87 protein-coding genes, 6 tRNA genes and 1 pseudogene are annotated in these 106,249 nt (G+C 60.0%); 79 read left to right on the top strand and 15 right to left on the bottom strand.

The features are described 5' to 3' along the window. Window positions 1-273: 273 nt before the first annotated feature. Window positions 274-1,734, bottom strand: coding sequence for a pyruvate kinase (pyk, locus tag RX395_RS02620; protein WP_138374409.1), 1,461 nt, complete (start codon window positions 1,732-1,734; stop codon window positions 274-276). A 441-nt stretch (window positions 1,735-2,175) separates the two neighbouring features. Here pyk and RX395_RS02615 point away from each other — a divergent pair, with 441 nt between their 5' ends. The 26 genes from RX395_RS02615 to proC all read left to right on the top strand — a co-directional run bounded on the left by RX395_RS02615 (window position 2,176) and on the right by proC (window position 25,556). Beyond that, complete coding sequence (locus RX395_RS02615; RefSeq protein WP_316365232.1) at window positions 2,176-4,857, top strand: cation-translocating P-type ATPase; 2,682 nt, start codon at window positions 2,176-2,178, stop codon at window positions 4,855-4,857. A 472-nt stretch (window positions 4,858-5,329) separates the two neighbouring features. After that, a complete protein-coding gene (gene rsgA, locus RX395_RS02610; protein ID WP_175406139.1) occupies window positions 5,330-6,283 on the top strand; it encodes a ribosome small subunit-dependent GTPase A in 954 nt (317 codons plus the stop codon). Between the two features lie 252 nt (window positions 6,284-6,535). Continuing rightward, window positions 6,536-7,195: a Flp pilus assembly protein CpaB gene (cpaB, locus tag RX395_RS02605; protein ID WP_316365230.1), complete on the top strand. Its 660-nt coding sequence runs from the start codon at window positions 6,536-6,538 to the stop codon at window positions 7,193-7,195. Beyond that, window positions 7,195-8,844, top strand: coding sequence for a nucleotide-binding protein (locus RX395_RS02600; protein WP_316365228.1), 1,650 nt, complete (start codon window positions 7,195-7,197; stop codon window positions 8,842-8,844). The genes cpaB and RX395_RS02600 overlap by 1 nt, the downstream gene beginning before the upstream one ends. Next, window positions 8,841-10,169, top strand: a complete 1,329-nt coding sequence (locus RX395_RS02595) for a CpaF family protein (protein ID WP_260699098.1) — start codon at window positions 8,841-8,843, stop codon at window positions 10,167-10,169. The genes RX395_RS02600 and RX395_RS02595 overlap by 4 nt, the downstream gene beginning before the upstream one ends. A gap of 50 nt (window positions 10,170-10,219) precedes the next feature. After that, on the top strand, window positions 10,220-11,068 hold the full coding sequence (locus RX395_RS02590) for a type II secretion system F family protein (RefSeq protein WP_316365225.1): 849 nt from the start codon (window positions 10,220-10,222) through the stop codon (window positions 11,066-11,068). Then, window positions 11,065-11,706: a type II secretion system F family protein gene (locus tag RX395_RS02585; protein WP_006235093.1), complete on the top strand. Its 642-nt coding sequence runs from the start codon at window positions 11,065-11,067 to the stop codon at window positions 11,704-11,706. Before RX395_RS02590 ends, RX395_RS02585 begins: the two co-directional genes overlap by 4 nt. A 10-nt stretch (window positions 11,707-11,716) precedes the next feature. Further along, window positions 11,717-11,950, top strand: coding sequence for a hypothetical protein (locus RX395_RS02580; RefSeq protein ID WP_006235091.1), 234 nt, complete (start codon window positions 11,717-11,719; stop codon window positions 11,948-11,950). Then, window positions 11,914-12,477, top strand: coding sequence for a hypothetical protein (locus RX395_RS02575; RefSeq protein ID WP_161115718.1), 564 nt, complete (start codon window positions 11,914-11,916; stop codon window positions 12,475-12,477). Before RX395_RS02580 ends, RX395_RS02575 begins: the two co-directional genes overlap by 37 nt. 1 nt (window position 12,478) lies before the next feature. Further along, window positions 12,479-12,697 carry a hypothetical protein gene (locus RX395_RS02570; RefSeq protein WP_316365221.1) on the top strand — a complete coding sequence of 73 codons (219 nt, stop codon included), beginning with the start codon at window positions 12,479-12,481 and terminating at the stop codon, window positions 12,695-12,697. Continuing rightward, window positions 12,633-13,169 (top strand): TadE/TadG family type IV pilus assembly protein, encoded by a 537-nt coding sequence (locus tag RX395_RS02565; RefSeq protein ID WP_316365220.1) that lies wholly within the window; start codon window positions 12,633-12,635, stop codon window positions 13,167-13,169. Before RX395_RS02570 ends, RX395_RS02565 begins: the two co-directional genes overlap by 65 nt. After that, on the top strand, window positions 13,141-15,294 hold the full coding sequence (locus RX395_RS02560; protein ID WP_316365218.1) for a hypothetical protein: 2,154 nt from the start codon (window positions 13,141-13,143) through the stop codon (window positions 15,292-15,294). The genes RX395_RS02565 and RX395_RS02560 overlap by 29 nt, the downstream gene beginning before the upstream one ends. Further along, on the top strand, window positions 15,294-15,770 hold the full coding sequence (locus RX395_RS02555; RefSeq protein WP_161160132.1) for a TadE/TadG family type IV pilus assembly protein: 477 nt from the start codon (window positions 15,294-15,296) through the stop codon (window positions 15,768-15,770). Before RX395_RS02560 ends, RX395_RS02555 begins: the two co-directional genes overlap by 1 nt. After that, entirely contained in the window at window positions 15,767-16,126 is a 360-nt protein-coding gene (locus RX395_RS02550; protein WP_271730089.1) for a DUF192 domain-containing protein, read from the top strand. The genes RX395_RS02555 and RX395_RS02550 overlap by 4 nt, the downstream gene beginning before the upstream one ends. Before the next feature lie 58 nt (window positions 16,127-16,184). Beyond that, on the top strand, window positions 16,185-16,448 hold the full coding sequence (locus RX395_RS02545) for a hypothetical protein (protein ID WP_316365215.1): 264 nt from the start codon (window positions 16,185-16,187) through the stop codon (window positions 16,446-16,448). 2 nt (window positions 16,449-16,450) lie between these two features. Continuing rightward, on the top strand, window positions 16,451-16,735 hold the full coding sequence (locus RX395_RS02540; protein WP_099432624.1) for a ribbon-helix-helix domain-containing protein: 285 nt from the start codon (window positions 16,451-16,453) through the stop codon (window positions 16,733-16,735). A gap of 123 nt (window positions 16,736-16,858) precedes the next feature. Next, window positions 16,859-16,931, top strand: a tRNA-Phe gene (locus RX395_RS02535). 465 nt (window positions 16,932-17,396) lie between these two features. Beyond that, the gene (locus tag RX395_RS02530; RefSeq protein WP_161115712.1) at window positions 17,397-18,458 is read left to right on the top strand and encodes a glycoside hydrolase family 5 protein; all 1,062 of its coding nucleotides are present in this window, start codon (window positions 17,397-17,399) and stop codon (window positions 18,456-18,458) included. A gap of 6 nt (window positions 18,459-18,464) precedes the next feature. Continuing rightward, entirely contained in the window at window positions 18,465-19,343 is an 879-nt protein-coding gene (gene rsmI / locus RX395_RS02525; protein ID WP_316365212.1) for a 16S rRNA (cytidine(1402)-2'-O)-methyltransferase, read from the top strand. Between the two features lie 69 nt (window positions 19,344-19,412). Beyond that, on the top strand, window positions 19,413-21,014 hold the full coding sequence (gene metG, locus RX395_RS02520) for a methionine--tRNA ligase (protein WP_055285920.1): 1,602 nt from the start codon (window positions 19,413-19,415) through the stop codon (window positions 21,012-21,014). A 107-nt stretch (window positions 21,015-21,121) separates the two neighbouring features. Then, complete coding sequence (rsmA, locus tag RX395_RS02515; RefSeq protein WP_316365210.1) at window positions 21,122-21,982, top strand: 16S rRNA (adenine(1518)-N(6)/adenine(1519)-N(6))-dimethyltransferase RsmA; 861 nt, start codon at window positions 21,122-21,124, stop codon at window positions 21,980-21,982. After that, a complete protein-coding gene (locus RX395_RS02510; RefSeq protein ID WP_316365208.1) occupies window positions 21,972-22,889 on the top strand; it encodes a TatD family hydrolase in 918 nt (305 codons plus the stop codon). Before rsmA ends, RX395_RS02510 begins: the two co-directional genes overlap by 11 nt. A 43-nt stretch (window positions 22,890-22,932) precedes the next feature. After that, window positions 22,933-23,019: transfer RNA gene (locus tag RX395_RS02505), tRNA-Leu, on the top strand. A 276-nt stretch (window positions 23,020-23,295) separates the two neighbouring features. Then, window positions 23,296-24,234: an SPFH domain-containing protein gene (locus tag RX395_RS02500; protein WP_195362148.1), complete on the top strand. Its 939-nt coding sequence runs from the start codon at window positions 23,296-23,298 to the stop codon at window positions 24,232-24,234. A 6-nt stretch (window positions 24,235-24,240) separates the two neighbouring features. Next, the gene (gene rlmH, locus RX395_RS02495; protein ID WP_117563694.1) at window positions 24,241-24,711 is read left to right on the top strand and encodes a 23S rRNA (pseudouridine(1915)-N(3))-methyltransferase RlmH; all 471 of its coding nucleotides are present in this window, start codon (window positions 24,241-24,243) and stop codon (window positions 24,709-24,711) included. A gap of 74 nt (window positions 24,712-24,785) precedes the next feature. After that, window positions 24,786-25,556 carry a pyrroline-5-carboxylate reductase gene (gene proC / locus RX395_RS02490; RefSeq protein WP_316365204.1) on the top strand — a complete coding sequence of 257 codons (771 nt, stop codon included), beginning with the start codon at window positions 24,786-24,788 and terminating at the stop codon, window positions 25,554-25,556. 156 nt (window positions 25,557-25,712) lie between these two features. Here the strand turns inward: proC and RX395_RS02485 are convergent, their stop codons facing one another. Continuing rightward, window positions 25,713-25,886, bottom strand: coding sequence for a DUF6724 family protein (locus tag RX395_RS02485; RefSeq protein ID WP_006235069.1), 174 nt, complete (start codon window positions 25,884-25,886; stop codon window positions 25,713-25,715). Between the two features lie 111 nt (window positions 25,887-25,997). Between RX395_RS02485 and serS the strand changes: the two genes are divergently transcribed. The 7 genes from serS (at window position 25,998) to RX395_RS02450 (ending at window position 31,871) form a co-directional block, all read left to right on the top strand. After that, complete coding sequence (gene serS, locus RX395_RS02480) at window positions 25,998-27,281, top strand: serine--tRNA ligase (protein ID WP_271747377.1); 1,284 nt, start codon at window positions 25,998-26,000, stop codon at window positions 27,279-27,281. Between the two features lie 173 nt (window positions 27,282-27,454). Beyond that, window positions 27,455-27,832: a hypothetical protein gene (locus RX395_RS02475; protein ID WP_316365200.1), complete on the top strand. Its 378-nt coding sequence runs from the start codon at window positions 27,455-27,457 to the stop codon at window positions 27,830-27,832. Between the two features lie 76 nt (window positions 27,833-27,908). Then, window positions 27,909-27,985 (top strand) — tRNA-Arg (locus tag RX395_RS02470). Window positions 27,986-28,339: 354 nt separating this feature from the next. After that, window positions 28,340-28,416: transfer RNA gene (locus RX395_RS02465), tRNA-Arg, on the top strand. A gap of 377 nt (window positions 28,417-28,793) precedes the next feature. After that, window positions 28,794-28,870, top strand: a tRNA-Arg gene (locus RX395_RS02460). A 376-nt stretch (window positions 28,871-29,246) separates the two neighbouring features. Continuing rightward, complete coding sequence (locus RX395_RS02455; protein WP_316365198.1) at window positions 29,247-31,688, top strand: tetratricopeptide repeat protein; 2,442 nt, start codon at window positions 29,247-29,249, stop codon at window positions 31,686-31,688. Between the two features lie 92 nt (window positions 31,689-31,780). Further along, window positions 31,781-31,871, top strand: a tRNA-Ser gene (locus RX395_RS02450). A 323-nt stretch (window positions 31,872-32,194) separates the two neighbouring features. Here the strand turns inward: RX395_RS02450 and RX395_RS02445 are convergent. Further along, on the bottom strand, window positions 32,195-33,535 hold the full coding sequence (locus tag RX395_RS02445; protein ID WP_316365197.1) for a D-alanyl-D-alanine carboxypeptidase family protein: 1,341 nt from the start codon (window positions 33,533-33,535) through the stop codon (window positions 32,195-32,197). A gap of 197 nt (window positions 33,536-33,732) precedes the next feature. Between RX395_RS02445 and RX395_RS02440 the strand changes: the two genes are divergently transcribed. From RX395_RS02440 to larD, 19 genes are all read left to right on the top strand, one after another. Further along, window positions 33,733-34,428, top strand: coding sequence for a response regulator transcription factor (locus tag RX395_RS02440; RefSeq protein WP_250786886.1), 696 nt, complete (start codon window positions 33,733-33,735; stop codon window positions 34,426-34,428). Window positions 34,429-34,454: 26 nt separating this feature from the next. Next, window positions 34,455-35,693, top strand: coding sequence for a sensor histidine kinase (locus RX395_RS02435; protein WP_316365194.1), 1,239 nt, complete (start codon window positions 34,455-34,457; stop codon window positions 35,691-35,693). A gap of 103 nt (window positions 35,694-35,796) precedes the next feature. After that, entirely contained in the window at window positions 35,797-36,672 is an 876-nt protein-coding gene (pstB, locus tag RX395_RS02430) for a phosphate ABC transporter ATP-binding protein PstB (RefSeq protein ID WP_192934402.1), read from the top strand. A 64-nt stretch (window positions 36,673-36,736) separates the two neighbouring features. Continuing rightward, on the top strand, window positions 36,737-37,465 hold the full coding sequence (locus RX395_RS02425; protein WP_050766101.1) for a response regulator transcription factor: 729 nt from the start codon (window positions 36,737-36,739) through the stop codon (window positions 37,463-37,465). Window positions 37,466-37,468: 3 nt separating this feature from the next. After that, window positions 37,469-38,893 carry a sensor histidine kinase gene (locus RX395_RS02420; protein WP_055285945.1) on the top strand — a complete coding sequence of 475 codons (1,425 nt, stop codon included), beginning with the start codon at window positions 37,469-37,471 and terminating at the stop codon, window positions 38,891-38,893. Window positions 38,894-39,088: 195 nt separating this feature from the next. Beyond that, window positions 39,089-39,745, top strand: coding sequence for a YveK family protein (locus tag RX395_RS02415; protein ID WP_316365189.1), 657 nt, complete (start codon window positions 39,089-39,091; stop codon window positions 39,743-39,745). Between the two features lie 2 nt (window positions 39,746-39,747). Next, window positions 39,748-40,485, top strand: coding sequence for a CpsD/CapB family tyrosine-protein kinase (locus tag RX395_RS02410; protein ID WP_035136836.1), 738 nt, complete (start codon window positions 39,748-39,750; stop codon window positions 40,483-40,485). Window positions 40,486-40,502: 17 nt separating this feature from the next. Then, window positions 40,503-41,153: a tyrosine-protein phosphatase gene (locus tag RX395_RS02405; protein ID WP_022094060.1), complete on the top strand. Its 651-nt coding sequence runs from the start codon at window positions 40,503-40,505 to the stop codon at window positions 41,151-41,153. 39 nt (window positions 41,154-41,192) lie between these two features. Continuing rightward, window positions 41,193-41,693, top strand: a complete 501-nt coding sequence (locus RX395_RS02400; protein ID WP_316365185.1) for a GNAT family N-acetyltransferase — start codon at window positions 41,193-41,195, stop codon at window positions 41,691-41,693. 201 nt (window positions 41,694-41,894) lie between these two features. Then, window positions 41,895-43,919: a molecular chaperone HtpG gene (htpG, locus tag RX395_RS02395; protein ID WP_316365183.1), complete on the top strand. Its 2,025-nt coding sequence runs from the start codon at window positions 41,895-41,897 to the stop codon at window positions 43,917-43,919. A 492-nt stretch (window positions 43,920-44,411) separates the two neighbouring features. Further along, a complete protein-coding gene (locus RX395_RS02390; protein WP_316365182.1) occupies window positions 44,412-47,177 on the top strand; it encodes a YhgE/Pip domain-containing protein in 2,766 nt (921 codons plus the stop codon). Next, window positions 47,178-49,367 (top strand): YhgE/Pip domain-containing protein, encoded by a 2,190-nt coding sequence (locus tag RX395_RS02385; protein ID WP_316365180.1) that lies wholly within the window; start codon window positions 47,178-47,180, stop codon window positions 49,365-49,367. A 201-nt stretch (window positions 49,368-49,568) separates the two neighbouring features. Further along, a complete protein-coding gene (locus tag RX395_RS02380; RefSeq protein ID WP_271759243.1) occupies window positions 49,569-50,552 on the top strand; it encodes a DMT family transporter in 984 nt (327 codons plus the stop codon). A gap of 115 nt (window positions 50,553-50,667) precedes the next feature. Then, a complete protein-coding gene (locus RX395_RS02375; RefSeq protein WP_316365176.1) occupies window positions 50,668-51,966 on the top strand; it encodes a M20 family metallopeptidase in 1,299 nt (432 codons plus the stop codon). 38 nt (window positions 51,967-52,004) lie between these two features. Next, window positions 52,005-52,454 carry a hypothetical protein gene (locus RX395_RS02370; protein ID WP_316365174.1) on the top strand — a complete coding sequence of 150 codons (450 nt, stop codon included), beginning with the start codon at window positions 52,005-52,007 and terminating at the stop codon, window positions 52,452-52,454. Between the two features lie 304 nt (window positions 52,455-52,758). Beyond that, window positions 52,759-54,072, top strand: a complete 1,314-nt coding sequence (hisS, locus tag RX395_RS02365; protein ID WP_117821387.1) for a histidine--tRNA ligase — start codon at window positions 52,759-52,761, stop codon at window positions 54,070-54,072. A 257-nt stretch (window positions 54,073-54,329) separates the two neighbouring features. Continuing rightward, window positions 54,330-57,143 carry a phosphoenolpyruvate carboxylase gene (locus RX395_RS02360; protein WP_370510491.1) on the top strand — a complete coding sequence of 938 codons (2,814 nt, stop codon included), beginning with the start codon at window positions 54,330-54,332 and terminating at the stop codon, window positions 57,141-57,143. 547 nt (window positions 57,144-57,690) lie between these two features. Continuing rightward, the gene (larA, locus tag RX395_RS02355; RefSeq protein ID WP_316365172.1) at window positions 57,691-58,968 is read left to right on the top strand and encodes a nickel-dependent lactate racemase; all 1,278 of its coding nucleotides are present in this window, start codon (window positions 57,691-57,693) and stop codon (window positions 58,966-58,968) included. 49 nt (window positions 58,969-59,017) lie between these two features. After that, window positions 59,018-59,749: a D/L-lactic acid transporter LarD gene (larD, locus tag RX395_RS02350; RefSeq protein ID WP_196026415.1), complete on the top strand. Its 732-nt coding sequence runs from the start codon at window positions 59,018-59,020 to the stop codon at window positions 59,747-59,749. Between the two features lie 308 nt (window positions 59,750-60,057). On the opposite strand, the gene RX395_RS02345 is transcribed toward larD, so the two are convergent. The 4 genes from RX395_RS02345 to serB form a co-directional block, all read right to left on the bottom strand. Beyond that, window positions 60,058-60,597, bottom strand: a complete 540-nt coding sequence (locus RX395_RS02345) for a TetR/AcrR family transcriptional regulator (protein WP_316365170.1) — start codon at window positions 60,595-60,597, stop codon at window positions 60,058-60,060. A 2-nt stretch (window positions 60,598-60,599) separates the two neighbouring features. Continuing rightward, complete coding sequence (larC, locus tag RX395_RS02340; RefSeq protein WP_316365168.1) at window positions 60,600-61,496, bottom strand: nickel pincer cofactor biosynthesis protein LarC; 897 nt, start codon at window positions 61,494-61,496, stop codon at window positions 60,600-60,602. Window positions 61,497-61,506: 10 nt separating this feature from the next. Beyond that, entirely contained in the window at window positions 61,507-62,289 is a 783-nt protein-coding gene (larB, locus tag RX395_RS02335) for a nickel pincer cofactor biosynthesis protein LarB (protein WP_316365167.1), read from the bottom strand. A gap of 114 nt (window positions 62,290-62,403) precedes the next feature. Next, on the bottom strand, window positions 62,404-63,039 hold the full coding sequence (gene serB, locus RX395_RS02330) for a phosphoserine phosphatase SerB (RefSeq protein ID WP_316365165.1): 636 nt from the start codon (window positions 63,037-63,039) through the stop codon (window positions 62,404-62,406). A 256-nt stretch (window positions 63,040-63,295) separates the two neighbouring features. Between serB and aspS the strand changes: the two genes are divergently transcribed. The 18 genes from aspS (at window position 63,296) to RX395_RS02240 (ending at window position 87,857) form a co-directional block, all read left to right on the top strand. Next, on the top strand, window positions 63,296-65,083 hold the full coding sequence (gene aspS / locus RX395_RS02325) for an aspartate--tRNA ligase (RefSeq protein WP_316365164.1): 1,788 nt from the start codon (window positions 63,296-63,298) through the stop codon (window positions 65,081-65,083). A gap of 305 nt (window positions 65,084-65,388) precedes the next feature. Beyond that, complete coding sequence (locus RX395_RS02320) at window positions 65,389-65,637, top strand: HPr family phosphocarrier protein (protein ID WP_022094361.1); 249 nt, start codon at window positions 65,389-65,391, stop codon at window positions 65,635-65,637. A gap of 188 nt (window positions 65,638-65,825) precedes the next feature. Then, on the top strand, window positions 65,826-66,068 hold the full coding sequence (locus RX395_RS02315; protein WP_040358815.1) for a FeoA family protein: 243 nt from the start codon (window positions 65,826-65,828) through the stop codon (window positions 66,066-66,068). 40 nt (window positions 66,069-66,108) lie between these two features. After that, the gene (locus RX395_RS02310; RefSeq protein ID WP_006234774.1) at window positions 66,109-66,330 is read left to right on the top strand and encodes a FeoA family protein; all 222 of its coding nucleotides are present in this window, start codon (window positions 66,109-66,111) and stop codon (window positions 66,328-66,330) included. Window positions 66,331-66,453: 123 nt separating this feature from the next. Continuing rightward, entirely contained in the window at window positions 66,454-68,781 is a 2,328-nt protein-coding gene (gene feoB, locus RX395_RS02305; RefSeq protein ID WP_316365158.1) for a ferrous iron transporter B, read from the top strand. Window positions 68,782-68,983: 202 nt separating this feature from the next. Continuing rightward, the gene (locus tag RX395_RS02300; RefSeq protein WP_006234772.1) at window positions 68,984-69,184 is read left to right on the top strand and encodes a hypothetical protein; all 201 of its coding nucleotides are present in this window, start codon (window positions 68,984-68,986) and stop codon (window positions 69,182-69,184) included. A 144-nt stretch (window positions 69,185-69,328) separates the two neighbouring features. After that, a complete protein-coding gene (locus RX395_RS02295; RefSeq protein ID WP_227790034.1) occupies window positions 69,329-70,408 on the top strand; it encodes a substrate-binding domain-containing protein in 1,080 nt (359 codons plus the stop codon). Window positions 70,409-70,868: 460 nt separating this feature from the next. Continuing rightward, the gene (gene uxaC / locus RX395_RS02290; RefSeq protein ID WP_316365156.1) at window positions 70,869-72,296 is read left to right on the top strand and encodes a glucuronate isomerase; all 1,428 of its coding nucleotides are present in this window, start codon (window positions 70,869-70,871) and stop codon (window positions 72,294-72,296) included. 94 nt (window positions 72,297-72,390) lie between these two features. Beyond that, window positions 72,391-73,905 carry a tagaturonate reductase gene (locus tag RX395_RS02285; protein ID WP_316365154.1) on the top strand — a complete coding sequence of 505 codons (1,515 nt, stop codon included), beginning with the start codon at window positions 72,391-72,393 and terminating at the stop codon, window positions 73,903-73,905. Between the two features lie 81 nt (window positions 73,906-73,986). Continuing rightward, window positions 73,987-75,471, top strand: coding sequence for a UxaA family hydrolase (locus RX395_RS02280; protein ID WP_316365153.1), 1,485 nt, complete (start codon window positions 73,987-73,989; stop codon window positions 75,469-75,471). A gap of 355 nt (window positions 75,472-75,826) precedes the next feature. After that, on the top strand, window positions 75,827-77,386 hold the full coding sequence (locus tag RX395_RS02275; RefSeq protein ID WP_316365151.1) for an MFS transporter: 1,560 nt from the start codon (window positions 75,827-75,829) through the stop codon (window positions 77,384-77,386). Window positions 77,387-77,501: 115 nt separating this feature from the next. Further along, a complete protein-coding gene (locus tag RX395_RS02270; RefSeq protein WP_316365149.1) occupies window positions 77,502-79,097 on the top strand; it encodes a glycoside hydrolase family 28 protein in 1,596 nt (531 codons plus the stop codon). 134 nt (window positions 79,098-79,231) lie between these two features. After that, the gene (locus RX395_RS02265; RefSeq protein ID WP_316365146.1) at window positions 79,232-81,397 is read left to right on the top strand and encodes a pectinesterase family protein; all 2,166 of its coding nucleotides are present in this window, start codon (window positions 79,232-79,234) and stop codon (window positions 81,395-81,397) included. A 69-nt stretch (window positions 81,398-81,466) separates the two neighbouring features. Then, the gene (locus tag RX395_RS02260; RefSeq protein ID WP_316365144.1) at window positions 81,467-82,135 is read left to right on the top strand and encodes an SGNH/GDSL hydrolase family protein; all 669 of its coding nucleotides are present in this window, start codon (window positions 81,467-81,469) and stop codon (window positions 82,133-82,135) included. A 107-nt stretch (window positions 82,136-82,242) separates the two neighbouring features. After that, on the top strand, window positions 82,243-83,481 hold the full coding sequence (locus RX395_RS02255; RefSeq protein ID WP_271737941.1) for a glycoside hydrolase family 88/105 protein: 1,239 nt from the start codon (window positions 82,243-82,245) through the stop codon (window positions 83,479-83,481). A 1-nt stretch (window position 83,482) separates the two neighbouring features. Beyond that, entirely contained in the window at window positions 83,483-84,388 is a 906-nt protein-coding gene (locus RX395_RS02250) for a sugar phosphate isomerase/epimerase family protein (RefSeq protein ID WP_316365142.1), read from the top strand. Window positions 84,389-84,491: 103 nt separating this feature from the next. Then, a complete protein-coding gene (locus tag RX395_RS02245; protein WP_316365140.1) occupies window positions 84,492-85,709 on the top strand; it encodes an FAD-dependent oxidoreductase in 1,218 nt (405 codons plus the stop codon). Between the two features lie 198 nt (window positions 85,710-85,907). Beyond that, window positions 85,908-87,857: an NAD(P)/FAD-dependent oxidoreductase gene (locus RX395_RS02240; protein WP_316365139.1), complete on the top strand. Its 1,950-nt coding sequence runs from the start codon at window positions 85,908-85,910 to the stop codon at window positions 87,855-87,857. A gap of 120 nt (window positions 87,858-87,977) precedes the next feature. Here RX395_RS02240 and RX395_RS02235 read toward each other — a convergent pair whose 3' ends face one another. The 3 genes from RX395_RS02235 to RX395_RS02225 all read right to left on the bottom strand — a co-directional run bounded on the left by RX395_RS02235 (window position 87,978) and on the right by RX395_RS02225 (window position 90,422). Beyond that, window positions 87,978-88,619, bottom strand: coding sequence for an RpiB/LacA/LacB family sugar-phosphate isomerase (locus RX395_RS02235; protein ID WP_055309683.1), 642 nt, complete (start codon window positions 88,617-88,619; stop codon window positions 87,978-87,980). 140 nt (window positions 88,620-88,759) lie between these two features. After that, window positions 88,760-89,569 (bottom strand): gluconate 5-dehydrogenase, encoded by an 810-nt coding sequence (locus RX395_RS02230; protein WP_316365136.1) that lies wholly within the window; start codon window positions 89,567-89,569, stop codon window positions 88,760-88,762. Window positions 89,570-89,729: 160 nt separating this feature from the next. Continuing rightward, on the bottom strand, window positions 89,730-90,422 hold the full coding sequence (locus RX395_RS02225; RefSeq protein WP_271737945.1) for a FadR/GntR family transcriptional regulator: 693 nt from the start codon (window positions 90,420-90,422) through the stop codon (window positions 89,730-89,732). A 232-nt stretch (window positions 90,423-90,654) separates the two neighbouring features. Here RX395_RS02225 and RX395_RS02220 point away from each other — a divergent pair. Both RX395_RS02220 and ilvD read left to right on the top strand, forming a co-directional pair. Then, window positions 90,655-92,015 (top strand): annotated as a pseudogene (locus RX395_RS02220) (GntP family permease). Between the two features lie 108 nt (window positions 92,016-92,123). Then, window positions 92,124-93,902 (top strand): dihydroxy-acid dehydratase, encoded by a 1,779-nt coding sequence (gene ilvD, locus RX395_RS02210; protein ID WP_316365129.1) that lies wholly within the window; start codon window positions 92,124-92,126, stop codon window positions 93,900-93,902. Between the two features lie 250 nt (window positions 93,903-94,152). On the opposite strand, the gene RX395_RS02205 is transcribed toward ilvD, so the two are convergent. Together RX395_RS02205 and RX395_RS02200 are read right to left on the bottom strand one after the other, a co-directional pair. Beyond that, window positions 94,153-95,244: an ATP-binding protein gene (locus RX395_RS02205; protein WP_316365128.1), complete on the bottom strand. Its 1,092-nt coding sequence runs from the start codon at window positions 95,242-95,244 to the stop codon at window positions 94,153-94,155. 113 nt (window positions 95,245-95,357) lie between these two features. Further along, window positions 95,358-96,038, bottom strand: a complete 681-nt coding sequence (locus tag RX395_RS02200) for a YczE/YyaS/YitT family protein (protein ID WP_316365126.1) — start codon at window positions 96,036-96,038, stop codon at window positions 95,358-95,360. 373 nt (window positions 96,039-96,411) lie between these two features. Between RX395_RS02200 and RX395_RS02195 the strand changes: the two genes are divergently transcribed. Continuing rightward, the gene (locus RX395_RS02195; RefSeq protein ID WP_316365124.1) at window positions 96,412-97,218 is read left to right on the top strand and encodes a GntR family transcriptional regulator; all 807 of its coding nucleotides are present in this window, start codon (window positions 96,412-96,414) and stop codon (window positions 97,216-97,218) included. Between the two features lie 391 nt (window positions 97,219-97,609). Here RX395_RS02195 and eda read toward each other — a convergent pair whose 3' ends face one another. Together eda and RX395_RS02185 are read right to left on the bottom strand one after the other, a co-directional pair. After that, the gene (gene eda / locus RX395_RS02190; RefSeq protein WP_316365122.1) at window positions 97,610-98,251 is read right to left on the bottom strand and encodes a bifunctional 4-hydroxy-2-oxoglutarate aldolase/2-dehydro-3-deoxy-phosphogluconate aldolase; all 642 of its coding nucleotides are present in this window, start codon (window positions 98,249-98,251) and stop codon (window positions 97,610-97,612) included. A gap of 253 nt (window positions 98,252-98,504) precedes the next feature. After that, window positions 98,505-99,539 carry a sugar kinase gene (locus tag RX395_RS02185; RefSeq protein WP_316365121.1) on the bottom strand — a complete coding sequence of 345 codons (1,035 nt, stop codon included), beginning with the start codon at window positions 99,537-99,539 and terminating at the stop codon, window positions 98,505-98,507. A gap of 232 nt (window positions 99,540-99,771) precedes the next feature. Between RX395_RS02185 and RX395_RS02180 the strand changes: the two genes are divergently transcribed. The 6 genes from RX395_RS02180 (at window position 99,772) to RX395_RS02155 (ending at window position 105,543) form a co-directional block, all read left to right on the top strand. Further along, entirely contained in the window at window positions 99,772-100,794 is a 1,023-nt protein-coding gene (locus RX395_RS02180) for a LacI family DNA-binding transcriptional regulator (protein WP_316365119.1), read from the top strand. Window positions 100,795-100,836: 42 nt separating this feature from the next. Further along, window positions 100,837-101,331 (top strand): type II toxin-antitoxin system RelB/DinJ family antitoxin, encoded by a 495-nt coding sequence (locus RX395_RS02175; RefSeq protein ID WP_316365116.1) that lies wholly within the window; start codon window positions 100,837-100,839, stop codon window positions 101,329-101,331. After that, window positions 101,318-101,689: a HepT-like ribonuclease domain-containing protein gene (locus RX395_RS02170; RefSeq protein ID WP_117821032.1), complete on the top strand. Its 372-nt coding sequence runs from the start codon at window positions 101,318-101,320 to the stop codon at window positions 101,687-101,689. The genes RX395_RS02175 and RX395_RS02170 overlap by 14 nt, the downstream gene beginning before the upstream one ends. Before the next feature lie 134 nt (window positions 101,690-101,823). Continuing rightward, a complete protein-coding gene (locus RX395_RS02165; protein ID WP_316365113.1) occupies window positions 101,824-103,161 on the top strand; it encodes a glutamine synthetase family protein in 1,338 nt (445 codons plus the stop codon). A gap of 50 nt (window positions 103,162-103,211) precedes the next feature. Continuing rightward, window positions 103,212-103,874: a response regulator transcription factor gene (locus RX395_RS02160; RefSeq protein WP_316365111.1), complete on the top strand. Its 663-nt coding sequence runs from the start codon at window positions 103,212-103,214 to the stop codon at window positions 103,872-103,874. 208 nt (window positions 103,875-104,082) lie between these two features. Further along, on the top strand, window positions 104,083-105,543 hold the full coding sequence (locus tag RX395_RS02155) for a S1C family serine protease (RefSeq protein WP_316365109.1): 1,461 nt from the start codon (window positions 104,083-104,085) through the stop codon (window positions 105,541-105,543). Between the two features lie 132 nt (window positions 105,544-105,675). On the opposite strand, the gene RX395_RS02150 is transcribed toward RX395_RS02155, so the two are convergent. Continuing rightward, a complete protein-coding gene (locus tag RX395_RS02150) occupies window positions 105,676-106,110 on the bottom strand; it encodes a hypothetical protein (protein WP_316365108.1) in 435 nt (144 codons plus the stop codon). Window positions 106,111-106,249: the final 139 nt, after the last annotated feature.

The raw sequence follows: 106,249 nt of genomic DNA, 5'->3' as shown, positions 1-106,249 counted from the left end.
TGCCCTTCTTGAAGTTGAGGACCAGGTCTTCGGCGTTCATGCTGCCCCCATCATCGCGGTCTATGGGGTCAACGATATGGCACCGTGGGGACACATGTATGTCAATCCTGGTCTAACAGAGCCTTATTTTTTGGGCCTCGAAGGGTGGATTTCGCGCTTTTGGTAAAGAAATGAGTGTGTGTTTTGCCGTGCGCCGGCATTGGCACAGAAAAAGGGCCCGGAAGGCTTCGCCTTCCGGGCCCTTTGCGATGCAAGTGTGCTTGCAAGTACGACTTAGCGCACCTGAGCGACGTAAGCGACGTTGGTCGAGGAGACCTTGTCCTCGAGCTGGACGCTCATGCGGGGATCGCCAGCGGTGGCGACGGTCAGGTCGCCGGCCTCGACGTAGCCGAGCTCCTTAGCGGTCTCGATCGCCTTGACGATCGTGCCGTTGACGGTGCCCTGGGTAATCTCGGCCTGGTGCGGGATAACGCCCCAGTACATGATCATCTGCTGGACGGCCCACTCGTGGCGGGAGAACGCGCAGATCGGCATGTTGGGACGGAAGTGCGAGATCAGGCGAGCAGTACGGCCGGTGGTCGTCGGCACGGTGATGCACTTGGCGCCAACGGTGGTGGCCATGTTCACAGCGGACATACCCACAACGTTGTTGACAACGCGGGTGCCGTGAGCGTCAGCCGGAACCTCGAGCGGAGCGTGAGCCGGGAGGTACTTCTCGGTCTCGAGAGCAATGCTGGCCTGCATCTTGACGGCCTCGACCGGGTACTTACCGGCAGCGGACTCGCCGGACAGCATAACGGCGTCGGTGCCGTCGTAAATGGCGTTAGCAACGTCGGCAACCTCGGCGCGCGTCGGGCGCGGGTTCTGCTGCATGGAGTCGAGCATCTGCGTAGCGGTGATAACGGGCTTGTAGGCCGCGTTGCACTTGGCGATGATCTCCTTCTGGATGTGCGGAACGAGCTCGGGCTTGATCTCGATGCCCAGGTCGCCACGGGCGACCATGATGCCGTCGGAAGCCTCGAGGATCTCGTCGAAGTTCTCGACGCCCAGGGCGCACTCGATCTTCGGGAAGATCGTCACGTGCTCGCCGCCGTTCTCGCGGCAAAGCTCGCGGATGCCGCGGACGGACTCGCCGTCGCGGATGAAGGAAGCGGCGATGTAGTCGATGTTCTCGGTCAGGCCAAAGAGGATGTCCTGACGATCGCGCTCGGTGATGGCGGGCAGCGAGATGTTGACGTTGGGCATGTTGACGCCCTTGCGCTCGCCGATCAGGCCGTCGTTCTTAACGACGCAGGTCATGTCCTGGCCGTCGACGGACTCGACCTCGAGGGCAACCAGGCCGTCATCGATCAGGATGAGGGAGCCCTTCTCGACCTCGGAGGGCAGAGCCAGGTAGTCGAGGGAGATGTGCTCAGAGGTGCCGTGGAAATCCTCGGTCGTGGGCTGAGCGGTGACGACGATCTTGTCGCCGGTCTTGACGGCAACCTTCTTGCCGTCGACCAGAAGGCCGGTGCGGACCTCGGGGCCCTTGGTGTCGAGCAGGATGCCGACGGGCATACCGAGCTCCTTGGAAATACGACGGACGCGCTCGATGCGACCGTGGTGCTCGTCGTAGGAGCCGTGCGAGAAGTTAAAACGGGCGACGTTCATGCCCGCCTTGATCATCTCGCGGATGGTCTCGTCGCTATCGCAGGCGGGACCCATGGTGCATACAATCTTGGTGCGCTTGTACATTCAGACCTCCATCTGACATCGTCTTGCGCTGATAGATAAACCATAAGAAATAAAACCGAGTTGATTATAACGAAATGGCGTCCGAATACCCCAAAAAATCGACCGTATGCCGAATTAGAAGTTCATTTTTTGCGGAAAAACGGTATATGCAAAAACTTTACCAACCGTTCTAACCGCTGCTATCTGGGTGATATTTCAATTTGATGATGCGCCGAAGAAAAAACGTTTTATCAGTATTGAGCATCACACGGTCTGCACCGTTGCTTATGGACCATATTTCCAAATGGATTGTTTTGGCTAGACGCGTTGCTTTGGGGTACCATAGCTCCACTATCAACTGCCGCTCAGCACGGCAGCCTTGATGAGCCCTTGCCCTTCTCCTGGGAATTATGATCGGGCATCAATCTGCTGAGTGGCCCGAATCCCAGGAGGGGACTCTATATGCAAAAGGAATACCTGTCCGCCGCGGCGGAGGTGCTCAGCGACCAGGGTGTCGATGAGAACCTTGGCCTGAGCAACGACGAGGCGTCGTCGCGCCTCGCCAAGACAGGCCCTAACAAGCTTGAGGAAGCCGAGAAGACTCCGCTGTGGAAGCGCTTCTTTGAGCAGATGGCAGACCCCATGGTCATCATGCTGATTGTTGCCGCCGTTATCAGCGCACTTACGGGCATGGTCAAGGGCGAGCCCGATTTTGCCGACGTCGCCATCATCATGTTCGTCGTTATCGTCAACTCGGTGCTGGGCGTGGTCCAGGAAGCCAAGAGCGAGGAGGCCCTCGAGGCCCTGCAGGAAATGAGCGCGGCGCAGTCCAAGGTGCTGCGCGACGGCAAGCTCGTGCACCTGCCGAGCGCCGAGCTCGTGCCCGGCGACGTGATCATGCTCGAGGCGGGCGACTCCGTCCCGGCCGACTGCCGCGTGCTCGAGAGCGCCACGATGAAGATCGAAGAGGCCGCACTGACCGGCGAGTCCGTGCCGGTCGAGAAGCACACCAACGTGATTGAGCTTGCCGCGGGCACTGACGACGTGCCGCTCGGCGACCGCAAGAACATGTGCTACATGGGCTCTACCGTGGTGTACGGTCGCGGTCGCGCCGTCGTGGTCGGCACCGGCATGAACACCGAGATGGGCAAGATCGCCGGCGCTCTGGCCGAGGCCAAGGAAGAGCTCACGCCGCTGCAGGTGAAGCTTGCCGAGCTCAGCCGCATCCTTACCATTATGGTTATCGTCATCTGCGTCGTTATCTTTGGTGTCGACATCATCCGCCACGGCGTGGGCAACGTTCTTACCGACCCGACCGCCCTGCTCGACACCTTTATGGTCGCTGTCTCGCTTGCCGTCGCCGCCATCCCCGAGGGCCTGGTTGCCGTCGTGACCATCGTGCTGTCGCTTGGCGTGACCAAGATGGCCAAGCGTCAGGCAATCATCCGCAAGCTCTCTGCCGTCGAGACCCTTGGCTGCACGCAGACCATCTGCTCCGACAAGACCGGTACCCTCACCCAGAACAAGATGACCGTCGTCAAGCACGAGCTCGCCGCACCTAAGGAGAAGTTCCTGGCCGGCATGGCTCTGTGCTCCGATGCCCAGTGGGACGAGGAGCTGGGCGAGGCCGTGGGCGAGCCGACTGAGTGCGCGCTCGTCAACGACGCCGGCAAGGCGGGCCTCACTGGCCTGACTGCCGAGCACCCGCGCGTGGGCGAGGCCCCGTTTGACTCGGGTCGCAAGATGATGTCCGTGGTCGTCGAGACCCTGGACGGCGAGTACGAGCAGTACACCAAGGGCGCGCCCGACGTGGTGATTGGCCTGTGCACCCACATCTACGAGGGCGATAAGGTCGTTCCGCTGACCGAGGAGCGTCGTGCCGAGCTCGTGGCCGCCAACAAGGCCATGGCCGACGAGGCCCTGCGCGTGCTGGCGCTGGCAAGCCGCACCTACACCGAGGTCCCGAGCGACTGCAGCCCCGCTGCGCTCGAGCACGACCTGGTCTTCTGCGGCCTGTCCGGCATGATTGACCCTGTCCGCCCCGAGGTCGCCGACGCCATCCGCGAGGCCCACGATGCCGGTATTCGCACCGTCATGATCACGGGCGACCACATCGACACCGCCGTGGCCATCGCCAAGCAGCTGGGCATCGTCACCGATCGCAACCATGCCATCACCGGTGCCGACCTCGATCGCATGAGCGACGAGGAACTCGACGCGCACATCGAGGACTACGGCGTGTACGCCCGCGTCCAACCCGAGCACAAGACACGCATCGTCGAGGCTTGGAAGTCGCGCGACCAGATCGTGGCCATGACGGGCGACGGCGTCAACGACGCCCCGTCCATCAAGCGCGCCGACATCGGCGTGGGCATGGGCATTACTGGTACCGACGTCACCAAGAACGTCGCCGACATGGTGCTCGCCGACGACAATTTCGCTACCATCATCGGTGCCTGCGAAGAGGGCCGTCGCATCTACGACAACATCCGCAAGGTCATCCAGTTCCTGCTTTCGGCTAACCTTGCCGAGGTCTTCTCGGTGTTCATCGCCACGCTCATCGGCTTTACCATCTTCCAGCCGGTGCAGCTGCTGTGGGTGAACCTGGTCACCGACTGTTTCCCCGCGCTCGCGCTGGGCATGGAGGACGCCGAGGGCGACATCATGAAGCGCAAGCCGCGCAACGCCAAGGACGGCGTCTTTGCCGGACATATGGGTCTGGACTGCGTGGTCCAGGGCCTAATCATCACCGTGCTGGTGCTGGCGAGCTTCTTTGTGGGCGTGTACTTTGACATGGGCTACATCCACATCGCCGATATGATCGCCGGCAATGCCGACGAGGAAGGCGTGATGATGGCGTTCATCACGCTCAACATGGTCGAGATTTTCCACTGCTTCAATATGCGCAGCCGTCGTGCGTCGCTGTTCACCATGAAGAAGCAGAACAAGTGGCTGTGGGCTTCCGCCGCGCTGGCACTGGTGCTGACGGTGATCGTGACCGTGCAGCCGACGCTTGCCGAGATGTTCTTTGGCCCTGTGACGCTTGAGCTCAAGGGCGTTCTTGCCGCGCTGGGTCTGGCCTTCCTGATCATCCCGCTGATGGAGATCTACAAGGCGATCATGCGCGCGGTCGAGAAGGAGTAGGTCGAAAGGCCATCCTTCCCACCGGCCCGACCGCCTGCGGGGTTTCTTCTTCGCTGGTCCTCGCGCTTCGCGCTGCGGGATCGCTCAGAAGAAATCCCTCCCGGCGGTCGGGCCTTCGGATAACCTCTCGGGACCATAAGCTGAGGGAAAGTGTGTGAGTCGGTCGAGCAATTGCTCGACCGACTCTTTTTTGTGGGTAAAATACCTGCTCAGTTGTGTGGTTTTGTGCTGGGAGGCATCTGTGGGCAAGGCTAAGGCTAAGGCGAAGAAAAAGACGACGGGGGCGCGGGCTAAGCGCGATCGTCGTCGGAAGCTTGCGACCGAGGCCCCCGCATCAGCCGAGGAGCTGCTGGCAAACGTGCCGGGACTCGACGCGCTGCAGGATGTTCCGGCGTTCGATGACCTGCCGGTCGATGAAGCTCAGCAGGCGGCATTTGACGACTTTTGCGCACATGCCGAGGAGCCCGAGCAGATGCAGCTTGGCGCCGTGGTGCGCTTGGATCGCGGGTTTCCGCTGGTGGCGACTGCCGATGATGCCTTCCGCGCCGAGCATGCCGTGGGGTTTGCCAAGTCGCGCGGCGAGGACGAGGTCCTGCTGCCTGCCGTGGGCGACCGTGTGGCGGTGCGCCGCGCTCCCGGGCACGATATGGGCGTGATTGAGTGCGTTCTGCCGCGCCGTACGAGCTTTGAGCGTTGGCGCGGCCGTGCCCGTGGAGAGCGCCAGGTGCTCTGCTCCAACGTGGATAGCGTGCTAATCGTGCAGGCGCTCGGTGCCGGTGAGGTGCTGCTCGACCGCGTGGCGCGCTCGCTGGTGTTGGCGCTCGACTGCGATGCCGAGCCGGTGGTGGTGCTCACCAAAGCTGACCGCTGCGATGCCGAGGAGCTCGAGCGCGATCTGGACCGCGTGCGCCGCCTAGTGGGCCCGGACGTGCGCGTGATCGTGACGTCTTCTGCCGAGGGCCGCGGCCTGGACGAGGTCCGTGCCTGCGTGCCTGCCGGGAGCTGCGCCATGATTCTGGGCGAGTCGGGTGCCGGCAAGTCGACGCTGCTCAATGCACTGCTGGGCCACGATACGTTGGCGACCGGCGGTGTGCGCGAACGCGACGACCAGGGCCGTCACACTACCGTCGCGCGCGTGATGGTGGCGCTGCCGGGCGACGCCGGCGTGATCGCCGATGCCCCGGGCCTGCGCAGCCTACCGCTCGTGGGTCACGAGCGGGGTCTGGCGTGCGCCTTCCCCGAGATTGTCGAGGCATCGCACGCGTGCCGGTTTGGCGATTGCACGCATACCCATGAGCCGGGCTGCGCCGTTCGCGAGGCCGAGGACGCCGGGCAGATCGACAGCCTGCGTCTGGAAACGTTCCAAAACCTGGCGTCATCCATGCGCGTGAGCGCTCAAATGCTCGATCCCGATGTTCATCTGTAATTGATTTTTCCTATGACAGCCGTCTCCCAACTGTTCGGGAGACGGCTTTTTTGCTGCGGAAAAGCCTCGAAACATGCAGTTTGCTGACGTGCTGACCAAAACCTTGCCACGAGCTTGACGGGCTGGTCAGCTTTTGGTCAGCGATTGGTTTGACATCGAAAACCAAGATCGCGATTGCGCCGCTTTGCGCTCTGACCGCCCAGACAATGGTGGTACGGGCATTCGCCCGGCACTGCCATGAGAGGAGCGGCCGTGAACAAGAGCAAGCGCATCGCCATCAGTCTGGTCGCGGGCGTGCTCGCTGCTCTGCTCTGCATGGTTTACGGCTCGTCGATCCGCTCGCAAGCCGAACAGGTCCAGGCTGAGACCTTGGCCAAGTACGGTGGCGATCGCGTCGAGGTATGCGTCGCGGCGCGCGATATCGATGTGGGCGAGACCCTCGATGAGACCAATGTCATAACCCAGGAATGGCTGACGAGTCTGCTGCCGCGTGACGCGGCGACCGAGCTGCGCCAGGTGCGCGGCGACGTGACGACTTCGCGTATTCCCAAAAACGCCGTGATCTGCAATGTCTACACCAAGGCCGAGAGCCACAAGCTCGAGGTGCCTAAGGGCAAGGTCGCCGTTTCGGTGGCGGTCGATGCCGAGCACTCGGTCGGCGGTGCCACGGGCGTGGGCAGCTATGTGGACGTGTACGTGCAAAAAGATGGCGTAACCGATCGACTGTGCGGCGCGCGCGTGATCGATACCAGTGAGAATTCCGGTGCCACGCGCGAGGGCAAGATCGAATGGGTGACGCTGGCGGCTGACCCCGAAGACGTCAAGGAACTGCTGGGGGCATCGGGCAAGGGAACGGTCAGCTTGACGATTCCCGCCACGGCGCGCGGCAAAAAGAGCGGAGGCGACGAGTGATGAAGGCGATCTGGCTTGCGTGCTGCGCGTGCGGCGATTACGGGCTGTTGCAGCAGGAAGTCGAGGGCCGTGATGCGGGTGCACAGGTGCTTCGCGTGGGTGACCTGGACGGGCTGGTTTCCATGGCTCGGGCGTTTCCGTCGCGCCGCGGGGCTGCCATCATCGCGGCGTCTCTGTTTGATATCGAAGATGTGCGCAAGACTGTTGCGCGCCTGACGGCCGAAGGCCGCGTGAGTCGCGTGGTCGTGTTGATAGAAGTGCTCGATCCGTCGGATATCGAGGGACTGTTTCGCGCGGGGGCGACCGAGGTCATCGCTGCGCGCAGTATATGCGGCAACGGGCGCGCGGGCGAGGGAGCGGTTGATTCCGATCGGCGCATGACGATTGAGCCCGATGCTTTTGTTGATAGGGAACCCGGGGCGCCTCGCGCTACAAGAGGCCCGCGTGTTGATGATTATGGAAAAGCGGAAGCCGAGCATGGTCGGCGCCCCCGGAACCCCCTTGTATACGATGACGCTGGAGGGCCGGCACAGCATGCTGGCGACTCCCCGGCTGTAGATATGGGATACGTGCACGGCGTGAATCTGGCGGATGAACTCGACGAAGTTGAGGGCTTTGCCGGGTGCGGCGAGTTGTCGCTGATGCAGCATGAGCAGATTGCACAGAACGAGCCTGCCTTGCAGACCGAACAAGCCGCCATGCCGGCTTGGACGCAGCGTGTGGTTGCGGCGGGGGAGACGGGGACGCTGTCGCCGACGCCCGCCCCGCCGCCTCCGATGCCGCCGGCAGACGCTGCCGCTCCGCAGCATCGAGCTCCGGTCATCTGCGCCATTTCGGGTTCGGGCGGTTGCGGCAAGTCGACGATCGTTGCCACCATGGCACACACATCGTCGCTGTTGGGCTTGCGTGCCGCCGTGCTCGACCTGGACCTGATGTTTGGAAACCTTTACGACTTGTTAGGCGTCGATGCTCCGCGCGATATGGCGGCACTTATCGAGCCGTCGGCGGCGGGCGCGCTCACCGAGCCGGATATCGTAGCCACATCGATGCGCGTGGCGCCGGGCGTTACGCTCTGGGGTCCCGTCGCGGCGCCCGAGCAAGCCGAGCTCATGGCACGTCCGGTGGAGCTATTGCTTGATGTCCTGCGTCGCGAATCCGACGTGGTCTTTATCGATACCTCGGTCTTTTGGGGCGATGCCGTGGCGGCTGCGGTGGCGGCGAGCGACCGTTGCCTGGTCGTTGGCGATGCGGCGGTGTCGTCCGCGACATCGGCGTCGCGCGTCATTGAACTGGCAAGTCGAGTAGGTGTGCCGCGCACGCGCATGAGCGCCGTGTTCAACCGGTTCGGTGCGCGCGGGGCAGACGAGGACGTCGCCATGCGCTTTGAGATTGCCTGTGCGTTGAGCTCCAAGATTCGTATCGCCGATGGCGGGCAGGATCTCGCCGCGCTCATGGCGTTTGGGCGCGCTGACGAGGCAGTGGGGCAGACCAGCGCTTTTGCGACCAGCGTGCGCGAGGCCACGCGCGAGATGCTCGTGGAACTGGGGTGCGCCGTCGGCCCTTGGAGCGATATGGTCGCCGACCGTGCAATGCGCACCGAACGCCCGCGTATTCGCCTTCCCTGGTCGCGCGAGGGTGATCAGCGATGAGCCTGCAAACGAGGATTAAGGCTGCCGGCGCTGCAGCGGCGGCAGCGCCTGTAGATGCGGGGCGTCGCCGCGCGGTGAAACGACGCACCAAGCGCGCCGTGATGGACCGCATGGGTTACGACGAAGTGGCGCGTATCAGCGCCTATATCGACCCGGCACTTGCCCGCTCGGAATTGCGTCCTGCGGTGGAGGCGGCGCTCAATGTTGAGGAGCCGACCGATCTCGCGACGCCCGAGCGCGAGACTATCATCGACGAGATTTTGGATGACGTGGTGGGCTTGGGGCCGTTGCAGCCGCTCATCGAGGACGACACCGTTACCGAGATCATGATCAACGGCTGCCGCTCGGCTTTCTTTGAACGCGGCGGCGTCTTGTACCCCATCGAGCATGCGTTTGAGGATGATGAGCAGATCCGGGTGCTTATCGACCGCATCATCTCGCCACTTGGCCGCCGTATCGACGAGCGCAGCCCCATCGTCAACGCCCGCCTCAAAACGGGCTATCGCGTCAACGCGGTGATTCCGCCTGTGGCGATTGACGGACCGATTCTCACCATCCGAAAGTTCTCGGACCGTATCTGCTCGCTGGACGAGCTTGTGGGGCTGGGGTCGCTGCCGCTTTGGTATGCGCAGCTGCTGTCGTGCGCGGTGTCGCTGCGACAGGACCTGGCGGTTGCGGGAGGCACGGGATCTGGTAAGACCACCCTGCTCAACGCGTTGTCATGCGAGATCTCCACCGGCGAGCGCATCGTGACGATCGAGGACTCTGCTGAGCTCAAGTTTGCGCATCATCCGCACGTGGTGCGCCTAGAGGCGCGCGAGGCTTCAATTGAGGGCGAGGGCGCGGTGACGATCCGCGACCTGGTGACCAATGCCCTGCGCATGCGCCCCGACCGCATCGTGGTGGGCGAGGTGCGCGGTGCTGAGTGCTGCGACATGTTGCAGGCCATGAACACGGGCCACGACGGGTCGCTCACCACACTTCATGCGGGCTCAGAACAGGAGACCGTGGTGCGTCTGACGTTGCTTGCACGTTATGGCATCGATCTGCCGAGCGAGCTCATCGAGGAGCAGATTGCCATGGCGCTCGACGGCATCGTGATGTCCGAGCGCCACGCCGATGGCAGGCGTTTCGTCTCCTCGTATTCGGGGGTGCGTCGCGCCGCGTCGGGCGGCGTAGAGCTCGAGCGCTATGTGACTTTCGATGCCGCCGAGCGCACCTGGAAGCTTGACCGCGAGCCGCCGTTTATCGCAGAGGGCCTGCGGTCGGGGACGCTCACACAAGAGGAGGTGGACGAATGGAGGTCGCTGTGCCCCTCGTCGTAGGGGGTTTGGCAGGGTTTTCTGTTGCGACGGCGTGCGGGGCGGAACCTCGTGTGCCGCAGGTACCGCCGGCGGAGCTGGCGCGTCAGGCGCTCGAGACGGTGGCAGAGAAGCTGCCGCGTGAGCTGGTGGAAAACGATCCGCTGAAAAAGATCGCCCGTTCGTGGGCATCGCTGGCTCCGGCGCGTCGCCTTGGCCTCGCGATCGAGGATGCTTCGGGGCGTTTGGCGTTTCTGCTGATATCGAGCGGTGTCTGCTGCGTTTTGCTAACGATGGTGTCGTTATCGCCCCTCGGATTTGCCTTGGGACTTGTTGCTCCGTTTGCCGTTGGCGCCGCTCGGGATGGCTTTGAGAGCCGGCGCGAGCAACACGATGCAGAAGAGGCCATGCCCGAGGCGTTTACCGCACTTTCCATGTCGCTTGCCTCGGGACATTCGCTGGCCCAGGGCATGCGCTTTGTGGGCGCTCATGCGCAAGAACCGGTGCATACCGAGTTTTTGCGGGTGGCGGCGGCGATCGATTGCGGCATCTCGGCGACCGACGCGCTCGATGACTTGCTCGTGCGCATCGACGCCCCCGGTCTTTCGCTTGTGACCTTGGCGCTTAAGGTGTCACAGCGCACCGGCGCTCCGCTTGCCGACTTACTGTCCGAGGCGTCGAGCATGGTGGGGGAGCGCATTGAGCTCAAGCGCCGCCTAGATGTTAAGACGTCGCAGGCCCGCATGTCTGCGCATATGGTCGCGGCGATGCCGACGGGCATGTGCGCGGTGTTGGCGCTGCTTTCGGCAGATTTTCGTCGCGGTCTTGCGACGCCTGCCGGCGCGGGCGCTGTGGTGCTGGGTCTTGCCCTCAACGCCGTTGCCCTGGTGGTTATCAGGCGCATTATGCGGGTGGAGCTATGAGCGCCCCGGTTGCAGTTGCGGCTTGCCTGTGCGCTCTGAGTGTATTTGTCGCGACGGGTTTGGATCGGGCGGATGCACGCAAGATCGCAGAGGCCTGCAAGCGCGAGGCGGTGCTGGTCGCTGCCGCGGGTCGCTCGGTGGTCGATGCTCTGACCGCGCGAATGAAGGGCGCGGTTGGAGCGGGCGGCCCGGCGCGAGTGTCGCTCGGCGAAGTGTCCGAGATGATCGATGTTGTGCGCTTGGGTCTTTCGGCCGGTCTTTCGTTTGATGCGGCGCTTGAGATTTTCTGCGCCAACCGCCGGTCAGTGCTGGCTCTTCGACTTGAGCGGGCCTGCATGGCGTGGCAGGTGGGCGTGGGCACGCGTGAGGACGAGTTGTTGGCCGCCGCGCGCGACCTGGACGTGCGAGCGCTCGAGACCTTTGCCATCACGGTGGGACAGGCGCTCGCCCTGGGTGCCCCACTTGCCGAGACACTGGCCGCTCAAAGTCGCGAGATCCGTGCGGCTCATCGCGCCGCGGTCGAGCGCGAGATCGAGCGTGCGCCCATCAAGCTGCTGATTCCCACCGGCACACTCATCTTGCCGGCGTTGCTTCTGTCCATATTGGGCCCGCTGTTGGGAGCAGGCGGGATGATGTAGGGAGGAATACATGAACACGATGACTGACGTTGCTGGCAAGGTCTGGAGCTGGGCTGTTTGCCAGTCAATTCGCGCTCGCCAGCATGCCGGGGAGCTACTGCAGGAGGAGAGTGCGCAGGGCACCACCGAATACGCCATCTTGGTCGGCGTGCTCGTGGTGATCGCCATCATTGCCATTGTCGCATTTAAGGGCAAGGTCCAAGATCTATGGAACGCTATCAGCGAGGGCATCAACAGCCTGTAGAGGGCGAGCGCCCCATCGGGGTGCTGCTGGTGTTTGCTTGCCTGACCGTGGCGATAGCGGCGGTGCTTTGGGGGCTTAACGCCGCGCGGCAGCAGCGTCCTGGGGCCGCCTTCGATTCGGGCTCAGATTCGGCGGTGGCGTCTCAAAAAGATGAGATGCGAGATGCGGACGATTCGGATGTCGCTGTCACGGCGCAAACCTTTCTGCGGACGCTCGACAAGCGGTCTGGCACTGCGACGGATTCACCTGAGGACAACGCGATTGCGGTCCGGCTTGCATGGTCCGAGGACCGACCGATGACCGAGGCAGCGGCGGATATGTTACGCGCCTACCGCGAGGTGCCAACGGCCCAGCTCGCCCTGAGCGGCTATCTCGATATTAAGGGCAACGTATGGGGCGCCATCGTGCGCGATGGGCGCGGCTGGGTCGATATGGTGACGGTTGCCGCGGATGCTGGCGATGCTTCGTGTCGTCTGCGCGCCGTGCGTCTGGTCCCGCAAACAATAAGCTCAAAGGAGGGATCGTGAAATGCATGGCATTCTGCGTGAGGAATCTGCCCAGGCGACGGTCGAATACGCCATCGTCACGGTGGCGCTGTTATCGATCGTGCTGGCGATTGTGGGACTTTGGCGTGCTGGCACCGATGGACGCTTGGCGGCGCTGGTTGAGCGGGCGGCATCCCATGGCGTTGCCTCGACGTCGGTTATCGACGCCGCTGCGGGCGCTAAGGACATCGCGTTGTATTGATATCGCGCGCGAGGACCGGGCGCAGTCTACGGTCGAGGCCGCTTTTTTGCTGCCGACGTTTCTGACGCTCATCCTTCTCGCACTGCAACCGGTGTGCCTGCTTTATGCGCGCGCGGTCATGGAGTCTGCCGCCGCCGAGGCCGCGCGGCTCATGACCACGACGACGGCGGAGGACGACGATCTTAAGGAGTTCACCCTCCGCCGGCTTGCCGCAGTGCCCAACGTTTCGATCTTTCATGCCGGCGGGCCGCTGTCGTGGGATGTCGAGCTTAGCCGGGCCGATGCGGGCGGCGTCTCGTCCGTGTCCGTTTCCGGCGAGGTCAAGCCGTTGCCTGTGATCGGTGCGTTTGCGCAGGTTATGGGTGGTACCGCCGAGGGCGGCTACGTTGAGCTCAAGGTCGATGTCTCGTATCAATCACGTCCCGAATGGCTGGAGGGAGATTATGATTCGTGGATTGCTGCATGGGATTAAGCGTTTCTGGTCTAGACGCGTTTTGACGCGCCGTCCGAGCTGCCATCGCAAGCGAGGCGGCTTTATGGGTCGAGCCGGTATCGACCTGTTTATCGAAGACGGTGCCTACACCACGCTTTCCTCTGCGGTGGTCATCTTGGTGGTGCTCACGCTGCTGTTTTCGTCGACGGCGGCGATATGGAGCATGTCGCGCGCGGGGGACACCCAGGTGGCTGCCGATAGCGGCGCGCTGGCAGGCGCCAATGTGGTGTCGTCCTATCACACGGCTGCCACGGTGGTGGATGCGAGCATTTTGAGTTTGGGCCTAGCGGGGTTTGCCACGATCGGGACGGGCCTGGTCGCCATCCTCATCCCGGGTGCCGAACCAGTTGCCGGCAATATGGTCGACACCGGGATTGAGATCATTAAAACGCGCAACAAGTTTGCCAAAAGCGCATCGGAAGGCTTACAGAAAATCGAGACGGCTCTGCCGTATCTGATCGCCGCGCGTGCCACGCAGGCGGTGTCGGCGCAGGATACCGATAGTGTGACCTATACCGGTACGGCGCTTGCCGTGCCCAAGACATCCGAGTCGGACTTCGCTGCGTTCGAGGGGTCCGAGATCTCGACCGATGCCATTAAAGGCACATCAGATGATTTAGAGCGTGCGGCCGAGGAACTGCGGAAGGCCTCGGAGGAGACGGCGAAGGCTAAAGAGCGCGCTTGGCTGGCGGATTGTGGCGGGTCGGACGAGAGTTCGATTGGCAAGTACTCGTGTATGTGGGAGCGTGCGAAAAAACTAGCAGAACTATCTGACAGCCAGAACCGTCATGAAAAGTCGAGCATCACATGGGAGCCGCAAATAGCGCTCAATCGCGCGAAAACCTATTACCGACAGCGCTTGGCGAATGAAAAACCTCAGGGATCGAGCGTCGAGATGAAAGCGCAGTCAGCCGCTCGAAAAGCGTTCTATGCCTATGCGATTGAAGAGGTCGATCGAGCATACATAAAAGATGATGGCGAACGGTTTTCTGCCTATATCCCACTATTGCCGCGTGTCCCAAACGAGGTGCGGCCGACCGAACTTTACACCGATGCCGCATGGCCTGTAAGCAACAACGACGGCAGAACATACCTGCATTATGGAGTCGAATGCCCCGTCTATCAGAAAGGGACTCCGAGTGGGCTGGCATCTGTTGCTGATTATGATGGTCGTGATACATGCGAAGCGTGCGGCTTCGGCGTGGTTACGCTTGGAAGCGCCCTAATGCCGCCATCGTTCATCGAAAACGGCTTCGAGTACCACTTTGACAAGTTCAAAGAGGCTCTGGAAGACTACGTCGAATGCCGCAACAAAGAGCTCGAGCTCGAGCGTCAGACCGAAGACGAGGCCGATCGTGCGGGCAATACGTTTGACCAGGCCATCAAGGAGCTTTCGGGCGAGCGCCCGCGTATCGCTCCGCCCGGTCGCAACGGCGTGGTCGCCTTTGCGGTTTCGGGTGCCATCTCGAGCCCCGATGAGCTCAACTCTTCGTTTAACACGGCAGTCAGGCTTGGCGATCGCGGTGCTATCTCTGCCGCGGTGTTGGCGCCCGATGAGGCGACGGCGCAAAACAACGTGCTTTCGCGATTTTTCTCGACATTGAAGGAACGCTCGGGCGGCGTTGCCGGCGTGCTCGACGGCGTCATGGATGTTTGGGGACGGCTGCTCGTAGGATACGGTGATATCCAAGGTTCGGCCGACGAACTTATGGACGAGATGATTAAAGGCCTAGGAGGGGGCAGCGGCGCGTTGGGCTCCATCGCATCGTGGCTCGGCGATACCGTTTCGGCGTCCGTGGCGGCGTTGGGTCTGGAGCCGTGCGACTTGCGCCTGCGAAAGCCAGTGCTGACCGATTCCGCCAACGTCATTAAGAGTCCGGGGTCTGACATTGCTGGTCTTTCTCAAGCGCAAGACAAGCTGCGAAGTATTCCGTTGGGCGTGACCGATCCCAAGGCGCTTTGCGAGGCGTTGGAATATCAAGTCGAACGCACCATTAGCAGTACGGTGTTCACGCTTGCGGAGATTCCTCTGCCCGGCGGCGGCTCCATCCCACTCACCGTCGATGTCGCCACGCTGGTTGGCGCTCTGGGCGGTGGGTCGTAATGAGTATCCGCATGCGTCTGCGCGAGGAGCGCGCCCAAGCGACGGTGGAGATGGCAGTGGTTACGCCCGTTTTGCTGGTGCTGGCACTCATCGTGTACAACGTCATGATCTTTGCCAGCGCTGTCGCGCGCTTCGACCGCGTGGTGCCCGACATCGTGTTGGCGCACGCTGTGGCGCCGGGCGGGGAGGGTGACGAGAACTCTGCCGATGCCTCGGTGACGGTCCAGACTCAAATTCTGAATGCCATGGAAGGCTATGACTTGCAGATCGAAGTGTCGAGCGAGCAAGGCGCGAAGGCATCAGACGGTGGCCTGCTCTCCCTATCCGGTACGTTTAGGACCTACACCTGCACCATGCACTATGAGCCGTGGCCGACTTCTCTCAGCATCGCTGGCGTTCCGCTGGGGGCGCCGACAACGTTGTCGCACGAGCGCGCGGTGACGGTCGATCCATGGCGTCCGGGGGTGGTCATGTGACCGCGGTCTCGTCCTACATCGCTTACGCGCGGGCACTCAACAGGCTGGGTTGGACGCCGGCCGAGTTTGTGGTGGCGGAGTCGTTTGTCGTGCGCCTGCGCGGCATGCTGGGACGGCGTCCGGTTGCCGCCAACGGCCTGTCGCTCGTCATGGCGTTTCCACGCTGCTCTTCGGTCCATACGTGTTTTATGGCCTATCCCATCGACATCGCCTTCATCGATCGCGACGGCAATATCCTCGCGCGCTACGAAAACGTTCGTCCTTGGCGCATGTGCTCCTGCCTCGGCGCCTGGGCCGTACTAGAGCGTCCTTCAATCATTGTTTCGACTCCTGCTCTCCAACGCGTGCCGGCTTAAGAATTGGCGACAGTGGACTTTCGTCATACGAAATTGGGTAAGATGGAGGAGAAGATGCATGGATGTTGAGATCCATCCCAACGCTAAAAAGCACCTGACGGAAAAGCAGGTGCTTAGCGCTTGGCTTGCGGTTACTGAGTGCATTCGTCGCGAGCCGAAGGACGAGCCGCCGAGATGGCTTGCAATTGGATGGCTCTCAGACGGACGAAGCGTGGAACTTGTTGCGGTCGAACTAATTCGTGGATGGCTCATTATTCATGCCCTGTCTCCGGTTCAGAAGAAATTCTGGCAAGAGATCGAGCGAGCTCGGCAGAGGGGTTGATGATGGGCAAGACGTATACGGCCGCTAATGGTCAGGTTGTAACGGATGAAATGATTGACGCGTGGTGCGAGTCGTACGAGCGCGGAGAGTTTCCGGATGGCGAACACACCGTTGGTGGGATCGTGCGTGGACGGCCCCCGCTCTCAGGTGAGGGGACGGCAACGCTGTCGGTCAAGATTCCTCTGGGAATGAAGGAGGCCATTCGTCGACGGGCGGCTGCCGAGGGGATGACGCCAAGTGAGTTTGCCCGTGCGGCTCTGAGTGAAAAACTTCTTGCTGCCGGCTGATGCCTCTGACGTGCCGATTTATAGAACCGAGGCTGTGCTCAAAAACTTTTTTAAAATTCTCGGTTGACCGGAACGCGTCCTTGGTTATACTAATCAAGCCTTGAAACAAGGCACACCTCAAATGGCTGGGTAGCTCAGTTGGTAGAGCAGAGGACTGAAAATCCTCGTGTCAGGGGTTCGATTCCCTTCCCCGCCACCTTGAATTGACTAGGACCTCTGCAAAGGGGTCCTTTTCTTTTATGCAGCCCCCACATGGAATCGAACCCCGTGAGGGCGCGGAGCTGAGTAAACGCGTAAGCGTTTGCCAGCGCAGCTCGCAAGGCGCGTAAGCGCCGCAGCGGTCCGTCCGCGCGGCGCGCGGACGCGATTCCCTTCCCCGCCACCTTGAATTGATTAGGACCTCTGCAAAGGGGTCCTTTTCTTTTATGTGGACCCGCGGAAAATGCATCCCAGTCTTTTGTGAAAAACGGGACGCGCTTTCCGGCGCTTACTTCCGACGTGCGTGCACATCTCGGGCCCGCCCGCTCAGACATTCCTCCCGCTTTTGCGCCACTTTACAGACCGTTCGGTCGTCTGTCCGCACGCGCGGGTATACTCAAAACGATACTTTTCCTGTGCAATACGATGCAGGCTCAGCCTGCACGATCCGAAGGGGGCAGTGATGGAGAGGATACTCGGCGTTAATCTCTCTGGCTGGTTTATTCCCGAGCCTTGGGTGACCCCGTCGCTATACGCGGCGACCGGTGCATCCAACGCGGCCGAGCTGCAGGAGGCCATGGGCACCGCCGCCTATAACGAGCGCATGCGCCGTCATTACGAGACGTTTGTGAGCGAGGACGATTTCCGCCGCATGGCGCAGATTGGCCTCAATGCCGTGCGTCTGCCGGTACCCTGGTATGCCTTTGGCTCGCAGGAGTCCGATGCGTCCTACATCTCGGTTGTCGACTACATCGACCGTGCAATTGAGTGGGCTGCCAAGTACGACATCCGCGTGCTGCTTGATCTAGCAACTGTGCCCGGTGGCCAGGGCGATTCCAACGATTCGCCCGCCACGCCGGAGGCTGTTGCCGAGTGGCATTCGTCCACCAACGGTCGTCATGTCGCACTCGACGTGCTCGAGCGCCTGGCCGATCGCTACGGCGAGGCCGAGAGCCTGCTGGGCATTGAGCTGCTGGATACGCCGCAGATGAGTGTCCGCAAGAGCCTCTTCACCATGACGGATGGCATTCCTGCGCACTACCTGCGCAACTTCTATCGCGATGCCTATGAGCTCGTCCGTTCGTATATGCCCGAGGATAAGATCGTCGTCTTCTCGTCGTCGGGGCATCCCAGCGAGTGGAAGCATTTTATGCGCGGCGCTAAGTACAAGAACGTCTACATGGACCTTCACCTGTACCATTACCGCGACGAGTATGCGCTCGATATCACGAGCCCCCGCGGGCTGACGACGGCGATTTCGCGTAACAAGCGCGAGCTTAAAGAAGCGATTTCGACTGGGTTCCCCGTGCTGGTGGGCGAATGGTCGGGCGCGGCGATCTTTGCCAACTCGTCGGTTACGCCCGAGGGCCGCAATGCCTACGAGCGCGTGTTTATCGCCAACCAGCTGGCTTCGTTTGCGCCGGCTGCCGGTTGGTTCTTCCAAACGTGGAAGACCGAGAAGCGCATTGCAGCATGGGACGCCCGCGCGGCGCTCGGTACGCTCGAGCGTGGCATGATTGAATAGGTTGATATGACGCAAAACAGCGCCCATACGGGCAAACTCTATGTGGTCGGCACGCCCATCGGCAACTTGGGCGACCTGTCCCCGCGCGTTGGCGAGGCCTTTGCCGCTGCCGATGTCATCTGCTGCGAAGACACGCGTGTGACGTCAAAGCTGCTGATGCACCTGGGCATTTCCAAGCCGCTTGTCCGTTGCGACGAGAATGTGATCGCCAGCCGCGCCGCCGGCCTGGTCGACCGTCTGCTGGCGGGGGAGACCCTCGCCTTTGCCTCGGACGCCGGCATGCCGAGTGTGTCCGATCCCGGCCAGGCGCTGGTCGAGGCGGCGCGTGAGGCCGATGTGCCCGTCGAAGTTATTCCCGGGCCCTCTGCTTGCGTCACGGCGCTCGTTTCGTCCGGTATTCCCTGCGAGCATTTTTTCTTCGAGGGCTTTTTGGGCCGAAAGCACGGCGACCGCGTGCGCCGTTTGCAGCGCCTTGCCGTGGTACCCGGCGCACTCATCTTCTACGAGTCTCCACATCGCATCGTGGCGACGCTTGAGGCCGTGACGGAGGTCTTTCCCCAGCGTGAGGTCGCTGTCTGCCGCGAACTCACCAAGCTGCACGAGGAGGTCTTGCGCGGGCCCGCTGCCCAGCTTGCCGAGGAGCTGCGTGCTCGCGGCGAGGTAAAGGGCGAGATTGCGCTGGTCATCGCGCCGCCGAGCGAGGATGAGGAGGCCGGTGCCGTGCCGGTTGGCGCCGCGGCAGCGGATCCCGACGAGGCCCTGCGCGAGGATATCCGCGTCGCGCTTGAGGAGGGGGAGCCCGCCTCTGCGGTGGCCAAGCGCCTGTCTCAGAAGTATTCGCGCCGCAAGCGCGATGTCTATGCCATGGTGCTCGATATGCAATAGATGGAGGATATCCAGCCCTTGCGCTAGAATCATCCCCTGTATGCAACGTTTTTCTGGAGGACAAACCCCATGGATCAAAGCAAGCCTTCGTTCTTTATCACGACGCCCATCTACTACGTCAACGCCGATCCGCACCTGGGCACGGCTTATTCCACCATCATCGCCGACGTTCAGGCTCGCTATCGTCGCTCCGCCGGCTATAACGTCAAGTTCCTGACCGGCATGGACGAGCACGGCGAGAAGGTCGCCGAGGCCGCAGCCAAGCACAACATGACGCCGCAGGAGTGGACCGACAGCCAGGCTCCGCACTTCAAGGAGCTTTGGAGCAAGCTCGAGATCTCCAACGACGACTTCATCCGCACCACCGAGCCGCGCCAGCATCATGCCGTGCAGTACCTGTGGGAGCGCATGAAGGAGTCCGGCTACCTGTATAAGGGCAGCTACGACGGTTGGTATTGCGTGCCTGACGAGACCTACTTCACTGATACGCAGGTCCAGAAGGGCGACGAGGAGTACGGCAGCGTCGGCCAGCACCTGTGCCCCGACTGCCACCGTCCGCTTGAGCGCGTGCAGGAGGAGTCCTACTTCTTTAAGCTTTCCGCTTTCCAGGACAAGCTGCTCAAGCTTTACGACGAGCACCCCGACTTTGTCGAGCCTGCGTTCCGCATGAACGAGGTTCGCAGCTTTGTCGAGGGCGGCCTCAACGACCTTTCCGTGAGCCGCACGAGCTTTGACTGGGGCATCCAGGTTCCGTTTGACGAGGGCCATGTGACCTATGTATGGTTCGACGCGCTGCTCAACTATATGACGGCCGTCGGCTACGGTGTCGACACCGACGAGGCGCGTGCCGAGCTGGCCTATCGCTGGCCCGCGCAGTTCCACATCGTGGGCAAGGACATCATCCGCTTCCACTGCGTCATTTGGCCCGCCATGCTCATGGCCATCGGCGAGGCCCTGCCCGAGCACGTCTTTGCCCACGGCTTCCTGACCGTGCGCAATGCCGAGACCGGCAAGGCCGAGAAGATGTCCAAGAGCCGCGGCAACGCCATCGCTCCGCAGGACGTTATCGACATGTTGGGCGTCGAGGGCTATCGCTACTACTTTATGACCGACGTCGTCCCCGGCACCGACGGTGCCATCAGCTTCGATCGCATGGAGCAGGTCTACAACGCCGACCTGGCCAACAGCTGGGGCAACCTTATCTCGCGTTCGCTCAACATGAGCGGCAAGTACTTTGATGGTTGCGCGCCCGCCAAGCCCGCATCGTTCGATGCGTTCGACAACCCGCTGGCAAAGATCGCCGATGGTCTGGTCGAGCGCTACATGGCCAAGATGGACGTGCTCGATTACGGCGGAGCCAAGGACGAGGTCATGGAGCTCATCCATGCCGCCAACCACTACATCGAGGACTCCGAGCCTTGGGCACTTGCCAAGGACGAGGCCAAGGCTGACGAGCTGGCGTTTGTGATCTACAACCTGCTCGAGGCCATCCGCATTGCCGCCCACCTGCTGATGCCGCTCATGCCTCAGACCTCTGCCGAGGCCCTGCGCCGCCTGTCCTGCGAGGACGAGGCCGCGACCGACGACCTCAAGGGCATTTGCGCTTGGGGCCTGCTTGCCGGCGGTCAGCCTGTCGAGAAGGGCGAGCCGCTGTTCCCGCGTCTGGGCTAAGACGCAGCGCGCCATATCGGCAATTTGCTGTTTAGCTGTAAGGGCATGGCCGCCACGGTCCATGCCCTTTTGTTTCAAGACGCCGCCATCATGCTAAGGAGGCAACTATGACAACTTCGCCTTTGGCAAACCCCACGGCAACAAGGGAGCTGCTGGAGGAGTTTGGCCTTGCGACCAAGCATCGCCTGGGCCAAAACTTCCTGATCGACAACCATGTGATCGAGCGCATCTGCGAGCTTTCCGAGCTCACGGGCGATGAGCGCGTGCTCGAGGTTGGCCCGGGCGTTGGTACGCTCACGCTTGCGCTGCTGCAGGAGGCGGCGTGCGTCACGTCGATCGAGGCCGACCCCGAGCTCGAGCCGGTGCTCGACGCCCATGCCGCCGACTACGCCAACTTCCGCTTTATCATGGGCGACGCGCTCAAAGTGACGCCGGAGCAGATTGAGCAGGCCGCCGGTGGTGAACCCACGGTGTTTGTCGCGAATCTGCCCTATAACGTGGCGGCGACAATCATCCTGCAGTTCTTCCAGACGATGCCCGCGCTCAAGCGCGCCGTCGTCATGGTGCAAAAGGAGGTTGCCGATCGTATTGCCGCAACGCCGGGCAACAAGACCTATGGCGGCTACACGACAAAGCTCGGCCTGTATGCGCAGGTTACGGGTCGCTTTGAGGTGCCGCCGCGTTGCTTTATGCCGGCGCCGCACGTGGACTCGGCCGTCGTGCGTATCGACCGTGTTGACGGCGTGGTGCCCGAAGGACTCGACCGCGAGTTTGTGGCCCGCGTGATTGATGCTGCATTTGCTCAGCGTCGCAAGACCATTCGCAACTCCATGAGCGCCAACGGCTTTGCCAAGGACGTGCTCGATGCCGCCTTTGAGGCTTGCGGTATCGCATCCACCACGCGCGCCGAAACGCTTGATGTTGCCGACTTTGTCCGCCTGGCCCAGGAGCTAATCCATGACGCTTAATGCCGAACGCGTGACGTTTACCAAGAAAAAGAAGACGGTTGCTTGTCCCGTGCCCTTGGCGCCGCTTGCCGACACGCATGCGCATCTGCTTTCGTTTTGGGGCAAAGAAGTGCCCGAGACGCTCGTGCGCGCCAAAGCCGCGGGCGTCGACCTGTTGGTGACGATGTTCGACCCCATCGCTGACAAACGCAGCGTGACGGACTATAGCGACTGGCTCGTGCGCGAAATTCTGCCGATGCAGGATATCCCTCAAATCAAGTATCTTGCCGGCGTGCATCCGTATGGCGCGCCGGACTATACCGACGACGTTCACGCACAGGTCGTTGCCGCACTCGATGACCCCTTATGCGCCGGTATTGGCGAAATCGGCCTGGACTACCACATGGACTATGACGACGATATCGCGCCGGCACCCCATAACGTGCAGATTGACTGCATGGCGCGCCAACTCGAGCTTGCCGTGTGCCGTAACGTGCCGGTGGAGCTGCATCTGCGCCACGAGGACACGGACTATGAGCGTACCTCGCACGTGGACGCCTACAACGTGCTTCGTGAGGTGGGCGTGCCCCAGGCCGGTTGTGTGCTGCACTGCTTTGGCGAGGACCGCGCCACGATGGAGCGCTTTGTGGAGCTGGGCTGCTATATCGCCTATGGTGGCGCGGCCACCTTTAAGCGCAACGACGACGTGCGCGAGGCATTTGCGGCAACCCCACTCGATCGAATTTTGTTCGAGACGGATTGCCCGTATATGGCTCCGGAGCCCATCCGCGGTCTTGAATGCGAGTCCGCAATGATCTCCATTACGGCAAACGCGCTGGTTAACGACCGTGTCGATCGCACAGGTGAGGACGCCGAAACAATCGCGCAAGCCGCTTGGGAAAATGCCTGCAAACTTTTTCAAAAATAGTTCTTGCGTTCGCGGTGGCGCTCCGTTATTCTAATTCCTGCACGCGGGCGTGGCGGAATTGGCAGACGCGTACGGTTCAGGTCCGTATGGGGGCAACCCCATGAAGGTTCAAGTCCTTTCGCCCGCACCATTAAATGAAAGAGCTCCCAGCAATGGGAGCTTTTTTTGTTATGGGCCCATCACAGGGACTTGAACCTGCGAAGGAGCGAGCGTAAAGAAAACGCGGAGCGTTTTTATCGAGCTGGCGAGGACGCCGGCAGGCGGCCGAAGCCGGTGCGGATACGCGGACGTCCTTTCGCCCGCACCATTAAATGAAAGAGCTCCCAGCAATGGGGGCTTTTTTGATATGCACGATCTCCTTGGACGGGTATCCTAATGCCAACGTGTGCCTATCAGAGGAGAGACCATGCTGTTTTCCGGTATCATCGCCGCCCTTACCAGCCTTTTGATTCCCATCATCATCCTGTTGCTGCTGCTTCCCAGCGCCTGCTATGTCGTTGAACAGCAGCATGCCGTGATCATCGAGCGTCTGGGCAAGTTTAACCGCATCGTCAACGCGGGCTTCCACATGAAGGTGCCCGTGATCGACCGCAAGGCCGCCACGGTGAGTCTGCGCACCATGAAAAACGGTTTTGGCATCGACGTTAAGACCCAGGACAACGTGACCATCGGCCTTGAGGTCTCTGCTCAGTACCACGTGAGCTATGACATGGGCGCCGGCCCGGCAGATTCGGGTATCTACAAGAGCTACTACATGCTGCAGGAGCCCGTCGACCAGATGCGTGACTTCATCACCGACGCCCTGCGCTCTTCGATTCCCGTCTACACACTCGATGAGGTCTTTGCCAAGAAGGATGACATCGCCAAGGATGTCAACGCTACCGTTTCCGAGCAGATGGCCGCCTACGGCTTCACCCTCGTGTCGACGCTCATCACCAAAATCGCACTGCCGACCGAGGTCGAGAACTCCATGAACGACATCAACGCCGCCCAGCGCAAGCGCGCTGCGGCACAGGAGCTCGCTGAGGCAGACCGCATCAAGCGCGTCACCGAGGCGACCGCCGAGGCCGAGGCTATGGAAAAGGCGGGCGAGGGCATCGCCAACCAGCGCAAGGCCATCGCGCTGGGTATCAAAGATTCGCTCGAGATCATCCAGGAGACGGGTGTCGGCAATGACGAGGCCAACCAACTGTTCATGTTTACGCAGTGGTCCGAGATGATGACGGAGTTCGCTCGCACGGGTAAAACCTCGACGGTCGTTCTGCCGAGCGACTTCTCGCAGTCGGCCTCTATGTTCGAGCAGATGCTGACCGCCGGCAAAGTTCAAAACGATTCGAAGGAGTAAACGCGCGTGAAATACACCGTCGTTTGCGTCGGTAAGCTCAAGGAGCGCTTTTGGAAGGACGCGTGCGCTGAGTACACCAAGCGCCTAGGTGCCTATGCCAAGGTTGATATCCGCGAGGTGGCCGATATCGACCCGGCTAAGGCGGGCGGCGTGGATGCCGCGCGCGACAAGGAGGGGGCGGCAATTCTTGCTGCCCTGCCGTCTCGAGCGCATGTGATCCTGCTGGCCATTGAGGGCAAAGAGCGCTCGAGCGAGGAGTTTTCGGCGAGGCTCGACGATCTTATGCTGCGAGGCAGCAGCGACATCGCCTTTGTGATTGGCGGATCGGACGGCGTGAGCGATGACGTGCGCGCACGAGCCGACGAGATGCTCAGCTTTGGACGCATTACCTTGCCGCATAACCTGGCGCGTGTGGTGCTGCTAGAGCAGATTTACCGTGCCTGCAAGATCAGTCGTGGCGAGCCGTATCACAAATAGGTCGGCAATACGAAACAATGGCGTGGGACAATAGCATTCGTTTTTGAAGAGCGTGTCTGAGAGGACTATGAGATATGAAGATTGGGTTTGTCGGTTTTGGCAATATGGCGAGCGCTATGGCCGATGGCTGGATCGCTGCCGGTGTAGCTGCGAGCGACATGTGCGCCTGCGCGGGTCGCTACGACGCACTGGTTGAGCGCTGCGAGGCGCGCGGCATGGTCGCCTGCCACGATGCCGCCGAGGTTGTCGCCGCATCCGATATCGTGGTCGCTGCGGTCAAACCGTACATGATCGAGAAGGTATTCGACCCGCTCAAGGATGCTCTTGCCAAAAAGGTCGTTCTGTCGGTTGCCTGGACCTGGGACAGTGCCAAGTGGGAGCAAGTCCTGCCGGGCGTCGCGCATATCTCGACGGTGCCCAACACGCCGGTTTCGGTGAGCGAGGGCGTCATCGCTTGCGAGAAGGCTTCCACGCTTAGTGATGAGCAGAGCGCAGTGGTGCTTGATCTGCTTGGCAAGCTCGGTGCGGTGGTCGAGCTCGATACGAGCCTGCTGTTTGTGGGCGGCACGGTGGGTGGTTGCGCTCCGGCATTTGTCGCTATGGCAATCGAGGCCCTGGGCGATGCGGCGGTCAAGCACGGTATCCCGCGTACCGATGCCTATCGCATTGTGAGCCAGATGGTGCTGGGTACGGCAAAGCTGCAGCTTGCAACTGGCCAGCATCCTGCGGCGATGAAGGATGCCGTATGCTCGCCCGGTGGTGCCACCATCAAGGGCGTCGTTGCACTCGAGGACGCCGGCATGCGCAGCGCCCTGGTCAAGGCAATTGACGCAACCCTCCAATAAAACCGACCAAAAAAGACAGGCTTATTTTGGCAGGTTTTTCCTGCGGTTTTGTCGTATGTGCGAAAAGCGCCCCGCAACCGGATCGTTACCGGTTGCGGGGCGCTTGCGTTTGCCCAGATAAAACCGACCAAAATAAACCTGTCCCTTTTTGGCAGGTTAGTCCCAGAAGCTGTCTTCCTCATCCTCGGACTTGGGTCCGCGGTCGACGTACATCTTATGGGTACGCTTCTCCATTACAAAGGCAAGAATCGCAAATAACAGGATGCCGCCGGCGAAAAGGATGGCAAAACCGGTGCGGGTGCCAAACAAAAAGGAAAAAACTGCGTCCATTGGGTGCCTTCTTGCGTAGTTGAGTTGGGTCGTAAACGCTCATAAGTATATACTTGCCCATACATGTACAAGGTTGCAACCTAAATGGAATGTATATCGCCGGAGGATCTAATGCTTGATATCAAGTTTGTTCGCGAGAACCCCGATGCCATCGATGTCGCCATGGCTAACCGCCAGACGTCTTGGGATCGCGAGAAGTTCTTTGAGCTCGACGACGAGCGCCGTGCCGTCATCACCGAGGTCGAGGAGCTCCAGGCTACGCGCAATGCCGAGTCCAAGAAGATCGGCGCCCTGATGAAGGAGGGCAAGAAGGAGGAGGCCGAGGCCGCCAAGGAGGCCGTGCGCGCCGTCAACGAGAAGATTGACGGTCTGGCCGAGCGCCGCACCGCTCTCGAGCAGGAGCAGTACGACTTCATGGCCCACCTGCCCAACATTCCGTGCGATGCCACCCCGTACGGTAAGGACGAGGACGAGAACATCGAGCGCCGTCGTTGGGGCACCCCGCGCGAGTTCGACTTCGACTTTAAGCCGCACTGGGATCTGGGCACCGATCTGGACATCCTCGACTTCGAGCGTGGCAACAAGCTCTCCGGCAGCCGCTTTACCGTTCTCGGTGGCGCCGGCGCCCGCCTGGAGCGCGCCCTCATCAACTTCTTCCTCGATACGCATACCAGCCGTGGTTTTAAGGAGTGGTGGCCGCCCATCGTCGTCAAGCGTCAGACCATGTTTGGCACGGGTCAGCTGCCCAAGTTCGAGGACGACGCCTATCACGTCTCGGGTGACAACTTCCTGATCCCCACCGCCGAGGTCGTGCTCACCAACCTGCACGCCGGCGAGGTCCTCGATGCCGACACCCTGCCGCGCCGCTACACCGCCTTCACCCCCTGCTTCCGTGAGGAGGCCGGTTCCGCCGGTCGCGACACCCGCGGCATCATCCGTCAGCACGAGTTCGACAAGGTCGAGATGGTCAAGTTCGCTAAGCCGGAGGAGTCCGACGAGGAGCTCGAGAGCATGACCGCCGAGGCCGAGTATCTGCTGCAGCAGCTGGGCCTTCCGTATCGCGTGATTAGCCTGTGCACCGGCGACTTGGGCTTCTCTGCCCGTCAGACCTACGACGTCGAGGTCTGGCTGCCGAGCTACAACGCCTACAAGGAGATCAGCTCCTGCTCCAACTGCGGTGACTTCCAGGCTCGCCGCGCCAACATCAAGTATCGCGACCCCGAGAACTTCAAGGGTTCGCGCTACCTGCACACTCTCAACGGTTCCGGCCTGCCGGCCGGCCGCACCATGGCCGCCATTCTGGAGAATTATCAGAACGCCGACGGCACCATCACGATCCCCGAGGTTCTGCGTCCTTACATGGGCGGTCTCGAGAAGATCGAGCCGGTCGCGTAACTTGGCTGCATAGGGGATATGCAAGGGCGCTCCTTCGGGGGCGCCCTATTTCGTGCGCAGGTCCATATCATGCCGTGCGGACAGCTCAATAGAAAACACACGAACAACTGTTCTGTATACAGCCATCTACCTGCTATGCTTTTGCTAAATAAGAGCGAGAGAAAGGGGATGCGATGGAGCTGTTTGATGATCGGGTGGTTTTGTTTGAGAGCGACGAGGGCGGGGAGTACCTGCTTGTAACGTGTGAGCCGTCTGGCATGGGCGGCCTGGTGGTTCGGCAGACGAGTGAGGGTCCGTTGACACAATGGTGCTTTGAGGAGTCGCCGCATGTGGTCGAGACCTTTGTGACGCACGAGGGACTTGTGGCGCTGGAGCACTTCTATGGAGTTGGGACTTCCAACCAGGTCGCGCGCATGCTGGGCATCTCGTTTGCCGATTATGATTGTGCCCAGCGGGTGAGATCGCTCTTGAGGGAACTTGATGCCAAGTTTGACGTGATCGAAAAGCCAATCGATCGTACGGGGAACGGCGGTATATGCGGAGCAGCATGACAAAACTGCGTTCCACAAAAAGTTTGAGATTGTGCTTGACTCCAATAGGCTAAAGTGGTTTTATATGTCTTGCGCTGCGGCGTTACCTCAGCTGGATAGAGGGTCTGACTACGAATCAGAACGTCATAGGTTCGAATCCTATACGCCGCACCATTTGAGATTAAAGCTCCCGGCAACGGGGGCTTTTCTTTTACGTAAGCACTGCATGGATTCGAACCTCGGTCGAGGCGCGGGCGTAAAGAAAACGCGGAGCGTTTTTAGCGAGCGGGCGAGGACGCCGGCAGGCGGGCGAAGCCGGTGCGGATCCGCGAAGCGGATGCGCGGAATCCTATACGCCGCACCAATTGAAATCGAAAGCCTCCGGCAACGGGGGCTTTTCTTTTACGTCGGCACTGCATGGATTCGAACCTCGGTCGAGGCGCGGGCGTCTTAATCATCACTTCGTAAAATTTTTCCAAATTGTCGCTTGACCCATCGAGGGGTCACGTGCATAATAATCCGTGCGTTGCGGCGTTACCTCAGCTGGATAGAGGGTCTGACTACGAATCAGAACGTCATAGGTTCGAATCCTATACGCCGCACCAATTGAGCTTTAAGCCTCCGGAAACGGGGGCTTTTCCTTTACGGGGGCATTGCGGAGATTCGAACCTCGTTCGAGGCGCGAGCGTCAAGAAAACGCGGAGCGTTTTTAGCGAGCGGGCGAGCACGCCGGCAGGCGGGCGAAGCCGGTGCGGATCCGCGCAGCGGATGCGCGGAATCCTATACGCCGCACCAACTGAGTTTTAAGCCTCCGGCAACGGGGGCTTTTCTTATATGTCGATATACTTGAGAAGTTGCTTTTGCCGTGTTTGAAAGTGTCGAGTCGATTGACTGCGCCAAGTGAGTAAAAATCAAATTTGATAACTTTTTTCGAAAAATGCTTGACCTTTATTCAGTCGATGTGCATAATAATCAACAAGTCGCGGCGTTACCTCAGCTGGATAGAGGGTCTGACTACGAATCAGAACGTCATAGGTTCGAATCCTATACGCCGCACCATTTGAGATTAAAGCTCCCGGCAACGGGGGCTTTTCTTTTACGTAAGCACTGCATGGATTCGAACCTCGGTCGAGGCGCGAGCGTGAAGCGGACGCGGAGCGTCCGTAGCGAGCGGGCGAGCACGCCGGCAGGCGGGCGAAGCCGGTGCGGATCCGCGCAGCGGATGCGCGGAATCCTATACGCCGCACCAACCGAAATTGAAAGCCTCCGGCAACGGGGGCTTTTCTTTTACGTAAACACTGCATGGATTCGAACCTCGGTCGAGGCGCGGGCGTAAAGCGGACTATTTCCTGTCGACTCGTGTAAGATTCCGAGTAGGTGTCGCGGCCCATCCGCGATCACTCCTTCTCTCAACGACCGATCAGGGTGATACTTCGTGGCAGAGCGTCCGACATACAAGCTCAGGTTTCTCGATCCCAAGAAGCGCTTTCCGGTGATGCCCGAGCAGCCTGCGGGACGCTCATATGGCGTGGTCTGGAAACTCTTTGGCGAGGACCCGCATGAATCATGCTATGCCGTCGAATTCGTCGGCAAAAGCCATGTGTCGCTTTTGGGCTACGTGAGCGTTTCGGGTGAGGTCTATAAGGTGGACCGTCCCGTTAACGAAGTATCGCTGTCCAACGATCCCGACATGGAACTGGTTCTTGACGAGTCGGATTCCAGTATTGGTGAGATTATGGTAAGGGAAGCCAGCGGTGCAATGCGCGCGTGCGCGCGAACCGTCGGCTCTCCCGAAGGCCCCATGCGCGAGCAGTCCGATCACGAGACATGGAATTCGGCCCGCTCCCTTCCTTACGGCGAGTTCATGGCATCGATGTTCCTGCGCTACGTGATATTTGCCAACTCCGAAAGCGCTATTGCGAACACGGCGGGCGTCGACGGTCTCGATGCGGACATGCAAAACGTTGTCGACAAGATCAAGCTCGTAAAGTTGCCCGAGCCGGTCGAGGTGTTTTTGGGCTTTAACACGTCACCGCTCCCCGATGCTATCGAGACGCTGCTTTACCGCGTTGACCATGCCGAGAATCCGAGCGGTATCGAGCGCTATGCCGCCACCCTTATGAGCGAAATTGACTTGCCCCGTCTGCGCACCATTGCCGCCAAGTCCGAAATGAGCCTGGCGCGCATCGACCGGTCAAAGCTGTTTTATCTCAATTTTGATCGTAGCCTGCTGGACCAGGACGAGATTGACATGCTGCTTGCCATCGAGTGCCGTCTCAACCGCCTCTCCGGCATCCTTGAGCGCATCGGGGCCGGATTGGTCCCTGCGGCATCCTCGCCGAGCCTTGAGGGCTGCGCGCTCTTTGATTCGTGGCATATCGCCAAGACGACCAACGATGTTCCCCGACTGCTCGATACGGCCTCGAGCGATAACCCGTGGGGCAAACCGGGTACGGTGGCTTGCCAGCCGGGCGGCGAGTGGGACGTGCGCACCCGTTTTGCGCGAATCGTTGAGGCGCTCAACGTGGTCACGCGGCTCGACTATACCTATCGAGTAAACGTTGCCGAGGGGATTATGCTCGTTCGGTTTGGGCAGTCTGTCGTTGATGCCATGCCGCAACGTGAATACGACGCTCAAGATGACGCCTGGCGCGAGCTGGACGAGGACACGCGCGCGATTTGGGCCGCGGAGCACGATGCACGTGTGGCACTCACGCTTGCGGCAGCGTGTTTTGCCGCGGGCACCTGCATCACGCGCTGCTATGTGCAGATTGCTGCTCCCGACAGTGAGCAGGGCGAGCGCGTTGTCGCAACGTATTTCTTTGGGCGCGCGGCCTATCTGGCCGATTGTGTGCCTGTCGCCAAGGATCTTGAGAGCATGGACATGGACGATATGCCGTGCAAGCGTGTGCTTGAGGCGTATGAGTCAACCGCTCCGGAGACGATTGAGCCTGCGGAGGTTCATGCTCGTCCGCGTGATGACCATCGCGCGCTGCCGCCGGCGCTGCGCGATCTGCTGCTTGCCGATAAGGCTGACGAGTTGGAGGTCATGGAAGAGGACGACGACCCATACGTGGTCCGTGTTGTTGAATTGCGCGAGCAGGCAAAAGTCGACCGTACAGGTGCTTTTGAAGGCTTTTCCCGTCTTGTTGAGGAGTTGGAGGCTAAGTGCGCCGTTGCCGAGCTTTTGGCGACAGGTCCGGTTCAAACGCAGTTTTGCGATAACCAGCTGGTGCGCATGGTGCTACCGGTGTTGGAAGAAGACCGCTCTGTGCGAATCCTTCGTGCGCCCGATGCGCTGTACTTTGCCCAGCACGAGATCTGCAGCTTTTACGTCGAGCAAGAGGACTTTGAACGAGCACTGCCCGAGGTGCGCCATCTTTACGATCTGGCGCGCTCGTCCATGCAATCGCATTTTGCGCTCATCAACGTTCTTGCGCGTCTGGAGCGCTTTGACGAGATTATCGAGGTGGCGCGCCACGGCCTACGTATTGCCAGCGATCGTTCTGCAATCGGCTACCTGTTCTATCGCTTGGCGTTTGCCTATTGGAACTGCGATCAGCTCGACCTGGCGCTGGCTTGTTACCGTCTGGTGCCGCGCGGTGAGGAATCGGGCAGCAGCGCGCTGGAAGAAATGCAGGGCCTTATGAACGAGATGGGCGTCAGCGAGCCTCCGACGTTCGAGGAAGCGGTCGAGACTATCCGCAAGGCTGGACTTGAGTTGCCGCCAGTGTCCGCCGTGACGAATCAGCTTGCAGATGCCGCTGTGCAACTGGTCGACAACGGCTTCTTTTTCCTGGCACGCGGTTGCATCTTCCAAATGTGGCGCACCATGGGCAACGACGAGCTCGGCTCCCTCAACCGCTCGCTGGGGTAGGCGAAGCTTCCAAGGAGGAAAGGATGCTAGGCAATTAGAAAATTTCCTCTTGCCCATCCTTGGCTGTTTGGTTACTATAGAACGGCTGTTACGGAGAGCTGACCGAGAGGCCGAAGGTGCTCGCCTGCTAAGCGAGTATGCCCCAAAAGGGCATCTGGGGTTCGAATCCCCAGCTCTCCGCCAGTATGAATTTGAAGAAGGGTCCCATTTGGGGCCTTTTTTGTGCGGAGAAAGGAGGCTGGGGATTCGAACCCGAGAGGGCACGGGCGTTAAGCAAACGCGAAAGCGTTTGTAGCCCGTGGGCGAAAAGCCGCCAGGCTTTGAAGCCGGAGGGCATGCGTAGCATGCCCGGACATCCCCAGCTCTCCGCCAGTTTAACTTTAAAGAAGGGTCCCATCGGGGGCCCTTTTTTATTATCGAGAAAGGGCGCTGGGGATTCGAACCCTCAAAAAAAAGGAGGCATCCTTTCGGACACCTCCTTTCAGCGAGCGTATTGTTCTTCGATCTTACATCTCAGGAGCCTTGGCTACGGTCTCGCTTTCTGCCGTGAGTGGACGGTTGTCGATGCGGCGGCCCAGGCGGTCGAGCTTCACAAGGAGCCATTCAATGGGATTCGGCCCTGCGCCTTCCTCGTCGGCAACCAGGTCCATGACGGCGATCTTGGTGCCGTCCTGCTTGAGCGTAACGCTGCCCACCTTGTCGCCCACATGCACCGTGCCCGAAAGATCGTCGTAGCTAACCTTTTCGGTCACTTCGCCGGCGAGTGAGAACACCGTTGCCTGTGCGGCGGGGTCGGCGAGCGTGGCGTCGATTGTCTTGTCCGTCCAATCTGTCTGGCTAATGCGTGCCATAAGCGGGTTGTCGTTGGCGGTCTTTTCCTGCGTGTTGGCGATTGCGACCGTCATCTTGTGACCGTAGTACCAATTGGCAAGGGTTGCGGTATCGGTAAAGCGCTGGTCGGTGGTGGTGGAGTTCAAAACGACGGTGTAGATCTCGTCGCCATCGCGGTTGTAGGCGCTCGTAAAGCAATAGCCCGCGTCGTCGGTGGTGCCGGTCTTGCCGCCGATGTTGCCATCTTGGCCCAGCAAATAGTTATGCGTGTCCATGGAATGCGAATGGTCGGTGCCGTCGGCGCCCGTGACCTCGATCCAGGAATCCTCGCTCGCTACGACCTCGCGGATCGTGTCGTTTTTCATGGCCTCCTGCATCATCAGCGCTACGTCGTGTGCGGTTGAGTGCATATCGCCAGCCCACTCATCAAAGTCCAGACCATGCGGGTTTTCGAAAAGCGTACCGGTGCAGCCGAGCTTCTTAGCGCGCTCGTTCATGGCCTTCACAAATGTGGCCTCGGCGTCTTTGGTCTTAGGGTCGATCTTCTTGCCCACATATTCGGCGAGCACGATGGCGGCGTCGTTGCCCGAGGGAATCATCAGGCCGCGCAGTGCCTGCTCCACGGTAAGCTCGTCGCCTTCGAGCAAGCCGGCGGTCGAATTACCCACGGTGGCTGCGGCGTTGCTCACCGTGACTTTCTCGTCCATCTCGCAATTCTCGACGGTTAGGATTGCGGTCATGACCTTGGTGATCGAGGCGATCTTGACCTGCTCATCGGCGCCGCGCCCATAGTAGACGGTGCCGTCTTTGCCCATGACGAGGGCATTGGTCGCATCGATATCGGGCAGGTTTTCGGCCGTGATGCCGCGCGCATCGGCGGTTTTGCCGCAAACATTGTCGGTCGTGAGCACTTGGGCGCCGGCGACGGTGGGCGCGCCAGCGGCAAGGGCGATAGCGCAGACAAAGCCGGCGGCAAGCTGGGCTGAGCGCTTTGCAAAAGAGGTGAGGGACTTCACGGATTTCGCTTTCGACGGGATGGTCTCTTCTGGAACTAGAGTATATCGTTTGCCGGCGTCGGCGATCATCGCGTGCGCGCGTGGCCCACATCCGCACCCGAACGGGCACAAGGGTGCTTAAGGCCGACTTAATCACCCACGCTTGTTGTGTGTGGCGTGCGTCGCCTCAGGCATAATGGAGCGCGAGAGGAGCACGCATGAACGAGCGCATTTTGGTAGTTGATGACGAGAAGGCCATTGCCGACCTAGTTGGCATCTACCTTACAAAAGAAGGCTTTGACGTCCAGATTGCCTATAGCGGGGCTGATGCTGCCAAGGCAATCTTGGAGCAGGAGTTCGATCTGGCGCTGCTGGATGTCATGCTGCCCGATATCGATGGCTTTGAGCTGCTGCGTACGATCCGTTCCAGCCATACCTATCCCGTGATCATGCTGACGGCGCGCGATGCCCAGCAAGACAAGATCGAGGGCCTTTCGCTTGGCGCGGACGATTACGTGGTCAAGCCGTTCCGCCCGCTGGAGCTCATCGCGCGCGTGCACGCTCAGCTTCGCCGCTACACCAGCTACGGTAGCCGTGCACAGGCGGCCGAGTCGCCGACCATTCAGCTCGACGGCTTGGAGATCAACCGCGACGCTCGTTCCGTGACGGTGGACGGTGCACCGGTACGCCTCACACCCACCGAGTATTCAATCTTGCTGTATCTGGTCGAGCATCGCGGCAGTGTGGTGGCCGTGGAGGACCTGTTCCGCGCGGTATGGAACGAGGACTTTATGCCCGGCTCCAACAATACGGTGATGGTGCACATTCGCCACTTGCGCGAAAAGATCGGCGACGACGCACAAAAGCCGCGCTTTATCAAAAACGTCTGGGGCGTCGGCTACATCATCGAATAACGCTTTTCGCTTGTGAGGATCTTGATATGACAAAAGACGATAGGCAAGCGTTCGAGGTGCCCGATCGACTCTTTGAATACGTGAGGTCAGTCGTCGACAACCGCGCACTTGCAACGGTGCTGCTCTTTTTGCTGAGCCTGCTGCTGATTGGCATCGATAACATCGCTGGAATCTTGGCGGTGCTGCTTGTTGGCTTTTTGCTGATCGATCGATTTGAGATCGTGTGCCGCTGCGTGGTGATTGGCGGCGCCGCGTGGGCCATGACGTTGGCGATTGGCGCCATGGCGCTCGGCGGCATCGAAGGGCCGGTGCTGTTCGATGCCGGCTTTGTATTCAACATGCTTGGCTTTGTGCTGGCGCTTGCCGCGTGCGTGCTGTTCTTGTGCGGCCGCGCCCTGTACTACCAGGGCTACGAGCAGGGCGAGCAGCATGCCGATTGTGTGCTGGCTGCTCGTATTCAAGATCGCCTGATCGATCACCCCGACACCTGGGACAACATCGACGGCGACTTCTTGGAGGTCGAGGGCGCCCTTAACCGCGTGCGTGACCGTGAGCGCAAGGTGCAACAGGCCTTGCGTGACGAATCTCATCGCAAGGACGATCTGGTCACGTACTTGGCACATGACCTACGCACCCCGCTTGCCAGTGTGGTGGGCTATCTTTCGCTGCTGCAAGAGGCTCCCGAGCTGCCGGTTGAGCAACGTGCGCACTTTACGGGCGTGGCGCTCGACAAGGCGCACCGGCTCGATACGCTCATCGAAGAGTTCTTCGATATCACGCGCTTTGACTTCCACGATATCGTGCTCACGCGCGGCTATGTTGATCTGGGGTTGCTGCTGGCTCAGGTGGCTGACGAGTTCTATCCCATCCTCAACGAGCAGCATAAGGAAGTCCAAGTTGATATTCGCGAGGACCTGACGGTGCTCGTGGATGGCGACAAAATGGCTCGCGTGTTCAACAACATCATGAAAAACGCTATTGCCTATAGCTATGAGGGCTCGACCATCACGATCGAGGCCAGACGCCGGGGCGGCGGTGGCGTGCGCGTGCGCTTTATCAATCAGGGCGATCCCATCCCTGAGGCAAAGCTCAAGGTGATCTTTGAGAAGTTCTATCGCCTGGATGCGGCGCGTGCGACCAATCGCGGCGGCGCTGGACTGGGGCTTGCCATCGCCAAGGAGATCGTATGCGCGCACGGCGGTACCGTTGCATGTGAATCGACGCCCGAACACACGATATTCACCATCGAGCTGCCCGCCGCATAGCCAGTGTGCCCTTACAAACACTTGACAATGCGCTCACGTGCATATGAGCCGCGATTCCTACTATCGATACTGCTGAATTGATATCGATGTGGAGGTATGCGGTATGACGGCTGCTGCGGCTGTGGAGCCCACGGAGCTTGAAGAACTCATGAAAGCGCAGGCCGAGGCCGCGCACGAGCGCGAGGTTGGGGATGCGACTCGCCCCACGGCAGAGGATCTTGCCGCCTCGCCGACGCGAATCGATGTTGAGGGCCTCGACCTGTTCTATGGCGACCACCATGCGCTCAAGGACGTGAATATCAAGATCCGCGACAAGCAGATTACCTCGTTCATCGGGCCTTCGGGCTGCGGAAAGTCCACGTTGCTGCGCTGCTTTAACCGCATGAACGATGGCATCAAGGACTGCCGCATCGAGGGCAAGATTGCGCTCGATGGTCAAGATATCCTGGGCGACTACGACATCTGCCGCCTTCGCCAGCGCGTGGGCATGGTGTTCCAGCGCCCCAACCCGTTTCCCATGAGCATCTACGACAACGTCGCGTATGGTCCGCGCGGTATGGGTGTGCGCGATCGCGCTGCGCTGGATGAGCTGGTCGAGGACTCCCTTCGTCGCGCTGCGCTATGGGATGAGGTCAAGGACAAGCTCAAAGAGTCGGGTCTGGGTCTTTCGGGCGGCCAGCAGCAGCGTCTGTGCATCGCCCGCGCACTTGCCGTGCAGCCCGACATTCTGCTGATGGACGAGCCGACCTCGGCACTCGACCCTGTGTCGACGCTGGTGGTGGAGCAGCTGGCCTGCGAGCTCAAAGAGACCTGCACGCTCGTGGTCGTTACGCACAATATGCAGCAGGCGGCGCGTATCTCCGATTCGGTCGCATTCTTTTTGCTGGGTGAGCTGGTGGAGCACGCGCCCACCGCGCAACTCTTCAAGAATCCGACCGATCCGCGCACGGCGGATTATTTGACGGGGCGTTTTGGCTGATACCATCTAGTAAAGGTACCTTTAGGGTTAAGATGCGGTCATGCCGGCCGCAAAGGGGTTCAACATGATCTATTACGTCGAGGACGATGACAACATCAGGGATTTGACGGTCTATGCGCTGCGCAAGCAGGGGATTGAGGCCGAAGGCTTTTCGTGCGACGGTGAGTTTAAGGCTGCCGTGGCGCGACGGGTACCCGATGCCGTCCTGCTCGACATCATGCTGCCCGATACCGATGGCTTGGCGATTATGCGTCGACTGCGTGCCGATCGCCTGACGGCGACGGTGCCCATCATGATGCTTACCGCCAAGGATACCGAGCTCGACAAGGTGATGGCGCTCGATGGCGGTGCCGACGATTACCTGACTAAGCCGTTTTCGCTCATGGAGCTCGCCAGCCGCTGCCGCGCACTGCTGCGTCGCGGCGGCATGGTCAAACAGGCAAGCGATGTGCTCAGCGTGGGCGACATTGTGCTCTCGCCCAGCCATCGTGAGGTGACTGTTGCCGGCGAGTCGCTTAAGCTCACCCTGCGCGAGTTCGACCTGCTCGAGTACCTCATGCGCAAGCCCGGCGTGGTCTTTACCCGCGAGTCGTTGCTGCAGAGCGTGTGGGGCTGGGACTTCGACGGCGGTTCGCGCACCGTTGACGTGCACGTGCAGACGCTTCGCCAAAAACTGGGCGAGCATGCCAGCGCCATCGAGACCGTGCGCGGCGTGGGCTACCGCTTGGCCGAGCCTTCTGCCGGTGATGGTGCCGAAGGTGACGACACCGCGGCCACCGCATCGGAGGAGTAACCCGTGGTCTTCGCCCCCCAGGGAAAACATACGCTGTCGCACCGCGTTTTTGTGACGATCTTTGTCTGCGCCATGGCGGTTATCGTGGCGTTTACGGTGCTGGGTGCGTTCTTTGTGCAAAACACCTTGGCGGATGCCACGAGTGCCAACCTGGCGCAAGAAACCGAGCTCATTGCTGCCGCCCTCGACGAGCAGCAGGAGCCCATCCCGTTCTTGCGTAGCCTCGATCGAGAGGACTTGCGCATCACGCTGATTAACAAGGATGGATCGGTTGCCTACGACAACGAGGCGTCGCCTTCCACACTGCCCAACCATGGCGATCGCCCCGAGGTCATCGAGGCCTTTGAGAGTGGTTCGGGTTCCGCGGAGCGCGCAAGCTCTACGCTCGACGAGATTATGCTGTATCGCGCCGTCGCCCTTGATAACGGCCAGGTTGTCCGCTTGGCGCAGGCCCAGCCTGGCGTTGCGGCGATTTTGCTGTCGATGGTGGCGCCGATGCTGCTTATCGCAGCAGCGGGTGCGGTACTCTCGTTTTTTATGGCGCGCCGCGAGTCCCGTGCCATCATCGCGCCTTTGCAAGAGGTGGATTTGGACCACCCGCGCCGTAGCTATGAGCACGCCTATGCCGAGATGGTCCCCATGCTTGAGCGTATTGAGTCGCAGCGCCAGGAGCTCAAGCGCCAAATGGCGGTGCTGGCGGACAACGACCGTATGCGCCGCGAGTTCACGGCGAATATCACCCATGAGCTCAAGACGCCGCTTACGGCGATTTCGGGCTATGCCGAGCTCATCGCAAACGGCATGGTCGAGGGCGAGGGCGACCTGCGCAACTTTGGCGGTCGCATCTATCGTGAGGCGGGCCGCTTGGCAGCGCTTGTCAACGATATCCTTACGCTGTCTAACTTGGACGAGGCCGAGCGTGCAACTGAGGGCGAGGCGGTGCCCATTGGTTCCACGGAGCCTATTGAGCTCTCGCGTGCCATCTACGCGGTTGAGCAGCGTCTTGAACAGGTCGCCCGTCAGGCGAATGTGACGATAAGTCATGAGACCAAGCCTGTGGTCATCGAAGGCGTGTCGCGCTTGATTGACGAGCTCATCTATAATCTGGCGAGCAACGCCATCCGCTACAATCGACCCGGCGGTGCGGTTACGCTGCAGTGCGGCACCAACGACGAAGGCCATCCGTTCCTTGCGGTCGCCGACACGGGAATCGGTATCGCGCCTGAAGAACAGGGCAAGGTATTTGAGCGGTTCTATCGCGTGGACAAGAGTAGGTCCAAGGCGCGCGGCGGAACCGGTCTGGGGCTTGCAATTGTCAAGCATGCGGCCCTGTATCATCACGCCACGCTCGATTTGTCGAGCGAGTTGGGCGTGGGAACCACCATTACGGTGACGTTTCCCATACGGCAGGACGAGCCATTCGCATAGCGATACAACATAGATATTGATGCAGACGCCGCATTTGACTTTCGGGTGCGGCGTTGTTGTGCAATTTTACGATTGCTTCCGACATTTTTACAGGAGAGCCTGTTTCTTATGTATAGAGTTTGGTCTCGGTAAAAAGATGCGATAACATACGGACAGTTTTGTCAATCCGAACTGGGGAAATGAAAGGCAAGCTGCATGACCCTTCTCGAACTGTTCCAGCTGCTGAAGAAGCACCTTCAGCTGGTCATCACCCTTCCGGTGGTCTGCGCGATCGCCATGGGCATCGTGTCCTTCGTTGCGATGGACAACACCTATACCGCGACGACGAGCATGTACATTCTCGCCAAGACCGACGATAGCGGTCAGATGAGCTACAACGATCTCTCGGCGAGTCAGATGCTTTCCAACGATATCGCCACGCTGCTGGATAGCGATAGCGTTAAGAGCGGCGCAGCCGATGAACTGGGCCTCACCGATCTGGATGACTACAAGGTGTCTGTTTCCTCCGAGACCACCACGCGTGTCATTACGCTTTCGGTTACCGGCACCGATGCCAAGGAGACGGCTAAGGTCGCAAAGGCCATGGCCAGCTCGGTGAGTACGGTCGCTCAGAACGTCGGCGCTGCCCAGAGCATCAACGTTATCGACGAGGCTAAGACCCCCGAAGCCCCCAGCGGTCCCAAGCGCACGCTGTATATTGCCGTCGCGTTCCTCGCCGGTATCTTTATCGCAGTTGCCTATGTCGTTTTGGCAGACATGCTCAACACCCGCATCCGCGGTGCCGAAGAGGCAGAAGAGCTCCTGAGCATTCCCGTTGTTGGCCGAATTCCGGCTATGAAAGGTGGTAAATAGGCATGGCTAAGGCAAAGAACACCGATAAGCTCGTTGTACAGAATGCCGCCAAGACCCTTCTGGCCAACATCCGCTTTGCGAGCGTGGACGACCCCATTCGCACCATCACCGTTACGTCCTCGATTCCCAACGAGGGCAAGTCTACGGTTTCCATCAACCTTGCCCAGGCTATCGCCACCAGCGGCAAGAGCGTCCTGCTGGTCGAGGCTGATATGCGTCGCAGGTCCCTTGCCGATATGCTCGGCGTCCGCTCCCGCGGCGGACTCTATGCAGTCCTTTCCGAGCAGGTTTCTATTGACCAGGCGATTGTCGAGACGGGGCAGAAGAACTTCTACTTCCTCGATGCCGAGCCGCATATTCCCAATCCTGCCGACATCATCGTCTCTCACCGCTTTGCCAAGCTGGTAAAGGCACTGTCCGCCAAGTTCCAGTACGTTATCTTTGATGCTCCCCCGGTCGGCACCTTCATCGATGCTGCCGAGATCGCAAGTCTGACCGACGGTGCGCTTTTTGTCGTGCGTGAGGATTTCACCAAGCGCGAGGAGGCGCTCAACGCCATCGGTCAGCTTAAGAAGTCCGAGAAGGTCAAGCTCATCGGTACCGTTATGAACTACTGCGAGACCGAGACCAGCGAGTACTACTACTCCTACTACACCAAGGACGGTAAGAAGGTGAAGAAGGGCTCCGACGATCAGGGGACTTCCAAAAAGGGCATCTTCACCAACCGAGCAAACGTTTAGTTGATTAAGGCTGACCTATGCGTGACATTCATTGCCATATCTTGCCGGGTGTAGACGACGGCGCCGCCGATCTCGATGAGAGCTTGGCGATGCTCGAGGCTGCCAAGCGGGCCGGTGTAACCAGAATCGTTTGCACTCCTCACTGCCGTGATCCCTATTTTGATTACGACAAGATGTGGGATGCCTTTGAGCTGCTGCGTGATAACGCTGACGGTTTTCCGCTCCAGATGGGCTTCGAGGTCAACCATCGAAAGCTTGTTGAGCTTGGTATCGATGCCGCGGAGCACTTGCATTTCGATGGGACCAACGAGTTTCTGCTTGAGCTTTCGACGCATGCCGATGCGTATGCGTTTAGAGAGTACGAGAACACGATTTACGATTTGCAGTGCCGTGGCTACCAGGTGATCATCGCTCATCCTGAGCGCTATCGTGCGGTTCAAAAGGATGTAAGCGTGGCGGAACGTCTGGTCGATATGGGCTGCAAGCTGCAGGCTTCGGCGGACTTTATTGCCGGCGGTCGCTTTGGTCGCGAGAAAAAGCCGGCACAGCGCCTGTTCGATCAGAACCTGTACAGCTTCATCGCGAGCGATGCCCATAACGTGGGTCATTACGACTGCCTGGCGAAGGCTCGCGCGAAGTTTAGCGTGCGCGGAGCTCATTTTCGCTAAAATCTGTCCCTAACGTTCGCATTGAATGAAAGGGCAGCCATGGATATCCAACTTAAGACGGGATGCTTTGATGACGCGGCGTTGGTGCGCCGCGTCGTTTTTATGGACGAGCAAGGCTACGAGAATGAGTTCGACGCTATCGACGAGGATCAGAGCTGCATTCATGTGACGCTCTATGTAGACGGCGAGCTTGCCGGTTGCTCGCGCGTGTTTCCCGAGGAGCTTGAGCGCGTGGCTGACGCAGAGGCCCCGGTGTTGCCGGCATGCGACATGGACGAAGGCGTTGCGGCGGGGGAGACCTACATTATGGGGCGCGTCGCCGTGCTGCCGGCTATGCGTCGTCGCGGACTGGCGAGTGCGATCGTCGAGGCCAGTGCTTCGTGTGCACGCGATGCCGGCGCTAAGCTTATTAAGCTGCATGCGCAGGAATACGTGTTGCCGCTCTATGCAAAGGCGGGCTACACGCAAATTGCCCCGGTAGATTACGAAGACGAGGGCCAGCCCCATGTCTGGATGGCCAAGCGCGTAGATGGCAGATAGGGACGTTCCTTTTCTGCCGGCAGTTGGGACGCTCCTTGGCAATTGGCGCATCGGAGCGCTTAGACATACAGTTTTTCGATTCCGTATGTATATATGCGCGCTAATGGGTTATAAAATCTAAGTCTGAACATAGCAGGTCTGCGATTCGGCTCGGGCGACCGGGCCGTTTTTGCGGACGGGGGTAGCGCGAAAGGACTGCACATGCGTCAATTTAAGACCGAGAGCAAAAAACTGCTCGACCTCATGATCAACTCCATCTACACCAATAAGGAAATCTTCCTGCGCGAGCTTATCTCTAACGCGAGCGACGCCGTCGACAAGCTCAACTTTAAGAGCCTGCAGGACCCGAGCGTCAAGATCGACCAGGGCGACCTGGCCATTCGCGTCTCCTTTGATAAAGACGCCCGCACCATTACCATCTCGGATAACGGCATTGGCATGACCGCCGAGGAGCTGGAGCGCAATCTGGGCACCATCGCCCATTCCGGCTCCGAGGAGTTTAAGACCGAGAACGCCGAGCAGCAGGGCTCCGATGTCGACATCATCGGTCAGTTTGGCGTGGGCTTCTACTCGGCTTTTATGGTCGCCAGCCATGTGAAGGTCGTCAGCCGCGCCTACGGCGAGGATGTCGCCCATGTGTGGGAATCCGACGGTCTTGAGGGCTACACCATCGAGGACGGCGAGCGCGCCGAGCACGGTACCGATGTCATCCTGACGCTGCGCGAGAACGAGAAGCTCGATGCCGACGGCGAGGCCGAGACCTACGATCGCTTCCTGACCGAGTGGGGTCTCAAGAGCCTGATTCAGCAGTACAGCAACTATGTGCGCTACCCGATTCAGATGATGGTGTCCAAGAGCCGCCAGAAACCCAAGCCCGAGGACGCCGGCGACGATTACAAGCCCGAGTACGAGGACTACCAGGAGCTCGAGACCGTCAATTCCATGACACCGATTTGGAAGAAGCGCAGCTCCGATGTCGAGCAGAAGGACTACGACGAGTTCTACAAGTCCACGTTCCACGACTTTGACGATCCTGCGCGCACCATCAGCTTCCATGCCGAGGGCACGCTCGAGTATGACGCCCTGCTGTTTGTGCCGGGACGCGCGCCGTTCGATCTGTACAGCAAGGACTACGAGAAGGGCCTGGCGCTCTATAGCTCCAACGTGTTGATTATGGAGAAGTGCGACGACCTGCTGCCCGACTACTACAACTTTGTGCGCGGTGTCGTGGACTCTGCCGACGTGACGCTCAATATTTCGCGTGAGACGCTGCAGCAGAACCGTCAGCTCAAGGCCATTGCCAAGCGTGTCGAGAAAAAGATCACCGCCGACCTTGAGGACATGCGTGACAACGACCGCGAGACCTACGAGAAGTTCTTTGAGAACTTTGGCCGCGGCCTTAAGTACGGTATCTACTCGAGCTACGGCATGAAGGCCGACGAGCTCGCCGACTTGCTGCTGTTCTGGTCTGCCAAGGAGCAGAAGATGATTACCCTGGCCGAGTATGCCAAGGGCATGCCCGAGGATCAGAAGGCCATCTACTACGCTGCCGGCGACTCGCGTGAGCGCTTGGCCAAGATGCCCGTGGTAAAGGGCGTGCTCGACCGCGGCTATGACGTGCTGCTGCTGACGCAGGACGTGGATGAGTTCACCTTCCAGGCTATGCGTGAGTACGTTGCCGCCGATATGCCCAAGATCTACGAGGACGATGCTGCCCGCGAGGCTGCCGAAAAGGCCGTGGCCGACGGTGCCGAGCCCGAGGTCGAGGATCGTCATCTGGAGCTCAAGAACGTCGCGACCGGTGATCTTGACCTGGCGACCGAGGACGAGAAGAAGGAGGCCGAGGACGCCACCAAGGAAAACGAGGACCTCTTTAGCGCTATGAAGGAGGCGCTCGGTGACAAGGTCGAGAAAGTTGCCGTCTCCGCACGCCTGACCGATGCCCCCGCTTGCATCACCACCGAGGGCCCGCTATCGCTCGAGATGGAGAAGGTGCTCCAGAAGGGACCCGAGGGCGCGCCCGACGGCATGCCCAAGAGCCAGCGCGTGCTCGAGCTCAACGCCAAGCACCCGGTCTTTGACAAGCTTGTCTCTGCCCAGAAGGCAGGCGACGCCGACAAGATCAAGCAGTACTCCGGTCTGCTCTATGACCAGGCCCTGCTGGTCGAGGGCATCCTCCCCGAGGACCCCGTGGCCTTCGCGGCGGCTGTTTGCAACTTGATGTAGTTAGGTAGTTACGCGGTTTTACCAAACCGCGTAACGGCTCGACGCTGCCCTCAGTTCCGCCGTTCTAACGAACGGCGGACCAGTCGACGCTGCGCGGGCGCCAGAGCGACAACTTGTCATTCAAAGAGGACGGCATGACCAGAAGGTCTATGCCGTCCTCTTTTCATGCCAATTTGTTCGCTCTGGCGCCCGCTCGCTGGCATTGCCAAAACATCGACGTTGCCGTGGTCCTAAGTAGTCATTGGGGACGTTCTTGTTTGACTAGTCGTTTAAGAACGTCCCCGATGACTATTTGAATTGCTAATTTGTGCGGGTTGTGGTTTTGTGACCTGCTGAAATTTAAGATACTGTACAACTGTACGTTAATTTGTCTTCGTAGTATATTGCTACCCGCAAAACTCAATACCATTGTGCTCTGAGACGCTAAAGCGCCTACGTACAATGGTTGTCGATAGTACGATTCGATTTAACGACAGGATGGATGGTCCAAGCGTGAGTCTCGGCAGCAAACTATCCAATGCAAAGGTGTCCTTTGCGATATTTAAGCGCGACATTAAGCGACTGCTTGTGAACCCCGTCGCCTTGGTGGTTACCCTTGGCGTGTGCGTTATTCCCTCGCTGTATGCCTGGTACAACATCGTGGCCAACTGGGATCCGTACGGAAACACCCAGGGTATCAAGATTGCCATCGCCAACAACGATCGGGGCACCCAAAACGACTTGGTGGGCGAGCTCAACGCGGGCGACCAGGTCGTCGATCAGCTCAAGGAGAACGATCAGCTGGGCTGGACCTTCGTCGATTCGGCGTCCGATGCCAAGGAGGGCGTCGAGAGCGGCGAGTACTATGCCGCTATCGTGATCCCCAAGAACTTCTCGGATAACCTGGTTTCGATGCTCGACGGTAACTACCATCAGCCCAAGCTTACGTACTACGTCAATGAGAAGAAGAGTGCTATTGCGCCCAAGGTTACCGACACCGGTGCAAGCACCATCGAGGAGCAGATCAACTCGGAATTTGTCTCCACGGTGGGCGAGACCGTTGCCAGCATTGCCAAGGATGCCGGAGTCGATTTAAAGGACAAGGCAACCCAGACTCAGGATTCGTTGGCAAGTTCTGTCTCCGAGGCATCCGATACCTTGGGCGAGGTGCGCGATTCGATTGGCGACATGAATGACGCCATCGATAAGACGAGTGGCGCTATCGCCTCGGCTGATGCGGCACTTGCCGGCATGCAGGGTCAGGCGCCGTCACTGACGCAAGCGATCTCTCAGGGCAACGACCTGCTGGGTGAAGCTCGCACCACGGCGGGCAACTCTATCGCCTCGCTCTCCAAGGCGCTCTCGGAAGGCAGCCTTGCGCTCACCAAGACGTCGGCCTCCGCGAACGCTGCCATCGGCAAGCTGACGGGCACGGTCACATCTACGACCACCCGTATCGACAACTCGCTCGAGTCTCTCCAAGCGACGATCGACCACAATAAGGCCGTTATCGGGCACTTGGAGATTCTCGCCAATGACACGTCGACAGGTTCCGAGGAAATTGACGCGCGCATTGTATCGACCATCGATTTGCTTCGAGAGCAGAATGAAAAGCTTCAGAGCATCAAGGACGGTCTGTCTGCGCAGTCGAGCGCCATGGCGAATGACGCCGCGGCTGTCTCGGGTGCCAGCGAAGCTACCAATAACGCAATTCAGACCGGTGCGACCAACCTTGGCCAGGCCCAGACGGACCTGGGTCAAAACGCGCTGCCGAAGGCCTCGAGCGCGCTTGATTCCTTTGCCGCCGTCTCGGGTGATTTGACGGGTATCGTATCTGGCCTCACGCCCACGATTGCAAGCGCGCGCGGTACGCTTTCGCAGCTTAACGCTACGCTCGGCCAGGCCAAGACCACGCTGTCCCAGACCGATTCCTCGCTTGCCAAGGTCCAGGACAAGCTTGCGACCGCAGCCAATGACATCGCGGCGCTGCAGACCTCTGAGTCTATGGGCGAGCTCGCCGACCTTATGGGCGTCGATGTCAATGACGTGGCAGATTTCATGGCCTCTCCGGTCGAGCTGACGTCCAAGTCGATCTATCCGGTCAAGAGCTTTGGCTCGGGCATCGCTCCCTTCTACACCAATCTGGCGCTTTGGGTGGGCGGCTATGTGCTCATCGCCATCTACAAGCTCGAGGTCGACCGTGAAGGTGTTGGCAGCTTTACGGCGCGCCAAGGCTACTTTGGCCGCTGGTTGCTCATGGTGATCCTGGGCGCGTTGCAGGCCATCATCGTTACGGTAGGCGATCTGGTGATTGGCGTACAGTGCGTCAACCCGCTGCTGTTCGTGCTGGGCGGCATCGCCATCTCGTTTACGTACGTCAACATCATTTACGCGCTGTCCACTACGTTTAAGCACATCGGCAAGGCAATCGGCGTCATTCTGGTTATCGTGCAGATTCCGGGTTCATCGGGCATGTACCCCATCGAGATGATGCCCGGCTTCTTCCAGTGGCTGCACCCGCTGCTGCCCTTTACCTACGGCATCAATCTGCTGCGCGAGACGGTCGGCGGCATGTATTCGTTCAACTACCTGTTTAACCTGTGCATTCTGGGCGTGTTCTTGATCGTGGCGCTCTTTATCGGCCTGCAGCTGCGTCCGCTGCTGCTCAACCTTAACCTGCTCTTTGATAAACAGCTCTCCACGACCGGTATGATGATTTGCGAGTCCAACGACCTGCCGCGCCAGCGCTACTCGCTGCGCACGGCCATGCGCGTCATGCTCGATTCCGATTCGTACCGTCGCGAACTGCTCGATCATGCGGTCGCCTTTGAACATCGCTACCCGTACTACATCAAGGGCGGTTTTGCCGCCGTGGTGGGCGTTCAGGTCCTGCTCTTTGTCCTGTCGACGGTTCTCGATATCGACAATAACGGCAAGATCATCCTGCTTGTCATTTGGATCATCTCGGTTATTGCCATCTGCGGCTGGCTTATCAATATCGAATATATCCGAGCGAGCCTCAATACCCAGATGCGCATCTCGGCGCTTTCGGATGAGGACCTGCGTCGCGAGATGCGCGAACACACGGCCGCCATTCCTGCCGCCCGCCACATGTTTGGCCTCAACGCCAGCGAGCGTGGTGCCAAGGGCGGCGATCAGTCCACGGGCCGCTTGCCGCATATCGGCTCGCACCATAAATCTCAGGGCAGCGACAGCACAGCCACAAATGATGGAGATACCACCGCGCTTGGCAAGCACTCCAAAGGAGGTGAGGCATAAATGAAGAACATCCTGCATCTGTTTAAGCGCGATGTCCAAAACGTGTCTCGCTCCGTGATCGGCTTGGTTGTCGTGATGGGCCTCATTATCGTACCGTGTCTGTACGCGTGGTTTAACATCGCCGGCAGCTGGGATCCGTACGGCAACACCGGCAATCTTAAGATCGCCGTGGTCAACACCGATGAGGGTTACGAGAGCGATTTGATCCCCGTCGAGGTTAACGTGGGCGAAAACGTGACCGCCACCCTACGCGGCAACGAGAGCTTCGATTGGGTTGTGCTCAACAATCGCGAAAAGGCTATCGAGGGCGTTAAGTCGGGCGCGTACTATGCTGCCGTCGTTATCCCCAAAACGTTTAGCGCTGACATGATGACGCTTTTCTCGACCGACGTGAAGCATGCCGATATCGAGTTCTACGAGAATCAGAAGGCCAACGCCATTGCGCAGATCGTGACCGAGAAGGGTTCGAGCGCCGTCCAGAGCCAGGTTAACAAAACTTTTACCGAGACCATTACGAGCATCGGTCTTAAGACGGTGTCCAGCCTGCTCGATTACATGAGCACCGACCAGGTCAGCAACTTTATCGCCAACCTGTCCTCGACGCTCGGCGATTCGGTCCAGGACCTGCAGGACGTTCAGGCCAGCGCAACGTCGCTTGCGGGCATTTTGAGATCCACGTCCGATTCGCTGACGTCGGCGAGCGGCATGCTCAAGCAGACGGGCACGGTCGATGAGTCAACGAAGCAGCTGATGGAGCATGTCAAGAGCGGTATTAGCGATTCCAAGGAAGCGCTGAAGGACGCCAACGACGCCATCAATGCCGCGATTGACGGAAGCGCGGGCTCGTTTGACAACGTGTCCGCCGAGCTTGCGAAGGCATTTGATGCCGCGAATCAACATGTCGACCTTACAGTGTCCCAGCTCAACGATGCCGCGGCGGCGCTCAACACGCGTGCCGACGATATCGACGCCACGGCCGACCAGCTCCGCAGCTTTGCCGATCAGGTGACTGACGAAAAACTCCAGGACAGCCTCAAGTCTGTGGCAACATCGCTGAGCAGGATTGCTGTGGAGTATCGCAACAACGCCAAGGACTTGACGGCCACCGCGAAGTCTCTCTCTGACAGCATGGCAGAGGTTAATAAGTCGCGTGCCGAGGTCGATCAGGCAATCGCGGATGCCAAGGCTGGTATCTCGGGCGCCAAGACTGACTACGACTCTACGTTTTCGGCCAAGGCAAAGGAGCTCAAGAAGACCATCTCGGGCGTTTTGGATTCGCTGAACGGTATTTCGAACGATCTGGATAGTGCTGTTGCTGGCCTGACCGACGCATCCGGTTCGCTGGCAAAGGGCCTCTCCAAGGCTGCAAAGCTGGTCAACAAGGCTTCTGATCAGCTGGGCGAGGCGTCGGACAAGATCAGTGCGTTTAAGGACGAGCTCGACGGCGCCTTGATGTCGGATGACCTCGCTACGATCAAGACGATGATCGGCAATGATCCCGAGGGTCTGGCCGTGTCGCTTTCCGGCCCCGTCGCGCTCGATCGCAAGCCGGTCTATCCGATCCGCAACTACGGTTCGGCCATGGCACCGTTCTACACGATTCTGTCGCTCTGGGTGGGCTCGATTGTGCTGGCGGCCATGATGAAGGTCTCGGTTGACGATGAGCTTATCAACGAGCTCATCCCCGTGCGCCTGCACGAGATCTACCTGGGCCGCTACCTGTTCTTTGGCGGTCTGGCCCTGCTGCAGGCAACGCTCGTGTGTGCGGGCGACATCCTGTTCTTTGGCATCCAGTGCGACGACCCGCTGCAGTTTGTGCTGGCGGGCTGGGTCGCGAGTCTCGTGTTCTCCAATATCGTCTACACGCTTACGGTTTCGTTTGGCGATATCGGCAAGGCGCTCGCCGTCGTGCTGCTGGTCATGCAGGTCGGCGGTTCGGGCGGCACGTTCCCCATCGAGATGACCGGCCCCGTGTTCCAGGCGATCTATCCGTTCCTGCCGTTCACCCACGGCATCAACGCCATGCATGCCGCCATGGCCGGTGCGTACCACATGGAGTACTGGATTGAGCTAGGCATTCTGGCGAGCTATCTGATTCCGTCGCTGGCACTGGGCGTCGTCTTCCGCCGCCCGGTCATCAAAGCCAACGACTGGATCATCGAAAAACTGGAGTCAACCAAATTGATTTAGTTCAGCAACGTAAACGCCGTCGGAACATCGAGATCTTCCAGTTTGACACTTTATTATGCTGGATTGCGATGCAACGCTGGTTGTTGCTACAGTAGCGGGGCGTACCGGGGGTCCGGTGCGCCCCGTTTTTATTTGACCATGAGGCGGCACGCAGCCATACGCGTGCGGACACCACGCCCAGATTGAGTGTGAGGATGTTCCATGGCCCAATACGCTGCCAACGAAATCGAGAATATGCCCGATAGCCCTGTAGCCCGCGAAGACCTAGGTGCCGGCGGTGCCTCTCGCGGTGCCGGTGCGCGCTCGCCGCTGTTCTGGAAGGTCTTGCTGCTATCGGTGGCGGTCATCTGGGGCTATTCCTTCACCACCATGAAGGATGCGCTCGATACCATTCCGGTGTTCGAGCTGCTCTACATTCGTTTTCTTCCGGCGTCGTTGGTCATGCTTGCCATCTTCCACGAGCGCATTGTTGCCCATTTCAACGCTCGAAACCTGATTGTTGGACTTGGCATGGGCGCGCTCATGTGGGGTGCCTACGGTTTGCAGACGATCGGCCTGGCACAGACCACGGCAGGCAAGAGTGCATTTTTGACGGGCACGTACTGCATCTTGGTTCCGTTTGCGAGCTACGTTCTAAGCGGCGAAAAGCTTACCCGTTACAACTTGGGCGCCGCGTTGCTGTGCCTGGCGGGCATTGGTCTGGTGGCGCTCGATAGCGTCGAGTTCAATGTCGGCGATGTCATCACACTGGGCGGTGCGGTCTTCTTTGCCATCCAGATGGCGGTGACCGCCAAGTATGGCCGCAAGATGGACATCAACGTCATCACGTTTTGGATGTTTGTGGGCAACGGCGTGCTGAGCCTGATCTCGTCGCTGCTATTCGAGACCCAAGCGCCGCTGTCCGTTTGGACGCCGAGCTTTATCAGTGTGATGGCGTTTCTCTCGGTGGGCTGCACATGTGTGGCTCTGCTCATCCAAAACGTCGGCCTGGCGCATGTCCCGGCCTCGACGGGCTCGCTGCTCCTTTCGATGGAGTCGCCTTCGGGTGTGCTGTTCTCGGTGCTGCTGATGGGGGAGGCGCTCACCTCGCGCCTGCTCGCCGGCTTCGCGCTCATCTTTCTTTCGATTATCTTGAGCGAGACGCATTTCGATTTTTTGCGTCGAAAGCCGCGCCCGCAATTGTAAACAATTTGTTGCGCCGCCTCCCGGGGCGGCATTTTTTATGCGTCGCCCTTAAAGTAGTACCTTGCACTTTACGCTATCAAAGTGCTTGCTGCAAAAACGTTACTGGAGGGCATCTATGGCACCAGCTCTGTCCGATTTTCAACCGCAACCAGCGCCTCAGGCTACCACAACGGCGCAGACCGCTATCGGCGACGGTCTTGTCGCAGAAGCTCAGGCTTTTGCAGACGAGCTCGCTGCGTGGCGACACGATCTACACCAGATGCCCGAGCTCGGTAACAATCTTCCGCAGACGTCTGCCTATATCCAGGCACGTCTGGACGAGATGGACATCCCCCATACCACGCTCGTCGACGGTTCCTGCGTCGTTGGTCTGATCGGTGCCGGTGCGGCCGCGGCCGTTCAGGGCAATGGCACGTGCAAGGACGAGCAGGCCGGAACGGTCGTCATGCTCCGAGGCGATATGGATGCCCTGCCCGTTGTCGAGGAATCCGGCGAGCCCTTTGCATCCACCAATGGCTGCATGCATGCTTGCGGTCACGATATGCACGCGACGGCCCTACTTGGTGCGGCGCGCCTGCTCAAGGCCCGCGAGGCCGAGCTCATCGACGCCAATGCCACCGTCAAACTGCTGTTCCAGCCGGGCGAGGAGACCTTCGAGGGCGCCCGCGCCGCCATCGCCGACGGCTTGCTCGAGAACCCGCGCCCTCAGGCGGCCTTTGCCATGCATGTCAACAGCCAGTCGCCGCTTGGCCTGGTGCTCTACGGCAGCCCGGCGCTCTCGGGCGTGTACGGTTTCCGTATCACGCTCCAGGGCAAGGGCGGCCATGGCTCGAGCCCCGAGATCTGCATCGACCCCATCACGGCAGGCGTGCATGTGCATCTGGCGCTCCAGGAGCTTATCTCCCGCGAGGTGCCGGCGGCCAAGGAAGTCGCACTTACCGTTGGTAAGTTTGCTGGCGGCTTGGCGGCCAACGTCATCCCCGACACCTGCGTGCTCGAGGGAACGCTGCGCGGCTTTGATGTTGAGCTCATGGCTCACCTCAAGACCCGCATCGCGGAGGTCGTTAACGGCGTTGCCACAACATATCGTACGCCGGCGACCATCGAGACGCTTTCGGATGTTCCGCCGCTTGTGCTCGACAGCGATATGACTCAGGCGTCGCTTGGCTACGTGGGCGCAGTGCTGCCCAAGGCGGCTTTCTTGCCGCTTTTCCATGCCATGGCGAGTGAGGACTTCGCGCTTATCTCGAGCGAGATTCCGAGTGCGTACTTTACCGTGGGCGCGGCCGTAGCCGACACGGACGAACACTTTGCCCAGCACCATCCCAAGGCGCGTTTTAACGATGCCGAGCTTCCCCTCGGTGCCGCGGCCTATACCGCCGTCGCTTTGGGCTATATCGCCGACCACCGGTAGCACCCAATCTTGCTATTCGTTTGTTTAAAAGGAACAGTATGTCCCAGCAGCATAAATTCTTCCCCGGTTGGCTTGTTGTGGCCTCCGGCTTCGTGATCATGGCCACGTGCTACACGATTTTCGTCAACTGCATGAGCCTGTTCCAGCCGCTGATCGTCAGCAACCTCGGGATTACGCTTGCCCAGTACAACATCTCCAACGCTATCTCCACCGTGGTGAGTGTCGTGGGTTCGCTCGTTATCGGTCATGTTGCCGATAAGGTGAGTGGCCGCGTATTGGGCTCGCTCACCGTTATCGCCACCTCGACGGTGCTCGCGGGCATGAGCTTTGTGGGTGAGCTTTGGCAGGTCTATGTGCTCTTTGCCGTCTCGGGCTCCTTTGCGAGCACCTGGATCGTGTGCCTGGCGTGCTCCGTGGTCATGCTCGTGTTCCTGCTGGCATCCGAGCCCATCGCCGCCAAGCTGCGCGCGAGCGTGGCGGGGGAGTAGACGTCCGTCGCTCTTTTCTGTTTGCCCTGTTCTGTCCGTGGCCGCCTTGGAAGCCGAATGGATGCTCGTACCATCATTCGGTTTCCAAGGCGGCCACGGGCCTACGAAATGATCCCTTTTCCTCCGTCCCCAACAGATCACGTGATCCGAAGGGGACGGAGGAAAACGGATCACAAACAGCGGCGGCGCGTCTGGCCGAACGAGTCCCCATACCCTCGTTCGGCCAGACGCGCCGCCGCGTTGCTGCTTTGTGCCGTATAATGACCGTTACCTATGACGCGATACAAAAGAAAGGTGTTTGCCCATGCAGGCACAGAAGGCGGAGGGAACCCGCGACCTTATCGGCGCCGAGATGCGCGCCTGGCAAAAGATGCAGCAGATTGCGGCCGGCGTGTTCGAGCCGTTTGGTTTTAAGCCCATCGAGACGCCCGCGATCGAACAAGTGGACGTGTTTGTCCACGGCATCGGCCAGTCGACCGACGTCGTGCGCAAGGAAATGTTCCGCGTGTTCAGCGGTGCCAACCTGGAGCGCGTCTTTACCGAGGGCACCGACACCAAACTCAAGCCCAAGCAGCGCCTGGCACTTCGCCCCGAGGGCACGGCCGGCGTGGTGCGCGCCGTCGTCGAGAACAATCTGGTGCCCCAGGGCTCCACGCCGTTTAAGGCGTACTACGCCGAGGCCATGTTCCGCGGCGAGCGTCCCCAGAAGGGCCGCCTGCGCCAGTTCCACCAGGTGGGCATCGAGTGGCTCGGCGCTCCCGATCCGGCGGCAGACGCCGAGTGCATCATCATGCTCATGGAGTTCTACAAGCGCCTGGGCTTCGATCTTTCCAAGCTTCGTCTGCTCATCAACTCGATGGGTGACGCCCAGTGCCGTCCGGCTTACCGCGAGCAGGTTAAGCAGTTTATCCTCGATCACGCAGACGAGATGTGCGACGAGTGCCGCGAGCGCGCCGAGCTTAACCCGCTGCGCGCCTTCGACTGCAAGAACGACCACTGCCGCGAGATCATGGCCGAGGCTCCGCTGATGGGTGACAACCTGTGCGACGAGTGCCGCGAGCACTACGAGCAGGTCAAGCGCTATCTGGATGCCGCCGGTATCGAGTATGTCGAGGATCCCACCCTGGTGCGCGGCCTGGACTACTACACCCGTACTGTCTTTGAGGTCGAGGCCCCTGGCGCCGGCGTCGGCTCCATCGGCGGCGGCGGCCGCTATGACGGCCTGGTCGAGCTCGAGGGTGGCAAGCCCACGGCGGGCGTCGGCTTTGCCGTTGGTTTTGAGCGCGCCCTGCTGGCCCTGCAGGCCTTTGGCAGCGATTTGGGTGCCGATGAGGCCCCGTGCGTCTATGTCGCCAACGCCGGCAAGGAACTGCGCCAGAACGTCTTTGCCATTACGCAGGAGCTTCGCGCCGCAGGCATCGTGACCGAGGCCGACTATCAGGGCCGTTCGCTCAAGGCCCAGTTTAAACAGGCCGATAAGGTAGGCGCCAAGCTCATCCTGGTCCTGGGCGGCGACGAGCTTGCCGCCGGCAAGGTCAAGGTGCGCGACATGGAGAGCCACGAAGAGGTTCTTGCCGATCTGGCCAACGTCGTCGAGGCGGTTCGCGAGCGCCTGTAGCGCATCTTTTTGAGCTGCGGACCCGCTAACATGTCCCGCTTGCGGCGAGCGATTGTTACGGGGGTGTTTCGCATTTATGCGGAATGCCCCCGTTTGTGTATGCCGTCCACCGAGAAATACGACCATTTAGAGCAAAAACCCTTGCAATGCAGAAAATACTTTTGTGTGGTAAAGCGCAATCAGTGTCGAAAGTATTTCTCAAGCGCCTATAATTAATACCGCATGTTACGTGCATAGAAGGAGGAATGGGAGGAAACGTGGCTGAGAACCTAAGCAACCAGTCTGTACCCGAAGCCGCGGCGCGCGTCGCTGCCGTGGTCAACCGCCTCGTTAACCGAATCGGCTCGAATGCCGAGTCCAGGGAGCGTCTCGCCGAGATCGAGATCCCCGAGGAGCTGCGCGACAATCTGGCGTTGTTCCTGCGCCTGGAGCGTCGTGTGCTTAGCGAGTATGATCCTGAGATCGCGGACCTGTTCGACAAGATCCTGTCGGCCGAGATTGTGGCCAATGCCGGTAACCCCGGTACCCGCGCTGCCGACGAGGCCGTCGACGAGCAGGGCGTGCCCACCGCCGACGAGCCCACTGCCGTGGCATTTCGTGAGGTCGTCGATCTGATCGACAGCCTGCCGCTCGATAAGCAGCAGGTCATTGTCCGCGCCTTTACGAGCTTCTTCCACCTGGCAAACCTGTCGGAGGAGAACTACCGCGTGGCGCAGCTGCGCGAGCGCGAGGCCGGTGCGTCGACCGATACCGAGGTCGATCCCGCCAACGAGCTCACCGTCGCCTATCACCAGCTGGTGAATGAGCTGGGCGTCGAGGGCGCCAACGAGCTGCTCGGCAAGCTTGAGTTCCACCCCGTCTTTACCGCGCATCCCACTGAGGCCCGTCGTAAGGCCGTCGAGGGCAAGATTCGCCGTATCTCCAACCTGCTGGAGGAGCGTCCGCGTCTGGGCGGCTCCGACCTGGTGGAGAACGAGCGCCATATGCTGCAGGAGATCGACGCCCTGGTGCGTACGAGCCCCATCGCGCTCAAGAAGCCCACGCCGGTCGAGGAAGCCGATACCATCATCGACATCTTCGATAACACGCTGTTCGACGTCATCCCCGTTATCTATCGTCGTTTTGACGATTGGGTGCTGGGCGACAAGGCCGGTACCGTGCCGCCGCTGTGCCCGGCGTTCTTCCATCCCGGCAGTTGGATCGGTTCCGACCGCGACGGTAACCCCAACGTCACCGCCAAGGTGAGCCGTGAGGTCGCCGCCAAGTACTTCACCCACATGGTGCTCAAGCTCGAGGACAAGTGCCGCCGCATCGGCCGCAACCTCACGCTCGAGGCCACCTACAGCAAGCCGTCTGCCGAGCTCATCAACCTGTGGAACCATCAGGTCGAGATGAGCCCTCGTTACACGGCCCGCGCCGAGCTGATCTCCGAGCACGAGCCGCATCGCGCCGTCATGCTCGTCATGGCCGACCGTCTGAACGCCACCGTGCGCCGTATCACCGACACCATGTACCACAGCGCCGATGAGTTCCTGGAGGACCTGCGCGTCGTCCAGCGCTCGCTGGCCGCCTGCGGAGCCGTCCGTGCTGCCTACGGCCCGGTTCAGACCATCATCTGGCAGGTCGAGTCCTTCGGCTTCCATATGGTCGAGATGGAGTTCCGTCAGCACTCCGTGGTGCACGCCCGCGCTCTCAAGGATATCCACGAGAACGGTATCCATGGCGACCTGCAGCCCATGACGCGCGAGGTCATCGATACCTTCCGCGCTATCGGCTCCATCCAAAAGCGCTACGGCAAGAAGATGGCGCACCGCTACATCATCTCGTTCACTAAGAGCGCCCAGCATGTGGCCGACGTCTTTGAGCTGGCTCACCTGTCCTTTGCACACGAGGAGGATGTCCCCGAGCTCGACGTGATCCCGCTGTTCGAGCAGCTCGAGGACCTCGAGGGCTGCGTCGACGTGCTCGACCAGATGCTCACGCTGCCCGTGGTGCAGAAGCGCCTTGCCCAGACCAACCGCCGCATGGAGGTCATGCTGGGCTACTCCGACTCCTCCAAGGATGCCGGTCCTACCACGGCCATGCTCGCGCTGCACTCTGCGCAGGAGCGCATCGCCAAGTGGGCCGAGAAGAACGATATCGACCTGGTGCTCATGCACGGTCGCGGCGGTGCCGTGGGCCGTGGCGGCGGCCCGGCCAACAAGGCCGTGCTGGCGCAGCCCAAGGGTTCGGTCAACTGCTTCTTTAAGCTCACCGAGCAGGGCGAAGTCATCTTTGCCCGTTACGGCAACCGCACGCTGGCTCAGCGCCACGTTGAGTCCGTTGCCGCCGCAACGCTTTTGCAGTCGGCTCCGAGCGTCGAGAAGACCAACACCGAGACTACCCAGAAGTTCTGGGATATGGCCGAGAAGCTCAACACCGCAAGCCACGAGCGCTATCTGGACCTGCTGAACACCGAGGACTTTACACCGTGGTTCTCGACCGTGACGCCGCTGACCGAGGTCGGTCTGCTGCCGATCGGCTCGCGTCCCGCCAAGCGCGGCTTGGGTGCCAAGTCGCTCGACGACCTGCGTACCATCCCGTGGATCTTCAGCTGGAGCCAGGCGCGCATTAACCTGGCCGCTTGGTACGGCTTGGGCACCGCCTGCGAGCAGCTGGGCGATCTTGACCAGCTCAAGGCTGCCTACCAGGAGTGGCCGTTCTTCCGCACGTTCATCGACAACATCGAGATGTCGATCGCCAAGACCGATCAGCGCATCGCCAAGATGTATCTGCACCTGGGCGATCGCCAGGATCTGTCCGAGAAGGTCTTCACCGAGATGCAGCTCACGCGTAAGTGGGTCCTTGCCATCGTCGGCGATGAGTGGCCGCTGCAACGTCGTCGTGTGCTCGGCTGCGCCGTTCGCGTGCGTAACCCCTATGTCGACGCTCTGTCCATCGCCCAGGTCCGCGCCCTTCGCGAGGTGCGTATGAACCAGGACGAGATGGCCGAGGAGAAGAAGGCCGAGTACATGAGCCTGATTCTTTCGACTGTGACCGGCGTCTCGGCAGGACTGCAGAACACGGGGTAATCGATAGCCCTGTGGCTCTCACCGGGACCCGATGGGTTTCCCTCTGAATGCGTCCTCGCACTTGAAGCCCCCTTATCCTGCTCCTTCGGAGCTGTGGATAAGGGGGCTTCGTGCTGCGGAATGCATTCAGAGGGAAACCAATCGGGCCCCTTCGTCCTCGGTCTTCAGGGATTGGGGCTGAAGGGGATAATGGCGCGCTTCGCGCTTAATGTGGAGTGCGGCGAGGGCTTCTTGCGTCCTGCGGAGTGTGCCTAAAAGTAAACTAATGGCGGGCCCTGCGATGTCCGGTCTTCGGCGGATTACTGCTGGGTGAATAATGGCGCGCTTCGCGCGTTTTGGATGGGGTCTGTCCCGGCGGCGCGTTTGGTGCTTCGCGCCTTACAGCTGTGACTGCCGCGGTCTCCGTTTGGGATCGCGGCCGTTTTGTTGTGGGTCAAATATGAACGTTGTGTTAATGAGTCGGTGGACGGTGGTGTTTTTCGGTGAGCGGCGTATCCTTCCAACGGTTTATCTAGTGTGTCAGTTGAAAGGAAGAGGGCGCTCGTCATTGTTTGAATGTGAACTGCCGTTTGACCACAAGACGTTGCATCTGGAGCTCGAGGATAAGAACTTCGCGGGTGTGATGGAAGGTCATCAAAACGAGTTTAAGACTACAAAATCGCAGGAAGAGCTGGTAGAGGAGTCGCTTGCCAATCCTTATGGCTCGCCTTCGCTCGAGGGGCTTTGTGCTGGCAAGAAGGATATCGTCATTATTAGCTCCGATCATACGCGTCCCGTTCCCTCGCGTGTGACGATGCCTATTCTGCTGCATCACATCCATTCTGCTGCGCCCGAGGCTCGCGTGCGTATTCTGGTTGCTACGGGTATGCATCGTCCGTCGACGCACGAGGAGCTCGTCAACAAGTACGGCGAGGAGATCGTTGCCAACGAGGAAATCGTTATGCACGTCGCGACCGATGACAGCATGATGAAAAAGATCGGCACCCTGCCTTCTGGCGGCGAGTGCATCATCAACAAGATTGCTGCCGATTGCGATCTGCTGCTTGCCGAGGGCTTTATTGAGCCGCACTTCTTTGCCGGTTTCTCTGGTAGCCGCAAGTCCGTCCTGCCTGGTATCGCCAGCTACAAGACCATCATGTACAACCACAACGGTCAGTTTGTGAACGATTCCCATTCGCGTGCCGGCAACCTGTGCCACAACCACGTGAGCGAGGACATGTTTGCCGCTGCCGAGATGGCTCACCTTGCCTTTGTGCTCAACGTGGTGCTCAACGGCAAGCACGAGGTCATCGGCTCCTTTGCCGGCGACATCCACAAGGCGCACGAGGCTGGCTGCGAGTTCGTGAAGAGCCTTGCCGGCGTTGAGCCCGTCGAGTGCGAGATTGCCATTACCACCAACGGCGGCTACCCGCTCGACCAGAACATCTATCAGGCCGTGAAGGGCATGTGCTCTGCAGAGGCCACACTTCCCGAGGGCGGCGTGATCATCGATGTCGCCGGTTGTGCCGACGGTCACGGTGGCGAGGGCTTCTATCACAACATCGCCGACAATGATCCGGCAGAGTTTGAGCGCGCCTGCATCGACCGTCCTAAGGACGAGACCCTGCCCGACCAGTGGACGAGCCAGATCTTTGCCCGCATCCTGGCGCATCACCCTGTGATCATGGTTACCGACCTGTGCGATCACCAGATGATCAAGGATATGCACATGACGCCGGTTAACACCCTCGATGAGGCGCTCAAGCTCGCCTTTGAGATGAAGGGTGTCGATGCCAAGGTTGCCGTTATTCCCGATGGCCTGGGCGTTGTCGTCGCGCAACACTAGTGCGCGGCCTAAACGAATCGTTTATAACCGACAAGAAAGATAAGGTTTTATGCTTACCAAACTCCTCTGCGAATTCGGCGCAACGGCCCTCATGATCATCTTTGGCGTGGGCGTGCACTGCGATACCGTGCTCAAGGGCACTAAGTATCAGGGCTCCGGCCATATGTTTGCCATCACCACCTGGTCTTTTGGCATCTCGGTCTGCCTGTTTGTCTTTGGCGGCGCCGTGTGCATGAACCCGGCTATGGTGCTTGCCCAGTGCATCGTAGGCCTGGTGCCGTGGAGCAGCTGCATCCCCTTCATGATTGCCGATATGCTCGGCGGCTTTGTGGGCGCCGTAATCGCTTGGCTTATGTATGCCGATGAGTTCAAGGCTTCCGAGGGCGTCGTCGACCCTATTGCCCAGCGCAACATCTTCTCGACTAACCCCACCACCGAGGGCACGAACTATGCTCGCAACTTCTTCTGCGAGGCTATCTGCACCTTCGTGTTCATCAGTGCCATCCTTGCTGCTGCTAACCGTGCTGGCGAGAACGTTCTGATGCTCGCCATCTGCGTCGGTCTGATCGTTTGGGCCGTTGGCATGGGCATGGGCGGCATCACCGGCTTCGCCATGAACCAGGCTCGTGACCTTGGTCCTCGCATGGCCTATCAGGTGCTGCCGATCAAGAACAAGGCCGACAACAACTGGAAGTACGGCCTGCTTGTTCCTGGCATCGCGCCGTTTGTCGGTGCCGCTCTGGCCGCGCTGTTTGTGCATGGTTTCTTGGGCATGTTCTAGTCTGAGGCTACATAGTTGTCCGCTGGCTGCATGGGGTAACTTCCCAGCGCGTCCTCGGACATGCAAAAAGGCTCGCTGCGCACTTCGTGCGGCGAGCCTTTTTGCGTCCTGCGGAATGCGCTGGGAAGTTACCCCATGCAGCCAGCTGCGGGGTCTTTGCTGCGCTCGAGCAAGCAGCCCAACATATAAATCTGAATTTAGATTTGGATGGGAGGGGCTTGTTGCTGTTGAGGGCGGTGAAGCGCGAGTGACACTTTGGGATGCGTGGCGCCCTGGGTTGGGGCGATGCTTTGGGATGATGTTCTTACTTAGTTGAAGAGGGGTTTTATGGCTGATAAGTAGTCTTTGGCTACGTCGGCTTTGTCTGCTTGGAAGTTGTGCCAGGCCCACCATTGAACGGTGGCTACGAAGCTTGAGGCTATGTGGTGTAGTAGGAAGCTTCGGTCCATGGTGGCGGCGGGGCCGTTTGGGTCGGTAGGGACGGTTTCGGCTGCGCGCGACATGATGGTCTTGCGTAAGCAGTCGGCGAAGACGCGGGATCCGGCGCCGGCTACGAGGGCTCGAACGCCCTGGCGGCGCTCCCAGAGGTTGTTGAGGATATGCTCGACCTGCACGAGTGGGTCGTCGAGCGGTGTGCCATCGTCGTCGAGGGCGTGGGTGCAGATGTCGCTCACGAGCTCGGACAGTAGGTCATCTTTGCTCTTAAAGAGGCCGTAGAATGTCGCGCGGCCTACGTGGGCGCGAGCGATGATGTCGCCGACAGTGATCTTGCCGTAGTCCTCCTCGCGAAGGAGCTCGGAAAACGCCGTGACAATAGCGGCGCGGCTTTTTTCTTTGCGGGCATCCATGGCTATGCATCCACGTGAACGAGCAGACAGCGGAGCGTGCCGGAGCAACCCTCGTAGGGGCGCTTGCCGGCGCCGTAGCCGACGGCTTCGATGTGGTAGCGTGAGGGCAGTTGGTCGGACGTACGCAGCGCGGTGACGATGGCGGCGCCCGTGGGCGTCACGAGCTCGCCAGCGACTGGTGCAGGCATGAGGGCGATATTGCCCGCCTGGCACAGGTTGACGACAGCGGGGACGGGAATGGGCATAAGGCCGTGGGCACAGTGGATGGTTCCGTGGCCCTCGGAGAGCGACTCGACCACGATATCCTCAATACCCAGGTCGTCGAGGCAGATGGCGACCGAGCAGACGTCGACGATGGAGTCGACGGCGCCCACTTCGTGGAACATGACGGTCTCGGGCGTTTTGCCGTGAGCTTTAGCCTCAGCTGCAGCGAGTGCGGTAAAGATGGCGAGGGCACGACGCTTGGCACCATCGCTCAGCTGCGAGCCATCGATGATGGCAGTGACGTCCGCCAAAGAACGGTGGTGATGGTGGTGGGCGTGATGATGGTCCTCGTGGCCATGCTCGTGGCAGTGCTCGTGCTCGTGCTCGCCATGATCATGATGGTGGTGCTCATGCTCGTGCGTGTGCTCGGCAGCTGCTTCGTTGCCGTAGAGCCAGGGCATATCGTGATCGTGGTTCTCGAGCACCTCTGCAAGCTGGACGTCAAAATCACAGGCGTCGATGCCATGCTTGTTTGCACGCGTGACGGCGATCGTAAAGCCGTCGACCGGCAGTGTGGCGAGCTGTTCGCGCAGGTGCTCCTCGCTGGCGCCCAGGTCGAGCAGGGCCGCGACGGTCATATCGCCGCTGATGCCCGAGGTGCCGTCGATGATAAGCGTGTGCTGATGGTTGGACATGGAATGCTCCTTAGCGGGCGCGGGGTGTACCGACGCTCAGATGATTGATAAGACTTGCCTGGTAGGCGGCACCAAAGCCATTGTCGATATTGACGACCGAAACGCCGCTGGCACAGGAGTTGAGCATGGCGAGCAGCGCGGCTACGCCACCAAAACTTGCGCCGTAGCCAACGCTGGTGGGAACGGCGATGACCGGACAGCTCACAAGACCGCCGATAACGCTCGCCAGCGCGCCCTCCATGCCGGCGATGGCGATGACCACCTGCGCTTGAGCAAGTTCCTCGGCGTGCGCGAGCAGGCGGTGCAGGCCGGCGACACCTACGTCGTAGAGGCGGTCGACTTCGTTGCCATAGAACTCGGCCGTCAACGCGGCTTCCTCGGCGACGGGCAGGTCGCTCGTGCCGGCGCAGGCGACGACGATGCGTCCGTTGCCGGTAGGGGAGGGCTTGCCGCCCACGAGGGCGAGCTGCGCGTCCGGGACATATCCCAGGTCGATGCCGTTGTCGAGGAGCTCCGAGGTGCGGGCTGCTTTTTCGGCATCCAGGCGCGTGACCAGGATGCGCTCCTGGCCGGCATCGCGCAGCGCTTCGATAATGGCGGCAATCTGCTCGGCGGTTTTACCGGCGCCGTAGACAACCTCGCCGGCTCCCTGGCGCACCCCGCGCGAAAGATCGAGCTGCGCAAAACCCAGATCGGCGGTCGGCGCCGTCTGGATGCGCGTGAGGGCGACTGCCGGAGTGACTGCTCCGCCGGCAACATCGCTCAGCAATTGCTCAAGATCTCGCTTATCCATATATGTTCCCTTCGACGGCGCAAAGTCTAGCACTCAAAAGATATGTTTCCGAACACTAAGATAAAATTGTTCGGAAACTATAGGACAGACCGATTCAATTGTTAAACGGATCGGCTAGTCGCGCAGGATGATGTCCATGGCGAGCATCAGGTTGCGCTCGTCGATGGCAAACGGGGCGGCTTCGCGCGTCTTGGGCTTGGCACAAAACGCGATGCCCGTGCCCGCGGCCTGAATCATGGGGATGTCGTTGGCGCCGTCGCCGATCGCGACGGTATGGGCCATGTCGACACCGCACTCAACCGCCCAATCCAGCAGCTGAATGAGCTTGGATTCCTTGGTCACAATGTCTGCCGCCAGCTTACCCGTGAGCTTGCCTTCCACGACCTCCAGGCGGTTGGCGAGGCAAAAGTCGATGCCCGCGGCGGCCACGATCTTATCGGCGACCTCGTGGAAGCCGCCGCTTACCACGCCGACCTTCCAGCCCTTGCTGTGCGCCGAGCGCACAAGCTCCAGCGCGCCGGGGGTAAACGTCACGCGCTCAAACGTGCGCTCGAACACGCTCTCGTCCAGGCCGGCGAGCAGCCCCACGCGCTTCTCGAGCGCTTGCTTAAAGTCCAGCTCGCCGCGCATAGCGCGCTCGGTGATTTGCGCAACTTGCTCGCCCACGCCGGCCTCCTCGCCCAACAGGTCGATGACCTCCTGGTTGATGAGCGTGGAGTCGATATCCATAACAATGAGGCGTGCAGTCATGACGGGCCTTTCCAAGTGCTGTTTTATTGGGGCATATTGTCGCACGTGGCGCGCCTTGGCGACGGCCACGGTGCGTCAATTGTTTCGTCTCCGTCAAGTCTTTGGGCAGGAGCTACTTTTCCGCGGCACATCGACGCAGGTGCGATAAGATAGAACGCCATGTCTGGCTGCGCGGTTTACGCAGGCTGGGCAAATCTGTACGACGCCGCCCGGAACGACACGGGGCGGCACAGATCCATAAAGGAGGATCACTGGTATGAGCCAGACCCGTCCCATCGACGAGCATTCCATGCACACCCGTACCTGCGGCGAGCTTCGCCGCGAGAACGTGGGCGAAGAGGTCACCCTCACCGGTTGGGTGAGCCGTCGCCGTGACCACGGCGGCCTTATTTTCTGCGACCTTCGTGACCGCGAGGGCATCACGCAGCTCACCTTCGACCCCGAGCACTCCGACGGCGACGCCTTTAAGATCGCCGAGACCATGCGTCCCGAGTGGCCCATCAAGATCCACGGCGTCGTGCGCTCCCGTGGCGAGGAGACCACCAACACCAAGCTCGCGACCGGCGAGATCGAGGTCCTGACCGACCACGCCGAGGTGCTCAACACGTCCGTCACCCCGCCGTTCCAGATCGAGGACGGCATCGAGACCAGCGAGGACACCCGCCTGCGCTATCGCTATCTGGACCTCCGCCGTCCCGAGATGATGGCCAACCTCAAGCTGCGCTCCGACTTCACCTTTGCCATTCGCGAGGCGCTGCACAACCGTGAGTTCATGGAGGTCGAGACGCCCTCCCTGTTTAAGTCCACGCCCGAGGGCGCTCGCGACTTCATCGTTCCCAGCCGTATTCAGCCGGGTAACTTCTACGCCCTGCCGCAGTCCCCGCAACTCCTGAAGCAGCTGCTCATGGTCGGTGGCGTCGAGCGCTACTACCAGGTTGCCAAGTGCTTCCGCGACGAGGACCTGCGTGCCGACCGTCAGCCCGAGTTCACTCAGGTCGATATCGAGATGTCCTTCGTGGACCAGAACGATGTCATGAGCGCGCTCGAAGAGGTTCTTGCCGATGCCTTCGGTCGCATGGGTGTCGAGATGCCCACGCCGCTGCGTCGCATGGACTACTGGGATGCCATGGACACCTATGGCTCCGACAAGCCCGATACCCGCTATGGCATGCACCTGGTCGACCTGACCGACATCTTTGCCAACTCCAAATTTAAGGTCTTCGCGACCGCTGCGAACGAGGAGGGCTCTGTCGTCAAGGCCATCAACGCCAAGGGCGCCGGTGCCTGGGCACGTGCCAAGATCGATAAGCTCGCCGGCGTGGCCTCCACGTTTGGCGCCAAGGGTCTGGCTTGGATCGCCTTCCGCGAGGACGGCTCCATCAACAGCCCCATCGTCAAGTTCTTCTCGGACGAGGAGATGACGGCTCTGCGCGAGCGCATGGACGTCGAGCCCGGCGACCTTGTGATGTTCGCCGCCGGCCCGCGCCTGCTCTCCGACGAGATCCTGGGCGGCATGCGTTCCCACATGGCCAATGCGCTCGAGATCAAGCGCGAGGGTCACGACTTCCTGTGGGTCGTCAACTTCCCGCTGTTCCATTGGGACGAGGATCGCAAGGCCTATGCCGCCGAGCACCAGCCGTTCACTCTGCCGACCGAGACCGACATCGCCAAGATCGAGGCTGACCCGTTGGCAGCCGGTTCGTGCACCTACGACTTTGTCATGGACGGCTTTGAGGCCGGCGGCGGCGGTATGCGTATCCACAACGCCGAGATGCAGATGTCCATGCTCAAGCTCCTGGGCTTTACCGAGGAGCGCGCCGAGTCTCAGTTTGGCTTCCTCATGGAGGCGCTCAAGTTTGGTGCGCCCCCGATGGGCGGTTTTGCTCTGGGCCTGGACCGCGTGTGCATGCTGCTCACCGGTTCCGACTCCATCCGCGACGTCATGGCGTTCCCCAAGACGGCCAGCGGCTCCGACCTTATGTCGGGCGCTCCGAGTGCCGTTAGTGGCGCCCAGCTCAAGGACGTCAGCCTGCGTCTGATGTAGGGAAGCGGCTACATATTGCCTGTAACGAGGGAAGGACGCGTGCCTTCCCTCGTTTTTTATGCGCCGAGGTCGTGAGGGCATGGGATGACCGGGCGTCGCGGAAACTACGACCCGGAATTTGCGTCTGGAATGGGATGGGCTTTCCGCTAGGGTCGCTCAGCGGAAACTGCGACCCAGAATCCAGCCAAATAACGGGACGCGCTTTCCGGTCGAGCTTCTGACGGGTCTCGACAAGCATCTAACGCTACAATAACTACCACGTGGCTGGGTTTGCCGGCCGAATGTGCGATGTCGTGGGAGGGGACATGGTCGAGTTTACAAAGACGATTAAAGATCCGTTGGGATTACATGCCCGCCCGGTTGCACTGCTCTATGACATCATTGCCAAGCATCGTAGCGACGTGTCAGTCAGCATCGGCGATCGCCACACGGATGGCCGCGATGTCATGGGACTCATGGCTCTCTACGGCGAGTGCGGCGAGGACATCATCTTCCGCGTTTCGGGTGTAGACGAGGCTTCCTGCGTTACGTCGATCAGAAACCTCTCGCTCTAAGCATGACAGGGCACGGCAAAGGGCAGCTCTTTGCCGTGCCCTTTTGTTTCGTATAGGAAACTTTTTCGAAAAACTGAACAGGACCCTTTCCAAAAAGTTAACCACGTGTTAGTTTACTAAAGCGAACATAGATGTGGCTAACTTTTACCATGTCGATGTTGAGGACGAACTGACGTTAGGAGCCACTCATGTCTTGCGGACCGCAGATGCCGGCAATGCCGCTTTCGATGGTAAAAGCGGGCGAAACCGTGCGCGTGTCTCGTGTAAAGGGCAATGAGGATATGAAGCACCACCTCAAGGACCTCGGCTTTGTCGAGGGCAGCGAAATCCACGTGGTGAGCTCGAGTGGCGCCAATATCATCGTCACTGTGTTGGGCGCACGCTTTGGCATCGATTCCAAGGTCGCCATGCACATCATGACCGTCGGTTAGTCGACGGTATTTCTGTACGCACTGAAAGGGGGACAAGTAAATGAAGACGTTGGGTGACGTTAAGGTGGGCGAGAGCTCCACCATCGTCAAGCTTCACGGTGAGGGTGCGCTTCGCCGCCACCTTATGGACCTGGGGCTCATCAAGGGCACTTCGTTCAAGGTCGTGAAGGTCGCGCCGCTCGGTGATCCGGTCGAGATCAACGTGCGCGGCTACGAGCTTTCCATCCGCAAGGAGGAGGCCGCCGTCGTCGAGGTCCAGTAAGGGCACGTGGCGCATATTTCTGCAGATAAAGTTAGGTTTTTCTAACTTAATGCAGCATCTTTGAAGCACATTATTCAGCCTGCGCGGAGAAAGCAGCGCGGGCACATAAGGAAGAAGGATTGAATGGCGGATTCTCAGATCCATGTCGCACTGGCGGGTAACCCCAACTGCGGCAAGACCACGCTTTTCAACCTGATCACCGGCGCCAACGGCTACGTTGGCAACTGGCCCGGCGTCACGGTTGAGAAAAAGGAGGCCAAGCTCCTAAGCGACAAGAACGTTACCATCACGGACCTCCCTGGTATCTACTCGCTTTCCCCCTACAGCCCCGAGGAGCAATGCTCGCGCGATTATCTCATGAGCGGCGAGCCCGATGTTGTCGTCCAGGTGGTCGACGCTACCAACCTCGAGCGCAACCTGTACCTGGCGCTTCAGGTTATCGAGACCGGCCTGCCCGTAGTCGTCGCCCTCAACATGGCCGACTTGGTCGAGAAGAACGGCGATAAGATCGACACGGACAAGCTCTCCAAGAAGCTCGGTTGCCCGGTCATGATGATCTCGGCCCTTAAGAACAAGGGTATCAAGGAGCTTTTCGAGCAGGTCAAGAAGTCTGCCGCTTCTAAGGGCCAGGTGCCGGAGCACAAGTTCGATTCCTCCATCGAGGACGTTCTGGACCACATCGAGAACAACCTGCCGGCGAGCGTTCCCGCCAACAAGCGCCGCTACTACGCGGTCAAGCTGTTTGAGCGCGACGCGGACGCCTGCAAGCTCATCAACCTCACTAAGGAGAAGGCCGCTCGCGTGGAGCAGCTGGTCGCCCAGTGCGAGCAGGATTGCGACGACGACGCCGAGTCCATCATCACCGGCGAACGCTATGGCGTGATTGCCCATATCATTGACGAGTGCCTCACCAAGGCTCCGACAAAGATGAGCACCTCCGAGAAGATCGACCGCGTGGTTACCAACCGTATTCTGGGTCTGCCGATTTTTGTGGTCATCATGTTCTGCGTGTACTACATCGCCGTTTCCACCCTGGGCGGCACGGTGACCGACTTCACCAACGACCAACTCTTTGGTACCGATGGCTGGTATGTGCTCGGTCAGGGCCGCGATGCATACGATGAGGCTGTCGAAGCCGCGGGTGACGACGCCGACTCGGTCGACCCGGCGCAGTATGGCCCGTATGTTCCGGGTATTACCACCATGGTCCACGACGCGCTTGTGGCGGGTGGCACCGAGGACGGCGGTCTGGTCGATTCGCTGGTCTGCGACGGTATCGTGGCCGGCATCGGCGCCATCATGGGCTTTGTCCCGCAGATGTTCTTGCTGTTCGTGATGCTGTCCTTCCTGGAGGACTGCGGCTACATGGCCCGCGTCGCCTTCATCATGGACCGCGTGTTCCGCCGCTTTGGCCTGTCCGGTAAGTCCTTTATCCCCATGCTCGTGACCTCGGGCTGCGGCGTCCCCGGCGTCATGGCCACCAAGACTATCGAGAACGAGAAGGACCGCCGCATGACGGTCATGACCACCACGTTTATTCCCTGTGGCGCCAAGCTGCCGATCATCGCCCTGCTCATGGGTTCCATCATCGGCGATTCTTCCACCACCGCCGCGTGGATCAGTCCGCTCTTCTACTTCCTGGGCGTCTTTGCCGTCGTCGCCTCGGGCCTCATGCTCAAAAAGACCAAGCTCTTCGCCGGTCGCCCGACGCCGTTCGTTATGGAGCTTCCCGCCTACCACTTCCCGGCGATCCGCTCTTGGGCGCTGCACGTGTGGGAGCGCTGCTGGGCCTTTATCAAGAAGGCCGGCACGGTCATCTTCGCGTCCACTGTCGTGGTTTGGTTCCTGTCCAACTTTGGTAGCTACAACGGTTCCTTTGGCTACCTGCCCGCGATGGACGGCATCTCCGAGGAGTTCATGGACTACTCCGTGCTTGCCATGCTCGGCAACCTGGTCTCCTGGATCTTCGCCCCGCTTGGCTTTAGCACCTGGCAGGCAACAGCGCTGTCCGTCTCGGGCCTTGTCGCCAAGGAGAACGTCGTCGCCACCGCCGGCTCGCTGCTGTCCGTTGCCGACGCGGGCGAGACCGATCCGAGCCTGTGGACCGCGTTTGCCGGCATGTTCCCCACCATGGGCGCTTGCGTTGCCTTCGGCGCGTTCAACCTGCTGTGCGCTCCGTGCTTTGCTGCCATGGGTGCCATCCGCAACCAGATGGATTCCGGCAAGTGGTTCGCGATTGCCATCGGTTACGAGTGCGCCTTTGCTTGGGTGATCGGCCTGTTCATCAACCAGTTCTATAACCTGCTTGTGTTGGGACAGTTTGGTATCTGGACGGTTGTGGCCATTGTGCTGCTGGTTGCGATGCTCTTCCAGATTTTCCGTCCCATGCCTAAGTTTGCTTGGACGGACGAGGACGAGACCAACACTGCTTCCGCTGCAGTTTCCGCTTAAGTCTGAATAAGGATTAACCCCTTTCCACGAGCCCGGGTGTCCCAGCGACCCCGGGCTTTTTGTGCATGGGAGACAGATGACTTTGCCCCAGAAGTTAAGATGTGGCGTTTCCGCAGATAAAACCGACCAAAATAAACCTGTCCCTTTTTGGTAGGTGGAGAATGGGGTAAAGTAAGTGATGGTTAACTAAGGGAGGCTTGCTATGGCACCTATCGATATTGTTGTACTGGCTGTTATCGGCGTTGCGTTTGTCGCCGTGTGCGTGCGCATCTACCGCAAGGGCACCTGCGCCGACTGCGCTCAGGGTGGCGTTTGCACGGGGCATTGCTCCAACAAAAAGACGTGCGCTGCACTTAAGGGCGTAGACAAAATCGCCGAAGACTTGGGTCGCGGTATCAAATAAGGTCCAGACATCCAAGCGCCTCGCGAGCATCCGTTCGCGGGGCGCTTTGCGCATTTGAGGGAGAGCACGGCGAGTCGAAGAGTATTTTTGGGGTATCGTTAACTGGACTATTAATTGGCAACTTATCTATAACGGAGTAACCGCATGAGCGCTCGCGTAACCATGAAGGACATAGCCGCCGAGCTTGGCGTTTCCATCAATACCGTGCACAAGGCCCTGACGGGAAAGGCCGGCGTGAGCGAATCCGTGCGCGCCAAGGTGAACACTAAGGCCGAGGCCATGGGCTATCACCGCAACACAAGTGCCTCAAGCCTGCGCCGCAAGGATATCAATCTGGTGTTTTGCCTGCCCCGCGCATCGCGCGAGGGAGCGTACTTTTTCCGTTACCTGTGGGAAGGCTGCAATCGCTTTGAACAGGAGGTCATCGACCGGGGCATTACGGTTGAGCGCGTTGAATTTGGCGTGGGCGGCTACGCTGATGCACTCGAGCAAATCGACGAGCGTCTGCAGGTGGGCGAGAAGATTGATGGCTTGCTCGCCTATGCGCCGGGCGACGACCGTGCGACTGAGCTTTTGGGGCAGATCGCCGAGGCGGGCGTGACGATTGAGCTTGTCGACGGCGACCGTCCGCATTTGAATCGTTTGGGTGCGAGCCTGGCCGATTATTCGACGGCAGGCAGCCTTATGGCCGAGCAGGCGGCAAACCTGGTCCATGCTTCTGGGGCCGACGCCCGCGTGCTCCTTTTGACAGGCGACCCATATACCGATTCGCACTATCTAACCGCCCGCGCCTTCCACAATTACCTGCGCGAACGTGATATTCCATGGCAGGTTGAGGATCTTGCAGGTGCCCATGCGCAAGTCAAACAACTCGAGCATGAGCTCGAAAAGCGCTTGAGTGCGCCGGACGCCCCCGAACTTATCTGTAGCGTTTTTGCCGTTGGTTCCGAAGTGGTTGCCGACGCGCTCGTCTCGACCGGCAAGGCCGGTCAGGTCATGGTGATCGGCAACGACCTGTTTCCCGAAAGTGCTCTGGCCTTGCGCCGCGGTATCTTTACCAATATTGTCTATAAGGACCCGACGAGCCTGGCGTATCGCGGCGCTAAGACGCTGGGCGATTATCTGCTGTGGGGAAGGACCCCGACGGTGCCCGTCCAGAAGGGTGCCGTCGAGATGGTATTTGCCAGCAATGTCGACCGCTACTGCGAACTTGCGGGTATTTAGCCGATTGAGCAGGTACCCCCTCTTGCGACGTGCATTTTTGGGAGTATTCAGCATTGGCATGCCCTGAATGAGGTGCAGAACGACTGTTTTAAGTGCCCCCGATGGCGTAATTTGCCATCGGGGGCACTTTTTATGCCGATCGGGCACTATCTGCGTTCCAAATAGGACGCTGAGGATGGCGCACGGCGCGCTCCAATGCTGAATACTCCCAAAAATGTACGTCGGGACATGACCCACCTGAGCAAAAGCGCTCAAGTTCGGTGTTCGGGGACGCCAAACAGTCCGCAATACATGCAAGTCACATCTCCAGCAACCGTTGAACGGGCAAAATCTACCGTTCACCCCGTGGTGGTTAGGTGAACGTTCACCTTTTGAGGTGCAATGGATTAGTATAGTGAACGTTCACCTAAAGGATAACGAGCGCGCCGTGCGCCCGCGTTGCCAGCAAAGGGGCTGTTTGATGAAAAACTTTATGGACGATCAGGATTTCCTGCTGAGCACTAAGACCGGCGAGGAGCTGTTCCACAACTTTGCCGAGGGCATGCCCATCGTCGACTATCACTGCCACATTTCTCCTAAGGAGATTTGGGAGGACAAGCGTTTCGAGAACATCACCGAGGTTTGGCTGGGCGGCGACCACTACAAGTGGCGCCTGATGCGTGCCAACGGCGTCGACGAGCGTTTTATCACTGGCGACGCCCCTGCTCGCGAGAAGTTCCAAAAGTGGGCCGAGACCCTGGGTCGCTGCGTTGGCAACCCCGTCTTTGAGTGGAGCCACCTGGAGCTTAAGCGCTACTTTGGCTACGAGGGCGTCCTCAACGGCAAGACTGCCCAGGAGGTCTGGGACCTTGCCAACGCCAAGCTCGCTGAGGCTAGCTTTACCTGCCGCAACCTGATCAAGCAGTCCAACGTCCGCATGATCTGCACTACCGACGACCCCGCCGACAGCTTTGAGTGGCACAAGAAGATTGCCGCCGACGACAGCTTTGACGTTCAGGTCGTTCCCGCCATGCGCCCCGATGCCGCTTTGCGCATCGAGCGCGGCCAGGAGTTTGCCGACTACTGCAAGCACCTTTCCGAGGTTGCCGGCGTTGAGGTCAGCGACTTTGAGGGCATGAAGGCTGCCATTTCCAAGCGCTACGACGTTGCTCACGAGCTGGGCTGCCGCGCCTCCGACCACGCACTCGACTACGTTATGTACGTCCCGGCTACCGCCGACGAGATCGAGGCTATCTTTGCCAAGGGTCTGGCTGCCGAGCCGCTTACCGAGGAAGAGGTCCTCAAGTACAAGACTGCCTTTATGCAGTTCGTTGCCGGCGAGTATGTCCGTCTGGGCTGGGCCATGCAGCTGCACTTTGGCTGCAAGCGCGACAACAACCGCGCCATGTTCGCCAAACTCGGTCCCGACACCGGCTACGACTGCATCTCCAACTACACGCCGTCCGACCAGCTCGCCGATTTCCTCAACTCCATCCAGGAGACCTGCGGCCTGCCCAAGACCATCCTGTACAGCCTGAACCCCATCGATAACACCATGATCGATACCGTCATGGGTTGCTTCCAGGAGGCTCCGACTGCCGGTAAGATCCAGAACGGCTCCGCCTGGTGGTTCAACGACAACGAGGTCGGCATGCGCGAGCAGCTTACGGCTCTGGCTAACGAGGGCGTGTTGGGCAACTTTGTGGGCATGCTTACCGATTCCCGCTCCTTCCTGTCCTATCCGCGCCACGAGTACTTCCGTCGCGTGCTGTGCAGCGTGATCGGCGAGTGGGTCGAGCAGGGCAAGTACCCGGCCGACATGGAGCTGCTGGGCGAGGTTGTGCGTGACATCAGCTACAACAATGCGGTCCGCTACTTTGGCTTTGACCTGGACACCGACGAGGCCTAAGCCCGCATCGAATCACATCGAACCCTGGGCGCCGTTGCCACACGCGGAGCCCCGTTTTGCTTGCACGCTAACAAACATCTAAGGAGACACATAGATGGAGAACATCAGCTACGATGCGCTCGAGAAGATCGGCTACAAGGGCTATTTGCTGCCCAAGGATGCTCCCGAGAAGGTTTTGCAGTTTGGCGAGGGCAATTTCCTGCGCGCCTTCGTCGACCGCTTCTTTGACATGGGCAACGAGGCCACCGGCTGGAACGGCAAGGTCGTCATGGTGCAGCCCATCAGCGGTGCCTTTGGCTTTGCCGACGGTATCAATGCCCAGGACGATCTGTACACCGTGCTGGTGCGCGGCAAGGAGAACGGCAACACGGTTGACGAGTCCCGCGTGATCAGCGCCTGCAGCCGCTGCCTTAACCCGTACCGCGAGGACGACTACCGCGCCATGATGGAGGTCGCCGTCTCTGACGACCTGGAGATTATCGTCTCCAACACCACCGAGGCCGGTATCGCCTATGACCCGTCCTGCAAGGCCGACGACATGCCACCCGCGAGCTTCCCCGCCAAGCTTGCCCAGGTGCTCCACACCCGCTGGGCTGCCGGTAAGCCGGGCGTCATCGTCCTCGCCTGCGAGCTCATCGATCACAACGGCGAGGAGTTGCTGCGCATCATGAACCAGTATGTGAGCGACTGGGGCTGGGAGGACGAGTTTGCGCAGTGGATGGCTAACGACTGCACCGTCTGCACCACGCTCGTCGACACCATCGTCCCCGGCCGCATCCGCGATCCTAAGGAGGCCGCGGCGGTTGCCGAGCGTCTGGGCTACGAGGATCCCTTCCTGGCCGTGCGCGAGCCCTTCCAGATGTGGGGCATCCAGGGTGACGAGTCGCTTGCCGAGAAGCTTCCCTTTGTGAAGGCTGGTCTTCCGGGTGTCTTTGTGACTCCCGACGTCACCCCGTACAAAAAGCGCAAGGTCCGCATCCTCAACGGTGCCCATACCGCCTTCGTTCCGGGTTCCTGGGTTGCCGGCTTTGATATCGTGCGCGACTGCATGCATGACGAGACCATTCGCGGCTTCATGAACACCATGCTCTACGACGAGGTCATTCCGACGCTTGCCGCCGACTTGGATGTCGAGGACTGCAAGGCCTTTGCCGCCGCCGTCGAAAACCGCTTCGACAACCCGTTTATTGATCATGCGCTGCTCTCCATCTGCCTCAACTCCACGGCTAAGTGGCGCGCTCGCGACCTGCCCACGCTCAAGGACTACGTTGCCGAGACCGGCAACCTGCCCAAGTGCCTGGCGACGAGCCTCGCTACGCTCATCTCCTTCTACACGCAGGAGCTCGTGTCCCGCGAGGGCGACGGCCTGCACCTGCGTCGCTCCGACGGCACCGAGTACACCGCTCAGGACGACGCCTTCGTGCTCGACTTCTACGCCGCCCATGCCGGCGCCGACGATGCCCAGCTGGTGCACGACGTGCTCACCAACGAGCAGATGTGGGGCGAGGACCTTACGCAGATCGCAGGTCTTGAGAAGTTTGTCGTCAGCGCGCTCGCCGTCGTGCGTGCCGAGGGCGCCAAGCAGGCCTTCGCCAACGCTCAGGCGTAAATTTCCGGCGCAGACGCGGGCGCGGGACGGCGTGCCCGCGTCTCGACTTCTGCTCAACCTGTAGGGTTAGGACCATTTGCAATGAACACTATCCAGATCAATCCGGCCGACAACGTGATCGTCGCGCTGTCGCCGCTTGCCAAGGGCACCGCCGTTGCGGTTCCCGGGGTGGGCGAGGTCGTGGCCGCGGAGGATATTCCGCAGGGTCATAAGATGGCCGTGCGCTCGATTGCCGCGGGGGAGGACGTCATCAAGTACGGCCTTCCTATCGGCCATGTGACGGGCGATGTCCAGCCCGGTCAGTGGCTCCACACGCACAATGTGAAGACCAACCTTTCGGGTGAGGTCGAGTACGCCTACAACCCCACGCATCCGGTCGTGGATCCCGTTGAGCCTGAGACCTTTATGGGGTTCCGCCGCGCCGACGGTCGTGCCGCGACGCGTAATGAGCTGTGGATCATCCCCACGGTCGGCTGTGTCAACGAAGTCGCCCGTGCCATGTGTGAGAAGGCCCAGGATCTGGTCGATGGCTCGCTGGAGGGTGTTTACTACTTCCCGCATCCCTTTGGCTGCTCGCAGACCGGCGCCGACCATGCCCAGACGCGTCGTCTGCTGGTGGCGCTCTCGCGTCATCCTAATGCGGCCGGCGTGCTATTCCTGTCGCTCGGTTGCGAGAACTGCACGCACCAGCAGGTGCTCGACGAGCTCGGTGACTTCGATCACGAGCGCGTTCGCTTTCTCACCTGCCAGGATGTAGCCGACGAGCAAATCGAGGGCCACAAGATTCTGGCCGAGCTGGCTGACCTGGCCAAGCAAGCCAAGCGTGAGCCCATTTTGGCCTCCGAGCTGGTTATTGGTCTTAAGTGCGGCGGCTCCGACGGTCTTTCGGGCATTACCGCCAACCCCACGATCGGTCGCGTGAGCGATATGGTCGTCGCCCGTGGCGGCACGTCGGTGCTTACCGAGGTGCCCGAGATGTTTGGCGCCGAGAGTATCCTGCTCGACCGTTGCGAGAACGAGCAGGTCTTTAACGCTGCCTCCGACATGCTCAATGGATTTAAGGACTACTTTATTAGCCACGGCGAGGTCGTTTATGAGAACCCGAGTCCCGGCAACAAGGACGGCGGTATTACCACGCTCGAGGACAAGAGCTGCGGCTGCGTGCAAAAGGGCGGATCTGCCCCCATCGTCGACGTGCTGCCGTATGCCGGCCAGGCAAATAAACACGGCCTGAACATGCTGTGCGGTCCGGGCAACGACATGGTATCCACCACGGCGTTGACGGCTGCCGGCTGCCACGTGATTCTGTTCTCGACCGGCCGCGGCACACCGTTTGGCGCGCCGGCGCCTACCCTCAAGGTGTTCACCAATCAGCGTTTGTGCGACCACAAGGCCAACTGGATGGACTTTAACGCTGGCGTGATTGCCACGGGTGAGCGCACGCTCGACGAGGCCGCCCGCGATTTGTACCAGCTGGTGCTACAGACGGCGAGCGGTAAGCTCACGAGTGCCGAGCGCCGTGGCTGTCACGAGATCAGTATCTGGAAGGACGGCGTCTGCTTGTAGCAGCAAGTGCGCCCAAACATAGCGCTATGTCGCCTGCCCCGTTGGGAGTGATCCCGGCGGGGCTTTTTCGCTTCGTGGTTAAGTGAATATGTTGGAAAATCTGATAAACGTTCACCTATCTCATGGCTGTCCAGCATGGCACCCTTACCAGCAGAAAATAGGTGTGAGGATCTCAATTGTGTCCGTTCGGCGGTAAAAATCGACCGTTCGGGGATAATATGCAAGTGAACGTTCACCTGTCGTAAGCAATCGCGCATAATCTAACTAAACGTTCACCCTGAACGCTGGGCAGACAGATGTCAGTGTGGACTCAAATGTCTTGTTACAAGACAATCGAGAAAAGAGAGGGAGCTCGATGACTAATAAGATCGGAAAAAAGCGTAAGATCACATTCTGGACGCGCTTGGGCTTTGGTATGGGCGGTATGCTCAATTCCGGTGCCCTGACATTTACGCACAGCTACATGGTGCTGTTCCTGTCCACGGAGTGTGGCCTGTCCGCAGGCGAGGCTGCACTGATCAGCTCGTTTGCCATCTATGTCAACGCCATTCTTTGCCCGCTGATGGGCTTTGTGGCCGATAACTTCTATGCCACCAAGATTGGCCGCATCTTTGGTCGTCGTCGTTTCTGGATCTTGCTGGCCATCCCGATGATGATCGCCGAGCCGCTCATCTTCGTGGCTACGCCGTTTGGCTTCCCGTACTACTTTGTGCTGTACTTGATTTACAACGTCGCGTACACGTTCTGCACCGCCAACCTGTCGCCGCTTACCATCGAGATGACCGACGACTTTAAGGAGCGTACGTATCTCACCGGCTACAAGCATCTCTTTGGTAACGCCGCCGGCTTCCTGATGGCTGCACTTGTGGGCTTCGGCTTTGGCACCTTCGGCGAGACCAACCCGTTCAGCTACTTCATCATCGCTACGATCAACGCTTCGGTCATGGCAATCTCGCTGCTTTGTGTGTACCTGTCCACGTGGGAGCACACCCCCGAGGAGGTCGCTCAGGAGAAGATCGAGAGCGTCGGCGAGGGTATCAAGAAGTTCTTCATCGACGTAATCTCCACCTTCCGCAACAAGTCCTTCCGCAAGGTCCTGTACGCACAGGTCTCCACGAAGCTCGCTGCTGCCTGCTGGTCTGCCTGCCTGTCCTTCTTCATCGTCTACTGCCTGCAGATTCCTAAGTCCTACGAGTCCGTGATGGAGATGCCTGGCAAGGTCGTCGCTATCGTCTGCACCGCCATCTGGGTCGCTCTCATGGCCAAGAAGGGCTTCCACAAGTCTTGGTACCTGGCCAACGTCGGTTGCGCTGCGTGCATCATCGCCTACAACTACTTCGCCTTTGGTCGGATCAATGGCACCTCCACGGTCGCCATCGCCATGATCGCCTACCCCATCATCTTCGCCATCTGGAAGTTCTTCTACGTCGGCTTCCAGTACCTGCCCGATGTTCTGCTCAACTACATCCCCGATGTCGATGAGCTCATCACCCCGCGTCGTCGCGAGGGCATCTACAGCTCCGCGCAGCAGCTCTGCCAGCAGATCGCCCAGGCTATCGCCGTTAACGCATGGGCCATCGTCCTTGCTGCCTCCGGCTTCATTCAGACCGCCGGCAACAGCGACGCCGTGACCCAGCCCGCCATCGTGCCTCTGTACATCTGCGGCTACATGCTCATCGGCTGCGCCGGCTTCTTCCTGCTCGCGGCTGTCCTTGCCCGCGGCATCAAGATTGACAAGGAGCAGTGCGACGTCCTTTGCGACGAGATCCGCCGCGTCAAGGAGGGCGGCAAGATGGCCGACGTCAAGCCCGAGGTCAAGGCGCTTTGCGAGGAGCTCTCCGGCTTTAAGTACGAGGACTGCTTTGCCCACAACAACGTTGGCTTCCAGGACGGTAGCGTAACCCCCGCCGAGTAAGGCCGACATATCGTCCAAATCACAGGGCCGTGCCACCGGAATTCCGCCGGCAGGCACGGCCCTTTTTCAACAGCGTACAATTTGCCTTTAGAGCATCTTTTTGAGGGAGAAATCCATGGAGACGAACGTTATCTGGCGCAACGCCCGCGCGGCCGTGATCGAGCTTGACGACGGCGGCTACTTTACCTGCGCCGATACGTGGGAGATCTTTGTCAACGACGAGCCCGCCGGTACCACGAATACGGTCGAGACCTATGTCGACGGCCTGACCCCCGGCAAGCGCAACCTGGTTCGTTTTGTTTGTGGCGAGCGTGAGCTGAGCGTAGGTGTCACCACGCCGGCTGAGCCCTTTACCATCAACGTTCGCGACTGTGGCGCCAAGGGCGATGCCGAGCATGATGACACCACCAACATCCAGGCTGCCATCATGGCCTGTCCCAAGGACGGGCGCGTGCTGATTCCCGCCGGTAGCTATCGTATCAAGTCCCTCTTCCTTAAGAGCAATATCAACATCGAGCTCGTCGACGGGGCAGTGCTGCTGGCCCGCCACGATCGTGCCGCGCTTGCCTACATTCCGGGCACGGTCACGGGCAACGAGGGCGCCGGTTATGCCGGTACCGATATGCTGCCCCTGGGCCGCTGGGAGGGGGAGAGCTTCTCGACCTACTGTTCTACCTTTACGGGTCTGGGCGTGCACGACGTGTGCATCTATGGTCGCGGCGCGATTGACGGTCAGACCGATTTTGCCGAGGACAACTGGTGGAACAAGGACTTTAAGAACATCTTCCGTCCCGAGGAGGGCCGCGAGGTCGCCCGTCCGCGCATGATCTTCCTGTCCGAGTGCCAAAACGTGAGCCTTGCCGGCTTTACCGTGCGCAACAGCCCGGCGTGGAATATCCATCCCGTCCTGTGCGAGCATGTCGACGCGCTTTGCCTGTCGATCGAGGGTCCCAAGAACTCCCACAACACCGACGGTTTCGATCCCGAGAGCTGCGGCTTTGTCCGCATCCTTGGCTGTCAGTTCTCGGTGGGCGATGACTGCATCGCCATCAAGAGCGGCAAGCTGGGCATTGAGCCCGAGCTTCGTCCCGCTACGCACGACGTGCTGATCTCTCACTGCTACATGCACGATGGTCACGGCGCCGTGGTCCTGGGTTCAGAGGCCGCCGGCGGCATCAAGGACCTTACCGTGAGCAAGTGCCTCTTTGAGCGCACCGACCGCGGCCTGCGCGTCAAGACCCGCCGCGGGCGCGGCAAGGATGCCGTCAACGAGGGCATTATCTTTGAGCACATTCGCATGGACGAGGTGCTCACGCCCTTCGTGGTCAACTCCTTCTACTTCTGTGACAAGGATGGCAAGACCGATTACGTGCAGTCTCGCGAGGCGCTGCTTGTCGACGACCGCACGCCCGGCTTTGGTGCCACGACGTTTTGCGATATCGAGGCCACCAACTGCCATGCTGCCGCGGCCTATATCACGGGTCTGCCCGAGAGCAAAGTAACGCGTCTGACGTTCCAGGATGTCCACGTGACCTTCGCGCCGGATGCCGAGCCCTTTGTTCCGGCCATGGCCTGTGGCGTTGAGCCCATGGTGCGTCAGGGCATCATCGCGCAAAACGTCAAGGTACTCGACCTGCAAAATGTGGTGATCGAGGGCCAGGACGGCGAGGAACTGCAGCTCCAGAACGTCGACAAGGTTATCCGTGCGTAGGCGTTTGCTCCTAAACAATTACATTCGGTATGTCGCGGCGCGCGATGGGCAGGGCCTTCCCGACCCATTGCGCGAACTTTTTATATGCCGAAACTGCAACGTAGACGGTCTACGACGAAAGGACGCGGTGACTGATGATGAGTGAGAGACGATTTTTTGAGGTTTCGCTCGAGCGTGCGGGGACATATCACAGTATCTCTAAGGCCTTGGAGGCAATTGACGAATCCTGTCCGAATGACGGACGGCCGGTGACAATCCATATCGAGCCGGGTGAGTACCGCGAACGGGTCGAGATTCATCGCTCGCATGTGACGATTGAGGGAGAGACGGCCGACAGCGTGCGTATCGTGGGCAGCCTGGGTGCCAAGATGCCTTCGGAGGACGGCTCGGGCGTCGACGGCACGCTCGGCACGTTTAGGACCTATACCGTTTTGGTCGATGCCGACGACGTACGGCTCGAGAACCTCACGATCGAAAACGATGCGGGCGATGGGCGCGAGGTCGGTCAGGCGATTGCCCTGTATGCCGATGGCGACCGTCTGGTTGTCGATGCCTGCTGCATTAAGGGACACCAAGACACGCTGTTTTTGGGTCCGCTGCCGCCGCATGAGGCCAAACCGGGCGGGTTCATAGGACCCAAGCAGTATGCGCCGCGCCGGGTGGGACGCCAGTATTTTCGACGTTGCCGGATCGAGGGCGATGTCGACTTTATCTTTGGCGGCGCGCGTGCCTACTTTGAGGGGTGCGAGATTCGCTCGCTCAACCGCGATATGGATGTGAACGGCTACGTGACGGCGGCGTCGACGCCCGAAGGCGAGCCGCACGGCTTTGTGTTCCACGGCTGTTCGTTTACAGCTCCGGATGGTGTGGCGCCGGATTCGGTCTACCTGGGCCGTCCTTGGCGCGAATGGGCGCAAACTGCGCTGATCGATTGTTGGCTAGGGCGACATATCAAGCGCGAAGGCTGGTGGGATTGGAATAAACCGGCGGCGCACAACTGCGCGCAGTATGCTGGCGCGATCCTGTATGGGCCGGCGGGCGATACTACCGGCTGGGTGCCGTGGGCGAATGAACTCGATGTGATGGCTGCCGCCGGGTACGCTCGCGAGCACGTGCTTGCCGGTGTGGATGGCTGGGATCCCGAGGGCGGCGACGGTGATGCGGTGGAGACGGCTGGGCTATCTGCCAATGGTCGCACCGTGCACATCGAGACGTACTGCGAAGACGAGCCTGCGCTGCGTGCCCGGCTGAAGCGCGAGGGGCGCTCTGCCGCATTTGCGGGCCAGACTCCTGCAGATTTTGAGGCATGGAAGATTGCGACCAGGACTCGCCTGTGCGATGTTTTGGGCCTTTCGCTTATGGACCGCGCCCCGATTGAGATTCGTGAGCTCAGCCGTGTGCGGGTTGCCGGCGGCATCGTGCGCACCCATGCGATGCTGCAGGTGGAGCGCGACGTTTGGATGCCGTTCTACCTTCTCGAGCCGCAGTCGCCTAAGCTCGATGCGCGCGGCCGCAAGTGCTGCTATATCTGCCCGCATGGCCATCAGGGAGCAGGCGCCGCAAGTGTTGCGGGCGTGACGGGCGTGCCGGCGGTCGATGATGCTGTGCGTAAGTTCAATTACGACTACGGTCTGCGTTTGGCGCGTATGGGTTACGTGACCGTCTGCCCCGACGCACGCGGTTGGGGATACCGTCGTGACTGGAAGGGTCAGGGCGATGACGAGAACAGCTTTCTGCGCGGCACGTGCCTAAACCAGGCGCGCATGGCCGAGCCGCTGGGACTTACCGTTGCGGGCCTCAACGCCTGGGATAACATGCGTCTGATCGATTACCTAGAGGCGCGCGGCGACATTGCCATGGACGACCTGGGCTGTTTTGGCTTTTCGGGCGGCGGATACATGACGCTGTATCTGGCGGCGCTCGACCCACGCGTATGCAAGACGTTTGTCTCGGGCTACCTGTACGGTGTCGATGATTCGCTGCTGCACCTCAACGGCAATTGCAGCTGCAACTACACACCCGGACTTTGGCGCTTGCTCGACATGGGCGATATTGCCTCGCTTATTGCGCCGCGCCCGTTGTTAGTGCAAAGCTGCGAAGAGGATCATCTGAACGGTTCGCACGGGCTGAAAAATGTTGACGAGCAGCTCGAGATCGTGCGCGATGCCTACAAGTTGCTGGGTCGCAGAGATGGCCTGCGGCACGAGGTGTGTCCGGGTGAACACCATCTGGGCGTGGCACATCTTGTCGAGGATATCGAATGGCTCGATTCGCACGTTGCGGAATGCGCCCGTGCATAGCCCCTCGGCATGCTGCGAATAAACGGTACGTTCCTGTATGACTGCCGATGGGCGGATGAGGAGAAGATTATGGAAACGAAGAGTTTGAGTGAATCGACCATTTGCTGCTTTGGCGATTCGACCACATGGGGGGATAACGGATGCGGCGCAGGCGGCAACGACATCTCTTGGACTTCGCATCTGGGCGCGTTGCTGGGAGGTGCAGTCGTCGAGAACTTTGGCATCAAGGGTTCGCGTATCGCCATCAAGGCCGACCGTACCGATTCATTTGTCGAGCGCTTGGACGGCATCGACGATGCGGCCGATGTCTATGTTGTCTTTGGCGGCGTTAACGACTTTAGCCGCAACGTGCCGCTTGGCGAGTTGGGCAGCACCGATGCGCATGAGTTCTATGGTGCGGTCGACTATCTGATCAGAACCATCACGGCGCGCTCACCTCAGGCAAAGCTCGTGTTTATGACGCCATGCAAGACGAGTGGTAAGTACGAGAAGGATATCCCGGCAAGCGACGAGCTCAACCACCTGGGGTTGACGCAGGCCGCCTACGTGCGAGCGATGCTTGAAGTCTGCGACCGCTACTCCGTGCCGGTGATTGACCTGTATGCGCAAAGCGGCATCAGCCCGTTTTTGCCGGAGCACCGCGAGCTCTATATGCCGGACGGTCTGCATTACAGTCCTGCCGGCTATGAGCGCCTGGCGCATCGCATCGCCGCGGGTCTCGCCGCCGTTTGCCGCTAAAAGTCTGCCGTTTGCGGGGAATATAGGGTTAACGTTCACCCTATATTCCCCGTTCGCGTTACACTAGGGGTAACGTTCACCTATCGTTTATGTCAGAGGGGACAGCAATGGGTTGCAATCAAATCCTGGACCGTTATATCGAGCAGTTGATCGAAACCTCTACGCCGCAGGCGCCGGCTTGGAATATCGAAAAGATTCGCGCCGGCAAGGAGAACACCTGGAACTATATCGACGGCTGCATGATCAAGGCGCTCATCGAGCTGTACGAGATTACGGGTGAGCAGCGCTACCTGACGTTCGCCGATGACTACATCGATTTCTTTGTCCAGGACGACGGTACCATCAAGCATTACAACCCGCAGGAGTACAACCTCGATAACGTCAATGCGGGCAAGACCCTCTACAAGCTGTATGACCTGGTGGGCAAGCCCAAGTACCGTGCCGCCATGGACACCATCTACCGCCAGCTCGAGACCCAGCCGCGCACCAAAGAGGGCGTGTTTTGGCACAAGGCCGTCTATCCCAACCAGATTTGGCTCGATGGCATGTACATGGCACAGCCGTTCTACATGCAGTACGAGCTGAGCTTCCACAACCGTCGTGCCTGCTCGGACAGCTTCCATATGTTCCAGGTCGTGCATGACCTGATGCGCAACCCCCTCAACGGTCTGTACTATCACGCTTACGACGCGAGCCGCAAACAGTTCTGGTGCGACCCGGTCACCGGTCTTTCGGCTAACTTCTGGCTGCGCGCCGAGGGCTGGTTTGCCATGGCGCTCATCGACACCTGGGAGCTTATGCCGCCTTCGATGTCGGCCGAGAAGGACGAGATCCGCAAGATGTTCCACGATCTGATCGACGCCATGCTGCCGTATCAGGACGAGAAGACCGGCATGTGGCACCAGGTCATCAACCTGCCCAATATCGCCCCCAACTACCTGGAGGAGTCGGGCAGCGCCATCTTTGCCAATGCCATCATGAAGGGCGTGCGTCTGGGCGTGCTGGGCGAGCGTTACTACCAGTACGGCCGTCGCGCCTTCGACGGCATCTGCGAGACCTGCCTGTCCGAGCATGATGGCCAGCTGGCGCTCGACAACATCTGCCTGGTCGCGGGCCTGGGCAACACCGCGCACCGCGAGGGCACGTTTGATTACTACATGAGCGAGCCCGTGGTCAAAAATGATGCAAAGGGTGTGGCGCCGCTGGTGCTTGCCTATATCGAGACCATGCATCACGACAAGCTGGCCGGCAAGCGCGATCCGCTCGCCCCCTCGGGCGTGTGCTCCATCGAGGACCCGTTTGGCGGATACACCCCGGGCATCAACGCTCATAAGGGTTGTGAATAACGTGGGGGCTATTACTCCGGGTGTACGTTTGCACGACCTTGCGCAGGGGACCGTCGAGGAACGCATTCGCATGGCGGGAGAGCTGGGCTTTTCGTGCATTCAGCTGCCGAGCAAGGTGCTCTACGCATCGATGGGGATCGATCGAGGCGGCCTGACCCGCGAGCTTGCCGATTATTTGCGTGCGGTGCTCGACGAGGCGGGCGTTTCGGTCGCCGTGCTCGGCTGCTACAAGAATCTGACGACGCCCGATCGACAACAGCTCATGGATAACTATGCCGAGTATGAGGCATGCCTGAACTTTGCCCAGATGCTCGGCGGCTGTCCGGTGGGTACCGAGACCGGTCGCCCCAATGCGCAGAACCGCGTTGCTGACGACCGCATGACCGATGAGGCACTCGATGCGTTTGCAGACGGGCTTGCACACGTCTGCGATCGGGCCGAGGCCGTGGGCGGGCAAATACTGATCGAGCCCGGTTGGAACGAGACGGTCAACACGCCGGATCGCTGCCGCGAGGTGCTGGAGCGCGTCTCGAGCCCGTCGCTCGGCGTGATCTATGACTCAGTGTCGCTGCTGCACCCCAGCGTCGTTGACGAAGCGCAGGAAATCACAGCGCGCATGCTCTACTTATGCGGCAGTAAGATTCGCGTGCTGCACGCCAAGGATTTTGAGGTCGTCGACAACGAGGACGAAGCCGGTTGGTGCGACGGTACGGGTTCGCGCTTGGTGTGTCATGGCGTGGGCGAGACGGGACGATATGACTTTGAGCCCGTGGTTGCCTGGGCGGCTGCCGCCTGCCCTGGGATTCCCTGCGTGGTCGAGAACAGCGTGCCGGCGACGGCGGCTGACTGCCTGGCGACACTCGAGCACATGTCCGCTCGCTGCGGGGCTTCGCATCGTGAGTTATAGCATTGGCTTTTGCCGTGTCGGCAGATTGAGATTACCTGTATGGGGGCGGCGGTGAAGGGTCTTTATCGTCGTCCCATTGGATTGCATTAAAAAGGGGAGTTGCGTGGCTATCCACATTGTCGAAGAGGCGAATCGTTGCCTAGGTTGTAAAAGGGCGTTCTGTCAGATTAAGGGCTGCCCGGTTCAGACGCCTATTCCGCAGGTCATCGACCTGTTCATACAGCGTCGTCTAGAAGAGGCGGGCGAGCTGCTGTTCCAGAACAATCCCATGAGCGCGGTTTGCTCCATGGTGTGCAACCATTCGGGCCAGTGCGAGGGTGCTTGCATTCAGGGCCGCAAGGGCACACCCGTGCATTTCTCGAGCATCGAGAACTATATCTCGACAGCATATTTGGACCGTAAGGAGTGGACGCCCGCGCCGTCGTGTGGCAAACAGGTTGCCGTGGTCGGTTCCGGTCCCGCCGGTATTACCGTGGCCATTAAGATGGCCCAGCTGGGCTGTGCCGTCACGGTATTTGAACAGCGCCCCGAGATCGGCGGTGTGCTGGAATACGGTATCCCCGAGTTCCGCCTGCCCCGTGCGCTCGTGCAAAAGTACCGTCACGTGATGTGCTCGCTTGGCGTGCGCGTGCGCCCCTCGACCACCATCGGTGGCGCGCTGCATATCGACGACCTGCTGCGCGACGGCTACGATGCGGTCTTTGTCGGTACCGGTACCTGGCGAGCTCGCAAGTTGGGTATTCCCGGCGAGTCGCGCGGCAACGTGCTGTTTGGTATCGATTACCTGGTCGATCCCTCGAGCGTGGCGATCGGGCAGAACGTGGCGGTCATCGGTGCCGGCAATGTGGCCATGGACGTTGCCCGCACGGCCCTGCGCTCGGGCGCTCGCAAGGTCACCGTGTATGCCCGATCGCGCCATATCTCTGCCATCGATGACGAGGTAGAGCTGACCGAGCTCGATGGTGCCGAGATTGTGTGCGGCAAGGCGATCTATGCCATCGACGATAACGGTCCGGTCTTCGAGACGGCTATCTTCGACGAGGACAACAATGTGGTGGGCTACGAGGAAGAGCTTGACCATGTGTCTGCCGACACAGTTGTGATTGCGGCTTCGCAGGTGCCCAAGGACAAGCTTGTGCTTACGACGGGTGGCTTGGAGACCGACCATCGCGGCCTTCTTTCGGTCGATGAGCGCGGCATGACCACCGTACCTGGCGTCTTTGCCGCCGGCGACGTGGTTAACGGCCCGCTCACCGTGGTTCATGCCGTGGCAGGTGCTAAGCTCGCCGTCGAAGGCATGACCAGCTACCTGGGCCTCTAACACATCCCATCCATCAGTTGCGGTGAAATACGGACTGTTTTGGCTGTCAAAAGCCTCGATTGCTCCGTATCTCACCGCAACTTTTTTGTGGGTCGATACGTAGGCAGGGGAGTGCGTGCGGTCGGGTGTTGTGCAGTTGCTGGTACGATAGATACGTCAGCAACTGCCGCCGAGCGGCTCAAACGAAAGGAACCCTGTATGGAGTCCTCTGCCTATCCAATGCTCTTTAGCCCGATCAAGGTCGGTACGACCGAGGTCAAGAACCGCGTCTTTATGCCGCCGGTGTCCACCAACCTGGCCGATCATGGCTACGTGACCGACGACTTGGTTGATCATTACCGTGCCCGCGCCAAGGGCGGCGTGGGCCTGATCATCACCGAGGTCGTGACGGTCGAGCCCACCTATACCTATCTGCCGGGCGACATGTGCTGCTACGACGACACGTTTATCCCTGGCTGGGAAAAGCTCGCCGCGGCCGTCCACGAGTACGGCTGCAAGATCATGCCGCAGCTCTTCCACCCCGCCTACATGGCCTTTAACATTCCGGGCACGCCTCGCCTGATCGCTCCGTCCTTTGTGGGCCCGTCCTATGCCCGCGAGGCGCCGCGTCCTATCACGGTCGATGAGATTCACGAGCTCACGCATCAGTTTGGCGACGCTGCCGTGCGTATGCAGAAGGCTGGCGTCGATGGCGTCGAAGTCCATGCGGCGCACGCCCACGGTATGCTCGGCGGCTTTTTGACTCCGCTCTACAACAAGCGCACCGACGAGTACGGCGGCTCGCTCGACGCCCGAATGCGCTTTTTGCTCGAGGTCATCGCCGAGATTCGCGAGCGCTGCGGTAAGGACTTTATCATCGACGTCCGCATTTCGGGCGATGAATACACCGATGGCGGCCTGACCCTCAACGACATGATCTACGTCTCGCGTCGCCTGGAGAAGGCCGGCGTCGACATGATTCATGTGTCGGGCGGCACCACTATCAAGCGCGGCTCCGCGATTCCCGCCGCCGGTACGCAGCAGGCCTCGCACGCCGCCTGCTCGCGTGAGATTAAGAAACACGTCAACATTCCCGTCGCCACCGTCGGCCGCATCAACGAGGCCTGGATCGCCGAGGAGCTGATCGAGGACGGCGCTGCCGACATCTGCATGATGGGCCGCGCCAATCTGTGCGATGCCGAGTTCTGCAACAAGGCCGCTGCCGGCAACGCCGACGACATCCGTCCCTGCATCGGTTGCCTGCGCTGCCTGAACGGCATTATGTTCGGCAAGCGCATCTCCTGCACCGTCAACCCGGACGTGGAGCGCGACGAGGCTGGTTACGAGCCTGCCGCCGAGGCTAAGAACGTGCTCGTTGTGGGCGCTGGTCCTGCGGGTATGGAGGCTGCCTATATTGCCGCCAAGCGCGGACACAACGTGGTGCTCGTGGATAAGCAGGATGAGCCGGGCGGTGAGATGCGCATCGCAGCCGTTCCGCCGGCAAAGCAGGAACTCACCCGCGTGATCAAGTATCAGTATCGTCGTCTGGCCGAGGCCGGCGTGAAGTGCGCATTTGGCACCGAGCTTACTGCCGAGGACATTCAACGCGACTACGCGGGCTACGAGGTTGTCCTGGCTTATGGCGCCGAGCCCATCGCCCCGGCCTTCATGCAGGGATTTAAGCAGGTCATGACGGCTGACGACCTGTTGGGCGGCAAGGCTTTCCCGGGCAAGAAGATTGTCATCGTGGGCGGCGGCACCGTCGGTTGCGAGACGGCTGACTACCTGGCCCCGTTGGTCAACGATCTGTCGCCGGCCAATCGCGACGTCACCGTCATCGAGATGACCAAGACGCTCGCCGCCAACGAGGGCGGCGCCGGTCGCGCGGTGCTCATCACGCGCATGCTCTCCAAGGGCGTTCACGTGCTGACCGAGGCCAAGGTGACCGAGATTACCGAGGATGCCATCAGCTACGAAAAGGACGGCGAGATCCACACCATCGCCGATGCCGATACGCTGGTACTTGCCATGGGCTATCGTCCCAATACCAAGTTGGCCGACGACCTTGCTGCAGCCGGCGTTACCACCCACGTGTTGGGCGATGCCAACAAGTGCGGCAACATCCGCGACGCCATCGGCGATGGCTACAAGGTTGCTTGCGAGCTCTAGTCAACCCCTTGGTGCATGTGAGGCCTATCCCCGCGGCGTCAGTCGGTAGATAGCAAAAAGCGGCGGTCGTCCCGTACATGGGACGACCGCCGCTTGCGTTAGCTGCAATGAGTCGTGCGATTAGAGGCCCAGGATCTCCTTGACCTTGGCGATGATGGCCTCGTCGGTTGCGTTGGCAAAGAAGTACTCCTGGAAGTGTTCGCCGGCAAGTGCGCCCTTCACCAGGTCCTGATCGATCTCGCCCAGAACGTCGACGAGCGGACGCATAGTCACAGCGCGGACGCCGTCGAGGATCTTCTTGTTGCGCTGCTCGGGCTCAACACGCTCGGCAGGATAGCCGTTGCCCGAACCAAAGCCAAAGAGCTTCTCAAAGGTGTACTCGAGGTTGAGCTCCTGGCCCCAGCCGTTCTTAAGGGCGAAGGGCATGGCGACAGCGTTACCGTCGTTGACCTGGGCAAAGGTGTAGGCATCGAGCGGGTCGGCAACATGGCCGCACAGCACGCCGGGGAAGGAGTTGCAGGCGAGCATGGCGCCCTCGCCGGTGCCACAGCCGGTTACGACGTAGTCGGCAGCGCCGGAGTTCAGCAGCACGGCGGCAAGGATGCCGTTCTGCACGTAGGTGAGGGGCTTGGAGTCGGCGTCGGCATACATGCCATAATTAAAGACGGTGTGGCCCATGGGCTCGACAACCTTCTTAAGGGCAGCCTCGATCATAGGGTTCTTGGAGTTCTGAGAGTTTTCGTTGATCAGAGCGATTTTCATTGCGAATTACCTTCCTATTTCTAACTTGCGGTGGAATACGGACTGTTTTGCCTGATAGAAGCCAAAACCAATCCTTATCTCACCGCAACTCAAATGAAAAACGAGTGGATGAAACCTGATGTGGGCAGTTGCGGTGACGCTTATTGAGGCTGCTTTCCAATGTATGCGAGGATGCCGCCGTCGACGTAGAGGACGTGGCCGTTGACGAAGTTCGACGCGTCGGAAGCCAGGAACACGGCGGGGCCCTTCAGGTCCTCGGGCGTGCCCCAACGGGCGGCCGGCGTCTTGGCAATGATGAACTGGTCAAACGGGTGGCGGCTGCCGTCGGGCTGCGTCTCGCGCAGCGGTGCGGTTTGCGGCGTGGCGATGTAGCCGGGCCCAATGCCGTTGCACTGGATATTGGCCTCGCCAAACTCCGAGCAGATGTTCTTGGTGAGCATCTTGAGTCCGCCCTTGGCGGCAGCATAGCCGGCGATGGTCTCGCGACCCAGCTCGCTCATCATCGAGCAGATGTTGATGATCTTGCCGTGGCCCTTGGCGATCATGCCAGGCAGGCAGGCCTTTGACACGATAAACGGTGCGTTGAGGTCGATATCGACGACGCGGCGGAAGTCCTCGGCGCTCATGTCGAGCATCGGGGTACGCTGGATGACGCCGGCGTTGTTGACCAGGATGTCGGGCGTGGTGCCAAAGTCGGCCTCGATCTTGGCGATGAGCTCGGCGACGACAGTCTCGTCGGTGACGTCGGCAACATAGCCGTGAGCGTCAAAGCCCAGCTCACGGTAGTGCTTCTCGGCTTCGGCGACTTTGTCCGCGTGACGGGCGTTAAAGGCGATCTTGGCGCCGGCCTCTCCGAGCGCCTCGGCAATGGCCATGCCAATGCCGTAGGTGGCGCCGGTCACCAGTGCGACCTTGCCGTCCAGACGGAAGCTGTCCATAAGATCAGACATAGCGATCCTTTCAAAAGAAACGTTCATCTATATAAGTCTTGCTTTTCATACAAGGTCAGTATAGGAGAAGAGGAGGATTTAAAAATCAGATTCTCCTAAAATCAGGTGAACGTTCACTTTTAAAAGGTAAACGGTGATCTCGCCCTTGCCGCGCGGACGTTTATTCGCTCTGTTCCTGCGTGCCCTCTGCGATCATGTTGCGGTTGTACACCAGATGCAAATACATCGCATCGTGCGCTGCGGTGGGATTGCGCGCGGCGATGGCGTCGGCCACGCCACGGTGGGTGCGGATGGTCTCCTCAACCAGCTTTTTGCCGGTCACGTCAATAAACAGGGGGACAGACGCCTTGAGCACGCCCATTAGGCGGGGAACGACGAGGTTTCCGGAGCTCTCGGCAATGGCATTGTGGAACGCGGTGTCGGCGGCGGAGTAATCCTCACCGGCCTCGGCCAGGCGCTCGGATTCGTCGCAGAGCTCTTTGATACAGACGACCTGGTCGTTGGTTGCGTGCTCGGCTGCCATGCGTGCAATCTGCGGCTCGATCATAAAGCGCACCTCGAGTAGGTCGCGCGCCAGACGCTGCTTGTCGTCGATAAAGGTAAAGCCCAGCGGGTCGTCGGCAACGCCGGGGTTTGATGCCACATAGGTGCCCGAGCCCTGCTTAATGCGCACGATGTTGCGCGACTGCAGCAGCTTCATGGCTTCGCGTACGGTGCTCCTGCCAGCACCCAGGCGCTCGACGAGCACAGCCTCCTTGGGCAGGCGGTCGCCTTGCTCAAGATGCTCATCCAGGATCAGTTGAATGATTTTATCTGCTATCTGCTCGGGGAGTCCCGAATCGGCTCGTGCCACGCTTCACCTCATATCAAAAGAATTCATCAGAGCTATTCTAGCTCATTTACAGAAGCCGCGGTGGTTCGCTCCGACAATGGAGAGCTGTAAGTAGCCGTTTACCGTCAAAAACAGATCGTTCAGGAAATACATCAGATGTATTTTGAAAAAGTTTCCCTTTTAAACATCAGACCTATTGAGAACACGCTATAGTCTAAGGCGAATTCAAAAGGTCTGATGAATTGGAGGAAAGATGTCAGACCCAACGTTTATGGCCGACCCCACCAGGCTGGTCATCGCCGCTATCGTGGGCATCGCGCTGCTGCTTGCGCTCATCATTAAGTTCAAGCTGCATCCTGTGCTTTCGATGATGGTCTCGGCGCTCGCGATCGGCATCGGCGCCGGTATGCCGCTCGACCTGGTGGCGGACACTGTCACCAAGGGCGTGGGAACCACGCTGCAAAACATCGCCCTGCTCATTGGCCTCGGCTCGATGTTTGGCCAGATTCTTGAGGAGAGCGGCGGCGCCAAGAAGATCGCCCAGACCTTCATCGATACCTTTGGGCAGGGTCATTCCAGCTGGGCGCTGGGCATTACCGGTCTGGTTATCGGCACTACGGTGTTCTTTGAGGTGGGCGTAGTCGTTTTGATTCCGCTTGCGTTTAGCGTGGCATCGCAGACCAAAAAGTCGACGCTCTACTACGGCATCGCGCTGCTCGCAGGACTTGCCGCTGGCTATGCGTTTGTGCCGCCATCGGCCGGTTCGGTTCTGGTCGCCGGCACGCTCGGTGTCGACCTGGGCACCATGATTCTCGTCGGTATCCCTACCGCCTTCATCGCCATGGCGATCGCCGGCGTCATCTGGGGTCGCAACGTGGGCGGTCGCATTTTTACCGATGTTCCGGAGCACTTTACCTCTGCCGAGGGTGCGAGCGACGAAAAGGAGCTTCCCTCCTTTGGCATGGTGCTTGCCATCGTGCTCACGCCGCTTTGTCTGATTTTGCTGGGCACGCTGTCTTCTTATATCCCCATGCCCGCCGAGCTCGCCTCGATTCTCGCCTTCCTGGGCAAGCCGTTTGTCGCTTTGACGCTCGCCACGCTCGTCGCGATGTATCTGCTGGGCGCGCGCCGCGGCTACTCCGGCGCCGAGCTCAAGGCCTTGCTCGACCGCTCTCTTAAGTCCGTCGGCATGATCTTGCTGGTTATCGCTTGCGGCGGCGTCATTCGCTGGATGCTGCAGGACTGCGGCTTGGGCCAGGTTATTGGCCCTATGCTCGAGGCTTCACCGCTGCCTTTGGTGGTTGTTGCCTTTTTGATTGCCGTCATGGTGCGTGCCTCTGTCGGAGCTCCATCGTCGCTATGACTATGGCATCGGGCATTATGGCCGCCATGCCCGCGGTTGCCGGTGCTTCGGTGCTCATGCGTGCCGCTATCTGTCTTGCTATCTGCGGCGGTGCCACGGCCCTCTCGCACGTCAACGATGCCGGTTTTTGGATGTGCTCCTCGTTCCTGGAGATTGACGAGAAGACAACCCTCAAGTCCTGGACCGTTATGGAGACGCTCATCGGCCTTTCGGGTCTTGCCTGCGCCCTGGTGATTTCGTTCTTCGCCTAGTTTGCGTAGCTAAGCATCTTTCACCGAGTGCATCGCTCGGTACCCATTTTCACCTGATTCATTAACCAACGATTGGTACAACCGTTCAAACCAAAAGAGGAGAGCATTATGGACGAGAAGACCAAGGCACAGATTCAGCAGGAGGCAGCCGACTTGGTTGCCAAGCTGCAGCCGCGTTCCGGCAAGTTTCGCACCATCAGCCCCGAGATGGACCCGCTGCGTCTGGGCTCTGGCTGGTCCATCGAGGATCTGGACAAGCCGCAGGTCATTATCGAGTCGACGTTCGGCGACTCGCACCCGGGTTCTGCCGGCCTGTTTGAGTTGGTCGAGGAGGTCCGTGCCGGCGTTGCCGAGGCTGGCGGTCATGGTGCCCGTTACTTCTGCACCGATATCTGCGACGGCGAGGCCCAGGGCCACGACGGCATCAACTACTCGCTGCCCAGTCGCGACATGATCGCCAACATGATCGAGATTCATGCCAAGGCCACCCCGTTCGACGCCGGCGTCTTTGTTGCCAGCTGCGATAAGGGCCTGCCTGCGAACCTTATGGCCATGGGCCGCATCAACATCCCCTCCATCGTCGTTACCGGCGGTGTCATGGATGCAGGCCCCGACCTGTTGACCCTGGAGCAGCTCGGTGCGATTTCTGCCCGCTACGAGCGCGGCGAGATCTCTCGCGAGGAACTTGAGTTTGCCAAGCACAACGCATGCCCCAGCTGCGGCGCCTGCTCCTTTATGGGCACCGCGTCGACCATGCAGGTTACCGCCGAGGCCCTGGGCCTTATGCTCCCCGGCACGGCCCTGCTGCCCGCAACCAGCTCCGACCTGCGCGAGTTTGCGCGCGAGGCCGGCCGTCAGTCCGTGTGGCTCTCCGAACACAACCTGTGCCCGCGCGACATCGTGACCAAGGAGTCCTTCGAGAACCTCATCATGGTCCACGGCGCCATTTCCGGCTCCACCAACTCGCTGCTGCATATCCCTGCGACCGCCCGCGAGTTTGGCATCGAGATGTCCGCCGACGACTTCGACCGTCTGCACCGTGGCGCCCACTACCTGCTCAACGTTCGTCCCGCAGGTGAGTGGCCGGCGCAGTTCTTCTACTATGCGGGTGGCGTGCCGCGCATCATGGAGGAGATCAAGTCGATGCTCCACCTCGACGTCATGACCGTCACCGGCAAGACTCTCGGCGAAAACCTCGAGGACCTTAAGAACAACGGCTACTACGAGAAGTGCGGCCGCTACTTGGAGAAATGGAACCTCAAGCGCGAGGACATCATTCGCCCGTTTGACCAGGCTTTTGGTACCGACGGCTCCATCGCCATCCTCCACGGCAACCTTGCCCCCGAGGGCGCCGTCGTCAAGCACACGGTTGTTCCGCGCGAGATGTTCCAGGCCACGCTTAAGGCCCGTCCGTTCGATTGCGAGGAGGATGCCATTCACGCCGTCCTGACGCACGAGGTCAAGCCCGGCGACGCCGTCATCATTCGCTACGAGGGCCCCAAGGGCTCCGGCATGCCCGAGATGTTCTACACCACCGAGGCTATCGCCAGCGACCCCGAGCTGGGCGCGAGCATTGCTCTGATCACTGACGGCCGCTTCTCCGGCGCTTCCAAGGGCCCGGCTATCGGTCACGTTTCGCCCGAGGCTGCCGTGGGCGGCCCGATTGCCCTGATCGAGGATGGCGACCTTATCCAGATCAATATTCCCGAGCGCTCGCTGTCTATCGTGGGCATCGCCGGCAAGGAGATGGAGCCGGCCGAGGTCGACGCCGTCCTGGCCGAGCGCCGAGCCGCTTGGAAGCCCAAGGCTAATCGCTATACCTCCGGCACGCTCAAGTTCTTTACCGAGCATGCAGTTTCCGCCATTCAGGGTGGCTACATGGAGTAGCGCCCATGCGCATCAAATATCTCCTCTCATAGATGCGCGGCACAAAGAGCCTCGAGTTCATACGAGCTCGGGGTTCTTTTCGTCTGGATTGCAGACGTATCGTCGGACGAAAGCACGTTGCGTCTAGGGAAAAAACGTACGAAAGCGCAATTTCCATCCTTATTCCGGACGCAAATCAAGACGTAAACCGTTTGCGTCTGCTATAAATCCGCACGAAAACGGTTATCGTCTTGCAGGGCAGTTACCGCTTCTACAGTTCAACTTCCAGTTCGGCTTTGTGTTCGTAGAGGTAATTGCGCATGTAGGGGATGGCAAATGAGACCTTGCCGTACGAGGGGGCCTCGATAATCGATTCTCTTAACAGGCGGCTGCGGACGGAGCTCACCTGTTGAGGCGTTTTGTTTAGGGCATCGGCAACCATGCTGGTCGAGCTCGTCTGCCCCAAAGACGCCATGCTCAGCAGATAAGCGATGCACGTGGGCGGAATGCGCCGCAGCGCGGGCTCAATCACCATGGCGCAGAAGCGTTCGCGTGCCGTTGCAATGCCACGCTCGGCTTCTTCTTCTCCAATAATCGCTGTATGTGCGCGTCTTGCCAACTGCCATGCGTAGTATCCAACGAGTTGGATCATGAAAGGATAGCCTTGCGTTGCCTCGGCAAGTTGGCCGGCAATACCTGGCTGCAACTCCACGCCAGACGCTTCAATGGTTTCCTCGAGGGAATACAACACTTCGGTTACTGCCACAGCCTTCAGGTCAAAGGGGAGGGCGCGGCGCAAAAACGCAAGTGTCTTTCCGTTGATGATGCTTTCAATCATCGAAGGCAGACCCGCAAAAACAAAGGCGATATCAAGGTCTTCGCCGATAACCTGCTGAATCGCAATGGAGAGCGTTCGGACCTCATCGAGCTCTGCGTCTTGAACTTCGTCGAGAGTGATGAGCAGGCCGTTTCCATTCTTGGATATTGTCTGTCTCAAAGCGTCGCGTAGCGATGGGCCGATTCGCTCAATGTCTATGCTGCCGATGGATATGCCAGCTACGGTGGGCTCAAATCTGGCGTGTTTGGCCTGGAATTTGGGCTGCAGCTGTTCGAGAATGCGCTGGCAAAGTCCCTCGGTTGCGACCTCTTTTATGACCGTCCAGCCACGGCTTTGCGCCAAACGTGAGCACTCGTCAAGGAGGACCGTCTTGCCCGTTCCACGGACGCCGGCTATGCGCATTAGGCGCCCCGGGGCACCAGGCCCGTTGACGAGGCCTTCATTGAATTCTTCGAGTACATCTTCGCGGCCGATAATCGTGGGGGGTGTTTTACCTGCTGTGGGCTTAAAAGGGTTTGTTTGCATGTGAGCCACCTTTGCTCAAGATATAGCAAGATATAGCAAAGTATAGCAAGATATAGCAAAGTATGGTGAGATATAGCAACGTATAGCGCTGTTCGCGGGTTCTTACGGTGGTGCTATTTTCCGAATGCCGCGCGGATAAAGCGCTGGGCGAACAGCTTGTTGGCAACGTTGATGACATGGCCCAGGAACAGTGCCGAGATGGCGGTCGTGACGCCAAAGCCGCCCAGGTTGTACATAAAGATCAGCGACAACGCGAGCGAGGCGGCGACATGTGAGCAGTCAAACACGACTTTTACGTCACCAAAGCGGCGTTTAAGCTTTCCGGCAATGACTTGCACCAAGCCGTCGGGCGCGTTGGGGACAACGCCCATGTTGACGACGAGACTTACGCCGAATGCGGTGACAGCGAGGGAGAGCAGCATGGTCGCAATCTGTGTGGGGAGTGCCGTGGGATGCAGTGGGTTGACCGCCATGAAGAGGTCGGTCAAGCCGCCAATCAGCGTTGAGAAGAACAACTCGAGCAGGATGCGCGGCTGGAACTCGCTTCGCAAGATGGCTAATTGCGCCACGATGTAGGCGACGTAGGTTGCGGTGATCCAAAAGCCGAGCGTCTTACCAGTGAGCATGGATAGGGTTGTGGCAAAGCACGTGAGCGCGGCGACGCCCAGGCCGGATGCCGTCTGGAGACTCATACCGAGTGCCAGTACTGCAACGCCCACCAGATACATCAGCGTTCTGATGACGGTATGGCGCCAGTCGATGTTCTCGCCATGCATGATGATGAGCGGTCGCATGTTGCTACCCGTCCTTTCGGTTGTGTGAAAAAGCTTACCCGGGCCGGCAAAAGAGGGTTATCGGAGGCACTGCTGCAAAAGCAGAAAAGCCGGCCCCATGGTCAGTCGTCTAGGAAGTGTCTCGCTGTGCCGGAATGGGACTAAAGGTCCAACGAGACGGGAAGAAAGCAAATGGTATTGCGTGGGCGATAAGATGCCAAGATGGTAGGGTGCGTCTTAGCATCCTATTGCCCACGCTCAACGAAATCGGTTTCGTTTGAGCCTAAGTATACGCACGGGATTTTATTTGCGAAGAGAAAAACAATAAAAAGGTGAACGTTCACCTAATCGCAACAACTCGTTGGCTGTAGTTGCGGTGGAATAGTTCCTGTTTTTGCTGCTGAAGGCCTTGAACAGGAACTATTCCACCGCAACTTATGAGGGGGCGGGGGATGCGATAGTATTGCATGGTGGTATTCGACTAACCGAGGACTTATCCGAGGGCTTTATGGAACAGCACCAGCATTATCAGAGCCTGCAAGACCAGGCGTACAACGCATTGCGCTCCAAGATCATCTATGCCGAGCTCAGGCCCGGCACGCGTCTTTCGGCGATTGGTCTGGAAAAGGAGACGGGAATCGGGCGCACGCCCATTCGCGAATCCTTTGTGCGCCTGCGCGAGCAGGAGCTGGTGGAAACGCGTCCCAAAAGCGGCACCTACGTTTCTAAGATCAGCATGGAACGCGCCGAGAATGCTTGTTTCTTGCGCGAGAAACTCGAGAGAAGCGTGCTTATTAAATGCTGTTCGGCCGCCTCGCCCGAGCAAAAGCAGCGGCTTGAGCAGATTCTTACCGAGTCCGAGTCGCTCGACCATGGCGAAACGCGCCGTTTCTTTGACCTGGATAACCTGTTCCATGAGACGTGTTTCGTGATTGCCGGCCGTCACATGTTGTGGGATTGGATGAAGAGCGTCAACACGCATTTTGAGCGATACAACTGGTTGCGTATGGTGTCGCAGGATCTGGATTGGGAGCCGATTCGTCGGCAGCATCGCCGGATTCTCGAGGCCATTAAGAGGGGCGATACCGATGCGGCGAGTTATCTGGCAGAGACACACCTGCACCTGATGCCCGAAGAGCAAGGTCCGGTTATCGCCTTGCATCCCGACTATTTTGAGCTGTCCAAAGACTCGTTCATCTAATCAATCCCCATATAAGTTGCGGTGAAATAGGGACTGTTTTGCGGCCTAGGTGGCGCAAACAGTCCCTATTTCACCGCAACTGCGTTGGGGCGTAACCGGGGCACAAAGCTGCGGCACCGCTTGGAGGAAAAGACCGGAAGCAAGGGTCCATTCCTCCAGACGGCGCCGCAGCTGTTTTGATGGCTCGGCTTTTACCGAAGTGGCTCAGTTGAGCGCGACTGCCAGCCGATTATACAAAGCGGCTCGGGGGCGTGTCGCTTCCGTCACGTTCTATCAGCATACAAGACGGTTTTGGTTCTTGTTCGTGACGGAAACGGCGCGCTTCCGAGCCGCTTTAAAAGAAAGGGGGCGAGGTCTAGGGTACGCCCCCTTTCACGATAGAGAGCTAAACCTAGCCGCGGACCTTCTTGACGACGTCCATGGCCTCGCGGGCGATCTGCTCGACCTTGGAGAAGTCGCCGTCGGCAAACAGGGCCGGCTTGACCATCCAGGTGCCACTGCAGGCGATGATGGCGGAGGAGCTCAGGTACTCCTCGACGTTGGCGGTGCTCACGCCGCCGGTAGGCATAAAGCGGTGACCGACAAACGGAGCGGCGAGGGCCTTGATGGTGTTCAGGCCGCCATACTGGGACGCGGGGAAGAACTTGGTGACCTTGAGGCCCAGGTTCTCGGCTGCGGTGACCTCGGAGGGGGTCACGGTGCCGGGAAGGACGGGCAGCTCGATGTCGATGCAATGCTTCACGACGTCCTCGTTGTAACCCGGGGAGACGATGAACTTGGCACCGGCGGCGCGGGCCTGCTCAACCTGCTCGACGGTCAGGACAGTGCCGGCGCCAACGCACATCTCGGGCTCGGCCTCGGCCATAGCGGCGATGCACTCGGCGGCGCAGGCGGTGCGGAAGGTGACCTCGGCGGACTTCATGCCAGCTGCCATAAGAGCGTGGGCGAGCGGGGCGGCGTCCTCGACCTTGTCGAGCACAACGACCGGTACGATGCCCAGGGACTCAAGCGTGGTGTAGAACTGATCGAACATGATGTTCCTTTCGATGTGTAGCGCGCATGGGCGCGTGATTACCAAATGTGCTGGTCAGGAGCCGATTTTGGATTGGTTATCGGAGGCACTGCTTGGGGTTCAAGCAATTCCAAAACCGGCTGCTCGACCAGTCATGTAGGGAATGCCAGACAAAACCGGAATGGGACTGGTGGTTTTGCCCGGCCGGAGGAATCGGGGAGCGGGCCGCAGGGGTATGGGATTGGAAAGCTGCGGCCCGCGGAATGGAGACGGACTAGCGCGCGACGCGGGTGCCACCGTCGGCGGCAGATGCCACGGATGCGATCTCGCCTGCGGTCACCAAGTTGGAATCGCCCTTGATGGTGAGCTTGAGGATCGAGGCTGCAATCGCATAGTTGACAGCGTCCTGCGGGTCAAAGTCGTTGATGAGGGCATGGACGAGGCCGGCGTTGAAAGCGTCGCCGGCGGCAACACCCTCAAGCACGTGCACATCGTGAGCAGGGGAGAACCAGTGCTCGCCGCTCTCGGCGTCATAGAGCATGCCCATCCAGATGGAGCGCTCGACGCAGGAGATGTTGCGGACGACCGAAGCGACCTTCTTGCAGCCGTACTCGGCGCAAATCTGACGGGCCATCTCGACGTAGGTGTCGCGCTCCTCGATGCCGTGGGCAAGGGAGCCGGAGACGCAGGTCATGCCGAGGCCAGCAGGCGCGTCCTCGTCGTTGGCGATGCAGATGTCGACGAGCGGCAGGAGCTCCTTCATGGTGGCCTGCGACTTCTCGGGCGACCACATCTTGCCGCGATAGTTCACGTCGCACACGGTCGTGATGCCCTTGGCGCGGCAGGCGGTGAGGGCATCCTTGCAGGCGGCAGCCATCTCATCGGAGACGGCGGGGGTCACGCCGGAGAAATAGAAGACATCGATGCCCTTGAGGATCTCGTCCCAGTTAAAGACGTCGCGCTTGGCCATGTTGATGGCAGAGTACTTGCGGTCGTAGACGCAACCGTTACCGCGCTGCGAGGCGCCGACCTCAAACACATAGGAGCCAAGGCGGTCGCCCTGACGCACGACGCGCGTGGTGTCGACGTCGTAGGCCTTCAGCGAACGCAGGGCGCACTCGCCCAGACGGTTGGCCGGGACAACGGAGACGTAAGCGGCCTTGTCGCCCTGGTAGGCCAGGGAAAGCGCAGTGTTGGCCTCGGCGCCGCCGTAGCGGACGTCAAACTCGGTTGCCTGCTCAATACGCAGGTGGTCTTTGGGTGAGAGTCTCATCATGATCTCGCCGAAGGTAAGAACCGTTTTACCCATGGTCGCGCAGCTCCTTTTACTCGTGCGTACACCTTTGATATGGCGTTGGCACGCAGGTGCCAAGACGGTAGGGTGCGTCTTTGCACCTGCGTGCCAACGCTCGCCGAAATCGGTTTACGAAATCGGTTTCGTTTCGAGTTGTAGTATACTCACCTACAGCGTTTTGCAACCGAGATTTTTAAAAAATGCCTAAAATGGCTCAGACTGCCGACATTGGGAAACGGGGTGCGCTATGGCGCAGATGAGAATCAAGGACATTGCCGCCGAGGCGGGCGTGAGCCCGGCCACGGTCTCGCGCTATCTCAACAACCGCCCCGGGCAAATGACCGAGGAGACCCGTGCTCGCATCGCGGCAGTTATCGAGCGCACCGGCTATCGCCCACGTGCCGCCGCGCGCAATCTGCGCAGCTCGCGTACGAACCTCATCGGTGTGATTCTGGCTGACATCGCCAACCCGTTCTCGAGCGCCATGCTCGAGGGCCTTTCCGCCAGCGCCGCGGCGCGCGGCTGCTCGCTCATGACGGCCATTAGCGGCAACGACCCCGCTAAGGAAGCGGAGTCGCTCACCAGACTTATCGATGCCGGCGTGGACGGCCTGGTCGTCAACACCTGCGGAGGCAATGACGAGGCGATCGCCGCGGCAGCGGGACGTCTGCCCGTCGTGCTGCTCGACCGCGACGTTGCCGACGGCGGTGTTGACCTGGTGACATCTAACAACCGTGAGCTGGTCGCCGGCTTGGTAGACGCCTTGGCAGCTGCGGGCAGCGAGCGTCTGTGCCTGCTCACCGAGGCAAGCGACGATAGCCCCGTGCGTCGAGAGCGCGCCGAGGCCTTTGCCGACGAGCTTTCGCGCCGCGGCCTTGCGGGCGAGGTCGTCACCCTGGCCGACGGTGGCGCCACGGGCGTTGGCCGTTTGGACAAGACCATCCGCAACTACGCGGGCAAAAGGCTCGGCCTTATCGCCGTCAACGGCCTGGTTTTCCTGCGTCTGACCGAGGCGCTGGCGCAGCTTGGTCCCTCGCTGCCGGCGGGGCTCAAGATCGCGACGTTTGACGACTACCCCTGGAACCATGTGCTCTTTGGCGGCGTCACCACGGCCGCGCAGGACACCCTCACCATTGCCGAGCGCGTAGTCGAGCGCCTTTCCGAGCGCATCGACGTCGTTACCACCACCGTGGGCGAGGCCGCAAAGCTGGCGCCCAAACGCATCGAGATCCCCGGCCACATCGAACACCGCGCATCAACCTCGCGCTAGTCTGTGTGATAATATATAGACAATGTCATACAGGAGGTATCCATGGCTGCGTCTGTGCTGAGTGTGCGAGTGGACTCGTCAATTAAAGACTCATTTGCCGAGCTGTGCGAAGAGCTTGGCATGACTTCGTCTGTTGCGGTCAATATGTTTATGAGGCAGATGCTGCGCGAGCGCTCTCTGCCGTTTGTTCCTTCACTTGGTAAAAGCTCTGCGAGCGAAAGCGCCGCGACGGGTATTTTGGATACTGCCCAGATTGAGTCCGCCGTTCGCGAGGCAGCCAGCTCGATTCCCGCCATCAAGACCGTGATCCTTTTTGGTTCGTATGCCCGGGGCGAGGCGCATGCCGATAGTGATATTGACTTGCGTCTCGAAGTCGATCGCGAGCGGGGCTTTGGTCTTTTCGCGTTGTCGGCGTTTGGTGAGGCGGTGCGCAAAGGAACCGGGAGGCAGGTTGACCTCGTCTCGAGTGATCATCTTGATGACGATCTTGCCGCGGCGATCGAGCGCGAAGGAGTGATCCTTTATGATCGCGCGTAAGTCAGACGGCCTCCGCGCTCAAGAGGTTTTGGAAGCCATCTCTGAAACGAACGAGCGCATCAAGGCTTTTGATATCACCGAGGACCAGTTTCTGCATGCGAATGACGTGCGGACGAGGGCGTTGGCGGACTCCCTTTTGATGTGCGCGCTTAGGGTAACGGAAGAAGCGGGCAAGTTGTCGGAACGCTCGCAGCGGCTTCATCCCGAAATTGAGTGGCGTGGAATTATCGGCATGAGAAATTATCTTGCGCATGATTACGGCAATGTCGACCGCTCGGTTGTTTGGGATGCAGTGACGATGGAGTTCCCTACGCTGGAACGGGCCTGTAGACAAATTGTCTCCGAATCTGAACGCTAACCACTCGTTCGCAACCGCCTGTTCGCGCACGTTTTTTGAGCGCTTGATACGCTTTAACCCTGCGGAAACATTTTTCTGCGATAGTATCTGCGATATAGACCAGTCGAAACCCGCCCGAAAGAAAGGGGAGCGACATGAACCAGCAGAACATCGATTACGTACTCCGCTCCGTAGAGCAGCGTGACATCCGCTTTGTGCGTCTGTGGTTTGTCGACATTCTCGGCCGCCTCAAGAACTTTGCCATTAGCCCCGAGGACCTCGAGGTCGCTTTTGAGGAGGGTATTGGCTTTGACGGCTCCGCCATCGAGGGCTTTGCTACGCCCGAGGAAGCCGACATGCTCGCATTCCCCGATGCTTCGACCTTCCAGATTCTGCCGTGGCGCCCGAGCCACAACGGCGTCGCCCGCGTGTTCTGCGACGTGTGCACCCCCGACCGCAAGCCCTTCGCCGGCGATCCGCGCGATGCCCTGCGCCGCATGTTCCGCAAGGCCGAAAAGGCCGGCTATCTGCTCAACGTGGGCGCCGAGCTGGAGTATTACTACTTTCCCGACGAGCACACCCCCGAGCCGCTCGACAACGTGGGCTACTTCGATCTTTCGGTGAGCGATGCCGCCCGCGACCTGCGCCGCAACACGGTCCTCACGCTCGAGAAGATGTCCGTGCCCGTGGAGTACACCTTCCATGCCGCCGGCCGCTCGCAGCACGGCATGAGCCTGCGCCACGCCGAGGCCCTGAGCATGTCCGACGCCATCACCACGGCCAAACTCATCATTAAGCAGCAGGCCTACGAGAGCGGTTGCCACGCCTCCTTTATGCCCAAGCCGTTGGCAGGCGAGGACGGCAGTGCTATGTTTCTGTGCCAGTCGCTATTCGACCACGACGGCAACAACGTCTTTTGGGGCGAGGACGACGAGAAGTACCATCTCTCCGACATCGCCAAACACTACATGGCCGGTATCCTGGCGCACGCGCGCGAGATCAGCGCCATCACCAACCCCACGGTCAACTCGTACAAGCGCATCACCACGGGTGGCGACTCCGTACCGCAGTACGCCACGTGGGGCCTGCGCAACCGCGCGAGCATGGTCCGCATTCCGGTCTACAAGCCTGGCAAGCAGCTGTCCACGCGCATCGAGCTGCGCAGTCCCGACCCCATGGCCAACCCGTACCTGGTCAACGCCGTCACGCTGGCGGCTGGTCTCGACGGCATCGAGCGCAAGCTAGAACTCCCGCCCGAGGCAACGGCCGAGACGCTCAAGCTTACCGACCGTCAGATGCTCGAGGCCGGCTACACGCCGCTGCCGCGCTCGCTCAAAGAGGCGCTCGACGTGTTTGAGGACTCGCAGTTTATGAAGGATGCCCTCGGCGAGCACATCCACAGCTTCTTCCTCAAAAAGAAGCGCAACGAGTGGCATAAGTTTGAGTCTACGATCACCGAGTGGGAGATCAAGCACTACCTGGCGAACTCCTAATCGCGCTGGCTTGTTCCAGTACGATTGAGCTCATTTCTTTGGAGGCCGATATGTCCGAAAAGAGTGCCCTGTTCATGGCGCGCACGACGCGCTTCCACGAGTTTGCCCGCAGCTTGACGACCACCCTGGGTGTCGAGGTGAGCCTGGCCACCCCCGATTCGCCGACAGCGGCGCACGACTTTGACCTGCTGATCCTCGATTCCGATGGCATCCGCAGCGACCGCATCGATCAGATTGCCAAGTGGCTTGACGATCGTGGCGGCGTCCCCATGCTGGTGATCGTCGACGATGAGGCCCTTGGCACCCTGCGCCTGCCGAATCACGCGCATGCCGACTTTGTGTGCCCCACGGCGACGCCCAACGAGCTCAAGGCTCGTGCGCAGCGCCTGATGGGCGAGGAGGAGACCGTCACCGCCGACGATGTACTCAACATCGATAACCTCGAGATTAACCTGGCCACCTACCAGGTGACGCTCGATGATGAGCCCATCGACCTGACGCTGATGGAGTACTCGCTGCTGAGCTTTTTGGCGACGCACCCCAACCGCGCCTACAGCCGCGAGGTGCTGCTGCACCGCGTGTGGGGCTTTGAGTACTGCGGCGGCACGCGCACCGTCGACGTGCACATTCGACGCATCCGCTCCAAGGTGGGTCCGCAGATCGCGGCGCACATCACCACCGTCCGCGGCGTGGGCTATCTGTTTAAGCACTAGCTTTCCACCACAAAGGGGACAGGCACTTTTGTGGTGGTTTTGACGCAGGTACGGATTCCTTTCGGGTCTGCGGCAGAACTTAAGCCTTCCTAAAAGATTGCGTTCTCATACACTTGCGCCCGCATATTGGGGTACAACTCAACGTGAACAATGATGGCCCGCCACATGTTTGGCGGGCCTTTGGTTATTAGACGAAAGGATCGCAGCCATGAGCGAGAACGATTCCCAGCGTCCCCAGGATGCGGGCAGCGCTGGCGAGACCCAGCAGCAGCCGCGTGTGCAGGTGGAGTCGACGCCTGCCGACGGCAACATTCCCTACGTGCAGGCCTACGACACACAGACCGGCAAGCCGCTGGGCGGTGCGCAGGTCGTGAACAAGCACACGGTGGTCAAGACCAAGACCAAAAAGCTGCCGATCTTTATTACGGCGCTTGCCGGCTGTGCCTGCGGCGCTCTGCTGGTCATCGCGCTCATTATGAGCGGCACGCTCGATATCGGTGGCGGCAAGAATGCCGTGACGGCGGGTGCTTCGGGTTCATCGACGCAAAAGATCACCATCGACTCCGAGGACACTACGCTGGCCGAGGCCGTCTCCGCCAAGGCACTGCCCTCCGTCGTTTCCATCACTGCCACTTCGAGCGGTAGCCAGAATGGCTCGCTTTCGCAGTCTGCCGACGAGTCGGATAACTCAGGCAGCGTCGGTTCGGGCGTGGTGCTCGATACCGAGGGCCATATTCTCACCAACAACCACGTGGTCGATGGCTATGACCAGTACGTGGTTACCATGGACGACGGCACCACCTACGAGGCCGAGTTCGTGGGCAACGATGCCTCGAGCGACCTGGCCGTCATTAAGCTCAAGGATGCTGACGCCTCCAAGCTCACCCCGATCGAGATTGGTGATTCCTCCAAGCTCAACGTGGGCGAGTGGGTCATGGCAATCGGTTCGCCGTTCGGTAACGAACAGTCTGTCTCTACGGGCATTGTGTCGGCGCTGTATCGCTCCACGGCCATGAGCTCTACCAGCGGTAACACCATCTATGCCAACATGATTCAGACCGATGCCGCCATCAACCCAGGCAACTCCGGCGGCGCGCTCGTCAACGACAATGGCGAGCTCGTGGGTATCAACTCGCTCATCGAGAGCTATTCGGGCTCCAGCTCGGGCGTGGGTTTTGCCATTCCGGTCAACTATGCCAAGAACATTGCCGACCAGATCATCGACGGCAAGACGCCGGTGCATCCGTACATGGGCGCTACGCTTTCGAGCGTCAACGCGCTCAACGCCCGTACCAACAAGCTGAGCACCGATAGCGGCGCGTATGTGGCGAGCGTCGTTGAGGATGGTCCTGCTGCTAAGGCCGGAATTCAGGAGGGCGACGTCATCACCAAGCTGGGCGACGACGAGATCACGAGCGCCGATGGCCTGATCATCGCACTGCGCAGCCACGAGGTGGGCGAGAAGGTCGAGATCACGCTTATGCGCGGCAAGGACGAGAAGAAGGTCACCGTCGAGCTGGGCTCTGACGAGGAGCTGCAGAACCAGCAGCAGGACGACAGTTCGACCGACACCGGCAACGGCGGTATTACCGACGAGCAGCTGCGCCAGTACCTGGAGGAGCTGCTAGGCCAGCAGGGCCAAGGCCAGGGCTACGGCCAGGGTTTCTAACGAGCTGTATCGCACACACCGATGCCAGAGGGGCTGTCCCATCAACGCGGGACAGCCCCCCTCTTTTCTTATTGATCCGTTGGGGCTTATAGGACAAAATGTGTGTCCCGATAGAACACCCGTTTCCATCCATTAATCCAGCCAGAACGGGTACGGGTCCCTGTGGTGGAGGTCCTCCCACACGGCCCTGTCTCCCCACTCCGGCCCTCCGTCCTCGCGCGACGGCGAGGCGGAGTAGACGCTGAACAGGAAGTCGATGTCCGCGTCGGTCGGCATCGTGGCGAGCTTCTCGCGCGCCGTCCTCGCGTCCCCCGAGTGCGCGTGGCACCACCAGAACACCGCCTTCACGCGCTTGACCGACGTCAGCCCCCGGTGGTTGCGCAGGACGCCCCTCAGCTGCGAGTTCACCCCTCCCTCGATCATGTTGTTGGTCGACGGCAGCGGGCCGGCCTTGGCCAGGGCGGGGTCGAGGTAGGTGAACAGCGTCCCCGCCGACACCAGCGACGACAGCGACGAGCGCGCCCGCCTCAGCCTCTCGTGGGTGCAGGCCCTCCTGCCGTCCACCACGGTCCTGTCCTCTGTTAGCGCTAATCTAAAAATGACCACTTTCGCAAACGTATCTCGCCGAATGCGCTAATGCGCTTTCGCCGACCCCGCTAACGTACTTTCACCAACTGCGCTAACGGAACTATGCTCCGATCGGGTA

Origin of the sequence: Collinsella aerofaciens (assembly GCF_032584215.1) — a bacterium.
Classification (GTDB): Bacteria; Actinomycetota; Coriobacteriia; order Coriobacteriales; family Coriobacteriaceae; genus Collinsella.
The sequence above is the reverse complement of the archived record's forward strand: the minus strand, read 5'-3'. Positions and strand labels throughout refer to the sequence as shown.

Bases quoted from the DNA above. Each gene is read 5' to 3' on its own strand.
- larC (WP_316365168.1), bottom strand. From the start codon at position 61,496: ATGTCCAACCATCAGCACACGCTTATCATCGACGGCACCTCGGGCATC.
- RX395_RS02575 (WP_161115718.1), top strand. From the start codon at position 11,914: ATGGAACGCTATCAGCGAGGGCATCAACAGCCTGTAGAGGGCGAGCGC.
- RX395_RS02270 (WP_316365149.1), top strand. From the start codon at position 77,502: ATGGAGACGAACGTTATCTGGCGCAACGCCCGCGCGGCCGTGATCGAG.
- RX395_RS02435 (WP_316365194.1), top strand. From the start codon at position 34,455: ATGACAAAAGACGATAGGCAAGCGTTCGAGGTGCCCGATCGACTCTTT.
- RX395_RS02545 (WP_316365215.1), top strand. From the start codon at position 16,185: ATGGATGTTGAGATCCATCCCAACGCTAAAAAGCACCTGACGGAAAAG.
- RX395_RS02500 (WP_195362148.1), top strand. From the start codon at position 23,296: ATGCTGTTTTCCGGTATCATCGCCGCCCTTACCAGCCTTTTGATTCCC.
- RX395_RS02160 (WP_316365111.1), top strand. From the start codon at position 103,212: ATGTCCGAAAAGAGTGCCCTGTTCATGGCGCGCACGACGCGCTTCCAC.
- rsgA (WP_175406139.1), top strand. From the start codon at position 5,330: ATGCAGCTTGGCGCCGTGGTGCGCTTGGATCGCGGGTTTCCGCTGGTG.
- RX395_RS02485 (WP_006235069.1), bottom strand. From the start codon at position 25,886: ATGGACGCAGTTTTTTCCTTTTTGTTTGGCACCCGCACCGGTTTTGCC.
- rsmI (WP_316365212.1), top strand. From the start codon at position 18,465: ATGACGCAAAACAGCGCCCATACGGGCAAACTCTATGTGGTCGGCACG.
- RX395_RS02615 (WP_316365232.1), top strand. From the start codon at position 2,176: ATGCAAAAGGAATACCTGTCCGCCGCGGCGGAGGTGCTCAGCGACCAG.
- RX395_RS02415 (WP_316365189.1), top strand. From the start codon at position 39,089: ATGACCCTTCTCGAACTGTTCCAGCTGCTGAAGAAGCACCTTCAGCTG.
- htpG (WP_316365183.1), top strand. From the start codon at position 41,895: ATGCGTCAATTTAAGACCGAGAGCAAAAAACTGCTCGACCTCATGATC.
- RX395_RS02370 (WP_316365174.1), top strand. From the start codon at position 52,005: ATGTCCCAGCAGCATAAATTCTTCCCCGGTTGGCTTGTTGTGGCCTCC.
- RX395_RS02380 (WP_271759243.1), top strand. From the start codon at position 49,569: ATGGCCCAATACGCTGCCAACGAAATCGAGAATATGCCCGATAGCCCT.
- pstB (WP_192934402.1), top strand. From the start codon at position 35,797: ATGACGGCTGCTGCGGCTGTGGAGCCCACGGAGCTTGAAGAACTCATG.
- RX395_RS02185 (WP_316365121.1), bottom strand. From the start codon at position 99,539: ATGGGTAAAACGGTTCTTACCTTCGGCGAGATCATGATGAGACTCTCA.
- RX395_RS02405 (WP_022094060.1), top strand. From the start codon at position 40,503: ATGCGTGACATTCATTGCCATATCTTGCCGGGTGTAGACGACGGCGCC.
- RX395_RS02560 (WP_316365218.1), top strand. From the start codon at position 13,141: ATGATTCGTGGATTGCTGCATGGGATTAAGCGTTTCTGGTCTAGACGC.
- RX395_RS02265 (WP_316365146.1), top strand. From the start codon at position 79,232: ATGATGAGTGAGAGACGATTTTTTGAGGTTTCGCTCGAGCGTGCGGGG.
- RX395_RS02385 (WP_316365180.1), top strand. From the start codon at position 47,178: ATGAAGAACATCCTGCATCTGTTTAAGCGCGATGTCCAAAACGTGTCT.
- RX395_RS02170 (WP_117821032.1), top strand. From the start codon at position 101,318: ATGATCGCGCGTAAGTCAGACGGCCTCCGCGCTCAAGAGGTTTTGGAA.
- RX395_RS02510 (WP_316365208.1), top strand. From the start codon at position 21,972: ATGACGCTTAATGCCGAACGCGTGACGTTTACCAAGAAAAAGAAGACG.
- RX395_RS02475 (WP_316365200.1), top strand. From the start codon at position 27,455: ATGGAGCTGTTTGATGATCGGGTGGTTTTGTTTGAGAGCGACGAGGGC.
- RX395_RS02600 (WP_316365228.1), top strand. From the start codon at position 7,195: ATGAAGGCGATCTGGCTTGCGTGCTGCGCGTGCGGCGATTACGGGCTG.
- RX395_RS02300 (WP_006234772.1), top strand. From the start codon at position 68,984: ATGGCACCTATCGATATTGTTGTACTGGCTGTTATCGGCGTTGCGTTT.
- larD (WP_196026415.1), top strand. From the start codon at position 59,018: ATGCTTACCAAACTCCTCTGCGAATTCGGCGCAACGGCCCTCATGATC.
- pyk (WP_138374409.1), bottom strand. From the start codon at position 1,734: ATGTACAAGCGCACCAAGATTGTATGCACCATGGGTCCCGCCTGCGAT.
- RX395_RS02205 (WP_316365128.1), bottom strand. From the start codon at position 95,244: ATGCAAACAAACCCTTTTAAGCCCACAGCAGGTAAAACACCCCCCACG.
- RX395_RS02425 (WP_050766101.1), top strand. From the start codon at position 36,737: ATGATCTATTACGTCGAGGACGATGACAACATCAGGGATTTGACGGTC.
- RX395_RS02585 (WP_006235093.1), top strand. From the start codon at position 11,065: ATGAGCGCCCCGGTTGCAGTTGCGGCTTGCCTGTGCGCTCTGAGTGTA.
- hisS (WP_117821387.1), top strand. From the start codon at position 52,759: ATGCAGGCACAGAAGGCGGAGGGAACCCGCGACCTTATCGGCGCCGAG.
- RX395_RS02580 (WP_006235091.1), top strand. From the start codon at position 11,717: ATGAACACGATGACTGACGTTGCTGGCAAGGTCTGGAGCTGGGCTGTT.
- RX395_RS02155 (WP_316365109.1), top strand. From the start codon at position 104,083: ATGAGCGAGAACGATTCCCAGCGTCCCCAGGATGCGGGCAGCGCTGGC.
- uxaC (WP_316365156.1), top strand. From the start codon at position 70,869: ATGAAAAACTTTATGGACGATCAGGATTTCCTGCTGAGCACTAAGACC.
- RX395_RS02400 (WP_316365185.1), top strand. From the start codon at position 41,193: ATGGATATCCAACTTAAGACGGGATGCTTTGATGACGCGGCGTTGGTG.
- RX395_RS02410 (WP_035136836.1), top strand. From the start codon at position 39,748: ATGGCTAAGGCAAAGAACACCGATAAGCTCGTTGTACAGAATGCCGCC.
- RX395_RS02595 (WP_260699098.1), top strand. From the start codon at position 8,841: ATGAGCCTGCAAACGAGGATTAAGGCTGCCGGCGCTGCAGCGGCGGCA.
- RX395_RS02440 (WP_250786886.1), top strand. From the start codon at position 33,733: ATGAACGAGCGCATTTTGGTAGTTGATGACGAGAAGGCCATTGCCGAC.
- RX395_RS02295 (WP_227790034.1), top strand. From the start codon at position 69,329: ATGAGCGCTCGCGTAACCATGAAGGACATAGCCGCCGAGCTTGGCGTT.
- RX395_RS02240 (WP_316365139.1), top strand. From the start codon at position 85,908: ATGGAGTCCTCTGCCTATCCAATGCTCTTTAGCCCGATCAAGGTCGGT.
- RX395_RS02175 (WP_316365116.1), top strand. From the start codon at position 100,837: ATGGCTGCGTCTGTGCTGAGTGTGCGAGTGGACTCGTCAATTAAAGAC.
- ilvD (WP_316365129.1), top strand. From the start codon at position 92,124: ATGGACGAGAAGACCAAGGCACAGATTCAGCAGGAGGCAGCCGACTTG.
- aspS (WP_316365164.1), top strand. From the start codon at position 63,296: ATGAGCCAGACCCGTCCCATCGACGAGCATTCCATGCACACCCGTACC.
- RX395_RS02375 (WP_316365176.1), top strand. From the start codon at position 50,668: ATGGCACCAGCTCTGTCCGATTTTCAACCGCAACCAGCGCCTCAGGCT.
- RX395_RS02315 (WP_040358815.1), top strand. From the start codon at position 65,826: ATGTCTTGCGGACCGCAGATGCCGGCAATGCCGCTTTCGATGGTAAAA.
- larB (WP_316365167.1), bottom strand. From the start codon at position 62,289: ATGGATAAGCGAGATCTTGAGCAATTGCTGAGCGATGTTGCCGGCGGA.
- RX395_RS02310 (WP_006234774.1), top strand. From the start codon at position 66,109: ATGAAGACGTTGGGTGACGTTAAGGTGGGCGAGAGCTCCACCATCGTC.
- RX395_RS02180 (WP_316365119.1), top strand. From the start codon at position 99,772: ATGGCGCAGATGAGAATCAAGGACATTGCCGCCGAGGCGGGCGTGAGC.
- RX395_RS02235 (WP_055309683.1), bottom strand. From the start codon at position 88,619: ATGAAAATCGCTCTGATCAACGAAAACTCTCAGAACTCCAAGAACCCT.
- RX395_RS02280 (WP_316365153.1), top strand. From the start codon at position 73,987: ATGAACACTATCCAGATCAATCCGGCCGACAACGTGATCGTCGCGCTG.
- eda (WP_316365122.1), bottom strand. From the start codon at position 98,251: ATGTTCGATCAGTTCTACACCACGCTTGAGTCCCTGGGCATCGTACCG.
- RX395_RS02320 (WP_022094361.1), top strand. From the start codon at position 65,389: ATGGTCGAGTTTACAAAGACGATTAAAGATCCGTTGGGATTACATGCC.
- serS (WP_271747377.1), top strand. From the start codon at position 25,998: ATGCTTGATATCAAGTTTGTTCGCGAGAACCCCGATGCCATCGATGTC.
- RX395_RS02285 (WP_316365154.1), top strand. From the start codon at position 72,391: ATGGAGAACATCAGCTACGATGCGCTCGAGAAGATCGGCTACAAGGGC.
- metG (WP_055285920.1), top strand. From the start codon at position 19,413: ATGGATCAAAGCAAGCCTTCGTTCTTTATCACGACGCCCATCTACTAC.
- rsmA (WP_316365210.1), top strand. From the start codon at position 21,122: ATGACAACTTCGCCTTTGGCAAACCCCACGGCAACAAGGGAGCTGCTG.
- feoB (WP_316365158.1), top strand. From the start codon at position 66,454: ATGGCGGATTCTCAGATCCATGTCGCACTGGCGGGTAACCCCAACTGC.
- RX395_RS02230 (WP_316365136.1), bottom strand. From the start codon at position 89,569: ATGTCTGATCTTATGGACAGCTTCCGTCTGGACGGCAAGGTCGCACTG.
- RX395_RS02345 (WP_316365170.1), bottom strand. From the start codon at position 60,597: ATGGATGCCCGCAAAGAAAAAAGCCGCGCCGCTATTGTCACGGCGTTT.
- RX395_RS02530 (WP_161115712.1), top strand. From the start codon at position 17,397: ATGGAGAGGATACTCGGCGTTAATCTCTCTGGCTGGTTTATTCCCGAG.
- RX395_RS02165 (WP_316365113.1), top strand. From the start codon at position 101,824: ATGAACCAGCAGAACATCGATTACGTACTCCGCTCCGTAGAGCAGCGT.
- RX395_RS02255 (WP_271737941.1), top strand. From the start codon at position 82,243: ATGGGTTGCAATCAAATCCTGGACCGTTATATCGAGCAGTTGATCGAA.
- serB (WP_316365165.1), bottom strand. From the start codon at position 63,039: ATGACTGCACGCCTCATTGTTATGGATATCGACTCCACGCTCATCAAC.
- RX395_RS02200 (WP_316365126.1), bottom strand. From the start codon at position 96,038: ATGCGACCGCTCATCATCATGCATGGCGAGAACATCGACTGGCGCCAT.
- RX395_RS02555 (WP_161160132.1), top strand. From the start codon at position 15,294: ATGAGTATCCGCATGCGTCTGCGCGAGGAGCGCGCCCAAGCGACGGTG.
- RX395_RS02570 (WP_316365221.1), top strand. From the start codon at position 12,479: ATGCATGGCATTCTGCGTGAGGAATCTGCCCAGGCGACGGTCGAATAC.
- RX395_RS02540 (WP_099432624.1), top strand. From the start codon at position 16,451: ATGGGCAAGACGTATACGGCCGCTAATGGTCAGGTTGTAACGGATGAA.
- RX395_RS02565 (WP_316365220.1), top strand. From the start codon at position 12,633: ATGGCGTTGCCTCGACGTCGGTTATCGACGCCGCTGCGGGCGCTAAGG.
- RX395_RS02275 (WP_316365151.1), top strand. From the start codon at position 75,827: ATGACTAATAAGATCGGAAAAAAGCGTAAGATCACATTCTGGACGCGC.
- RX395_RS02260 (WP_316365144.1), top strand. From the start codon at position 81,467: ATGGAAACGAAGAGTTTGAGTGAATCGACCATTTGCTGCTTTGGCGAT.
- proC (WP_316365204.1), top strand. From the start codon at position 24,786: ATGAAGATTGGGTTTGTCGGTTTTGGCAATATGGCGAGCGCTATGGCC.